The 115343-nt window shown below is 58.9% G+C and carries 103 protein-coding genes, 2 tRNA genes and 1 pseudogene (1 of these 106 running past the window's edge); 38 read left to right on the top strand and 68 right to left on the bottom strand.

Features of this window, described 5'->3' with window-relative positions:
* The 7 genes from BVU99_RS06855 to ssuD all read right to left on the bottom strand — a co-directional run.
* A protein-coding gene (locus BVU99_RS06855; protein WP_099817427.1) for an MFS transporter crosses the window boundary here: on the bottom strand, positions 1–1246 show its 5' portion. The gene continues 188 nt to the left of window position 1, outside the view; the window shows 1246 of its 1434 coding nt (coding positions 1–1246); the start codon lies at positions 1244–1246; its stop codon lies beyond the left edge, outside the window.
* A 183-nt stretch (positions 1247–1429) separates the two neighbouring features.
* A complete protein-coding gene (locus BVU99_RS06850; protein ID WP_049203558.1) occupies positions 1430–2305 on the bottom strand; it encodes a MetQ/NlpA family ABC transporter substrate-binding protein in 876 nt (291 codons plus the stop codon).
* A 2-nt stretch (positions 2306–2307) separates the two neighbouring features.
* The gene (locus BVU99_RS06845; RefSeq protein ID WP_025303421.1) at positions 2308–3003 is read right to left on the bottom strand and encodes a methionine ABC transporter permease; all 696 of its coding nucleotides are present in this window, start codon (positions 3001–3003) and stop codon (positions 2308–2310) included.
* A gap of 5 nt (positions 3004–3008) precedes the next feature.
* A complete protein-coding gene (locus BVU99_RS06840; RefSeq protein ID WP_025303422.1) occupies positions 3009–4028 on the bottom strand; it encodes a methionine ABC transporter ATP-binding protein in 1020 nt (339 codons plus the stop codon).
* Between the two features lie 7 nt (positions 4029–4035).
* A complete protein-coding gene (locus tag BVU99_RS06835) occupies positions 4036–5442 on the bottom strand; it encodes an LLM class flavin-dependent oxidoreductase (RefSeq protein WP_025303423.1) in 1407 nt (468 codons plus the stop codon).
* Positions 5443–5526: 84 nt separating this feature from the next.
* Positions 5527–6906 carry an FAD-dependent oxidoreductase gene (locus BVU99_RS06830; RefSeq protein ID WP_099817426.1) on the bottom strand — a complete coding sequence of 460 codons (1380 nt, stop codon included), beginning with the start codon at positions 6904–6906 and terminating at the stop codon, positions 5527–5529.
* Entirely contained in the window at positions 6906–8078 is a 1173-nt protein-coding gene (ssuD, locus tag BVU99_RS06825) for an FMNH2-dependent alkanesulfonate monooxygenase (protein WP_025303425.1), read from the bottom strand. The genes BVU99_RS06830 and ssuD overlap by 1 nt, the downstream gene beginning before the upstream one ends.
* A gap of 277 nt (positions 8079–8355) precedes the next feature.
* On the opposite strand from ssuD, the gene BVU99_RS06820 reads away from it, so the two are divergent.
* On the top strand, positions 8356–10269 hold the full coding sequence (locus BVU99_RS06820; protein ID WP_099817425.1) for an aliphatic sulfonate ABC transporter substrate-binding protein: 1914 nt from the start codon (positions 8356–8358) through the stop codon (positions 10267–10269).
* A gap of 84 nt (positions 10270–10353) precedes the next feature.
* Here the strand turns inward: BVU99_RS06820 and BVU99_RS06815 are convergent, their stop codons facing one another.
* The 6 genes from BVU99_RS06815 to BVU99_RS06790 are packed head-to-tail and all read right to left on the bottom strand — an operon-like array spanning position 10354 to position 17642.
* Positions 10354–11484 (bottom strand): alkylhydroperoxidase domain protein, encoded by a 1131-nt coding sequence (locus tag BVU99_RS06815; protein ID WP_099817424.1) that lies wholly within the window; start codon positions 11482–11484, stop codon positions 10354–10356.
* A complete protein-coding gene (locus BVU99_RS06810) occupies positions 11481–12524 on the bottom strand; it encodes a putative FMN-dependent luciferase-like monooxygenase (protein ID WP_043143170.1) in 1044 nt (347 codons plus the stop codon). Before BVU99_RS06810 ends, BVU99_RS06815 begins: the two co-directional genes overlap by 4 nt.
* Positions 12521–14179: an ABC transporter ATP-binding protein gene (locus tag BVU99_RS06805; RefSeq protein ID WP_049203573.1), complete on the bottom strand. Its 1659-nt coding sequence runs from the start codon at positions 14177–14179 to the stop codon at positions 12521–12523. Before BVU99_RS06805 ends, BVU99_RS06810 begins: the two co-directional genes overlap by 4 nt.
* Positions 14176–15066 carry an ABC transporter permease gene (locus tag BVU99_RS06800; RefSeq protein ID WP_060447887.1) on the bottom strand — a complete coding sequence of 297 codons (891 nt, stop codon included), beginning with the start codon at positions 15064–15066 and terminating at the stop codon, positions 14176–14178. Before BVU99_RS06800 ends, BVU99_RS06805 begins: the two co-directional genes overlap by 4 nt.
* Positions 15063–16007, bottom strand: a complete 945-nt coding sequence (locus BVU99_RS06795; protein ID WP_049208728.1) for an ABC transporter permease — start codon at positions 16005–16007, stop codon at positions 15063–15065. Before BVU99_RS06795 ends, BVU99_RS06800 begins: the two co-directional genes overlap by 4 nt.
* 9 nt (positions 16008–16016) lie before the next feature.
* Positions 16017–17642 (bottom strand): TIGR04028 family ABC transporter substrate-binding protein, encoded by a 1626-nt coding sequence (locus BVU99_RS06790; protein WP_099817423.1) that lies wholly within the window; start codon positions 17640–17642, stop codon positions 16017–16019.
* A gap of 175 nt (positions 17643–17817) precedes the next feature.
* Here BVU99_RS06790 and BVU99_RS06785 point away from each other — a divergent pair, with 175 nt between their 5' ends.
* Entirely contained in the window at positions 17818–18060 is a 243-nt protein-coding gene (locus BVU99_RS06785) for a hypothetical protein (protein WP_025303447.1), read from the top strand.
* A 15-nt stretch (positions 18061–18075) separates the two neighbouring features.
* Here the strand turns inward: BVU99_RS06785 and BVU99_RS06780 are convergent, their stop codons facing one another.
* On the bottom strand, positions 18076–18705 hold the full coding sequence (locus BVU99_RS06780) for a serine-tRNA(Ala) deacylase AlaX (protein ID WP_025303448.1): 630 nt from the start codon (positions 18703–18705) through the stop codon (positions 18076–18078).
* A gap of 85 nt (positions 18706–18790) precedes the next feature.
* Between BVU99_RS06780 and BVU99_RS06775 the strand changes: the two genes are divergently transcribed.
* Positions 18791–19726, top strand: a complete 936-nt coding sequence (locus BVU99_RS06775; RefSeq protein WP_099817422.1) for a LysR family transcriptional regulator — start codon at positions 18791–18793, stop codon at positions 19724–19726.
* On the opposite strand, the gene alkB is transcribed toward BVU99_RS06775, so the two are convergent.
* Positions 19709–20356, bottom strand: coding sequence for a DNA oxidative demethylase AlkB (gene alkB, locus BVU99_RS06770; protein ID WP_099817435.1), 648 nt, complete (start codon positions 20354–20356; stop codon positions 19709–19711). The genes BVU99_RS06775 and alkB overlap by 18 nt on opposite strands.
* 139 nt (positions 20357–20495) lie before the next feature.
* Here alkB and rarD point away from each other — a divergent pair, with 139 nt between their 5' ends.
* Positions 20496–21374, top strand: coding sequence for an EamA family transporter RarD (rarD, locus tag BVU99_RS06765; protein ID WP_099817421.1), 879 nt, complete (start codon positions 20496–20498; stop codon positions 21372–21374).
* A gap of 1 nt (position 21375) precedes the next feature.
* Here rarD and dhbA read toward each other — a convergent pair whose 3' ends face one another.
* The 13 genes from dhbA to citC form a co-directional block, all read right to left on the bottom strand.
* On the bottom strand, positions 21376–22134 hold the full coding sequence (gene dhbA / locus BVU99_RS06760) for a 2,3-dihydro-2,3-dihydroxybenzoate dehydrogenase (RefSeq protein ID WP_025303452.1): 759 nt from the start codon (positions 22132–22134) through the stop codon (positions 21376–21378).
* A gap of 102 nt (positions 22135–22236) precedes the next feature.
* Complete coding sequence (locus BVU99_RS06755; protein WP_025303453.1) at positions 22237–23427, bottom strand: isochorismate synthase MenF; 1191 nt, start codon at positions 23425–23427, stop codon at positions 22237–22239.
* A gap of 190 nt (positions 23428–23617) precedes the next feature.
* Positions 23618–24337 (bottom strand): 4'-phosphopantetheinyl transferase superfamily protein, encoded by a 720-nt coding sequence (locus tag BVU99_RS06750; RefSeq protein WP_043143153.1) that lies wholly within the window; start codon positions 24335–24337, stop codon positions 23618–23620.
* A 7-nt stretch (positions 24338–24344) separates the two neighbouring features.
* Complete coding sequence (locus BVU99_RS06745) at positions 24345–24716, bottom strand: DUF86 domain-containing protein (RefSeq protein ID WP_043143151.1); 372 nt, start codon at positions 24714–24716, stop codon at positions 24345–24347.
* On the bottom strand, positions 24713–25003 hold the full coding sequence (locus tag BVU99_RS06740; protein ID WP_049204986.1) for a nucleotidyltransferase family protein: 291 nt from the start codon (positions 25001–25003) through the stop codon (positions 24713–24715). Before BVU99_RS06740 ends, BVU99_RS06745 begins: the two co-directional genes overlap by 4 nt.
* A 119-nt stretch (positions 25004–25122) precedes the next feature.
* Complete coding sequence (gene agp / locus BVU99_RS06735; protein ID WP_099817420.1) at positions 25123–26352, bottom strand: bifunctional glucose-1-phosphatase/inositol phosphatase; 1230 nt, start codon at positions 26350–26352, stop codon at positions 25123–25125.
* A 146-nt stretch (positions 26353–26498) separates the two neighbouring features.
* On the bottom strand, positions 26499–27962 hold the full coding sequence (locus tag BVU99_RS06730; RefSeq protein WP_004940821.1) for an anion permease: 1464 nt from the start codon (positions 27960–27962) through the stop codon (positions 26499–26501).
* A gap of 25 nt (positions 27963–27987) precedes the next feature.
* Positions 27988–28872 (bottom strand): triphosphoribosyl-dephospho-CoA synthase CitG, encoded by an 885-nt coding sequence (citG, locus tag BVU99_RS06725; protein ID WP_049208711.1) that lies wholly within the window; start codon positions 28870–28872, stop codon positions 27988–27990.
* Entirely contained in the window at positions 28853–29401 is a 549-nt protein-coding gene (citX, locus tag BVU99_RS06720; protein WP_033635185.1) for a citrate lyase holo-[acyl-carrier protein] synthase, read from the bottom strand. Before citX ends, citG begins: the two co-directional genes overlap by 20 nt.
* Before the next feature lie 3 nt (positions 29402–29404).
* On the bottom strand, positions 29405–30910 hold the full coding sequence (citF, locus tag BVU99_RS06715; RefSeq protein WP_099817419.1) for a citrate lyase subunit alpha: 1506 nt from the start codon (positions 30908–30910) through the stop codon (positions 29405–29407).
* A complete protein-coding gene (citE, locus tag BVU99_RS06710; RefSeq protein ID WP_099817418.1) occupies positions 30910–31830 on the bottom strand; it encodes a citrate (pro-3S)-lyase subunit beta in 921 nt (306 codons plus the stop codon). The genes citF and citE overlap by 1 nt, the downstream gene beginning before the upstream one ends.
* Positions 31814–32122: a citrate lyase acyl carrier protein gene (gene citD / locus BVU99_RS06705; RefSeq protein ID WP_004940811.1), complete on the bottom strand. Its 309-nt coding sequence runs from the start codon at positions 32120–32122 to the stop codon at positions 31814–31816. The genes citE and citD overlap by 17 nt, the downstream gene beginning before the upstream one ends.
* Positions 32122–33192: a [citrate (pro-3S)-lyase] ligase gene (gene citC / locus BVU99_RS06700; protein ID WP_004940809.1), complete on the bottom strand. Its 1071-nt coding sequence runs from the start codon at positions 33190–33192 to the stop codon at positions 32122–32124. The genes citD and citC overlap by 1 nt, the downstream gene beginning before the upstream one ends.
* Positions 33193–33505: 313 nt before the next feature.
* Here citC and dpiA point away from each other — a divergent pair, with 313 nt between their 5' ends.
* The 3 genes from dpiA (at position 33506) to BVU99_RS06685 (ending at position 37574) form a co-directional block, all read left to right on the top strand.
* Positions 33506–34192 (top strand): two-component response regulator DpiA, encoded by a 687-nt coding sequence (dpiA, locus tag BVU99_RS06695; protein ID WP_021505854.1) that lies wholly within the window; start codon positions 33506–33508, stop codon positions 34190–34192.
* 102 nt (positions 34193–34294) lie between these two features.
* Positions 34295–37384, top strand: a complete 3090-nt coding sequence (locus tag BVU99_RS06690; protein ID WP_099817417.1) for a beta-galactosidase — start codon at positions 34295–34297, stop codon at positions 37382–37384.
* 114 nt (positions 37385–37498) lie between these two features.
* Positions 37499–37574 (top strand) — tRNA-Asn (locus tag BVU99_RS06685).
* A 97-nt stretch (positions 37575–37671) separates the two neighbouring features.
* On the opposite strand, the gene BVU99_RS06680 is transcribed toward BVU99_RS06685, so the two are convergent.
* A complete protein-coding gene (locus BVU99_RS06680; protein ID WP_099817434.1) occupies positions 37672–38505 on the bottom strand; it encodes an oxidoreductase in 834 nt (277 codons plus the stop codon).
* Between the two features lie 105 nt (positions 38506–38610).
* Here BVU99_RS06680 and BVU99_RS06675 point away from each other — a divergent pair, with 105 nt between their 5' ends.
* Both BVU99_RS06675 and BVU99_RS25295 read left to right on the top strand, forming a co-directional pair.
* A complete protein-coding gene (locus BVU99_RS06675; protein ID WP_099817416.1) occupies positions 38611–39531 on the top strand; it encodes an AraC family transcriptional regulator in 921 nt (306 codons plus the stop codon).
* A 78-nt stretch (positions 39532–39609) separates the two neighbouring features.
* Positions 39610–39831, top strand: a complete 222-nt coding sequence (locus tag BVU99_RS25295; RefSeq protein WP_343227012.1) for an Lrp/AsnC ligand binding domain-containing protein — start codon at positions 39610–39612, stop codon at positions 39829–39831.
* Here BVU99_RS25295 and BVU99_RS06665 read toward each other — a convergent pair.
* A complete protein-coding gene (locus tag BVU99_RS06665) occupies positions 39828–40955 on the bottom strand; it encodes an MFS transporter (RefSeq protein WP_123867417.1) in 1128 nt (375 codons plus the stop codon). The genes BVU99_RS25295 and BVU99_RS06665 overlap by 4 nt on opposite strands.
* Positions 40956–41093: 138 nt before the next feature.
* Entirely contained in the window at positions 41094–42152 is a 1059-nt protein-coding gene (locus tag BVU99_RS06660) for an alpha/beta hydrolase (protein WP_123867415.1), read from the bottom strand.
* A gap of 262 nt (positions 42153–42414) precedes the next feature.
* Here BVU99_RS06660 and BVU99_RS06655 point away from each other — a divergent pair, with 262 nt between their 5' ends.
* Positions 42415–43299 (top strand): LysR family transcriptional regulator, encoded by an 885-nt coding sequence (locus BVU99_RS06655; RefSeq protein WP_016927075.1) that lies wholly within the window; start codon positions 42415–42417, stop codon positions 43297–43299.
* A gap of 150 nt (positions 43300–43449) precedes the next feature.
* On the opposite strand, the gene leuE is transcribed toward BVU99_RS06655, so the two are convergent.
* Both leuE and BVU99_RS06645 read right to left on the bottom strand, forming a co-directional pair.
* Entirely contained in the window at positions 43450–44094 is a 645-nt protein-coding gene (leuE, locus tag BVU99_RS06650; RefSeq protein WP_016927074.1) for a leucine efflux protein LeuE, read from the bottom strand.
* A gap of 197 nt (positions 44095–44291) precedes the next feature.
* Entirely contained in the window at positions 44292–44864 is a 573-nt protein-coding gene (locus tag BVU99_RS06645) for a hypothetical protein (protein ID WP_099817415.1), read from the bottom strand.
* Between the two features lie 129 nt (positions 44865–44993).
* On the opposite strand from BVU99_RS06645, the gene BVU99_RS06640 reads away from it, so the two are divergent.
* Complete coding sequence (locus BVU99_RS06640; protein WP_099817414.1) at positions 44994–45884, top strand: LysR substrate-binding domain-containing protein; 891 nt, start codon at positions 44994–44996, stop codon at positions 45882–45884.
* Here the strand turns inward: BVU99_RS06640 and BVU99_RS06635 are convergent.
* The 7 genes from BVU99_RS06635 to BVU99_RS06605 all read right to left on the bottom strand — a co-directional run bounded on the left by BVU99_RS06635 (position 45881) and on the right by BVU99_RS06605 (position 52299).
* Positions 45881–46609 (bottom strand): PA1136 family autoinducer-binding transcriptional regulator, encoded by a 729-nt coding sequence (locus BVU99_RS06635; protein WP_099817413.1) that lies wholly within the window; start codon positions 46607–46609, stop codon positions 45881–45883. The genes BVU99_RS06640 and BVU99_RS06635 overlap by 4 nt on opposite strands.
* Positions 46606–47481 carry a glyoxalase III HchA gene (hchA, locus tag BVU99_RS06630; protein ID WP_016927070.1) on the bottom strand — a complete coding sequence of 292 codons (876 nt, stop codon included), beginning with the start codon at positions 47479–47481 and terminating at the stop codon, positions 46606–46608. The genes BVU99_RS06635 and hchA overlap by 4 nt, the downstream gene beginning before the upstream one ends.
* 102 nt (positions 47482–47583) lie before the next feature.
* Positions 47584–48351 (bottom strand): ABC transporter ATP-binding protein, encoded by a 768-nt coding sequence (locus BVU99_RS06625; RefSeq protein WP_043143131.1) that lies wholly within the window; start codon positions 48349–48351, stop codon positions 47584–47586.
* A complete protein-coding gene (locus BVU99_RS06620) occupies positions 48338–49348 on the bottom strand; it encodes an iron ABC transporter permease (RefSeq protein WP_043143129.1) in 1011 nt (336 codons plus the stop codon). The genes BVU99_RS06625 and BVU99_RS06620 overlap by 14 nt, the downstream gene beginning before the upstream one ends.
* 42 nt (positions 49349–49390) lie before the next feature.
* Positions 49391–50467, bottom strand: coding sequence for an ABC transporter substrate-binding protein (locus tag BVU99_RS06615; RefSeq protein WP_025303468.1), 1077 nt, complete (start codon positions 50465–50467; stop codon positions 49391–49393).
* Positions 50468–50513: 46 nt separating this feature from the next.
* Positions 50514–50912 (bottom strand): hypothetical protein, encoded by a 399-nt coding sequence (locus BVU99_RS06610; protein ID WP_025303469.1) that lies wholly within the window; start codon positions 50910–50912, stop codon positions 50514–50516.
* Positions 50913–50928: 16 nt separating this feature from the next.
* Entirely contained in the window at positions 50929–52299 is a 1371-nt protein-coding gene (locus tag BVU99_RS06605) for an MFS transporter (protein WP_099817412.1), read from the bottom strand.
* 334 nt (positions 52300–52633) lie between these two features.
* On the opposite strand from BVU99_RS06605, the gene amiA reads away from it, so the two are divergent.
* Both amiA and BVU99_RS06595 read left to right on the top strand, forming a co-directional pair.
* Positions 52634–53476, top strand: coding sequence for an N-acetylmuramoyl-L-alanine amidase AmiA (gene amiA, locus BVU99_RS06600; RefSeq protein ID WP_099817411.1), 843 nt, complete (start codon positions 52634–52636; stop codon positions 53474–53476).
* 54 nt (positions 53477–53530) lie between these two features.
* Positions 53531–54583 carry a porin gene (locus tag BVU99_RS06595; RefSeq protein WP_099817410.1) on the top strand — a complete coding sequence of 351 codons (1053 nt, stop codon included), beginning with the start codon at positions 53531–53533 and terminating at the stop codon, positions 54581–54583.
* 120 nt (positions 54584–54703) lie between these two features.
* Here BVU99_RS06595 and BVU99_RS06590 read toward each other — a convergent pair whose 3' ends face one another.
* Both BVU99_RS06590 and BVU99_RS06585 read right to left on the bottom strand, forming a co-directional pair.
* A complete protein-coding gene (locus BVU99_RS06590) occupies positions 54704–55648 on the bottom strand; it encodes an NAD-dependent epimerase/dehydratase family protein (protein WP_099817409.1) in 945 nt (314 codons plus the stop codon).
* Positions 55649–55715: 67 nt separating this feature from the next.
* A complete protein-coding gene (locus tag BVU99_RS06585; protein ID WP_025303474.1) occupies positions 55716–56546 on the bottom strand; it encodes an alpha/beta hydrolase in 831 nt (276 codons plus the stop codon).
* Between the two features lie 204 nt (positions 56547–56750).
* On the opposite strand from BVU99_RS06585, the gene BVU99_RS06580 reads away from it, so the two are divergent.
* The 5 genes from BVU99_RS06580 (at position 56751) to BVU99_RS06560 (ending at position 65274) form a co-directional block, all read left to right on the top strand.
* Entirely contained in the window at positions 56751–58175 is a 1425-nt protein-coding gene (locus BVU99_RS06580; RefSeq protein ID WP_244590494.1) for a coniferyl aldehyde dehydrogenase, read from the top strand.
* A gap of 259 nt (positions 58176–58434) precedes the next feature.
* Positions 58435–60630 carry a catalase/peroxidase HPI gene (katG, locus tag BVU99_RS06575; protein WP_049203308.1) on the top strand — a complete coding sequence of 732 codons (2196 nt, stop codon included), beginning with the start codon at positions 58435–58437 and terminating at the stop codon, positions 60628–60630.
* A gap of 630 nt (positions 60631–61260) precedes the next feature.
* A complete protein-coding gene (locus BVU99_RS06570; RefSeq protein ID WP_197835815.1) occupies positions 61261–62058 on the top strand; it encodes a glyoxalase in 798 nt (265 codons plus the stop codon).
* A 41-nt stretch (positions 62059–62099) separates the two neighbouring features.
* Positions 62100–63389 (top strand): alginate export family protein, encoded by a 1290-nt coding sequence (locus tag BVU99_RS06565; RefSeq protein WP_099817407.1) that lies wholly within the window; start codon positions 62100–62102, stop codon positions 63387–63389.
* A gap of 502 nt (positions 63390–63891) precedes the next feature.
* Positions 63892–65274 (top strand): serralysin family metalloprotease, encoded by a 1383-nt coding sequence (locus BVU99_RS06560; RefSeq protein WP_099817406.1) that lies wholly within the window; start codon positions 63892–63894, stop codon positions 65272–65274.
* Positions 65275–65381: 107 nt separating this feature from the next.
* Here BVU99_RS06560 and BVU99_RS06555 read toward each other — a convergent pair whose 3' ends face one another.
* The 6 genes from BVU99_RS06555 to BVU99_RS06530 form a co-directional block, all read right to left on the bottom strand.
* The gene (locus tag BVU99_RS06555; protein ID WP_043143113.1) at positions 65382–66434 is read right to left on the bottom strand and encodes a nitronate monooxygenase; all 1053 of its coding nucleotides are present in this window, start codon (positions 66432–66434) and stop codon (positions 65382–65384) included.
* A 96-nt stretch (positions 66435–66530) separates the two neighbouring features.
* Positions 66531–68141 (bottom strand): MFS transporter, encoded by a 1611-nt coding sequence (locus BVU99_RS06550; protein ID WP_049203315.1) that lies wholly within the window; start codon positions 68139–68141, stop codon positions 66531–66533.
* On the bottom strand, positions 68134–68559 hold the full coding sequence (locus tag BVU99_RS06545) for a DoxX family protein (RefSeq protein WP_043143109.1): 426 nt from the start codon (positions 68557–68559) through the stop codon (positions 68134–68136). The genes BVU99_RS06550 and BVU99_RS06545 overlap by 8 nt, the downstream gene beginning before the upstream one ends.
* A gap of 9 nt (positions 68560–68568) precedes the next feature.
* Entirely contained in the window at positions 68569–69399 is an 831-nt protein-coding gene (locus BVU99_RS06540; protein WP_043143107.1) for an alpha/beta hydrolase, read from the bottom strand.
* A gap of 142 nt (positions 69400–69541) precedes the next feature.
* Positions 69542–70936, bottom strand: a complete 1395-nt coding sequence (locus BVU99_RS06535; RefSeq protein WP_192973957.1) for an MFS transporter — start codon at positions 70934–70936, stop codon at positions 69542–69544.
* A gap of 174 nt (positions 70937–71110) precedes the next feature.
* The gene (locus BVU99_RS06530) at positions 71111–72301 is read right to left on the bottom strand and encodes a sugar transporter (RefSeq protein WP_025303485.1); all 1191 of its coding nucleotides are present in this window, start codon (positions 72299–72301) and stop codon (positions 71111–71113) included.
* A gap of 268 nt (positions 72302–72569) precedes the next feature.
* Between BVU99_RS06530 and BVU99_RS06525 the strand changes: the two genes are divergently transcribed.
* Positions 72570–73256, top strand: a complete 687-nt coding sequence (locus tag BVU99_RS06525) for an aspartyl/asparaginyl beta-hydroxylase domain-containing protein (protein WP_025303486.1) — start codon at positions 72570–72572, stop codon at positions 73254–73256.
* A gap of 17 nt (positions 73257–73273) precedes the next feature.
* Here the strand turns inward: BVU99_RS06525 and BVU99_RS06520 are convergent, their stop codons facing one another.
* On the bottom strand, positions 73274–74221 hold the full coding sequence (locus BVU99_RS06520; RefSeq protein ID WP_099817405.1) for an aromatic alcohol reductase: 948 nt from the start codon (positions 74219–74221) through the stop codon (positions 73274–73276).
* A gap of 86 nt (positions 74222–74307) precedes the next feature.
* Between BVU99_RS06520 and BVU99_RS06515 the strand changes: the two genes are divergently transcribed.
* The gene (locus tag BVU99_RS06515; protein WP_099817404.1) at positions 74308–74730 is read left to right on the top strand and encodes a helix-turn-helix domain-containing protein; all 423 of its coding nucleotides are present in this window, start codon (positions 74308–74310) and stop codon (positions 74728–74730) included.
* A 30-nt stretch (positions 74731–74760) separates the two neighbouring features.
* Here the strand turns inward: BVU99_RS06515 and BVU99_RS06510 are convergent, their stop codons facing one another.
* From BVU99_RS06510 to BVU99_RS06490, 5 genes are all read right to left on the bottom strand, one after another.
* The gene (locus tag BVU99_RS06510; RefSeq protein WP_025303489.1) at positions 74761–75477 is read right to left on the bottom strand and encodes an ABC transporter ATP-binding protein; all 717 of its coding nucleotides are present in this window, start codon (positions 75475–75477) and stop codon (positions 74761–74763) included.
* Entirely contained in the window at positions 75474–76349 is an 876-nt protein-coding gene (locus BVU99_RS06505) for an ATP-binding cassette domain-containing protein (RefSeq protein WP_025303490.1), read from the bottom strand. The genes BVU99_RS06510 and BVU99_RS06505 overlap by 4 nt, the downstream gene beginning before the upstream one ends.
* The gene (gene livM / locus BVU99_RS06500) at positions 76346–77632 is read right to left on the bottom strand and encodes a high-affinity branched-chain amino acid ABC transporter permease LivM (RefSeq protein WP_099817403.1); all 1287 of its coding nucleotides are present in this window, start codon (positions 77630–77632) and stop codon (positions 76346–76348) included. Before livM ends, BVU99_RS06505 begins: the two co-directional genes overlap by 4 nt.
* Before the next feature lie 10 nt (positions 77633–77642).
* Positions 77643–78557, bottom strand: coding sequence for a branched-chain amino acid ABC transporter permease (locus tag BVU99_RS06495; protein ID WP_004928592.1), 915 nt, complete (start codon positions 78555–78557; stop codon positions 77643–77645).
* A gap of 125 nt (positions 78558–78682) precedes the next feature.
* On the bottom strand, positions 78683–79801 hold the full coding sequence (locus BVU99_RS06490; protein ID WP_099817402.1) for a branched-chain amino acid ABC transporter substrate-binding protein: 1119 nt from the start codon (positions 79799–79801) through the stop codon (positions 78683–78685).
* A 456-nt stretch (positions 79802–80257) separates the two neighbouring features.
* Between BVU99_RS06490 and BVU99_RS06485 the strand changes: the two genes are divergently transcribed.
* Positions 80258–80333 (top strand) — tRNA-Asn (locus tag BVU99_RS06485).
* A 73-nt stretch (positions 80334–80406) separates the two neighbouring features.
* Here the strand turns inward: BVU99_RS06485 and BVU99_RS06480 are convergent.
* From BVU99_RS06480 to BVU99_RS06470, 3 genes are all read right to left on the bottom strand, one after another.
* Positions 80407–81615 (bottom strand): aldose 1-epimerase family protein, encoded by a 1209-nt coding sequence (locus tag BVU99_RS06480; protein ID WP_089196055.1) that lies wholly within the window; start codon positions 81613–81615, stop codon positions 80407–80409.
* Positions 81616–82038: 423 nt separating this feature from the next.
* Positions 82039–82341 (bottom strand): XRE family transcriptional regulator, encoded by a 303-nt coding sequence (locus tag BVU99_RS06475; protein WP_016927038.1) that lies wholly within the window; start codon positions 82339–82341, stop codon positions 82039–82041.
* Between the two features lie 4 nt (positions 82342–82345).
* Positions 82346–82699, bottom strand: a complete 354-nt coding sequence (locus tag BVU99_RS06470; RefSeq protein WP_025303493.1) for a type II toxin-antitoxin system RelE/ParE family toxin — start codon at positions 82697–82699, stop codon at positions 82346–82348.
* Positions 82700–83137: 438 nt separating this feature from the next.
* Between BVU99_RS06470 and BVU99_RS06465 the strand changes: the two genes are divergently transcribed.
* The gene (locus BVU99_RS06465) at positions 83138–84433 is read left to right on the top strand and encodes an MFS transporter (RefSeq protein ID WP_099817401.1); all 1296 of its coding nucleotides are present in this window, start codon (positions 83138–83140) and stop codon (positions 84431–84433) included.
* A gap of 26 nt (positions 84434–84459) precedes the next feature.
* On the top strand, positions 84460–85266 hold the full coding sequence (locus BVU99_RS06460) for a substrate-binding domain-containing protein (RefSeq protein WP_099817400.1): 807 nt from the start codon (positions 84460–84462) through the stop codon (positions 85264–85266).
* Here the strand turns inward: BVU99_RS06460 and BVU99_RS06455 are convergent.
* The 3 genes from BVU99_RS06455 to BVU99_RS06445 all read right to left on the bottom strand — a co-directional run bounded on the left by BVU99_RS06455 (position 85241) and on the right by BVU99_RS06445 (position 87953).
* Positions 85241–86140: a LysR family transcriptional regulator gene (locus BVU99_RS06455; RefSeq protein ID WP_046896395.1), complete on the bottom strand. Its 900-nt coding sequence runs from the start codon at positions 86138–86140 to the stop codon at positions 85241–85243. The genes BVU99_RS06460 and BVU99_RS06455 overlap by 26 nt on opposite strands.
* A gap of 103 nt (positions 86141–86243) precedes the next feature.
* Entirely contained in the window at positions 86244–86609 is a 366-nt protein-coding gene (locus BVU99_RS06450) for a diacylglycerol kinase (RefSeq protein WP_004935528.1), read from the bottom strand.
* Positions 86610–86828: 219 nt separating this feature from the next.
* Positions 86829–87953: a hypothetical protein gene (locus BVU99_RS06445; protein WP_025303498.1), complete on the bottom strand. Its 1125-nt coding sequence runs from the start codon at positions 87951–87953 to the stop codon at positions 86829–86831.
* Positions 87954–88691: 738 nt separating this feature from the next.
* Here BVU99_RS06445 and BVU99_RS06440 point away from each other — a divergent pair.
* From BVU99_RS06440 to BVU99_RS06425, 4 genes are read left to right on the top strand one after another with little or no spacing between them, the layout of a single operon-like run.
* A complete protein-coding gene (locus tag BVU99_RS06440) occupies positions 88692–90431 on the top strand; it encodes a fatty acyl-AMP ligase (protein ID WP_099817399.1) in 1740 nt (579 codons plus the stop codon).
* Positions 90428–91342 carry an NAD-dependent epimerase/dehydratase family protein gene (locus BVU99_RS06435; protein WP_043143080.1) on the top strand — a complete coding sequence of 305 codons (915 nt, stop codon included), beginning with the start codon at positions 90428–90430 and terminating at the stop codon, positions 91340–91342. Before BVU99_RS06440 ends, BVU99_RS06435 begins: the two co-directional genes overlap by 4 nt.
* A gap of 31 nt (positions 91343–91373) precedes the next feature.
* Positions 91374–91634, top strand: coding sequence for an acyl carrier protein (locus BVU99_RS06430; protein WP_015378483.1), 261 nt, complete (start codon positions 91374–91376; stop codon positions 91632–91634).
* Positions 91621–92793 (top strand): aminotransferase class I/II-fold pyridoxal phosphate-dependent enzyme, encoded by a 1173-nt coding sequence (locus BVU99_RS06425; RefSeq protein WP_025303501.1) that lies wholly within the window; start codon positions 91621–91623, stop codon positions 92791–92793. Before BVU99_RS06430 ends, BVU99_RS06425 begins: the two co-directional genes overlap by 14 nt.
* A 68-nt stretch (positions 92794–92861) precedes the next feature.
* Here the strand turns inward: BVU99_RS06425 and BVU99_RS06420 are convergent, their stop codons facing one another.
* Positions 92862–93593, bottom strand: coding sequence for an ATP-binding protein (locus BVU99_RS06420; protein WP_025303502.1), 732 nt, complete (start codon positions 93591–93593; stop codon positions 92862–92864).
* A 371-nt stretch (positions 93594–93964) separates the two neighbouring features.
* On the opposite strand from BVU99_RS06420, the gene BVU99_RS06415 reads away from it, so the two are divergent.
* The 8 genes from BVU99_RS06415 to BVU99_RS06380 all read left to right on the top strand — a co-directional run bounded on the left by BVU99_RS06415 (position 93965) and on the right by BVU99_RS06380 (position 101406).
* Positions 93965–94690: a hypothetical protein gene (locus BVU99_RS06415; RefSeq protein ID WP_197759405.1), complete on the top strand. Its 726-nt coding sequence runs from the start codon at positions 93965–93967 to the stop codon at positions 94688–94690.
* A gap of 30 nt (positions 94691–94720) precedes the next feature.
* A complete protein-coding gene (locus BVU99_RS06410; protein WP_043143074.1) occupies positions 94721–95515 on the top strand; it encodes a hypothetical protein in 795 nt (264 codons plus the stop codon).
* A 72-nt stretch (positions 95516–95587) separates the two neighbouring features.
* Complete coding sequence (locus BVU99_RS06405; protein WP_004935553.1) at positions 95588–96925, top strand: lipopolysaccharide biosynthesis protein; 1338 nt, start codon at positions 95588–95590, stop codon at positions 96923–96925.
* Positions 96922–97791: a hypothetical protein gene (locus BVU99_RS06400; protein WP_099817397.1), complete on the top strand. Its 870-nt coding sequence runs from the start codon at positions 96922–96924 to the stop codon at positions 97789–97791. The genes BVU99_RS06405 and BVU99_RS06400 overlap by 4 nt, the downstream gene beginning before the upstream one ends.
* Positions 97792–97811: 20 nt before the next feature.
* A complete protein-coding gene (locus tag BVU99_RS06395; RefSeq protein ID WP_060447913.1) occupies positions 97812–98378 on the top strand; it encodes a YtfJ family protein in 567 nt (188 codons plus the stop codon).
* Positions 98379–98406: 28 nt separating this feature from the next.
* Positions 98407–99477 carry an LPS export ABC transporter permease LptF gene (gene lptF, locus BVU99_RS06390; protein WP_099817396.1) on the top strand — a complete coding sequence of 357 codons (1071 nt, stop codon included), beginning with the start codon at positions 98407–98409 and terminating at the stop codon, positions 99475–99477.
* Positions 99474–100553 (top strand): LPS export ABC transporter permease LptG, encoded by a 1080-nt coding sequence (gene lptG / locus BVU99_RS06385; protein ID WP_089196063.1) that lies wholly within the window; start codon positions 99474–99476, stop codon positions 100551–100553. The genes lptF and lptG overlap by 4 nt, the downstream gene beginning before the upstream one ends.
* Before the next feature lie 103 nt (positions 100554–100656).
* Entirely contained in the window at positions 100657–101406 is a 750-nt protein-coding gene (locus tag BVU99_RS06380; protein ID WP_043143064.1) for a glycosyltransferase family 2 protein, read from the top strand.
* Positions 101407–101472: 66 nt separating this feature from the next.
* Here BVU99_RS06380 and BVU99_RS06375 read toward each other — a convergent pair whose 3' ends face one another.
* Entirely contained in the window at positions 101473–102780 is a 1308-nt protein-coding gene (locus BVU99_RS06375) for a serine hydrolase (protein WP_060447916.1), read from the bottom strand.
* A 107-nt stretch (positions 102781–102887) separates the two neighbouring features.
* Here BVU99_RS06375 and BVU99_RS06370 point away from each other — a divergent pair, with 107 nt between their 5' ends.
* The 3 genes and pseudogenes from BVU99_RS06370 to BVU99_RS25290 form a co-directional block, all read left to right on the top strand.
* The gene (locus BVU99_RS06370; protein WP_099817395.1) at positions 102888–103799 is read left to right on the top strand and encodes a LysR family transcriptional regulator; all 912 of its coding nucleotides are present in this window, start codon (positions 102888–102890) and stop codon (positions 103797–103799) included.
* A 336-nt stretch (positions 103800–104135) separates the two neighbouring features.
* A complete protein-coding gene (gene dgt, locus BVU99_RS06365) occupies positions 104136–106664 on the top strand; it encodes a dGTP triphosphohydrolase (protein WP_099817394.1) in 2529 nt (842 codons plus the stop codon).
* 50 nt (positions 106665–106714) lie between these two features.
* Positions 106715–106816: pseudogene (locus BVU99_RS25290) on the top strand (transposase); the annotation flags it as partial.
* Between the two features lie 295 nt (positions 106817–107111).
* Here BVU99_RS25290 and BVU99_RS06360 read toward each other — a convergent pair.
* The 6 genes from BVU99_RS06360 to BVU99_RS06335 form a co-directional block, all read right to left on the bottom strand.
* Entirely contained in the window at positions 107112–107831 is a 720-nt protein-coding gene (locus tag BVU99_RS06360) for a hypothetical protein (RefSeq protein WP_099817393.1), read from the bottom strand.
* A 173-nt stretch (positions 107832–108004) separates the two neighbouring features.
* Positions 108005–108607 (bottom strand): site-specific integrase, encoded by a 603-nt coding sequence (locus tag BVU99_RS06355; RefSeq protein ID WP_033643773.1) that lies wholly within the window; start codon positions 108605–108607, stop codon positions 108005–108007.
* A gap of 282 nt (positions 108608–108889) precedes the next feature.
* A complete protein-coding gene (locus BVU99_RS06350; protein ID WP_144334747.1) occupies positions 108890–112021 on the bottom strand; it encodes an AAA family ATPase in 3132 nt (1043 codons plus the stop codon).
* Complete coding sequence (locus tag BVU99_RS06345; protein WP_144334746.1) at positions 112011–112553, bottom strand: ABC-three component system middle component 1; 543 nt, start codon at positions 112551–112553, stop codon at positions 112011–112013. The genes BVU99_RS06350 and BVU99_RS06345 overlap by 11 nt, the downstream gene beginning before the upstream one ends.
* Positions 112540–113862, bottom strand: coding sequence for an ABC-three component system protein (locus BVU99_RS06340; protein ID WP_069100305.1), 1323 nt, complete (start codon positions 113860–113862; stop codon positions 112540–112542). Before BVU99_RS06340 ends, BVU99_RS06345 begins: the two co-directional genes overlap by 14 nt.
* Positions 113855–114904 (bottom strand): MBL fold metallo-hydrolase, encoded by a 1050-nt coding sequence (locus BVU99_RS06335; RefSeq protein WP_099817390.1) that lies wholly within the window; start codon positions 114902–114904, stop codon positions 113855–113857. Before BVU99_RS06335 ends, BVU99_RS06340 begins: the two co-directional genes overlap by 8 nt.
* Between the last annotated feature and the right edge of the window lie 439 nt (positions 114905–115343).

Below are 115343 nucleotides of genomic sequence, written 5' to 3'. Positions count from 1 at the left end.
AACCGACGCCGGTGGCGCGGATCGCCGTCGGGTAAGAGAGCGCCGGATAAATCATCATCTGCGCGCCGGGGCCGAATCCTTCGGCGAACAGCCATAGGCCCAACATCAGGATCGCCAGCCCAACGCCGAACGCCGCCTGCGGATGTCCGATCAACGCCAGGGCAATCAGCGCGATAAACTGCAGCGCAAATCCGGCGATCGCCACCTGGCGCGACGGATACTTCCATGCCAGACGCATGCCGAGCAGGCCACCGGTAAAGGCGAACAGCACGTTCAGCCCGAGCGAAGCGGAGATAGTTTCAAACACCCCGGCGCCGAGAAACTGCGCCAAAATCGACGGCAGAAAGAAGGCGATGGCGGTGTATTCAAAGGAAATGCAAACGTTCATCACGCTGGCGACCAGCGTGCGCTCGCGGTACGGCTTGCGGAACAGCACGCGGAAGCTGACCTTCGGCGGCGCCGCCGGTTGGGCGGCGTCAGGTTCCGCCTCATGGGCGGCAATGCCGTATGACTCGCGCAGGATGCGCGCCGCCTCTTTCAGATCGCCCTGGTTAGCGGCCCACAGCGGCGACTCGTTCATAAACTTGCTGCGCACCATGATGATGAGCAACGCCGGCACGGCGCCGAAAATTAACGAGGCGCGCCACAACCAGTTCGCATATTCGGCCGGCAACAGAAAATAGAGCGCAAAGATGATCAGAAAACACACCGACGAAGCGGCGTACCACATCGGGCACCAGGCCGCCAGGCGCGACGCCTTGTTGGCCTTGCCGGTGAATTTGGAGAATTCGGCCAGATAGGCCATCGCCACCGGCAAATCGATGCCAACGCCGATCCCCATCAAAAAGCGCGCGCCGATCAGCACCCAGACGTTGGGCGCCAGCCCGGCGGCGATGGCGGAAACCACAAAAAACAGCATATCGGCCATAAACACCTGATAGCGGCCGTACTTGTCGGTCAACCAGCCGCCGACCAGGTTGCCGAGAATGGTCCCGACCATGATCGAAGAAGTTACCACCCCGGTCAGCAGCGGGCTGAGGCTGAATTCACGCACCACGTCATCGATGCCGTAAGACAGCGTGGTCAGGTCATAGGCATCGAGAAAAACACCGCCCAGCGCCAACAGCACGATCATGCGCGCATGGGTATTTTTCTCGCTGCGCTGGTTAATCAAACGCGCCACATCGCTGGCCGAGCCGATGGGCGCAGATAACGGCGGCGCGGTATCGATATTTAAGGTACTCATAGCTTCCTCGTTGTAATTGGCAGGTGACACCTCGTTTATAGGGTGAAAAAACTACGCCGACAAACAACAATTTCTTCTATAAATATCATTAATATCAATAAATTAAACACAGTTACAGCGTAACAAAAACGCCGGATTAACGCGCGTTAATCCGGTCTTTATCACGGTCATTTCGGGCGGGGATTATTCTGCCGATACCGGCACCAGCACGCCTTTCACCAGCGGGTCGTCGGTGCTTTTCAGCCACGCCTGCAACCTGGGATCGGCAAACGCCCGCTGCAGCTTGCGAATATTTTCGTCCTGCAGATAGGGCGTGCCAATCACCAGCTGCGAGGCGAAGGTCTTCGGCGCCGGTGGGAACAAGATGCCCTTCTCACGCGGCACCTTGCCGGCGTCGAACTGCGACACATAGCCAATGGCCGCATCTACCGAATTCAGCGCGCGCGGCATGGTCAGCAAATCCAACTCCTTGAAGTTAAAATGGCGTTTGTTCTCGCGAATGTCTTTCAGCCTGGCGGTGCGCGCCTCGATCGCCGGATCCAGCCCGATCAGTCCAATGCGCTGCAGCAGCCACAACGCCTGCCCCTGATTGGCGCCGTCGTTGGGCACCACGATCTCCGCGCCGTCCGGCAACTCCGCGATCGACCTATAGCGGTCGGAATAAATGCCAAACGCCCACTGAAACACCGGCAGCGTCGGGGTCAGCTTAAAACCATTGGCATCTACCACCTGCTTTAGCCACCATTGGTGCTGGTAGATCGTGGCGGCGTACTGCCCCTGCGCCACCGCACGATCGGCCTGCACCGGATCCTGCAGGCCAACCGCCTCCAGCCTAAGGCCGTAATCCGGCGCGATATGGTCGCCGACGTACTCGATCACCCGCTGCTCTCCGGCCATCGCCGGCTCAAAGTGCACTTTCAGCGTGCTGCCGAACTGCACCGTCTGCTGCTGGCCGGCGCTGAAGTGCCAAACCGCGGCGGCGATAATTGCCACCGCCGCGATACCCACCGGCCACGGCCAGCGTTTCTTCTTCACTATCTCAAAATCGTGATTAGGCATGATTAAAAGGTTTCCTGATGATGACGCAACGCGGCGACCAGGCGGTCACCAATAAACTGAATCAGTTGAATCGTGGCGATCAGCACCACAATGGTGGCGATCATGATGTGATTGTCGAAACGCTGGTAGCCGTACACCACCGCCAGATAGCCGATGCCGCCCGCGCCAATGGTGCCGGCGATGGCCGAATACTCGATCATCGAGATGACGTTCAGCGTGATGGCGGCGACGATCGCCGGCAGCGCCTCGCTGAGCTGCGCGCGGGTGACTATCTGCCAGATCGAACCGCCGGACACCAGCCCCACCGCCGTCACCTCCGGCGGCAGTTCGCGCAGCGCGTTCTCCACCAGCCGGCCAAAGAACGGAATGCCGGCGACGATCATCGGGATCACCGCCGCCGGAATGCCGATGGTGGTGCCGGTCAACCAGAAGGTGAACGGAATAATCGCCGCCATCAGCACCAGAAACGGCAGCGAACGGCCCATGTTCACTAACCAGCTCAGCGCGCGATTCAGCGCCGGACGCGGAAACAAGCCGCGCGATGAGGTGTTGAACAACACCACGCCGACGGCGCCGCCGATCGCCACCACAAACAGCATCACAATGCCGACCATCAGCCAGGTTTCGCCGTAGGCCGGCAGCATCAACCGATGGATCTCGCGCCAGGGTGTGTCCTGGCTCATCACGCTGTCAGACAGATTTTTCATACCGCCTCCTGCAAGGCCGCCGGCTGTTTCAGCACCTCGGCGAGAATGCCCAACCGCCGCAGCTCGCCCTGCAGTTCAGCCACCGAACGCGAACCGCCGCCAAAACGCACCGCAATCTCTAACCGCCCGGCCAGGCTGCCGCCCACCACTTCAACGTGGCCGCCCAGCAGATCGATCTGCAGGTCGAGTTGGCGGCTGATGCGGCTGATCCAGTCGGTGGCCGCCGGCTGACGGGCGGAATAGGTCACCTGCAGCCGCAACGCGGCGTCGGACGCCAGCGTCTTCAGCGGGAACAGCTGGCGGCCCAGCGAGGAATCGGGCGCCGCCAACAGCTCGCGCACCGGCCCTTGCTGCACAATCACGCCGTCGCGGATCTCGGCCACCGCGTCGGCGGCGTCGCGCACCGCATCCATCTCGTGGGTGATCAGGATGATCGACAGGCCATACCGATCGCGCAGCTGTTTAAGCAGGCTGAGAATGGCCCCGGTGGCGTCCGGATCCAGCCCGGAGGTGGCCTCATCCGCCAGCAGCACCGACGGATTCAGCGCCAGCGCGCGGGCGATGCCGACCCTTTGGCGCTGGCCGCCGGACAGTTGAGCCGGGTAAAACGCCGCCTTGTCCGCCAACCCTACCGCTGCCAGCAGGCTCTTTACCCGCTTGTCGATATCGCGCGGCACCACGCCCAGATAGGTCAACGGCAGCGCCACATTCTGCCAGGCGGTTTTACGCTGCAGCAGCGCGGAAGACTGGAACACCGTGCCTATCGCCCGCCGCTCCCTGCGCAGCGCCTCGCCCGCAAGCCGCGACAAGTCCTGGCCGTTCACCCGGATACTGCCGCTGCTCGGCCGCTCCAGCAGGCTGATGCATTTCGCCAGCGTCGATTTGCCCGCCCCGCTGGGGCCGACCACGGCGGTAATCGATCCGGCCGGCACCTGCAGCGAAACGCCCTTCAGCACCTCAATCCGTCGCCCGTCCGGCGCGCGGTAAGCCTTGTGCAATCCTTCAATCTCTATCATCGCATCCTCACTTGACGCTCAGTGCATCGGCCAAGAGCGCGCCGGCCGGCCAGCGGTAGCCCACCGCCGGGTGCGGCTCTGCCAGGCGCGGCCCCTGATTGAACAATTTTTCTCGCAGAGTGCCCGCTGTGTAGTCGCGCTTGTACACTCCGCGTTTTTGCAGCTCGGGGATAAGCAGTTCCACCACGTCGGTGAAGGTTTCATGGGTAACGGCGTAGGCCAAATTGAAACCGTCAACATCCGTTTCCTCCACCCACGCCTGCAGTTCGTCGGCCACGGTTTGCGGGCCGCCCACCAACAGCGGGCCGAAACCGCCGATGCCGACCCATTCGGCGATGCCCTGTACGGTCCATTCACGGCTGGGATCGGCGCTGGAGAAAGTTTCCACCGCCGACTGAATGGCATTGGTGTGCAGATGCTTCAGCACCTGATCCGGCTGATACTGACCGAAATCGATGCCGGTCCAGCCGGACACCAGCGCCAGCGCGCCTTCGTAGCTGGTATAGGATTTGTATTCCCGCCATTTTTCCTGCGCCTGCCGGTCAGTTTCACCGACGATCACCGTCTGCAGGTTGAAGATCAGGATGCTGCGCGGGTCGCGCCCGGCCTCGGCGGCGCGGCGGCGGATATCGGCCACGGTTTTTTTCAGCAAGGTTTTCGAAGGAGAGGCGACAAACACGCATTCGGCGTGCTCCGCGGCAAATTGCTTGCCACGGCTGGAAGCGCCGGCCTGATACAACACTGGCGTGCGCTGCGGCGAAGGCTCGCTCAGGTGAATGCCCGGCACCTGGAAGAACTCGCCTTTGTGGTTGATCGGATGAATTTTCGCCGGATCGCTGAAGATGCGCCGCTGACGATCGCGCAAAATCGCGCCGTCTTCCCAACTGCCCTCCAGCAGCTTGTAAACCACCTGTAGGTATTCATCGGCGTAGTCGTAGCGCGCATCGTGATCGGTCTGCGCCCGGTGGCCAATATTGCGCGCGCCGCTCTCCAGGTAAGAAGTGACGATATTCCAACCGATACGCCCCTTGGTCAGGTGATCAAGCGTCGACAATCTGCGGGCGAAAGGATAAGGGTGCTCGAATGACAGCGAGGCGGTCAACCCGAAGCCGAGATGTTCGGTAACCAGCGCCATCGGCGTCACCAGCGCCAGCGGATCGTTAACCGGCACCTGCGTCGCCTGGCGGATCGCCGCGTCGCCGCTGCCGTTAAGCACGTCGTAAATCCCCAGCACGTCGGCGATAAACAATCCATCGAACTTGCCGCGTTCCAGCAGGCGCGCCAGATCGGTCCAATATTCGAGATCCTTATACTGCCAGGAACGGTCGCGCGGGTGCGCCCACAGCCCCGGCGACTGATGGCCGACGCAGTTCATATCAAAAGCGTTAAGACGAATTTCACGTTGCGATGACATAGCGAGCTCCACAATTATCTGCCGGCCACGGGCGGAGCCGGGCCGGATGGGGGGTCTTAGGGTGTTAAAAACGGGAATGGACGATCAGTTTGCAGCCGGACATCGCACCAGCAGGTATTGCGCGACGCTTTGGGCGTGTTCCGCCACCTGCGGCAGCCCCATCAGTTCGCCGAAGCGGCCGCGCGCCGCCGGGCCGGCCACCAGCAGGCGCGGGTTGGCAAGGCCGTCGCCGCCGATCGCCTGGCTGTCGGCATTGACCCACAGCCCCAATCCCAGCGGATCGGCGCGCAGCGCCCCCTGCTCCGCCAGCGAGCTGAGCAACGGGCTGGCGGCGATCAGGCCGGCATGGGCCGGACCCGTAGCGATCAGCAGCCGCTGCGCCTGCAGCGCCCGCTCTGCGCCCTGGCGCGGCAGAATCGTCAAACGCACGCCCTGCGGCGTGGGTTCTGCCCGCCGCAAACGAGCGGCCAATACCTGCAGCGTGCCCGCCGCCTGTTGCTCCGCCAGCAACGTGCTCACCTGCGGCGCAATGCGATAGCGGTGCACGTCCCAATAGGCGCGCAGATGCCGCAGAAAGCGCTGCTGTTCGGTCGGCGTCAATGCTTGCCACAGACGCTGGCCCTGGGCGCGCACCTCGTCCAACACCGCCTGCCACGGCACCCGTTGCCCAGCGGCGCGCGCCACCTCAAGGCGCACCTGCCGCACCCCGTCACGCAGTCCGGATGGCGGGGTAAACGACCACGTCGGGTACTCCCCTTCGGCATTGGCACGCGGCAACAAGCCATGACGAGAGAACGCGGTAATCGGCCCACGATGCCCGCGGCGGTACAACGCCGCCACCGCATCGGCCATCGTCAGCCCGCTGCCGACGATCGCCAACGATTCATCGGGTTCAATCTCATCCAGAGCCCCCTCCGCCCAGGGATTGGCGATTAACCGCGCGTCGCGCGCCAGTTCTGGGGCGATCTGCCGCGGCAGCGCGGGCGGCGGATGGCTGGTCGCCAACACCACATAATCGCCCCACAGCCGTTCGCCGCCGGCGGTGATGACGGACGCGCCCTGCGCCTGCGGCTGCAGGTACTGCGCCCGATCGCGCAGGTGCCGCAAGCGGGCCTGGCCCGACTGCGCCGCCTGATGAAAACGCTCCTCGACATAGCGGCCGAAGGCGCCGCGCTGCGGATAGGCCTTACCGTCGCGCCATAGCGCCTGCGGATCGGCCGTCAGCCCGCCGCCCTGACGGAACCAGCGGTCAAAATCCCCCGCGGGCTCATCCGCCAGCTGCATCCTATCGGCCGGGACGTTGATGCGGTGGGTCGGCTCGGTGGTCGAATACGCCACGCCATAGCCCGGCGCGGCGCGCGGTTCGATCACCGTGACATCCACCGCTCCGCGCGCCAGCTGGATCGCCAGCGCCGCGCCGGTGAAACCACCGCCGATAACGATAATATGGGCACGCTTCGCCATCAGCCCTCCCGCTGCGCCGGGCCGGGACGACGATCGCCGCCGATGGTTTCGCCAAACGGGCCGGTATTGATCGTGCGAGCCGTCTGATGAGCCGACTGCGCCAGCGGCAGCAGCGGCATCACCAGCTCGGCGAAGCGGTGAGCTTCTTCCAGATGCGGATAGCCGGAAAGGATGAAATTGTCGATGCCCAGCGCCTGATACTCACGTATGCGCGCCGCCACCTGCTGCGGATTGCCCACCAATGCGGTGCCGGCGCCACCGCGCACCAGGCCGACGCCGGCCCACAGGTTGGGGCCGATGCGCAGACTCTCGCGCGAGCCGCCGTGCAGCTCGCTCATGCGGCGCTGGCCGGTGGAGTCCATGCGCGCAAAGATCTGCTGCGCCGCCGCGATGGTGTCGTCATCCAGATGCGCGATCAGTCGCTCGGCCGCCGCCCAGGCTTCGTCTTCAGTTTCGCGCACGATAACGTGCAGGCGAATGCCATAGCTGAGTTTACGCCCCTGCCGCTCGGCGCGCTGGCGCACCACCGCCAGCTTTTCCGCCACCTGAGCCAGCGGCTCGCCCCAGGTCAGGTAGGTGTCGATCTGCCCAGCGGCGATGTCGATCGCTTCCGGCGATGAGCCGCCGAAATAGAGCGGCGGGCCGTTTTCCTGCACCGGCGGGAACAGCAATTCGGCGCCTTCGACGCGAATATGCTTACCGCTGAAATCCACCTTCTCCCCTTGCAGCAGCCGTTGATACACCGTGAGAAATTCCTGTGTCACTTCGTAACGTTCGGCATGGCTGAGGAAGATGCCATCCCCTTTGTTTTCCACCGGATCGCCGCCGGTCACCACGTTGATCAGCAGGCGTCCGTCCGACAGCCGATCCAGCGTCGCCGCCATGCGCGCCGCCAGGCTCGGCGGCTGCAGGCCGGGGCGCACCGCCACCAGATAGCGCAACCGGCGGGTGATCGGCGCCAGCGCCGCCGCCACCAGCCAGGAATCCTCGCAGCTTTTACCGGTTGGGATCAGCACGCCATAATAGCCGAGGTTGTCGGCAGCCAGCGCCACCTGCTGCAAATAAGGCAGGTCCACCGGGCGCCCGCCCTGCACCGTGCCCAGATAGCGGCCGTCGCCGTGGGTCGGCAGAAACCAGAAAACGTTGATGCGATCTTTCACTGACTCAGTCATTTATGCCTTTCCTATATAACTATTTTCAGTATTTATCGATAGAAAAACCTTGCTTGGTTATAAAAAGAAAAGCAGGATGCATGCCACATTGCAGATTTTAAAAAACCAATACATATCAATATATTGATGAAATATCGACGTCAAAACACTGCTGCATTGGCAGCAGGCAGCGGCGGAAAGCTGTTGCCAATGCAGCACCGTGCGCCTTTTATCCTCTCGCGGCTGCCCATTGGCTGGGATAAGATTTTTTTCCCATCGTCGTAGACAGGAGACGCCCATGTACGATCCCCAACCGTTCGCCGCCGACAAGCCGGTGCTGATCGATCCGGCGTCGCTCGCTCTGCAAAGCGTGCTCGATCGGCTGGCTCCCACCGACGCCACCGTGCTGATCGTCGGTGAAACCGGCACCGGCAAAGAAGTGGTGGCGCGCTATCTGCACCACCACAGCGCGCGCCGCCATCAACCTTTCCTGGCGGTCAACTGCGGCGCGCTGACGGAAAGCCTGGCGGAAGCCGAACTGTTCGGCCATGAGAAAGGCGCCTTCACCGGCGCCGTCGGCACTCATCAGGGCTGGTTCGAAGCGGCGGAAGGCGGCACCCTGCTGCTGGACGAGATCGGCGAGTTGAACCTGTCGCTGCAGGTCAAGCTGCTGCGCGTGCTGCAGGAACGGGAGATCACCCGCGTCGGTTCGCGCAAACCGCTGAAGATCGATGTGCGGGTCATCGCCGCCACTCACGTCGATCTGGCCGGCGCGATTCGCCAACGGCGGTTCCGTGAAGATCTCTATTACCGCCTGAACGTGGCGGCGGTGACTTTACCGCCCTTGCGCCAGCGGCCGGAGGATATTCCGGTGCTGGCCAGACATTTTCTTGCGCTGTACGCCCGCCGTCTGGAACGGCCACTGCCGCGGTTGACGGCGGAAGCGCAGCAGGCGCTGCTGGACTACCCTTGGCCTGGCAACGTGCGCGAGCTGGAGAACACGCTGCATAATGCGGTCTTGCTGAGCCAGGAGGGGGCGATCGCACCGCAGCAACTGCAGCTCACCCATCGCCTGACGGATAACGACGGCGGCAGCGACGACGCCATCGACCGCTTTGTGCAGCGGCAGTTGCAAGGCGACAGCGCACAGCTTTACCAACGGGTGCTGGATGCGCTGGTGCGCAACGCCTTCGAAAGCAGCGGCGGCAACCAGCTGCAAGCGGCGTCGTTGCTTGGCGTCAGCCGCAATACCCTGCGCACCCATTTGGCACATCTTGGTCTGATCAAACCGCGCCGTCGCAGCGCCGGCGCACCCGCACATTCACCGGCCATCGCCGCAGCGTCTCTGCCCGAACGCGAACTGCGCATCGGCTATCAAAAGTTCGGCAACCTCGGGGTGCTCAAGGCGCGGCAAAGCCTGGAACAGCTCTTCGCCACACAGCGCATCAGCGTGTTGTGGAGCGAGTTTCCCGCCGGGCCGCAGCTGCTGCACGCGCTCGACGGCGATGAGATAGACTTCGGCACCACCGGCGAAGTGCCGCCGATCTTCGCCCAGGCACAGGGCAATGCGCTGGTGTACGTCGGTTTTGAGCCGCCTGCGCCGCAGAGCGTGGCGATGGTGGTGCCGCAAGACAGCCCAATACGCAGCGCCGCCGATCTGCGCGGCAAACGCATCGCGCTCAACAAAGGCTCCAACGTGCACTATTTATTGCTGCAGATGCTGGACGAACAGGGATTGACGTTGAACGACGTGCGTATCGTCTACGCGCCGCCGAAGTATCCGCTGTCGGCGACCGACCTGCAGGCGGTAGACGCCTGGATGATGTGGGATCCGCTGCTCAGCGACGCGCAGCGCAACGGGGAACTGCGCGTGATCGCCGACGGCACCCAGCGGGTGCTCAATCAGCAATTCTACCTGGCGCGCCGCGGCTTCGCCGAGCGTTCGGACGATCTGTTGCGGCCGCTGATGCAGGCGCTGCAGCACACCGGCCGCTACATCGCCGCGCAGCCGAGAGAAGCCGCTCTTCACCTTTCCAACGAACTGGGGCTGGCGAGCGCCTCACTGGAACTCGCGCTGTCGCGCCGCAGCCACGAGGTTCGCGCCATGGATTTACAGGTGATCCGCCAGCAGCAAAGCATCGCCGACCGCTTCTACGCCCTCGGGCTGCTGCCCAGAGCGATCGCCGTGCGCGAGGCGGTTTGGCCGATGTGATCCCCTGCCGAAAGCGCCAACGCCAGATGTCCGGTGGATTCCAGGTTGCAGCCGACAATGCCGCCACCTGAAAGATGGCAGGGATCAGAGATAAGGTTCGCCCAGCGTCAACATCAACCGGTTGGCCCAGGCAAAAAACGCCGTCGCCTGCACCAAATCCAACAGCGCCAGCTCATCCAGGCCCTGAGCGCGCAACGCCGCCAGCTGCCCGGCGTCGGCCTGCGGCGGCGTTGCGGATAGTGCGGCGGCAAAGGTTATCTGCGCTTGCCAGGCGTCATCCTGCCCCTGGCTCAACGCGCCGCCCGGCGCCACCGCCAGCAACCGATCTATCTCGGCTTCGCGCTTCGACAGCTGCGCCGCCTTGCGCGCATGCACCGAGGCGCAGTAGATGCAGCCGTTCACCTTGCTGGCGACCGTTGCCGCCAGCTCGCGATCCTGCCGCGCCAACCCGCCGGAGGTATAAAAAATCGCCCGGTCCGCCAGCGTGCGTTGTTCCAGCACCGGATGGTTGCGCGCCAACAGGCGGAAGTAATCGGAATCGGCGTGGCCAAACCGCTCTAGCAACGCCCGGCCGGCGTCATCGAATTCCGCCAACGGTTTGGCGGCGATCCACGGCTCCCACCCCAGTTCTTGCCGGGTAAACGCCGGCAGCGCGTGACGGCCGCCTCGCGTCGTGCGCTCCGTACGCCAGCGGCCGGCCGTTACCGGCTGATGCGCCGCAGCGTCGTCCGTCTTGCCGCCCAACAGCCGGTAGCCCCGCAGCAAGCGGCTTTGGAAACTGACAAAGGCGATTAACTGCGACAATGTGACGATGGCGTCCAGCGACCAGCCGGCCTGCCGCAGCGCCTGCAAGTGCTGGGCGTTGGCGTTGGCCGGTTGAAACGCCAAACGTTCTGCATGCGCCAACGCCACCGGCAGCCGCTCGTCTTCCGGCGCGTCGCCCTGACGTTCCAGCAGAGCAGCGTAGTGCGCGGCCAAGCGCGGCTCGCCGTGCCATTCACTGATGCGCTGAGCCAAGCGCAGCCGCTGCGCCAGCGGAAAATCGCCGGCGTCCGCAGGCGCAAACAGCGCCAGATAGCTGGACTGAACGGCATCGGTCGCCGCCTGACGGGTGGCTCTGGCCTGCGCCAGCGTGGAATCCGGCGCAATCTCGGCCAGTTCGGCCAGTTCGGCCAGTTCGGCCAGCAGATCGACCTGGTGCGATAATGTCGTCATAGCTTTTCCTCAACGTGATATTCATAAGCAGCGGCAGGCGTGCCGCGCCGCCAGCCCAGTTCAGGGGCCACGTGGCGGGCGATAAGATCGATAGAACGCAGAATATGGGCGTGCGGTGGATCGATAGAGTGCACCTGAAACGCCAGATCGGTGACGCGCGCCAGCGCGCTGTCCCGTTGTAACGAGGCTATCACCTGATCTGGCGTGCCCAAGTGCACGTCGAAAGCGCGGATCAGGCCGTCGAGCGACGTATCGGCCAACCGGTGGCCGCTGGCGCGCATACGCTCCAGCCCACGGCTCAACCCGGCCGTGGCGAAGTCGCGCGCCTGCTGGCCGTTCTCGCTGACAAACGCGGTGCGCGACCCCATGATGCGCGGTGCCACCCCTGGCGGCAGCGCCGCCAGATAAGCGTCAATGATCGGATTCTGCAGTTCGTCCAGCGGCAGGTCAGGCGCGTCCGCGGGGCGCGGCTGCGTGCGCGACAGCATCAGGCCGTCACCGGCGCGGCCTGCCCGTTCCCCCCCTTCCACCGAGAACGTGGCCTGCCAGACACGTTGCGCCAGCTGCGGCGCCGCCGGGTACAGCCGGTTGTCTTCGCCGCCCAACGCCTCTGCGCGCCAGGCACTCAGCAACGTGCGCAAATTCTCGGCGAATGCCGTGTTGCGCTGACCGGCGTCGAGACCGAAAGCGGCGAAAGAAGACGGCGTGCCGCCGCCGGCCACGCCCACCTCCAGTCTGCCGTCGGACAACAGATCCAGCACCGCAGTGTCTTCCGCCACCCGCAGCGCCGACTCCATCGGCAACGTGATCACCCCGGTGCCCAGCCGGATACGGCGGGTGCGTGCCGCCGCCTGCGCCAAAAACACCAGCGGTGATGGCAGACCACCCTCATCAGCATGAAAGTGGTGCTGCGCCACCCAAGCGGTGTCGAACCCGGCTCGTTCGGCGTGCACGATCTGTTCGATCGCCAGCCGGTAGCGCTCCTGCGCGCTGCCCTGATCCAGCAATCGGGTGAAGAAACCGAGTCTTTTTCCGCTCATATCGCCTCCTCAAATTTTGGCTGTCCGGCATGCGATGCGCGGCCGGGAATGGCGGCGATCAATTGACGGGTGTAATCGCTCCCCGGCATGGCGAACAGCTCGGCGGTGGCGCCGCCGTCCACCCGTTCACCGCGGTGCAATACCGAAACGCTGTGCGAAATCCGCCGCACCGTCGCCAGATCGTGAGAAATAAACAGGTAGGTCAGGTCCCGCTCCTGCTGCAACTCTTGCAACAAATGCAGGATCTGCGCCTGCACCGTGACGTCGAGCGCCGACGTGGCCTCATCCAATACCAATATTCGCGGTTGCAGCACCAGCGCGCGGGCAATCGCCACCCGCTGACGCTGGCCGCCGGACAACTCGTGCGGCCTGCGGTTCAGCAAATCGGGCGGCAGCGCAACCCGTTCGAACAACTCACGCACCCGCCGATCGCGCTCCGGTTTGCCGATCGGCGCGAAATTCAGCAGCGGTTCTTCAATCACCCGATAGAGAGTCTGTTTGGGATCGAGCGAGCTGAACGGATTCTGATAAACCAGCTGAATGCGCTGCCGAAACTGACGCAGCGCTTCGCCCCTGAGACCGATAACGTTGACGCCGTCGATCAGGATCTGCCCGGCATCCGGCCGCTCGAAGCCCAGCAGGCAACGCGCCAGCGTGCTTTTGCCCGACCCGGACTCTCCTACCAACGCATGGGTGGTGCCGCGCGGCACGCTAAACGACACACTATCCAGCGCGCGGAACCCCTGGCCGCCGGACAGCCGAAAATCCTTCACCAGCGCCTGAACCACGATCGCCGGCGGCTGCCCGCTGCGTTTCGGCGGCGGCGCAACGGCGCCGCTCAATGAAGGCACATCGGCAAACAGTTTGCGGGTGTATGCGCTGGCAGGCGCGCGCAGCACCTCCGCGGTAGCCCCCTGTTCCTGCACCCGGCCGTGGCGGAACACCAGCAGTCGATCGGCGCGTTCCGCCGCCACGCCCAAATCGTGCGTCACCAGCAACACTGCAGTGCCAGATTCGCGCCGCAGCTCGTCGATCAGATCGAGAATGCGTTTTTGCACCGTCACGTCCAGCGCGCTGCTCGGTTCGTCGGCAATGATCAACGCCGGCTGCAGCGCAATAGCGATGGCGATCAATACCCGCTGCTTCATGCCGCCGGAAAGTTGATGCGGAAACTGGCGCGCCCGCAGTTCCGGGTGCGTCAGCCCGACGCGAGTCAACAGTTCCGTCACCCGCTGTTGTACCTGCGCGCGCGGCAACCGGCGGTGAATATTGACGATCTCCGCCACCTGCTCGCCGATGGTTTTTACCGGGTTGAGCGAGCTGGCGGGATCTTGCGGGATCAGGCTGATTTGCGCCCCTCTCACCGCATCCAGCCGCCGCGATGACCAGCCGGCGATATCGGTACCGTGCAGCCGGATGGTGCCCTGTTCAAGGTGGCCGTTGTCGGCCAGCAAGCCGATGATCGCCTGCGCCGTGGTGGTTTTGCCGGAACCGGATTCGCCAACCAGCGCCACCACCTCGCCCGGCTCAATCGTGAACGACACCTCATGCACCACCCTTCGCCTGCCTTCGTTGCCCTCATAAGCGATGGAAACCTTGTCCAGCGCCAGTACCGGCGGCCGCGCCGCCCGTTGCCATGCCGCTTGCATGCTCATCGCGCTTTTCCTCCCAGCGAACGGCTGATGTGGTTAGCCGCCAACACTACCGCCACTACCACAATGCCCGGGAAGGTGGTCAGCCACCAGGCGGTGGAAATGTAGTTGCGCCCTTCGGCGATCAGCAGCCCCCATTCCGGGGTTGGCGGCGGAGTGCCGTAACCGAGGAAACTCAGGGTGGCGATCGCCAGGATCGCGCTGCCGAACTGCAGCGCCGAGAAGGCGATCACCGAAGTCAGCGAGTTCGGCAGGATATGCCGCCACAGCACCGCCCAAAAGCTACCGCCGCTGCCGTAGGCCGCTTCAACGTAATCGCTGTGCCGCACTCGCACCACTTCCGCCCGTGCCAGACGGGCAAAGTTGGCAACTGAAGTGACACCCACCGCGATGGCGGCGTTGACCGTACCGAAACCAAGCAGGATGATAATGCTCAGCGACAGCAGCAGGCCGGGGATCGACAACAGCACATCGACGACGCGCATCACCGCGTCGTCCGCCACGCCGCCCAACGCACCGGCGATCAGGCCGAGCGCGGTGCCGAACACCAACCCCAGCGCCACCGCCACTACCGCGCCGGCCAGGGTTTGCGACGCGCCGTACACCATGCGCGCATACAGGTCGCGTCCCAGCTGATCGGTGCCAAGCCAATGGTCACCGCCGGGCGCCAGCCGCTGCGCGCCGGCAATGCCTTCGGTGCCGCTGTAGGCGGTAAACAGCTGCGGCGCCAACGCCCACAGCACCACCAGCGCAATGACCGCCCAGGCCAGAAAAAGCGTCAGGGGGACACGGCGGCGGCTGGGGCGACTGGCGGGCAGCGCGCCTTCACTTTCAGCGCCGGACAGATCGCGCTCAGGAACCGTGGCTTTTTCAAAGGAGATACTGCTCATAGGGATGCTCCTGCCTGGGTTTTCAGCCGCGGATCCAGCAGTGGGAACAGCAGATCCACCAGCAAATTGATGATGACGAAAGCGGTGGCCGAGATCAGCACTATCGCCTGCAGCACCGCCACGTCCTGGTTGACCACCGCTTGCTGGGTCAATTGCCCCAGGCCGCTGCGGCCAAACACGGTTTCGGTGATCAGCGCCCCGGCGATCAGTTCGCCGAACAACATGCCGGCGATGGTCAGCGCCGGCAGCATGGCGTTGCGCGCCACATGCCGCCATAGCACCCCGCTGCGGCTGGCGCCCTTGGCCCGCGCCACCGCGACGAACGGCTGGGTTTGCACCGCATCGATGCTGCGGATCAGAATTTGCGCCAACGGCGCAGAGATCGGCAGCGCCAGCGTCGCGATCGGCAAAATCAACCCCTGCCACTCGCCGGGGTTAATGATCGGGATCAGCTTCAGGCGGAACGAAAAGAGCTGAATCAGCACAATGCCCAGCCAAAAGGTGGGCACTGAAACGAACAGCGACGGCAGCATCTGCAGCGCCGAACGCAGCCAGCCGAAGCCGGTCAGGTTGGAAGCAAAAGCGATAATCAGCGCCAGCAGCAACGCCACCGCAAAGCCCAGTACCGCCAACTGCAGCGTGGCGGGCAGATTAGCCGCCAGCAGCGCGGTAACCGGCACCCCGGCCTGCATTGAGAAGCCCAAATCGCCATGCAGCACGCTGCCCAGGGTATGCAGATACTGCCGCCACAAGGGGACATCCGCGCCATAGGCCGCGCGCATGTCGGCGATCTGCGCCGGGCTCAGCCCCATGTCCGGGTTCTGGAATTTGATCAGGATCGCATCGCCCGGCAGCACCTGCAGCAGGAGGAACGACAGGGTAAAGGCCGCCCACAGCACCAATGCCGCCTGCCCGATGCGCCCCGCCAGATATCGCTTCATTGCGCCCCCTTAATGTTTCTCTAACCAGGCGCCATAGAAGCTCGGGCGGCCGACCGCTTCGAAGCTCACCCCCTTCAAATAAGGCGCGCCGGCGAACACCTGCGGCTCCTCAAAAAACGGGATCACGTAGGCCTGGTCAATCAGGTAGTTTTGCGCCTCACCGGCTGTCTGCAGGCGCTTTTGCGCGTCAACCTCGGAGGCAATGCCGAGCAGCAGGGCGTTCAGCTTGTCATCGCTAAAATTGCTGTTGCTGCTGGTACCGCCCTTCTGCAGCAGCCCATCGCGATTGGTTGGATAAAACTGACTTTTGATCACGTCCGGATCGGCGCGCCCCACCTCCACCACCGTCGCCGGGGTTTTCTGTGGGTCGAGATTATCCGCCACCCGGCTGCCGGCGTCGCCCGCCAGAATGTTCAGCCGCGCGCCGACCTTCCCCCACTGCTGCGAAACCAGCTGCAACACCGCCTTGTTCTGCGGCTGCGGCAACGATTCATACACCGTCAGCACCAGCTTCTTGCCGTCCTTTTCCCGCAGCCCGTCGCCGCCCTTTTTCCAACCCGCTTCATCCAACAGCCGGTTAGCCTGCTGCGGGTCAAATTTCAGCTTGTCGGACAGATCGACAAAGCCGGCGGCCGAGGAGGCGATCACCGATTTGGCCTGCGGGTAGTTGGCGGAGAACAGCGTATCGACGATCTGTTTGCTGTCGGTGGCATGCAGCAGCGCCTGACGCACGCGCAGATCGGCCACCAGCGGGTTATCCGGCCGGAAAGCGATGCTGTCGTTGACGCCGCGCGTCGGTGCGGCATAAATGATAAAGCCCTGATCCTGCGTTTGCTTCTCGTCATAGGCCTGGATCTGGCGGATAAAATCCGCCTGCCCGGCCTGCAGCGCACCGATGCGCACGCTGTCCTCACCGGTGACGATCACCTTGATGCCGTCCAGATTAGCTCGCCCTTGTTGGGGCGATTTGGCCGGCCCCCAGTCATAATCCTTGCGGGCGCTGAGCTCGACCTCACGCCCCAGCGTTTCGCCGCTGACCACAAACGGACCGGAACCGATGATATGGCGCGCATCGCCCAGTTCGTCGTAGCTGCGGTTCAACGTGCCGAGCGATACCAGCCCGGAGCCAATAGTGGCGGTGCCCTGCAGGAAACCCGGCGACGACCGCGTGAAGTAGAATTTAACCGTCAGCGGATCCACCACTTCGCTGCGCTGGTAGTTATTGATTACCTCGGAAACCGGCAGGCGTTTATCCTTGTTGCCCAGCCCGTAGGTGTCGAAGTTCTTCGCCACCGCGTTGGCGTCCAGTGGCGTGCCGTCGGAGAAAGTCACGCCGGGGCGCAGCTTGAAGGTATATTCGGTTTTGTCGGCGTTGCTGCTCCAGGACTCGGCGATCCAGGGTTCAATTTCCAGCGTCTTGGGGTTCTGGTAAGTCAGCTTATCGGTGATCTGATTGAGAATACCGCCGTTGGGATAAAACCCACCGGAAGGCGGATAAAGATTGGTGTGCACCTGCTGTTCGAGGTAGATCAGCGTGCCGCCCTGCACCGCCGCCAACGCCGGGCTCATCGCCGCCGCCCCTCCTAACGCCACCGCTATTCCACCGGTTAATGCCTTGAAAGAAAACTTAAACATTCGCGCCGCACCCATATTATTTCTGAAAGTTATGGGTTAGATAACAAACCAAATCGGCGGGGAATTGAACGAACTAATTTCGCTAACCAATGGTATAAATCGCACAAGACGCGTCGCTTGGCGACGAATGCATTTTGTTATAAAGTATCAAAATCTCAGCCAAAGGAAGACGACGATGAAAATCCAGCTGTCGCTGCTGTTTCTCAGCCTGTTGGCCGGCAAGGCCGCGGCGTTTCAGTCAAAAGTGCCCGAACCGCGCCCGGAACAGGCGCGCGCGGCGGAACAAAACATCGAAAATCTGTTTTACGGCTTTCACGCCATGGACGCCCAGCCGGTGAACATCGGCAGCTGCGCGGCAGTGCCGGTAGCGGGATGTCAATGCGCATTCTGCACCCAGCTGCGGCAGGCCGGGCGTTGAGCCGCTCTCCCTTATTCAACCCAGCTCATACTGCACATTCAACTGCCCTTTCTTCATCTTTATGCCGGTGATCGCGATCGCGCCCACCTCGCCCAGCGCGGCGACATGGGTGCCGCCACAGCCGTAGGCGGGCAGCTCGCCGAAACCGATCTGGCGCAAACCGTCCACCGCCTGCTGGCGGCGCGGTAAATCGGCGGCTATCAAGCGCGTCAGCTCCGCCTGCAAAAAGTCCGCTTCTATCGTCTGCGCATCCGGTCCCGGCGCGAAAGTGATGCGCCCTTCCCCCGGCCAATGATGCGCCTTGACCGGCCGCCACCCCCGGGTTTCGCCCAGCCAGCCGATCAGATGCCCGCCGGAGTGCCAACGGGCGTGCAGCCGACGCTGCGCTTCATCGATTTGCATCGTGACCGGCCCGATCGGCAGCGGCGCGGCGGTAAAGTGCACCACGGAATCCCCCTGCTGCTGCACCCGTAGCACGGCGACGCCGTCTAACGCTCCCACATCGGACGGCTGGCCGCCGCCCTGCGGGTGGAACAGCGTGGCGTCCAGCTCCACGGCGTAAGCGCCCGCCTCGGCCGGCGCGCAGCTCAACACCCGTGCCTGGCCCTGTAAATCGTCGCTGTAGTAATAACGTCGTTCGGTCATCATTTTTCTCCTCGGTTCGAAGAGCCATTATATTTATGTCATAATCGGAGCATAATCCGCCGCCATCACAATGGACCTTTGCGTCATGAGCACAAATCTTTCTTACGCGCTGTTGCCCGAAATGGCCATTTTCGTTCAGGTGGTAGAGAGCGGCAGTTTTTCCGCCGCCGCCCGCAAGCTGGGCACTTCGCCTTCCGCCGTCAGCCGCAGCGTGGCGAAGCTCGAGCAGGCGCTGGCGCTGCAGCTGCTGCACCGCACCACCCGCAAACTGCGGCTGAGCGAAAACGGCGAAGAGGCGTTTGCGCACTGCCGCACCCTGCTGGCGGCGGCCGACGCGGTCATGGCGATCGGCGGGCGCGGCGCCGTGGAGCCCGAAGGGCTGGTCAGCGTCAGCGTACCCAAAGCGGTGGGCCGCTTCGTGCTGCATCCGCACATGCCGGAGTTCCTGCGCCGCTACCCAAAGGTGGACGTGAGGCTGCGGCTGGAAGATCGCTACATGGATTTGATCGACGATCGGGTCGATCTGGCGCTGCGCATTACCGATCGCCCGTCGCCCGGGTTGATCGGCCGCCAGTTGATGAGAATAGACCATCTGCTGTGCGCCACGCCGCACTACCTGGCGCAGCACGGCACGCCGCAGCACCCGCACGATCTGGCGGCGCACAGCTGCATCTATCTGGGAGAGACGCCGAGCGATGCGCAATGGAAGTTCCGCCGCAGCGGCAAAACGGTGACGGTCAACGTGCGCGGCCGCTACGCCGCCAACCACACCGGCGTGCGGCTGGACGCGGTGAAACGGCATATCGGCATCGGCAGCCTGCCGTACTTTACCGCCCGCCAGGCGCTCGACGACGGCGAGATCGTGCAGGTGTTGCCGGAATGGGATTTCCTCAGCAGCTATCACGGCGGCCTGTGGTTGCTTTACGCGCCCAACCAGTATCTGCCGCCCAAACTGCGGGTGTTTATCGACTATCTCGTCGCCAGCCTGGCGCAGGAGCCGCAGCTAAAGCGCCTTGCGTAGCGTGATGTTGATGCGGTGCGGCCCCACCAGCGAGTGGTAGCCTTCTTTGACCGGCAAAATGCCGTGAAAACAGAGCCGCGATGGGCCGCCCCACACCACCACGTCGCCGTGCGCCAATGGGATGCGCCGCGCCCGGTCGCTGCGTTGCAGCCCGCCGAACTGAAATACCGCCGGCAGCCCGAGCGACACCGAGACGATCGGCGCACCGAAGTCGTGTTCGTCTTTATCCTGATGCAGCGACAGCTTGCTGCCCGGATCGTAACGGTTCATCAAACAGGAATCCGGCACGAAGGGGCCAAAGCCCGCCTGCTGCGCGGCTTCGTCCGCCAGCGCCATCAGGATCGGCGGGATCGGCGGCCAGCGTTTGCCGCTGCGTGCATCGCGTTCCGAATAGCGGTAGCCGCGGCTGTCGCTGGTCCAGCCGTTGCCGCACCAGCTCATCGCCACCGACATCACGTGCCCGCCGGGCGTGGTCAAGTGCTGCCACGGCACCTGGGCCACCACGCCCTGCACCGCCGCCAGCAGTTCCGGCCCGTGATCGCGCACAAAACCGTGCATCACCACCGCGCCGGGGGCGATCTCTTCGCGCCACGGCGGCGGCAGCGCGTCTTCAAAAAGATCGATTGTCATCGCCATGCCCTGTATGAATACACAGTAGTCATTGTAACCCGCCGCCGCCGATTGTCCAGCGCCCGGCAACGCCATTGTCGTTGGCGACAAATTTCTCTACAGTAGCCGCCATAAAATCAATCACTCACCAGGAATGCGTGTGATTAAGGGTATTACTCTTTCGGTCGTCGCCTCCATCTTGTTCGGCGCGATGTATTACTTCACCTCTACCCTCACCCCGCTGAACGGCGAGCAGGTCTACGGCTGGCGCACGCTGCTGACGCTGCCGTTCCTGACGCTGTTCATGGCGCTGTCCGGCGATTGGCGCAAAGTGGGCGACACGCTGGCCTGGATCGGCCAACGGCCGCAGCGCCTGCTGGGCCTCCTGCTCACCTCGGCGCTGCTGGGGGTGCAGCTGTGGCTGTTCCTGTGGGCGCCACTGCACGGCAAGGCGCTCGACGTATCGCTCGGCTATTTTCTGCTGCCGCTGACCATGGTGCTGGCGGGCCGTTTGATCTACCGCGATCGGCTGTCGCTGCTGCAAACGCTGGCGGTGGCGTGCGCCATGGTGGGGGTAGGCAATGAGCTGTATCAGGCGGGCGGCGTCTCATGGCCGACGCTGGTGGTGGCGCTGGGCTATCCGCTCTACTTTATTTTGCGGCGGCGTTTCGGCACCGACAATCTCGGCGGGCTGTGGTGCGAACTGGCGCTGATGCTGCCGGCGGCGGCCTGGTTCGCCTTCGGCGACGGCGGCGCGGCGGCGCTGTCGATCAATGCCGAGCTGTATTGGCGCATTCCGCTGCTCGGCGTCATCAGCGCCGTGGCGCTGGTGTGTTACATCATCGCCAGCCGCCTGCTGCCGTTCAGCCTGTTCGGCCTGCTGAGCTATGTGGAGCCGGTGCTGCTGGTGATCGTCGCGCTGCTGCTCGGCGAGAGCATCAGCCAAAGCGAATGGCCAACCTATCTGGCGATCTGGCTGGCGGTGCTGCTGCTGGCGGCGGAAGGCGCGCAGCACCTGCTGCGCCGCCAGCGGGTCTGACTCAGGCGGCCAGCGTCGCGCCGCCGTCGATCACGATGTCCTGCATGGTGATGTGGCTGGCCAGGTCGGAGGCCAGGAACAACACCGCGTTGGCGATCTCGTCCGGACGGGCGATTTTGCCCAGCGGGATCCCCAGCTTGAACATCTCGGGGAAGCCGGCGATGGTGCGTTGCTGCGCATCGTCGGTCTGCCACATGCCGCGCTGCATCGGCGTGTCGGTCGAGCCCGGCGACACCAGATTGCACCGCACGCCGAACGGCGCCATTTCCAGCCCCACGCAGTGGTTCAGGCTAGTCAGCGCCGCCTTGGAGGCGCAGTAGGCCGCCATCTGCGCGCGCGGTACGTGCGCGGCGTTGGAGCCGATGCTGACGATCGCCCCGCTGCGCTGCGCCTTAAAGTGCGGCAGCACGGCGCGGAACAGGTAAAACGCCCCCGAGGCATTGACGTTGATGCACTGGTGCCAGTCATCCACGCTCAGATCTTCGGTATTGCCCATGCGCAGAATGCCGGCGGCGTTGACCAACACGTCCAGTTGCGGGTTCTCCGCCAGCTGTTGGCGGCACACCGCCTCCACCTGCTCCGGCCGGCTGATGTCCAGCGTCACGCAAGGGTAAGGCAGATCCGGATTGGCAAACTCGCGGTCAAACCCCACCACCTCGGCACCCTGCGTTAAAAAATGCCGGGCGATCTGCTCGCCGATGCCGCGCGCCGCGCCGGTCACCCACACGCGTTTGCCGGTGAAATCCATCTGAATGCTCATGCGCACACCGCCATCCGGGCGCACAGCCGGGTCATGTTGTTGTTCATCGTTGTCTCCTGCGAAAAGGATAGGATGCGGCGCGCGCTGCGCCGCAAAGTGGCCCTACAGCGCGCCGCTGTTCAGGCCGAAAGCGTTAAGCATGGTGCCCAGTTTGGCGGCGGTTTCCAGCCACTCGGACTGCGGCGTCGAGGCGGCGACGATACCCGCGCCGGCGAACAGCCGCACCCGGTTGCCGCGCAGCAGGCCGCTGCGGATGACGATCGCCCACTCGCCGTCGCCGTTGGCGTCGCACCAGCCGACGATGCCGCTGAACAGGCCGCGATCGTACGGTTCCAGATCGGCGATCAGTTGGCGGGCGCTCTCGGTCGGGAAGCCGCACAGCGCCGGCGTCGGATGCAGCAGACAGGCCAACTGCATCACGTTGAGATTCGGGTTCAGCAGCTCGCCGCGAATGCGGGTGGACAAATGCCACATGGTGCCGGTACTGAGCAACGACGGGCCGCTGGGCACGCTCAGGCTGGCGCACAGCGGTGCCAGGTGCCGACGGATGTCGTCGATCACCAGCTTGTGTTCGTATTTGTCTTTGGTCGAGCGCATCAGGCGCTCGCTGCCGAGGCGATCCTGCTGCGGATCGTCCTGACGGCGCGCCGAACCCGCCAGCGGGTTGGTGTGGATCTCGCCGCCCTGCTTGCGGATCAGCAGCTCCGGGCTGGCGCCGATCAGCACGCCGCCATCGGCCAACGGCAGGGAAAAGTGATAACCGGTCGGGTTCTGCACCATCAGGTTATTGAGGATCTGGTGACCCGCCACCGGCTGCTCCAGCTCGATGTCGAGGATGCGCGACAGCACCGCCTTGTCCAGCTTGCCCTGTTTAAAGCGGCTGACCGCTTCCGCCACCGCGTGCTTGAAGCGCGGTTCGTCCGGAATGCTGGTGCAGGCGGCCAGGCGATGCGGCTGTTGCAGCATCGGGCGCGCGGCGCGGGTAAAGCTGTCGTTGGCGACAAACTGGCAGTTTTCAGGCACGTACAGGCAGGAAGGCCGGCGCGTATCGAACGGAATGGCGCCCACCACCACCGGCGTCTCTTGGCCGGCGGCTTTGGCGCGCGCCAGCGCCTGGCGAATATGCTGCGCCAGCGCGCTGCCTTCCTGCTCGCCGCCGAACGCCGGCGTTTCGATACGCTCAAACACGCCGTCGGCGGAGAGGGACCGGAATTCGGACCGGTACAAAAAGGTCGATTGTTCGGCGTACACAAACCCGGGGAAGGTTTGGTTTTCTGTCGTCAGTGTCGCCACAAGACCACTCCTTTGTTGCGCCTTACCAATGATAATGTTTATGCGAATAATTATCATTAGCTATAAAAAGGAGAATAAACTACACCGGAACCCCACCGTGGGTCAATCTCCGATGAATGAATCTTTCCGCCCGCCGCGGCACATCCGCGTTACGGCGCCGCAAGAAATAACACACTGTTATTATTATGTTTTAGCAAAAAATAAAAGTCGTGACATCGTCACCTTCACGCCAAAAACGCCCGTTAAACCGGCGGCCGGCGGGGCAATTTGGCGTCAAGGTCTTAAGCAACGCTAATACAAACGTCTGCCGCTGCGTATCCACGGCGACCATGCGCGCATCGAGAAAATCGAAGTAACAGCGCACCTGCGGATAAAGCGCCTTGAACAGGCTCTCTTTGGCGGAAAACGTTAGCGTCAGCAGTTCGTTGAACGGCAGCGCCTCGCGCAGTAACGCCTCGCGCTCCCCCGCCGAAACGATCGCCCCCCACAGCTCCTCCGCCCGCACGTCGGAGAGCAGCGTCTCCACATCCAGCCCAACGCCGCCCAGCCCGCGCTCAGGGTGTACGGCACACAGCGCGGTATGCGAATTATGGCTCAGCGCCCCGGCGATGCCCGGCGGCCACTGCGGCGCGCGATCTTCGCCGCGCGCCAGGGTGAAATCGGCAAAACCGAGCGGCGCCAACAGTTGCCGCGCCAGAACACGCCCGGCCAGATACTCCGCACGGCGTTTCGGCACCGCGCGCGCCAGGTGGTCCGGCAGCGCAAAGCCCGCCTCGGGAAAACTCTCGTCGCGATACTCCGCCAGCGCAAAATGGCAGCGCGCGACCTGGCCCGGATAGCCGTCCGGCGTGAAAAATTCGATATTGCGGATAAAAGTGGGGCTCCGGCAGGAACCAGAGTCACTGTCCAAAGAAAGCTTAATCACCGTCGTTTAACTTCTCAGCATCCTGGCGTACCGCCAACAGCTGTGTAAGCAGTTCCGGCAACGCCGTTTGCACCGTCGCCCAGACCACTTCAAGGTTGATATCAAAATAACCGTGCGCAATGCGATTACGCATGCCGCGCATGTTTCGCCAGGGGATTTCAGGATGGCGTTGCGTAAACGCGGGGCTGCCATCCATGATTTTCGTCACGGCTTCACCGATAATAATCAGGCTCATAATGACCGCCTGCTGAGTGCGTTTATCTTCGATAAAATCTGCCGCCGCCAAGCCATCAACGAAATCACAGGCATCCTGCGCCGCCTGTTGCATGTGGCTCAGATAATCGACCAACCGCGCATCTTTCATACCGGTTGGGCCTCCGCCAAAACCTGCTGACGAAAGGTCGGCGGCAAATCGAGCGGCGTCAGCAGATCCACCTGAATGCCCAGCAGCGCTTCCAGTTCCGACTGCAGCCCTCCCAGATCAAACAACGTGGCACCCGGCAACGCATCGACCAACAGATCCAAATCACTGCCCTCCCGATCGGTGCCATGCAGCACCGAGCCGAAAATCCGCGGATTGGCCGCAGGGAACAGCCCAACCGTTTTTCGGATCGCCTGGCGATGTTCTGCAAGAACAATGGATGGTCGCATGGTTTTCTCTCCCCGTTACACCTAACGAAATGCTAGGTGATCGGTTGAGGGGATTCAAGCACAATCCCCCGGCAGCCGCGCCTATGCCTCTCCCCCGCGATCGGAAGAGAGGCCGGGCATTACAAGATGCCTTTCATGGTCTTTTCGAAATCGCTCCAGGCACAGAAGCCGTCTTTGTCGATCGGGCAGCCTTTCAGCGCCAGCGTCACGCGCTGCGGAGGGGTTTGCAGCGTCAGCGGCGTCGCCTTGCGCAGCTGTTCGGTGGACTGATAGACGTACTCAATCTTCAGCAATTCACGGTCGCTCTGCGCGTCGCGCCAGCGCTGGAACACCAGTTTGCCGCCGATCGGCGTTTTCTCGTACTGCTGCGGCAGCTGATACGGCTGGAACTGCATGGCCGACAGCAGCGAGGCGATATTGGAGTCGTGGCCGACCAGCACCGTCAACTTCGGCGCGTCCGGTTTGCGCTCGCCCAGCAGCGCGTTGTTGATGTAGGTCAGCAGCGGTTTGGCGACGTTTTGCGCCACCACCGGCGAGGTGAACAGCGAATCCTGATAGCCGTCTTTCAACTGCGCCAGCTGCTTCCACTGATGCGGGGTGGCGATTTTGCCCCAGGCCACCTCTTTCATCGGGAAACCTTCGTAATACTGCAGCATAAAGGCGTCCACCAGCGAGTTGCCCACCCGCAGCGGGCCGGAGACGCCCGGCTCTTTGCCCGGCACCGCGCTCATCACGCTGGCTTCTTTGGTCAGGTCACAGTGTTTGTCGGTCTTGCAGGCGGCGGAATCCTTGTAGTCGATGATCTTCGCCAGCTGTTGGTAAGAGGCGTCCAGCTTCAGCGATCCCAGCGCGGCGTTCATCGCCGCCAGCGCCTGCTGGTTGAAGGCTTCGCTGGTGTCAGTGATGATCGGGTTGAAGGTCGGATCCATCTCGCCCATCTTGTCCTGATGGTGCACGCTGACGTCGCAGCCAGGGAACGCACCGTTGCTGAAGAACTGCGCGGTGGCCACCGTGCGCTGCAGGCTGTTGGCGTAGACGTACACGCTGCCGGCGGTCGGGCAGCCCTCTTGCGGCAACAGGCCGGTCTGCTTCAGCCAGGCGTTGAAGTAGTGCCCCATATACACTTCCAGCACCCCGCCCTTGGTGGTCAGCTGGCCGCCCGGCGTTTCCCAGGCCGGCCAAGCCTTCGGCGTGGACTGCGCCAACACGCTGCCGTTGTTGGCCAGCGGCGCGCGCAGGTTATGGCGGCTCATCACCAGCACCTGCTCCAGTTGATAACCGCCGGCGTCCGCCAGCGCATTCCCGGTGAATAACAAAGGCAGGCACAGCAATAACGTTTTTTTTCTCATCCGCAGAGGCTCCCGGAAAATGATTATTTTTAAGGTGTTAGCGTTTGCCTGCGTATGATGGCGGGGTTAGTGTGACAAGTGTGTGACAGGGTTCACGGGAAAGGATCGTAACCGCGGCCACCGGGCGGTGGCCGCGTGGCTTCAACTCAGTACCACAGGCTCATGATCGGCCAGCCGATCAGCAGCAGCGCGGCGATGTACACCACGCCGAGAATGCCGCCCAGGCGCCAGTAGTCTTTCGATTTCACGTAACCACAGCCGTAGATGATCACCCCCGGCCCGGTGGCGTACGGCGTCAGCACGCCCATGATACCGATCGACAGCACCAGCAGCATCGACAGCTGTTCCATCGGCACGCCCGGCAGCCCTTTGCCGACCGCCAGGATCACCGGCAGCATGGTGGCGGTATGCGCCGACAGGCTGGCGAACAGATAGTGGGCGAAGTAGAACACCAGCACCAGCGCCACCACCGTCATGTTCGGCGAGAAGCCGTCCAGGTGGGTGCTCATGGTCTGGGCGAACCAGTCGATAAAGCCGGAGCGCGTTAGGCCGTTGGCCATCACCACCAGCGTCGCCAGGTTAACCAGCGTGTTCCAGGCGCTGGAGTATTTGGTGATCTCTTTCCACGACACCACGTGCAGCGCCAGCATCAGCGACACCGCCAGCAGGCATACCGCGGTGGCGTCCAGCATTTTGCCGCCGAACACCCACAGACACAGGCTGAGCAGCACCAGGCCGATCAGGGTGTACTCCTTGCGCGTCAGCTTGCCCATTTCCCCCAGCGCGGTATCCGCCCAGGCGGCCACTTCGCTGCTGTGGGTCACACCCGGTTTGTACAGGTAGTAGGAGATCAGCGGCGCGATGATCAGCAGCAGCAGGCCGACCGGCAGGAACGCCAGGAACCACTGCATCCAGCTGATGTGCACCCCGGCAATCTTGCCGACGAACTCGATGCCCAAAACGTTCGGCGCGGCGCCGGTGACGAACATCGAGGAGCTGATGCTGGTGCCGACCACCATCATCCACATCAGGTAACCGCCGATGCGGCGCGAGGAGGGGTCGTTAGGGAAAGAATCGAACAGCGGCGGCAGGTTTTTCACCACCGGGAACACCGTGCCGCCGGTGCGCGCGGTGTTGGACGGCGTGAACGGCGCCAGCAGGATATCGATGATCACCACCGCATAGCCCAGCGTCAGCGTGCGCTTGCCCATGAACTTCACCAGGAACAGCGCGATGCGCCGCCCCAGCCCGGTGGCCTCGTAGCCCAGCGCGAAGATAAAAGCGCCGAACACCAGCCAGACGGTGGTGCTGGAGAAGCCCGCCAGCCCCCATTTCAGCGCCTCTTTACCGGCCTTGAAGCCCGGTTCCGCCAGCTCCTGCGCGCCGAACAGCACCCAGTTGGCGCTGAGCACGCTGACGGTCACCGCGATAAAGCTGATGGCGGTGGCCGGGATCGGCTCCAGAATCATGCCGACGATCATCGCCACGAAGATGGCGAAGTAGTGCCACGCCTGCGGCGGCATGCCGTCGGGCACCGGTATCAATAACAGGATCGCGAGCACCGCCAGCGGCGCTATCGCTTTCCAGATCTTTTCCTGGGTTTGGGACATAGGGACTCTCCTGAAGGCTTGGTTATTATTCTTGGGCACCCAGCTGCGCCAGCAGCCAGGTCACTATCAACAGGTCGGCGCTGCCGCCGGGGCTGAGGTTACGGGCGATGCAGTCGGCATCGAAGCGTTGCAGGCGCGCCAGGCCCGCCTCCCCGGCCGAGCCGCCCTGCGCCAGCAGCCAGGCCGCCCGGCGCCGCAGCCAGCGCAGCCCGTGCAGGCCGCCGCGCGAGGCGACGTTGGTGTCGTCGTTGTGGGCCATCAGCCACAGCAGGCTGTCCAGCAGCGCCCGCTGTTCGTCGCCATCGGCGGCCAGCCGTTGCCGATACAGCGGCAGCGCGCCGTCAAGCACCAACCGAAAACCGGACTCCGCCTCGCCGCGTGCGCCGCTCAGCCCGTGCGCGGCGAACAGCCGCTGGCCGGCGGTCTGCCCGGCGTTGTTGCGCCGCAGCTCACGCTCCACCAGCCCCCTGCACATCGCCGCCACCTCGGCGCACAGCGCCTCCGCGCCGATGGCTTGCCCTTGCTGCTGCAGGCGGCCGAAGGCGGTGCACAGCAACCCGAGTGAGAACACGCTGCCCTTGTGGGTGTTAATGCCGCCGGTGGCGCGAAACATCTGGTTTTCGCAGGCCATGCCGAGCGGCCGCAGCCGCGCCAGCTGCTGCTCTGCCGGCAAAGCCGCGTCTTCCCGTCCGCGTTGGATAAAGCGCGGCAGCCACACGCCGATGGCGCGGGCGCTGCGGTAGAAATGCCCAAGATCCATGTCGCGGTGAGCGCCGGTGTTATGGCGATCCACCAGCCCCGGTTTGGGCGTGAGGTTGACCTCCACCAGCAGCGCGCGGAAAGCGGCGCGGGCGAAGCCGCAGGCCGGCTCGGTGTGACGGGCGGGTGGATTAATCGGCAGAGATCGCATCGTTGAACATCCTTTCCATTTCATGCAGCAGCTGCTCGCTGCTATGCCGCCGCTGGCGGGCGCAGATCTTGGCCGGTTGGCCGCACAACAGGCAGCGCCGTTCCGGCAGGCCGATGTCGCGGCGCGACAAAATGCGCCCCTGCGTATCCAGCACGTCGATATCCCACAGTCGGCCGATCGGGCGGCTCACCTCCAGCTGCATGGCGCAGTCTTTCACCCGCTGGGCATCGGCGCGCAGAGCCACAAACCCTTCGCAACCGGTGGCGAGCGCCAGCGCCTCGGCCTGCGGGCTGGGCCAACCCTGTTCGGCGCACAGCCGCAGCAGCGCCGCCCACCCCAGGTTGAAGATGCCGCGCGTCAACGCGCTGTCCTTCACCGGGCCGGGCACCACCAGCGTCAGCACCAGCAGCGTGCACTCGTGCTGCGCCAGCCACGCCTGCTGGCGCGCTTGGCGGCATTCGCGGCTGGTGAGCAGCTCCGGCAGGCTGACCGCGCGTTCGGCGGCCAGTTGGGGATCGACGGCGGCCATCGCTTACTCCGCCACCTGATGCACCACGTCGATCACCGAGCCGTCGCGGTAGCGCACCACCGCCACCACCTTGTCGGTAAACGCGATCGGCTGCGGTTCGCCGGTCAGCTGCAGCGCGCGGGCGCGCAGCCAGTTGATGCTCACCACCTCGAGCCCGGCCTCCCGCAGGCGCTGCGCCAGCTCCGGCCGCGCCGGGTTGACGGCGATGCCATGGTCGGTCACCAGAATGTCGATGCTGGAACCCGGCGTGATGCAGGTGGTCACCTGCTCCACCAGCGTCGGGATGCGCCCGCGCACCAGCGGCGCGACGATGATCGCCAGCCGCGCGGCGGCGGCGGTGTCGCAGTGGCCGCCGGACGCGCCGCGCAGCACGCCGTCGGAGCCGGTCAGCACGTTAACGTTGAAGCCGGTGTCGATTTCCAGCGCGCTCAGCACCACCACGTCGAGCCGATCGACAGAGGCGCCCTTGGAGCTGAAGTTGGCGTACTGGTTGGCGCTGATTTCGATATGGCGCGGGTTGCGCGCCAGCGAGGTCGCCGCCGCCCGATCGAAGCTCTGCACGTCCAGCAGCTTGCCGATCAGCCCTTTCTCGTGCAGATCCACCATGGTCGAAGTGATGCCGCCGAGGGCGAACGCGGCGCGAATGCCAAGGGCGCGCATCTTGTCCTCCAGGAACCGGGTCACCGCCAACGAGGCGCCGCCGGTGCCGGTTTGCAGCGAGAACCCTTCGCTGAAGTAGCCGGAACCGGCGATCACCTCGGCGGCGCGGCGGGCGATCAGCAGCTCGCGCGGGTTCGAGGTCATGCGCGTGGCGTCAGCGCCGATCTTGTCGGCATCGCCCACCCGCTCCAGCTGCACGATCAGATCCACCCGATCCTGCGCCAGGCTGGCGGGATGATGCGGATACGGCACCAGCTGCTCGGTCAGCAGCACCACGGTGCCCGCCGCCTCGGCGTCCACCCGCGCATAGCCGAGCGAGCCGCAGCAGGCTTCACCGCTGTAGCCGTTGGCGTTGCCGAACTCATCGCAGGCCGGCACGCCGAGGAAGGCCACGTCTATCTTCAGCTCGCCGGATTCGATCAGGTTGACCCGGCCGCCGTGCGAGTGAATTTGCACCGGCTCCGCCAGCAGGCCGCGCGAAACGGCGTCCGCCAGCGGGCCGCGCAGCCCGGAGGTGTAAATGCGGCTCACCACGCCGTGGCGGATATGCTCAACCAGCGGCGCATGGCAGTCGGTCAGCGAGCTGGAGGCCAGCGTCAGGTTGCGGAACCCCATCGCCGCCAGCGTCTCCATCACCTGATTGAGGGTCAAATCGCCGCCGCGAAACGCATGGTGGAAGGAGATGGTCATGCCGTCCTGCAGCCCGCTGCGGCGCACCGCTTCCTGCAAGGAATCGCACAGCTTGAGATCGCGCGGTTTGCGCGCCTGCAGGTTGGCTTTGGACACGTCCTGATAGCCCGGCAGATCCGCCGGGTTAGCGAAGGTCATCAATCGTTGTTGGCGGTTCATCATGCTTCCTCCCCGTGCTGCGCCGGTTCTTCCCGCAAGCCGGACAGCGCGGCGCGCTCCAGCACCAGCCGGGCGCGTTCAATCACCGGGCTGTCGACCATTTTTCCGTTGAGCGACACCACGCCGCGCCCTTCCCGCTCCGCCGCTTCGGCGGCGTCCACCACCCGCTGCGCGTGCGCCACCTCTTTGGCGGTCGGCGCGTACAGGTTGTGCAGCAGCTCAATCTGGCGCGGGTTAATCAGCGATTTACCGTCGAAGCCGAGCTGTTTGATCAGCGCCGCTTCCTGCAGGAAGCCGGCTTCGTTATTGGCGTCGGAATAGACGGTGTCGAACGCCTGAATGCCGGCGGCGCGCGCCGCCTGCAGCAGCGAGCAGCGGGCGAACAGCAGCTCGATGCCCTCCGGCGAGCGCTCGGTGCGCAGGTTGCGCACGTAGTCTTCCGCCCCCAGCGCGATGCCGATAAGCCGCGGCGAAGCGTGCGCGATCGCCACCGCGTTGGTGATGCCCTGCGCCGATTCGATCGCCGCCAGCAGCCCGGTGCTGCCGACCGGCCGGCCGCAGGCCGCTTCGATGCCGGCAATCTCGCGCTCCATGTCGACAACGTCCTGCGCGCTGTCGGTCTTCGGCAGGCGCACAATGTCCGCGCCGCCGCGCACCACGGCCTGCAAGTCCGCCAGGCCGTAGGCGGAGTCGAGCGCATTGACGCGCACGATGGTTTCCACCTCCTGGTACAGCGGATGCTGTAGCGCGTGGTACACCAGCCGGCGCGCCGCGTCTTTTTCACGCAGGATCACCGAGTCTTCCAGATCGAACATCAGCGCATCGGCCTGGTAGATAAAGGCGTTGCTGACCATCGCCGCGTTGGCGCCGGGAACGAACAGCATGCTGCGGCGCAGCCGGGTTTTATTCAGCGTTTTCATCTTTCGCCTCCCACGGCAGTTGGCCGCCCTCGCAGGCGCGCATCAGCGCGGTTTCCAGCCGGGCGCGCAGCACGCAGTCCAGCGCCCCCTTGTCGTCGACGATCACCTGCACCGGCTCCACCTCATAGCGCTGCAGCACCTCCAGCAGGGTGCGACGGATCGCCGCGCCGAACTGTTTTTCCACGCTGCTGGCGATCAACAGATCGTGCTGCGGCCCCTCGGCGGGCGCGATGCGCACCATGACATCGCTGGATTCCAGCGTGCCGGCCATTGCTTCTCGGATAATTTTCATCATTCACCTGATTGTGCGGACTCAAAAGGATGCGGGGCCGCCTTGGCCCGGCGCTGCGTTTGCAGATCCTGCAGGTAGTACAGGGTGTCCGGCGGCACCAGCGGCGCGGCGGCGTGGAAGTCCCCCGCCGCCAGCAGCTTGCGCACCCAGGAGGCGGAGATCGCCGTGCCCTGATATTGCAAACGCTCGATTTCCACCAGCGCGATCGGCGGGCTGGGCAGCGCCGGCGTTTCCAGCCAGTAACGCATGTCGCGGTTGTATTTCGCGGTCACCGCGCAGAACGGCTCGTTGCCGACGAAGCGGTGGGTAATGCCCAGCGCGGGCGCCAGATACTGGCGGAAGATCTTCAGATCGATTTCGGTGTAACAGTCGTCGGCCACGCCCTGATCCTTGATGAAGTAACAGGGGAAGGTGGCGCGCGAGATCACGTACTGCGAGCCTTCGTGTACCGTGAGGTTGGGAATATCGGCGGTGCCGGCCAGCACCAGCCGGCGCCGGTCTTCATAGCTGAAGCGCGAGGTGTTTTCCTTTACCAGAAACAGGTGCAGCCAGTCGCAGCGTTTGGCCGCCTGACGCACCAGATACTGATGCCCACGGGTGAAGGGGTTGGCGTTCATCACGATGCTGCCGATGGTGTCGCCCGGCCGGCGCTGGCTCGCCAGTTGAGCGGCGTAGCGCTTCAGGCGGCACGGGCTATTTTCCATCAGCACCACGATGCCCGGCACGGTGGCGATCGGGTAGAAACCGCACTGGCGGAACAGCGGCTCGTTCTGCACCTTGGTGTAGATAAACAGCTGAGTGTGATGGCGCTCGTAGGCCAGGTTCACCAGCTCGGTCGCCAGCGCCAGCGCCAACCCTTCGCCACGCATCAGCGGACTGATGGCGACGCATTTGATAATATTGTCGGCGATACCGCCGCAGGCGACCAATTTGTCGTGCTGGGTAACGGTAATAAATATTTCAACCGTGGTGTCGATATTCAGATCGTTACTGCGCAAGAAGGCGCTTATTTCCGAAATCGCTTTATGATCCGATCGCTTTACCCGATTAAATACGGCATCGCCTAACATAACACGCTCTCTGGGTTAACTGACAAACAACAAGTTAAATACAAAAAGGCATTTTAATTAACATCAACAAGGATAATTAAAACCTTAAAAACCATGGAGATAAACGCCGCCTTGCGTTCGATAAAGCAATGGTAAACAGAAAAAAAACGCCGATTATTGACCTATTTCACAAACCGTTCCCGGTTAATAAGTTATTTAATGTTCTTTATTTGCTTAATTAATCTTATGGTGTTTATTATTGAGATAATCTTTATTTGGCGCCGCAGTTTACTTACATTCATTTAGCATCTTGATTGCAATAGTAGGTTTCATTATGGAATGGCTGAACATCCTGATCGTTGAAGACGAAACGCCGCTGGCGGAAATGCACGCGGAGTTTATCCGCCAGAACGGCGGCTGCCGCCAGATTTGGCTGGCCGGCACCCTGGCGCAGGCGCGCGCCATGACCGAGCGCTTCAAGCCGGACCTGATTCTGCTGGACAACTTTCTGCCGGACGGCCAGGGCATCACCCTGCTGCGCGAACTGACGCTGAGCGGGTATCGCGGCGGCATCGTGTTCATCACCGCCGCCAGCGACATGGCCACCGTGGCCGAGGCGTTGCGTTACGGCGTGTTCGACTACCTGATCAAACCGCTGGCCTATGACCGGCTGAGCCAGACCCTGCAGCGCTTCAGCCAACGCCGCGAAGCGCTGAAGGACAAAGCGCGCCTCAACCAGCGCCGCATCGACGAGATGTTCAACACCTATGCCCGCGGCGAGCAGCAGGCGGCGCTGCCCGCCGGCATCGACGAGCTGACGCTGGGCAAGGTCCGCGCACTGTTTGCCGAACCCGCCGCGCGCCACACCGCTGAAAGCGTTGCGCAAAAAATGGGGCTCAGCCGCACCACCGCGCGCCGTTATCTGGAGTTTTGCACCGCCGCGCAGCAGCTGCGCGCCGAGATCATTTACGGCAAGGTCGGCCGCCCGCAGCGGATCTACCGCGCCGGCGAACCGCATTAACGGTTATTTGATCGCCCTTGCAAGGTTGCGTGTAACCGCTTTACTTTTTATGCGCCGGTCAGCATCTTGGTGAGCATCACCTAGCCGACAGGACGATCGCCGATGCCCGCTGCGCCCCTTGCTTCCCTGACCGAGATCCTCGCCCGCCGTGACTGGCAAAACCCAGCCTGCACCCACTACCGCCGGCTGGACGCTCACCCGCCGTTCGCCAGCTGGCGCACGGTGGAAGACGCGCGCGACGATGCCCCCAGCGCCAGCCGCCGGTCGCTGAACGGCGAGTGGCGCTTCAGCTATTTCCCGCGCCCAGAGGCGGCGCCGGAAGGCTGGCTGCAGCAGGATCTGCCGGACGCCGCCCCGCTGGCGGTGCCGGGCAACTGGCAGCTCGCCGGCTACGATGCGCCGATCTACACCAACGTGCGCTACCCGTTCCCGGTCGATCCGCCGCGCGTGCCGGAAGACAACCCGACCGGCTGCTACTCGCGCACCTTCAGCGTCGATCCGGCCTGGCTGGCCGCCGGCCAGACGCGCGTTATCTTCGACGGCGTCAACTCGGCGTTCTATTTATGGTGCAACGGCCACTGGGTCGGCTATTCGCAGGACAGCCGCCTGCCGGCGGAGTTCGATCTCAGCCCGTGGCTGCGGCCGGGTGAAAACCGGCTGGCGGTGATGGTGCTGCGCTGGTGCGACGGCAGCTATCTGGAAGATCAGGACATGTGGCGCATGAGCGGCATCTTCCGCGACGTCAGCCTGCTGCACAAACCCGCCGCGCACCTGAGCGATGTGCGCATCACCACGCCGCTGCATGACAGCTTTACCCGCGGCGAACTGGTGGTGACGGCGCGCGCCAACCGGCCCGGCCCGCTGCAGGTGCAGGTTCAGCTGTGGCGCGACGGCACGCGGGTGGCCGAACGCACCCAGCCGCTCGGCAGCGAGATCGTGGACGAGCGCGGCGCCTATGACGATCGCGTCACGCTGCGCCTGCCGGTGGAACGCCCGGCGCTGTGGAGCGCCGAAACGCCCGCGCTGTATCGCGCCACCGTCGCCCTGCTCTCGCCCGAGGGGGAGATTATCGAGGTGGAGGCCTATGACGTCGGCTTCCGTCAGGTAGAAATCAGCGGCGGGTTGCTGAAGCTCAACGGACAGCCGCTGCTGATCCGCGGCGTTAACCGCCACGAGCATCATCCGCGCCACGGCCAGGTGATGGACGAGGCGACGATGCGCCACGACATCCTGCTGATGAAGCAGCACAACTTCAACGCGGTGCGCTGCTCGCATTACCCCAATCACCCGCTGTGGTACCGGCTGTGCGACCGTTACGGGCTGTACGTGGTGGACGAAGCCAATATCGAGACCCACGGCATGCAGCCGATGAACCGGTTGGCTGACGATCCGCTGTGGCTGCCGGCAATGAGCGAGCGCGTCACCCGCATGGTGCAACGCGATCGCAACCACCCTTGCATCATTATCTGGTCGCTGGGCAACGAGTCCGGCCACGGCGTAAACCACGACGCGCTGTACCGCTGGGTGAAAAGCCAGGATCCGACCCGCCCGGTGCAATATGAAGGCGGCGGCGCCGACACCGCCGCTACCGACATCATCTGCCCGATGTATGCGCGAGTGGATCAGGATCAGCCGTTCCCGGCGGTGCCCAAATGGGCGCTCGGCAAGTGGATCGGCCTGCCGGAGGAACAGCGGCCGCTGATCCTGTGCGAATACGCCCATGCAATGGGCAACAGCTTCGGCGGTTTCGAGCGCTACTGGCGCGCGTTCCATGCACATCCGCGCCTGCAGGGCGGCTTTGTCTGGGACTGGGTCGATCAGGCGCTGATCAAACGCGACGAGCGCGGCGAAGAGTTCTGGGCCTACGGCGGCGACTTCGGCGACTCCCCCAACGATCGCCAATTCTGCCTGAACGGGCTGGTGTTCGCGGATCGTACCCCACACCCGGCACTGTTCGAAGCGCAGCGGGCCCAGCAGCTGTTCCGCTTCGCCTTCGACGCCGCCTCGCTAACGCTGACCGTCACCAGCGATTACCTGTTCCGCCACACCGACAACGAACAGCTCAACTGGCGGCTGGAGCTGGACGGCGTGGAGCGCGCCAGCGGCAGCTTCGATCTGGCGCTGCCGCCGCAGGGCAGCACTCGCTTCACCCTGCTCGACCGGCTGCCGATGCTGCATCAGCCCGGCGAGCTGTGGCTGAACGTGGAGGTGGTGCAGCCGCAGGCCACCGACTGGTCCGAAGCGCACCACCGCTGCGCCTGGGATCAGTGGCGGGTGCCGCGCGCGCTGCATCCCGCCCCGCCGCCGGCGCAGGGCCTGCCGCCCACACTGACTGAAGACGAGCAGGGGCTGACGCTCACCCACGGCGACCAGCGCTGGCGCTTCGAGCGCAGCAGCGGCCACCTGACGCAGTGGTGGCAGAATGAACAGCCGCAGCTGCTGACGCCGCTGCGCGACGGCTTTGCGCGCGCGCCGATCGATAACGACATCGGCGTCAGCGAAGCGGACCATATCGATCCCAACGCCTGGGTCGAACGCTGGAAGCTGGCGGGCCTGTACCGGCTGGAGGAGCGCTGCACGCGGCTGCAGGCGGATGCGATGCAAAACGTCGTGCAGGTGGTGAGCGAACACCAGTTCGGCGTGGACGGGGAGATTTTGCTGATCAGCCGCAAACAGTGGCTGTTCGACGCGTTGGGCGCGGTGAGCGTGAACGTGGAGGTCGAGGTGGCCGACGCCCTGCCGCCGCCGGCGCGCATCGGCCTGCACTGCCAACTGGCGACGGTGCAGCCGCAGGCGGAATGGCTGGGCCTGGGCCCGCACGAGAACTACCCGGATCGCTGCCTGGCCGCGCAACACGGGCGCTGGCGCCTGCCGCTGGCGGATCTGCACACGCCGTATATTTTCCCCGGCGAGAACGGCCTGCGCTGCGACACCCGCAGCCTGCGCTACGGCGGCTGGCGCATCGACGGCCGCTTCCACTTCTCGCTCAGCCGCTACGGCCTGCAACAGCTGATGGCCTGCAGCCACCAGCATCTGCTGCAGCCGGAAGCAGGCACCTGGCTGCATCTGGACGGCTTCCATATGGGGGTGGGCGGCGACGATTCCTGGAGCCCGAGCGTGCACCGGGATTACCTGCTCACCGCCGGCGTTTACCGCTATCAGCTGCGCCTGCAGCGGGCGCTCGAGGGCTAAATCTGCCAAAAAACTCAACGGGTTGCGCATTCTGTAAGCAAACAGTCACAGAATGTGTAATCCGCCTTTGACATGCCGACGGCGCCTCGCTATTATTCGCCCCGTTCACACGATTCCTCTGTAGTTCAGTCGGTAGAACGGCGGACTGTTAATCCGTATGTCACTGGTTCGAGTCCAGTCAGAGGAGCCATATTTAGAGAAGCCCGCTCAGGGAAACCTGAGCGGGCTTTTTGCTGTTGGGCGGATCATAATCGGTGATCCCCTACACACTCTCTACCCGACACCGTTCAGCCATCCGTTGAACGGGTGAGTTTCTCCCATTGTTCAATTTCCTTACCTAGCGCCTCGAGCTTTTGCCGCACCAAACTTAATGCGTCACTGCCTAACAACAGATGCGTTGGCGGCTTCCCGCTCTCGATCAATGCCAGCATGGCATGAGCCGCCTTAATCGGATCGCCGAGTTGCTTGCCGCTTTTTTCCTGGCGCGCCTGACGAACAGGTTCAAATAGCGCGTCATAGTCAGGGACACGGCGAGGGCTGCGTACCATTGAACGCCCGGCCCAGTCCGTTCGAAACGAACCGGGCGCCACGGCGGTCACGTGTAGGTTGAACGGGGCAAGCTCTTTACTTAACGTTTCTGATATCCCTTCCAGTGCAAATTTGCTGCCACAGTAATAGCTGATACCGGGCAAGGTAATGAAACTGCCCATTGAGGTGATATTGATAATGTGGCCCCGACGGCGCTGGCGCATGCCCGGCAGCACGGCTTTGATCATCGCCACCGCGCCAAACACATTGACGTCAAACTGGCGGCGCAGCTCTGCAAGCGGGGATTCTTCCAGAATGCCTTCATGGCCGTAACCGGCATTGTTCACCAGCACATCTATCGGACCAATGGCAGACTCTATCTCTCCAACCACCTCATCAATACGTTCAACGTCCGTGACATCAAGCAGATAGCCAAAAGCCCGCTGCGTATCGAGCGCGGCGAAAGCCTGTAGCGCTTCGCTGTTGCGCACCGTCCCTATAACCCGATGCCCCACGGCGAGGGCTTCCCGCGCCAGCGCCTGACCAAAGCCACTGCTGACGCCGGTAATTAAAATCGTTTTTGCAGATGCCATAAAAAGAACTCCCATGAACCATGAAGGTTGCATGGTATTCTCTTCCCTGCCGCATTTTTAGGCCGTATTTTCTCTTTTTCTTGCCTGATTTTATGAGGTGGTGGGATGTCCGACATGATTGCCCTGATGAATAGACTTGCGGTGCAAGAGGGATACAACCTCACTGCCCTACCTGATGTGCGAATTTTGCGTTCCGATCGCCCGCTTGCCAGAACGCCGGTGCTTTACGATCCGGGGATCGTGATTGTCTGCCAGGGCAGCAAACGCGGTTATTTCGGTCAACAGACCTATTTATATGATGAGCAGCACTACCTGGCGGTTTCGGTGCCGGTGCCGTTTGTGATGGAAACCGACGCGTCGGCAGCACATCCGCTGCTGGCGATTTATATGCATCTGGATTTTCAGCTTGCCGCTGAACTGATGTTGCAGATTGAACAGCATGGCGCCCCGCATCCTCCCGTCGCGCCGCAAAGCATGATGTCAAGCCCCATGGACGGCGCGGTAAAAATGGCCGTACTTCGCTTACTTGACGTCCTGGCTAACCCGCTTGAGGCGGCGATCCTCGGCCCGGCGCGGGTGCGTGAGCTTTATTTCCGCGTGCTGACAGGCGCACAAGGCAACGCAATGCGTGCCGCGCTGGCCTTGCAGGGGCAGTTTGGCAAAATCGGTAAAGCGTTGCAGCACATCCATGCCGCTTACGCGGAGCCGTTAACGCTGACGCAACTGGCGATGATGGCCGGCATGAGCGTGCCGACCTTTCATAGCCATTTCAAAGCGATAACGCAGATGCCGCCGATGCAGTATGTGAAATCGGTACGCCTGCACCAGGCACGGATGCTGATGGTGCGCCAACAAATCACCGCCGCCGCCGCGAGTTACGCCGTTGGCTATGAAAGCCCATCGCAATTTAACCGCGAATTCAAACGTCTGTTTGGCCTGCCACCGGCAGAGGAGATAAAACGTATGCAGCGTCACTTCGCCATTCCGCCCGCGCAGCCTGCCTCGGTATTTGTTTCATCGCACTGAGGCTTATTTGGTATGGCGAACGCGACCTTGAGGTATAGAGTACTAACGTTTTTGGTGACCGATACCAGCAGCTAAACTATCAAGCAACGCGCGCCCTTTTGCAGTTCACCAGCCGCAAGGAAGTGGAAGAATTGCATACCCTTTGCCGGGGACGGTTGCGTCTTTATCAAAGTACGCGCCGCCGATACCGTATCGCTGGAGAATTTCCTGATGGAGATCCAGAGCTTTGAGGGCGTACGCTCTGTGCGCAGCGACATCTCGCTTTCCACGTTTCTGGCGCGCGGGCCTTCGCCGGATTAAGGCGCACTGCTCTTCTGGCGTGAGGTGAAAAACGTCAACACTCCGGCGCAAAGCAGCAGCATGCTACTGATGGCAAAGGCGCTCTGCCAGCCGAGATGGTCAAACACCATGCCTCCTGTCGTTGAACCAAGCGCAATCGAGAGCTGAATCACCGCAACCATCAGTCCGCCTCCGGCTTCCGCATTGTCGGGAAGCGTGCGGGCAATCCATGTCCACCATCCCGTTGGGGCGGCGGTGGCCAGCATGCCCCAGAGACCTAACAGCAGCGAGACAGCCCAAACGTGATGCCCGGTAAGAATCAGGGCGACGGCAATGACGGCCATCAGCCCAGGGATAACCATCAACGTTAGGTAGAATTTCCTGTTGAGGAATGCCGAGACAACCAGCGTGCCAATAAAACCGGCCATGCCGATAATCAGTAAAATCAACGACAAGCCAGAGGAATCAACACGCGTCACCGTCTCCAGGAATGGGCGCACATAGGTAAATAGCGCAAACTGCCCCATAAAGAACAGGCCACAGGCCAGCATGCCAAGAGAGACAACAGGACGAGCGAACAGGCGGAGTACGGTTCCACGTGATGCAGGAGCTTTATTGCCGTTCATACCAGGCAAACTAACGCACTGCCAGATAAAGGCCACCACCGCGATAGGAACCAGGCACAAGAAAGCGCCTCGCCATCCGACAGTGGCGCCAAGGTAGCTCCCCAGCGGGGCTGCCACTACCGTCGCCAGCGCATTGCCGGCGTTGAAAATAGCCAGGGCACGCGCGACTTGATGTTGTGGCACCAGACGAATCGCCGTTGCCGCAGACATCGACCAGAATCCCCCGATCGCAATACCTATCATCGCGCGACCGGCCATATACACCAGATAACTGGAGGCCAGTGCGATAACGAGCCCCGACACGGCCATCAGAAACGTCATCCCCAGTAACAGGGACTTGCGATCCCTGTTTCCAGCCAGCGCCGAAAGCGTCAGGCTGGTCAGGACGGCCAGCGCGCCGGAGATGGCAATCCCCTGTCCTGCCAGTCCCTCCGTCACGCCTAAATCACGGGCAATCGGCGTAAGCAGGCTGACGGGCATAAATTCCGATGCAATCAGCACAAAGACGCACAGGGTCATGGCAAAAATGCCGCTCCAGTGAGCGTGCTGATTATTCGGTGATGGTGTTTGGCTAAGTATAGACATAGTCAGATTTCACAAAAGTCAGAATAAAGCCACCGCGTAGACAGGTGGCTTTTAATGTTGTCAGTAGAGGGTTTATTTCAGATTGGCTTTGAAAAATTGTTCGAACTTAGCGAAAGGTATTTTTCCGGCAACGTTATCGTACAGGTCCACATGATTTGCACCGGGGACAATCACCAGCTCTTTGTCTTTACTGCCGACCGCCTTATAAGCATCTTCGGCAAAATAGCGTGAATGCGCTTTCTCGCCGGTCACGATAAGCGTCGGGATGGTGATTTCACTGGCGTAGCTCAGCAGCGGCATATTCATAAACGACAGCGGCATCGTTGCCGTCCACGCTCCCGTAGAGTTAACGGAACGCGCGTGGAAACCGCGCGGCATGCGGTAGTAATCAAAGAACTCCTTCAGCACCGGATGCGGATCGGCCGGCAGGGTTTCTGGCAGAATGCGCTGACCCGCGCTGACCTTGCCATTTCTGTCGACGTTAATATCATGAGCGCCGTGAGCGAACGTTCCACTTTCCGCATCCTTCCAGCGCTGTTCATTCAGATACTGCAGAACGGCACGACGGTCAGCGGTGGAGTAACGGTCTTTGCCATCTCCCACGCCATGGCCCATCGCCCGACTCATATCGTACATTACGCTTGTTGCCACTGCTTTAACGCGGGTATCCATCGCGGCGTCGTTTAACGCCATGCCACCCCAGCCGCAAATGCCGAGCAGCCCGATACGGTTGCGGTCCACCTCTTTTTGCAGCCCTAAGAAATCCACCGCCGCGCTGAAATCTTCCGTATTGATATCCGGTGAGGCGACGTTTCGCGGATAGCCGCCGCTTTCCCCCGTGTAAGAGGGATCAAACGCCAGGGTAATAAACCCTTGTTCCGCCAGCGTCTGCGCATACAGTCCGCTGGATTGCTCTTTCACCGCGCCAAAAGGCCCACTGACCGCAATCGCCGCCAGCTTGCGATCGCCGCGATCTTTGGGCAGGTAAAGATCGCCCACTAAGGTGATGCCATATCGATTCTGGAACGAGACTTTACGATGATCGACTTTCTGGCTCTCGGCGAACGTTTTATCCCATTTATCTGTCATGGATACAGGGGCGTTCGGATTGGTTGAATCAGCATAACTCATTGTCGTGACTCCACTTAATGATGCGAATAACAGCATGGCCGGCATCGCGGTTTTTAGCGTTCGGGTGAAGGTTTTCATAAAAATCCCCATGAAAAACAAGAGAGATACAGGTTTCCTACGGACAACGCTGCGGTGCTTTGTTTTGATGGGGTCATTATAGTGAGCAGAATTAGTGCTGATTAGAGGGGTATTACTGCTAAGATTGATACCATATTGTTATAAATTAATGCTGAGTTTGCTGTCGTTCAGGAGGGATTATTCAATGGCGAAAAGGGAGAACTACAACGAGTTGTACCTATTTATGCAGGTGGTACGGGAAGGCAGTTTTACCGCGGCGGCTCAACGGCTGGGGCTTGCTCAATCAGGGGTCAGCCGTTCCGTTCGTGAGCTTGAGGAAAGGCTGGGTGTCCAGCTACTGGTGCGCACCACGCGTAAACTGTCGCTGACGCAAGCGGGCGAGCAGCTCTACCAGAAGACGGCATCTGGATTTGATACGCTAGATCTAGGGCTTGCCGCGCTGGCACATTATCGCGAGACCCCTTCCGGCACGGTTCGTATCAATGCCAGCCAGCACGCGATTGATAAATGCCTGCTGCCAAAGCTTGCGATATTTAAACAGCGCTATCCTGATATCAGGCTGGAACTCATAAACGAGAGCAGGTTCGTCGATATTATCGAAGAAAGATTCGATGCGGGCGTTCGCCTGGGGCCCGAAGTAAGCACTGGCATGGTTGCTGTACGCATTACGCCCGATATGGAGATGGCCATTGTGGGTACCCCTGAGCATTTTCGTCGCTACGGTTTTCCGCAAACCCCGGCGGATTTAACAACGCATCCCTGTATCGCCTATCAGTTTGCCGACGGCAGCGTGTACCAGTGGGAACTCAATCAGGATGATAAAAAAATCACTCATCGGCCTGAAGGACAATGGGCCTTATCTGACAGTTATATGGAAGCAGAAGCCGCCCGGCTGGGCTTGGGGCTGGCCTATGTTCCTGTCGAACTGGTCACAGATGATCTGGAACGCGGGGCGCTTATCAGAGTTTTACAGCGTTACAGCCTGCGAATGGAGGGGTTGTTTCTCTATTACCCTCATCGCAATGTATCCCCCGCTCTGCGAATGGTCATTGAAACATTGAAAATCTGAGCGTTTAGCGATGACCGAGCCTTCACTGTGCAGAATGGTGTTAGGTCGTATTTTTGCACTTTCAATCCTAAGGGCTGCTATACGAAGAGCGGACGTCCCATCCAGCGAAAGAACGTAAAAAAACCGCCTCGCGGCGGTTTAGTTATCCAGTTAGGAAGTTGCGCTTGCAAGCCGTGCTGCAAATCCAATGAAGAACATACCTACCAGCGCGTTTCCGGTGGCAGATAACCTACGGTTGCCTTTCAGACGACTGAGCAGATAAGAGCCGCAGAAAACGAGGAAGCCGAAATAAACGAGAGTAATCGCGAACATCACTGCAGCAAGAATGATAAACGCCATCCAGGAGTGCTCAGCCTGAACATTGATGAACTGGGCGAAGAAAGAGATATAGAACAGCAGCGTCTTTGGATTCAATAGCGTAACCAGCATTCCGCGCCCGATGATCCCCTTAGCATCAGCTGAAGATTTCTTTTCCTCACTCGTTTCGACCGCTGGCTTAAAGATAGCGCGTATCGTCTGGACTCCGAGATAGAACAGATAAGCAGCACCTGCGTATTTGATGGCGTTAAACAAGGCTGGTGTTGAGCTGATAACTGCCGCCAGCCCGCACCAGGCCAAAAGAACCAGGATAACGTCGCTCAGGAGGATGGAAAATATTGCAGCAAAGCCTCGCTTGATGCCGCTGGTAATGCTCGTTTTAATCACGAACAGGGTTTCAGGGCCTGGCACAAGGACTATCAGCGTCGCACCAAGCAGGTACGTCCAGAAATTCACGACACCAAAATCAGCAAACATTTTCACTCCAGTTCTCTCGTTTTCAACGAGGCCATTCTAACTAAAGTTACGTTAATGGAAACACATCGCCACGGCTTTCAATTCACAATCAATGTCTGCTCCTGGTACAAAGCCGGCCGTCAGATTGCTAACCCTACCAATCTCCACAAACACCAAAAGGCCCGCCCCCAGGCAGGCCTTTATCCCTCCGCAATGTCTCAGGCCCCATCCTGCTCCGCAACCCGCGCCATCAATGCCCCCAGCAACGCCAGGTCGACCAGCAACGCCAGCGCGAAACAGGCTCCCTTTATCCCCGGTGCGGCATAGGTTTGCACCAGCGAAGCGGCAATCACTACGGCCACGATAGTCACCACCGTCGTCAGCCTGCACGCCACGGCGAACGCCGCTTTCTCCCCCACTGCCGTGCGGTAGGCGACGCCCTGCCCCAGACCGCCGAGGACGATGCCCGCCAGCAGGGCCGGCCAATCATGGCCGCCGAACAGCATCAGCAGCGTCAATAGCCACCCCACCGCTGCCAGTAAAAAGCCGTAGCGGAGAATCGCCAGCGCAGGCCGGTTCCGCAGCGGCCGTAGACGGGCCAGTGCGGCGCCGCCGAGAAACGCCAGCGCCAATGCCGTTAGCAGCATCAGGGTCGCGCCGATGCCCAGCAGATTTTCGGTCTTCAGCAGCAAGGCGCCTGCCGCGGCCGGCACGCTGAGCGCCAGGGCGCTCGCCGCCGCTCCCGTGTGTGCCATGGCGCCCAGGGCACCGTTGTTGATATAAAGGCTCATCGTTCACTCCCGACATGATGGAAATGATGAAATAAATTCATTTCCCTGTTCACATGTCAGTAGCCTATCTCTTGTATAATCGCTCAGACAAACTCATAGTTTTCAGCCTTGGATGAGAATAATTCAGCCATGAGAAAAACCCGTTTGCCGCCGCTGGGCGCGCTGCGCGCCTTCCACGCCGTGGCCGGCTGCCGCAGCTTTAAACATGCCGCCGAAGCGCTGGGCGTCAGCGCGACGGCAGTCAGCCACCAGATCAAGCTGCTGGAGTCGGTGCTGGAATGCCGGGTGTGCGAGCGCAGCGCGCAGGGCGTCAGCCTGACCGAGACCGGCGAGATCCTGTATGCCGGCACCCAGCGCGCCTTCGCCGCGCTGGAGCAGTCCGTCGCCCAAATCACCCGCGCCCAGCAGCCACCGGCGCTGACCGTCACCACCACCTCCAATTTTCTCACCCACTGGCTGGTGCCGCGCCTGGCCGATTTCAAGGCGGAGTTTCCCGCCATCGATCTGCGCCTGCACACCAGCGTCGAGCGGGTCGATCTCAGCCAGCGCACCGTGGACGTCGCCATCCGCTACCGCGAAACACCGGAAAGCGATCTGCACTGCACCTTGCTGCATGAGGATCGTTTTATCGTGGTGGCCAGCCCGGTGCTGGCGCTGGAGCGCATCGAAGATTTGCAGCGGGTGACGCTGTTTCACGTGGAACATCGGCAGGTGCCCGCCGACGCGCCGACCTGGGAAAACTGGCGGCGGCGCTACGGGCCGGAAGGGTTGAATGTGGAAGCCGGGCTGACCTTCAGCGACGAAACCCATGCGCTGCAGGCGGCGGTGGCCGGCCAGGGGGTGGTGATCGCCAGCCGGCTGCTGGCACGCGATTTGTTGCAGCGCGGCGTGTTGGCCGCGCCGTTCGAGATGGCGTTACCCGGCGCCAACTACTATCTGATGGCCACCGAAGAAACTGCGCAGCGCCCCGATATCATTGCGCTACGCGAGTGGTTGCTGCGGCAAATGGCGGCAGGCTAACGGCTCTCGGGGGCGATCTCCCCCAGGCGGATCGCCACGCTGATCGCCTGCGCGGTGGTGGTGGCGCCAAGGCGTTGGCGAATGCGGCGCAGGTGGTTTTCCACCGTGCGTTCAGACAGGCCGAGCATCGCGGCGATATCCGCCTGCCGCCGGCCGATGGCGGTCCAGCTAAGCACCTCGCGCTCGCGCGCCGACAGCCGGCTCCCCCCCTCACCGGCTGCCGGTTCGAACAGCCGCCGCGCCGCCAGAAAGGCCGCCGAACCCACGAGCGACAGCGCCAGCCGCACCGGCGGCGAGGTGTCGATGCGCTCGCCCCCCAGGCTGACGGCGCCCTCCAGGCCGGCGGGGCCGAACACCGGGATCTGCACGCCGTGCAGACCGGCTCCGCGCGGCGTGCGCACAATCCGATAGCGCTCGCCCTGCTGCGCCCGGGTTTTAGTCCAGAAGAACGGCTCGCTGGCCCGCAGCATGTGCCGGGTCACCGGGCAGTGCCGCACGTAGGTCAACGCATCGACGGCCTCGCCGTCGCCGAACCAGTCGCCCTCGACCCAGTAGATATGCTCGATCCCCGCCTCCGCCGTGGCGGAAGCGGAAAACAGCACAAAGCGATCGAAGCCGAACGGCGCGGCGAAGGCGCGAACCCGCCCCTGAATGGCGGACAGGGTTCGCTCGTGGTCCATCGCCAGCGCCGTCTGGAAAGCGTGCTGCGCGATCTCGTCGCTCATCGCGTGGCGACGTCGGCCAGCAGCGTCTCTGCCGCCAGTTTGCCGAGGTTGTTGGAAGCCAGCGGGCTGTCGCCGGTCAGCAGGCGCCGATCTTTATGCACCTTGCCGGTGATGTCGGCGTTGACGATCTTAACGCCCCGCTCGCGCAGGCGTTCGCCCACCAGCCAGGGCATCGGACCGGGAATATAGCCGATGTCGATGTTGGCGCCGGTATCGAGCGAGTCCGGGAACACGCACATCTCATAGCCGCGATACAGGAAATCCTCTTTGTTCTCGCCGATGCCCGCCGCCAGCAAACCGGCCGGCCCGTGGCACAGCGAAATCACGTAGCGATCGTTGTCATGCGCCCAGTGCAGGGTCTTTTTCACCTCTTCGCTGAACGGGATATCATTGAGCACGCCGTGGCCGCCGGGAATGAAAACGCCGAGGTAGTTGCCGCCATCCAGATCCTTCACCACTTCCGTCAACTTTTTCGGCTGCTTGAGCTGGCTGCGGTACTTCTCGTAGGTGGCCTTGACTGCTTCATCTTCATGCGGGAACGCCCACATCTCCAGCTTCACCGGATCGCCGGACGGCGTGGCGATGTCGATCTCGAAACCGGCCAGATCCAGGTGATACATCGGCAACAGCATCTCGACCGGGTGGTTGCCGGTAGAGAAGAACTTGCCGTTTTGCATCAGCAGGTAGCGCTCCTGCGAGGCGATCATCAGCACCTTCCACTTGCCGCCGCGATAGGCGTTCGGGTAGCTGGCGCCCGTGAAGTCGGTTTTGGACGAGGTGTACTGGCTGAGGGAGTAAGGCGATGGGAAGAACGCGTTGTCTTCCGCCACATCCGGGGTGGGATTACGATCGTTGGATACTGAATCAGTCATGATTATCTCCATATTCACCGTTGCATTTCTCTTTCAGCTTAAATAACCGCCAGCGGGGCCGCAATGAGGGATATCCCTCAATCACCCTCGCGCTGGCGGCGCTCAAGCGGGGTGCGGTAGCGCGACAATGAACGTTTCTTCGCTGACGCCGGCATATTCGTACCGGCACTTTCTCACCGGTACCTGGAAGTAACGCTCCAGGATATCCTCTTGCAGCAAGGCGTTTTTATCGCCAAACATGCACTGTCGCTGGTTCATCAGCAGGCACTTGTCGGAGATGCGGTCGGCATAATGCAGAAAATGCGTATTCAGCACGATCGTCATCTGCCGCTCTTTGGCGAGGCGCCAGAGCATCTCGATCATTTTAGCCTGATTGTAAAAATCCAGGTTCGATTCCGGTTCGTCGAGGATCATGACGTCGGGATCCGCCGCCAGCGCCTTGGCGAAATAACACATCTGCAGTTCCCCGCCGCTGATCTGGTTGATATTTTTCTGCGCCAGCGGCGCGATCTCCAGCGCATGCAACACCGCCTGCGCCTTGGCGACATCTTGCCGCCGCGGCCTGGCGAACCACCCCGCCTGGCGGGCACAGCCGAAAGTGACAAAATCGAGTACCCCATAAGCGAAATGCGGCGTTTTCGCCTGCGGCACATAGGCCAACCGGGCGGGCCGATTGTCGACCAGGCCGATCTTGCACCCGCCAGACAGGGGCCGGCACAGGCCCGCGATGTGTCTCAGCAACGTGGTTTTACCGGCGCCGTTCGGCCCGAGCACGCTGAGGATCTCGCCCCGCGCCAGATGAAAACTGACGTTGTCGAGAAGGGGTTCTCGCCCCTTGAAACCCAGGGTCAGCTGGTTAACTGTGATCATGTTTGCTGCTCGTAATAAAAAGGAGAGCGAAAAGCGGCGCGCCGATCAGCGCGGTCAGGATGCCGATCGGGATTTCAGCATAGGTGGCCCCTCTGGCGATATTGTCGATCACCAGCAAAAACAGCGCCCCGCTCAGCGCCGAAGCGGGGATCAGGCGGCCGTGGTTATACCCCAACACGCTTCTCACCAAATGCGGGATCACCAAGCCGACCCACCCCACCACGCCGGCCAAGCTCACCGAGGCGGAAACCAGCAGGGAGGCGGCGATCAGCAGCAGGATCTTCAGCCGAGGCGGATTCAGGCCGGCGATGCGCGCCTCGTCGTCTCCCAGCGAGAGAATGTTCATGTTCCACCTGAGCCGGTAGATAGTCAGGTAACACGCCGCAAACAGCGGGATCAGCCAATAAACCTGCGCTTTCGCTACCGAAGCGAAGCTGCCCATCAGCCAGAAGACGATCGCCGGCAAGGTATCCTGCGGATCGGCGACATATTTTATGACCGAGACAAACGCGATAAACAGCGACGCGATAATCATGCCGGACAAAATCGTGGTGAGTGCATCCTGCCGGCGTTTGAGGCGGCAGATGCCCAGCACCAGCAGCAAGCTCACCACGCCGAAAAGAAACGACAGCAGGGAACTCAGGGCAAAAGGCAAACTCAACAAAATGCCCAGCGCAGCGCCAAAGGCGGAGGCGGAAGAGGTGCCCAGCACGTCCGGGCTGGCCAGCGCGTTTTTCAGCACCGCCTGAAAGGTCGCACCGGCGACCGCCAACCCACCGCCCACCAGCATCACCGCCACCACCCGCGGCGCGCGCAGGTTAAAAATCACCGAGTAGCGGGCCTGGTTTTCCCCCGGCATGTTCCCCTGCCATAAAATCTGCACCACATCATGGGCCGACAAGGCGTAGCGGCCGGCAAACAGCGATGCGAAGGCGACCACACAGAGCGAAATAAACAATCCCGCCATGATCGCCACATATTTTCCTCTGCCCGGCATCCCCAAGCTCCTCCAACGAACTCACGCTATTCAACCGTGGCACTAGCGTTGCGCCAGCACCTCATCCAGCAACCGGTCCGGGATCGCATAAGAGAACATCGTCTGATAATAGCGACGCGTCTCCTCCCGCAGCGTTTTGTCGCTAATGTCTTCAGGGGCATACCGGTTGATCATAAACAGCGGCAGCAGTGACGTTTCCGCCGACAGGCCCCCCCAGTTGTGAATGCCCACCGGCGTCGAGAAAACCTTGCCGTTTTTCACCGCCCTGAGCGTCTCCCACGCCTGGCCGGGGATCCCCCCGTGCAGCAGCGCTTTGGCGCTGCCGAACACCACGAAAATCACATCCGGGTCCCAGGCCATGATTTGCTCCATCGAAACGTTGATGTACCTGCCGGCATCCCCCTTCACCGGCAAATCCCCGGCGACGTTGTCCATGCCGGCCATTTTCAGATAGGTGTCGCCGTAGGTGTGCGGGCCGCTCACCTTCAGCTGCCTGCCGTCGCTTTCTTCCAGATATAACGCCCTGACGTGCTGCGCGCGGATGGCGGCGGCATAGGGGCGGATCTGCTTCAGGGTCTTTTCCCAGGCGTCTTTGAATTTATGCGTGCGCGGCAGGCCGAGGGTGTCGGCGAAGGTATTTTCCCAATACACCTGGGTGACCATCGGCTGGTATTTGGTCTTCCCGCCGGCGTCCAGATCGACGGTCATCACGCCCGCCCTTTCCAGCCGATCGTCCTGGCTTTTGCCGTAGTAATAAATGATGTCGGGCCGCAGATTCATTAACGACTCCATGTTGACCCGATAGTCTTTATTGATGAAATCGGACGTGATCCTGCCGATATCCGGCTTCATGTCCTTCAACACATGCCTATCGGCATGCATGAACGCCCAGGGCCCCACGCCGACGACGTGCCGATAGGCCGCCTCGTTCGCCAGGATCACGCCGAAGGGGCAGTTGCCGGTGATGACGATCCGCGGGTAGCTGCCGGGCAGCGTTTGCGTCGCCGCGCTTTGCAACGGCTCGGCCGCCGCCGGCAGACTGGCGCCGGCGCAAGGCACCGTCGGCAAGGCAAATAGGGCCAGCAGCGCGGTGGCGATAAATTTCACTGTTACGCACATGGTGCCTCCTGCGCGCACGCTCGGCGGCGCGCGTCGATGGGCTGTATTAGGCCGACGCGGCGATGCCTGCTGCCATAATGGTGATCCCGGCCACAAAGACGATTGCCGTGGTGGCTACCGCGCCGCCGCCAACCAACGCGGCGGTTTTTCCCGTGGAAAGGTCTTTGCGTTGCAGGAAAGAAAGCTCTGCCAGGGGAATGATTTTTCCGCTGTCGGCGACGATGTCTTTAGGTTCCACCTTCGCCACCGTCAGCTCGCCGCCGCTGCCGTCCTTCAGGCCATATTTCAACTGGTCGCCGACATAGACCGGCGGCTGCAGCAGGTAATACGGGCTATTGAGCCCCGCCTCTTTTTGTTGCAATGCCACGTCGTGGTAGGTCGTACAGCCGGCAAGGGAAAACGCCGCCATCCCGATAACCAACGGCACTAATGGGATAAATCGCATGGGAAACCTCGTGCTTCTATCTGCTGGTTTTTAACGTAACGGCGGACTTGAAGCGCATATAGCTCACGACCAGAGAAAGGAACGAGAATGCCGCCCCCGCCATTAAACTGATATTCGTCGCTTGCGCGCCGCGCATATTGAAGAAAATCGCCACTAACGCCGAACCGACGATTTGCCCGATCAATCGGGAGCTGCCCAACAAGCCGCTGGCGATGCTGCTGTTTTCGTGCGAGACCGAGGTCATGATCAGCAGGTTGTTCGGTGATTGAAACAGGCCGAAACCGATGCCGCACAGCGCCACGCGCCATACGATCGCCCCATTCGACGGATCGCTGGGCAAATTGGCCATCAGCAGCATGCCGGCCAACAAGCAGGCGAGGCCCGAGAGGGCAACGAGATTGGGATCGTATTTCTTGGCCAAATCACCGGAAATCAGCGAAGACGCCATGGTGGCCAGCGGCCAGGCGGTCAGCAGCAGACCGATGTCCACCACGTTTCTTTGCAGGACATTGTGGAAATAGAAAGGCAGCGATACAAAAGCCAAAAGCTGGGTGCTGTAAGACAGCATCGACATCAGCAAAGACAATGACAGCGTCGGGTTATGCAGCATCGCGATCGGGATCAGCGCGGCGTTGGCCTTTCTTTTCTGATTGATGTACAGCCACCCGGCCAGCCCGGCGAATACCGCAAAGCTGAGCGCCGCCGCCGGCAGATGGTGGGTGGTCATACTCATCGTGCTGAGCGAGAAAGCGATGAACAGCACAAACACCAACAGAGCCCCGCCGCTGTCGAATCCACCACTGCGCCGCTCGCGGGGGGCCAGGAAGATCAGGCTCAGCAGCAGCGACAGGCAGGCGATGGGAACATTGATGGTAAACAGCCAGTTCCAGCTCGTCTGAGAAAGTATCGCCGAGGCGATGGACGGCCCGGCGGCGGCGGAAACCGACACCACCATCACATTGATCCCCAGGCCGCGCCCCAGCAGCCTTTCCGGGTATATCTCCTTGATCAGCGCCGCATTGACGCTGAGCACCGCCGCCGCACCGAAGCCCTGTATCACCCTGAATGCCGTCAGCATCGACAGCGTCGTGGACAGCGCGCAGCCCAAGGATGAAAAAGCGAACAGCACCACCCCGGCTATAAAGATCTTTTTATTGCCCACCGCGCGGCCCAGCGCCGCGAAGGGCATCAAAGAGGCGACAACGGCAAACTGGTAGGCATTAATAATCATGATGGAGGCCGATTCGGAAACGCCGAAATCTTTGGCGATCACCGGCAATGCCACGTTGGCGATGGTACTGTCGAGCATGGCGATGACCGTGCTTAACGAGACCGCGAGAACGGCGAATATATTTAGTGTCTCTTTTTCCTGGTGTTTAAAAGTCATGTTAACGCTCCAAAAACGTGAGTAGCTTCATGCCGGCGGCAAAGACCCAGCTTTTTATCCGTTTTAATATTTACGTTATAACATATCAATTAAAGAGGAGAATAAATCTCATTTGAAATATTAGATTAAATAGTGTGTCAAAATAAGAATTAACAAATGCAAAACAAATTAATATCAATACAAACATTCAATAAACAAAATAAATGCAGTATAAAAAACCAGTGAATTTAAGGAATGACATTAAAAGTAACAGCCGCTAACAGACAACCCCGCCGGCGCGTGAAATTGTTATGTTATAACAAAATAACCCTTTCCTTTTATGCTGGTTAACCTTATGGCTAAGACGGACCTTTTGAACACCCGGTTATCTCGCCGCAGAATGATGTTGGCAGGGTTGGCGGCTCTGGCGCTGAACGGCGCCGTTTCCCCGCTGGCTCACGCCCACGGCCTGCCACGTCCCAAAAAGCAGAACGGCCCTCAGGGGGCGCGAAAAAGATTCCTGGTCATGTTGGATCCCGGTCATGGCGGCATCGACTCCGGCGCCATTGGCCACACCGGTTCGCTGGAAAAACATGTCGTTCTGGCGATCGCCAGAAATGTGCGTGCACAGCTTGATCGACACGGCATCGATGCCCGCCTGACGCGCGACAGCGACGTTTTTATTCCGCTGTACGATCGGGTGGAGATCGCGCACCGGCATGGCGCCGATCTTTTCATGTCCATCCACGCCGACGGCTTTACCTGCCCCAGTGCCTGCGGCGCGTCGGTTTTTGCGCTTTCCAATAAAGGCGCCAGCAGCGCGATGGCGAAATACTTGTCGAACAGTGAAAACGCGGCGGACGATCTCGCCGGCCCCCACGTCATCAAGAAAGATCGCTATTTGCAGAAGATACTGTTTGATTTGGAACAAACGGAAACGATCAAAGAAAGCCTGACGCTGGGCTCGCACCTGATCCAACATATTGCGCCCATCCATCATTTGCATGCCAAAAATACCGAACAGGCGGCCTTCGTGGTCTTAAAGTCCCCGTATATTCCTTCCGTCTTGGTGGAAACCTCGTTCATCACCAACCCCGAGGAAGAAAGGCTGCTGGGCACCCCTGCATTCCGAAATAAAATCGCCACCGCCATCACGCAGGGGATCGTCAGTTACTTTAAACGCGAAACGCACGCTTAAGCTTCGCCGGGGCGGCAAGCTCACGGGCTTGCCGCGCACAGGGACGGTGCCATCATGATAAAACGCAATCCTCGTTATTTTTCGGCGGGCATGCTGTTCCCCCTGCTGGCCCTGTTGCCGCGTGGCGCCTTCGCCGTGTCGTTGACGGGATCGCAGCAAAACAGCCTGAATTTCTACGGCACGATTATCGCCAGACGCTACAGCGGCCAAAACGAACGCGACGACGGCGACCGCAGCTACCTCTATTTCGGCCTGATAGGCAAAAAAAAGATCGCGCCGCGCTGGCAGGCCTACGCCCACTGGGAATATACCGTCAGCTTCGCCGACGCGACTCGCAACAGCACCCGGCTCGCCTATATCGGCGTGCAAAACGCCACCCTGGGCAGCCTCGATATCGGCCGCAACTGGGGCGTGCTTTATGATGTGACCGCCCTGACCGATCGCTCCCCGCTGTTTAGGGAAATGGCGTACAACTACATCGATAACTTTATGCGCGGCCGGGCGCATAACCTGCTCACCTACCGCCAAATTTTCAGCCTGTTTCAGCGGCGCGCCGCCCTCGCGTTGCAATATCAGTTCAAAGACGGCGACGATCGGCAAGCGCCGGGCAAACAAAACGGCAACGGCTTCGGCGCTTCGTTCCGTTATGCGCTGACGCCGACGCTCAGCCTCATCGCCGCCGCCTCGGCGTCTCAAACCACGCAGCGGCAGCAACACGCCGCCGGCTATCGCCGACGCATCGATACGCTGGCCGAAGGAGTTCTCTATGCGTCGAAAAAAATCTATCTTGCGGCCGTATTCACCCAAAGCGACAACGCCATCAGCCCACAACAAACCGCTAACCGCGGCTCGGCGTCAAGTTATGAAGCGCTCGTCAAATACCGGCTGACGGACCATATTCAGCCCAACATCGGCTATACCCGTTTAATACAGGCCCGGGCAGGCCGCAACACCGACTTATTGAACTACGAAGAGTTGGGGGTGACTTGGTTGCTCAATAGCAACATGCAGGTGTTTATTAACTATGAATTCAATAACCTTTCGCAGCACGCGGCCGGCGTCGATGCGTCGGACAAGCTCGATATGGGCATCAGCTATCACTGGTGATCCGCTTTCGCGCAGCCAATAAAAAGCCCCGCCCGGTGAGGGGCGAGGCTCGCTTAATGGCTCGAGTGGGCCAGCAGCCCAGCGTAGCGCGCTATGGCTAGCCCTGGCGCGGTGAGTATCTTAACGCCGCGCTTGCGCGTTCTTCCACTCCCGCCAAATCGTTTCCAGCCCGGCGCGATACGTCGTGACGGCGAAGTCGGGAAAGCGCTGCTTGAACTTGCTCGAGTCGAACAGGTTGTCGTGCTCGTAGCGCGGCAGCAGCTCGCGCATCTCACGCGCCCCGGACGAAACCAGCCCTGCGGCGATCAACGCCCATTTGCCGATGACGGAATATGAAATGTCCTTCCCAAACACCTCGCAGGCCAAGGCGGCGAACTGCGCATAGGTGAGCCGTTCGTCGCAGCACGGGAGATGCCACGTCTGGCCGAACGCGTCGGGCGTATTGCCGAGCCGGGCTAACCCACGGCTGGCGTCGGGCGTCCAGATCAGCGTGCGCAGCCTGTCGTCGCGAACCGGCACGCGCGGTTTTTCCCCCGCTTTCAGCCTGTCGACGATCAACGCATTGGTGAAGCTCTGCGTTTTTCCCGGCCCATAAAACTCAGGAGCACGGCCGATCAGCACGGGGATCTGCTTGCGCTCCATCTCGTCGAGCACCTTCTCGGTCATCAGAGCGCGCACCCGTCCCTTGCGCCCCCGAGGCGCGAACGGCGTCGATTCCGTCTGCAGTTCGCCGTTCTGCGGATACATATAGGTATTGTCGAAATAAACAAAGGGCACGCCCGCGGTACGGCTGGCGTCCAACGCATTCTGCAGCATGGTCGGAAATTGCCGCTCCCACAGCGCCGAATCCGGCGGCAGGCCGGCGGCGAAATACACCACGTCGCTGCCCTTCACCGCCGCCAGGGTCTGCTGTGCATCGAGCAGGTCGGCCGCGACCAGCGTATCGCTGTCGTTGACCTTCTTCGGGTTGCGGCTGACCAATCTTAAATCATCGGTGTACGCGCGCTTCAGTTCACGCGCCAGCTCTTGGGCGATCTGGCCACTGGCGCCCAGGATCGTTTGCATTTCCGTTCCTCATCGTAATGAAAAAAGCTCCGCCCACTCAGGGCGGAGCAAAAGTGCTTGTTCGCGCTTAACTGTTCACGAACGCCAGCAGATCGGCGTTGACCTGATCGGCATGGGTGGTCGGGATGCCGTGCGGCGCGCCCTTATAGGTATGGAGCGTGCCGTTTTGCACCAGCTTGGCCGACAGCACGCCGGAATCCTGATAAGGCACCACCTGGTCGTCATCGCCGTGGATCACCAGCACCGGAATGGCAATCTTCTTGAGATCTTCGGTGAAATCGGTCTGCGAGAAGGCGACGATGCCGTCATAGTGCGCCTTGGCGCCCCCCATCATGCCCTGCCGCCACCAGTTCCAGATAATCGCCTCCGACGGTTTGGCACCCGGGCGGTTATAGCCATAGAACGGGCCTGCGGGCACGTCGTAATAGAACTGCGCCCGGTTGGCGGCCAGCTGCGCCTGGAAATCATCGAATACCGATTTTGGGGTGCCCTGCGGATTGGCGTCGGTTTTCACCATCAGCGGCGGCACCGCGCTGATCAGCACCGCTTTGGACACCTTGTCCTCGCCGTGGCGCACGATATAGCGCACCACCTCGCCACCGCCGGTCGAGTGGCCTACGTGCATGGCGCCCTGCACGCCCAGGTGTTTTACCACCGCGGCGACGTCATCGGCGTAATGATCCATGTCGTGCCCTTCCCACACCTGGCTGGAGCGGCCGTGGCCGCGGCGATCGTGCGCAACCACGCGGAACCCTTTGTTCACGAAGAACAGCATCTGGGCATCCCAGTCATCGCTGGACAGCGGCCAACCGTGGTGGAAGTAGATAACCTTGCCGTTTTTTGGGCCCCAATCCTTGTAGAAAATCTCGACGCCATCGCTGGTCGTTACATAACCCATGTCGTTTCTCCCATTTACACTATGGTTAAAAAAGAAGGTTTATACTGCGCGCGGCGCCGGGATCTCTGGCTCCCTCATCCCGGTTGGCCGACGATCTTGCGTTGATCGTTTAACGAGTATAGGTTTAAAGTTCACTTTAAGGTCAATAGTGGCCCGGCAAGCGGTATTTCCCTCAGTAACGCGATCGGCATCAGGAGTATTCAAGTGCAAGGAGATGACACCGCCACGACGATGGAGCCGTGGCTTGCCGCCCAGCGCCACGCCTTCCTGCGCGACGGCGCGCCGACGATGCAACAGCGCAAGGCCGCCCTGCGCCGCCTGCGAAGCGCCATTCTGGCCCAGCGCGCCGCGCTGGCGGCGGCCGTCAGCGCGGACTTCGGCCACCGTTCGCCTTACGAAACCGACATTCTGGAGATTCTGGTTACCGTTCAGGCGATCGATTACCTGCTGCGCAACCTGAAACGCTTCATGAAGCCGGAGCGCCGCCACGTCGCCCTGCCGTATCAGGCCGCACGCGCCTATGTGCAATATCAGCCCAAGGGCGTGATTGGCATCATGGCGCCGTGGAACTATCCCTTCTCGTTGACCTTCATCCCGCTGGCCACCGCGCTGGCCGCCGGCAACCGCGTGATGCTGAAACCTTCGGAGCTCACGCCACATACCAGCCGCCTCATCGAAACGATGCTGGCGGCGCTGTTTCCTGTCGATGAGGTCGCCGTCGTGACCGGCGGGCCGGACGTCGGGGCCAGATTCAGCGAGCTGGCGTTCGACCATCTGGTGTTCACCGGCAGCACGGCGATCGGCCGTCAGGTCATGCTGGCGGCCGGCAAACATCTGGTGCCGTTAACGCTTGAACTGGGCGGCAAAAGCCCCGCCGTCATGGCGCGCGGCGCGGTTAATGCCAGAAACGTCAAGAGCGTGGCGTTCGGCAAGCTGTCAAACGCGGGCCAAACCTGTATCGCGCCCGATTACCTGCTGGTTCATCAGGACGATCTGGCAAGCTTCATGGCGCTCTATGACGCGGCGGTTAAAAGCTTTTATCCCGACGGGCCAACCGGCGACGACTACGGCGCCATCATCAACGACAGGCACTACCACCGCTTGCAAGCGCTGCTTGCCGACGCACAGGAGCGCGGCGCGCAAATCCATCCGGTCGGCCACCGCCCGGACTCGGCGTCTGAACGGCCGAACACGCTGGCCCCTACGCTTATCGTCGGCGCCCCCGACGACAGCCGGATCATGCAAGAGGAGATCTTCGGGCCGCTGCTGCCGGTGTGCACCTACGCCGCCTTTGATGAAACGATCGACGTTATCAACGCCGGGCCGCGCCCGCTTGCGCTCTACTACTTCGGTCCGCCGGGCGAGGATCGGGACCGGCTGCTGGCGCGCACCACCTCCGGCAACGTCAGCGTTAACGCCACCCTACTGCATTTCGCCCAGGACGATCTGCCGTTCGGCGGCATCGGCCCCAGCGGCATGGGGGCCTGTCACGGCATCGAAGGATTTCGGGCGCTGAGCCACGCCAAAGGCGTCTTTATCCAGAGCCGCTGGCGTTTTACCGACCTCCTGCGCGCGCCGTTCGGCAAGCTGGCGGACGCGGTGCTCAAGGTTATGCTGCGGCGCCGATAACACGGCGTGTTGACTATCAATAGCACACCCATAAATCGCCGCAAGCTATCACAATATTCACTCATTCCTATTTTATCTCTCCGCCACCGCTGACTAAGCTTAGCCATGAGTCGCCTTTTGCCCGTTAGCGGCCGGGGCGATGCGAATCCATTGAGTTCAGTTATTTAGCGCAACACCCGACGCAAGCCTTACCCGCATGCCTTGTTAACCGCTCCACGCCCGGCGGCTGGAGCACCTTTATGGAAGCAGAGAGCGCATTATGACAACTGAAAGCAAATGCCCGTTTTCGGGCGGCAAGCAGCCCGCACCGCAGAACGGCCCCACCAATCAGGATTGGTGGCCTAATCAGCTCAGCCTGAAACCGCTGCACCAACATTCCCCCCTGTCCGATCCGATGGATAAAGACTTCAACTACGCCGATGCCTTCAACAGTCTCGATCTGGCGGCGGTCAAACAGGATCTGCACGCCCTGATGACCGACTCGCAGGAATGGTGGCCGGCAGACTTCGGCCACTACGGCGGCCTGTTCATCCGCATGGCCTGGCACAGCGCCGGCACCTACCGCATCGGCGACGGCCGCGGCGGCGCGGGCGAAGGCCAGCAGCGCTTCGCCCCGCTCAACAGCTGGCCGGACAACGTCAGCCTCGACAAGGCGCGTCGCCTGCTGTGGCCAATCAAACAGAAATACGGCCGCAACCTCTCCTGGGCCGACCTGATTATCTTGACCGGCAACGTGGCGCTGGAATCGATGGGCTTCAAAACCTTCGGCTACGCCGGCGGCCGCGCCGACACCTGGGAGCCGGACGACGTCTACTGGGGTTCTGAGAAGATCTGGCTGGAGCTGAGCGGCGGGCCAAACAGCCGTTACTCGGGCGACCGCGATCTGGAGGACCCGCTGGCGGCAGTGCAGATGGGCCTGATCTACGTCAACCCGGAAGGCCCGGACGGCAATCCCGATCCGGTGGCCGCCGCACGCGACATCCGTGAAACCTTCGCCCGCATGGCGATGAACGACGAAGAAACCGTGGCGCTGATCGCCGGCGGCCACACCTTCGGCAAGACCCACGGCGCCGGCCCGGCGTCTAACGTCGGCGCCGATCCGGAGGCCGCCGGGCTGGAGTCGCAGGGCCTCGGCTGGCACAGCACCTTCGGCACCGGCGTTGGCAAAGACGCCATCACCAGCGGCCTGGAAGTCACCTGGACCACCACCCCGACCCAGTGGAACCACGACTTCTTCCGCCACCTGTTCGAATACGAATGGGAGCTGACCCAAAGCCCGGCCGGCGCGCACCAGTGGGTGGCGAAAGACATCGGCGAAACCATTCCCGACGCCTTCGATCCGAACAAGAAACGCCGCCCGACCATGCTGACCACCGACCTGTCGCTGCGCTTCGATCCGGCCTACGAGAAGATTTCGCGCCGTTTCTATGAGCATCCGGAAGAGTTGGCCGACGCCTTCGCCCGCGCCTGGTTCAAGCTGACCCACCGCGATATGGGGCCGCGCGCGCGCTACCTCGGCCCGGAAGTGCCGCAGGAAGAGCTGATTTGGCAGGATCCGATCCCGGCGGTCGATCATCCGCTGATCGACGAGCAGGACATCGCCGCGCTGAAAAACGCCGTGCTGGCTTCCGGCCTGCCGGTGTCGGTGCTGGTCTCCACCGCCTGGGCTTCCGCTTCCAGCTTCCGCGGTTCCGACAAACGCGGCGGCGCCAACGGCGCGCGCATTCGCCTGGCGCCGCAAAAGGACTGGGCGGTCAACCAACCTGCGCAACTCGCCGCGACGCTGGCCAAGCTGGAGAGCATCCAACGCGCCTTCAACGACGCGCAGACCGGCGGCAAGCGCGTCTCGCTGGCGGATCTGATCGTGCTGGCCGGCGCGGCGGGCGTGGAACAGGCGGCGAAGAACGCCGGTTTCACCCTGACGGTGCCGTTCGCCCCGGGCCGCATGGACGCCTCGCAGGAACAGACCGACGTGGACTCCTTCGAGGCGATGGAGCCGCTCGCCGACGGATTCCGCAACTTCCTGAAGGGTAAATACCGCGTGCCGGCCGAAACGCTGCTGGTCGACAAGGCGCAGCTGCTGACCCTGACCGCGCCGGAAATGACGGTGCTGGTCGGCGGGCTGCGCGTGCTCGGCGCCAACGTTGGCGGCACGCAGCACGGCGTGTTCACCCAGCGGCCGCAGGCGCTGACCAACGACTTCTTCGTCAACCTGCTCGACATGGGCACCACCTGGCACCCGATCGGTGAAGACGGCCTGTTCGAAGGCCGCGATCGCCGCAGCGGCGCGGTCAAGTGGACCGGCACCCGCGTCGATCTGGTGTTCGGTTCGCACGCGCAGCTGCGGGCGCTGGCCGAAGTCTACGGCAGCGCCGACGCGCAGGAGAAGTTCGCCCACGACTTCGTCGCCGCCTGGAACAAAGTGATGAACCTCGATCGTTTCGATCTGGCGTAACGCCCCCCCAACGGCCTGCTTTGGCAGGCCGTTTTTTCTCCCGAGATCAACACCGCCTCCACTCAACGCCAGCCGCAACGCCCGTCGTTATATTTCATTTTCCCGCTTATTCGTATTTACTCAACAAGTCATATAAAAATTTGATGGGCGGCAATTCTTTTAATGCTGTATTTATATTTAGACGGCAATGAAGACCGTAAACTCAGCTGGCTCATGCGATATATCCCATCTAGGAGAACACCGTTATGGATTATCCTCGATTCACCTCAACACGCGGCGAAGCGGGCCTCATGACCACCGCCATTCCTTAGCGATAGCGGGCTGAGCCGGCAAAGGCGCCCCACCGTTCCACGCCCATAAAAAGAGATATTTTGCACCTGCGCGATATTCGCTTAGGCGCCAGAACATCGCCCTTATTTAATGTTTCACGACGCACATTGCGTTTTTCGTTTTTATTTTTCAGCCGACGGGAAAGCTCATAGGGAATTACGCTTCACTCAGGAAAATAACCGCTACCTGGAGGTCATCATGCAACATATTATCGGCATTTCTTCTCGTCGGCTGAGGATATCGGCCCTTGCGCTACTGCTCCCTACCGTATCATGGGCGGCCGATACGGCGCCTCTTGCCGTGGGGCCGCAATATGACACCACCCATGTCTACGTCGAACGCGGCAAGATGGACGCCTTTGTCGACAGCATCCTGAAAACCTTCGGCGGCACCAGTACCAAACGCGTGCTGGTCAACGTCACGCCCACCCCGAGCGAAACCTACTCCCAGCTGATACTGACGCCGGCCGGCAGCTTCTCGGTGTTCGATTTCAAAACGCCGATCCCGTACCCGTTCGGCGCCGAGCGCAACGGTTTTCTGGTCAGGGATATGGACGCCGCCATCCGGCAGGCCAGGGCCGCCGGCGCCGATGTGCAGGTTGCGCCTTTCGACGATCCGATCGGCCGCGACGCGGTGATCCAGTGGCCCGGCGGCGTCAACATGCAGCTCTATTGGCACACCAAGGCGCCTGACTACAAGCCGCTGCTGAGCGTGCCGGAAAACCGCCTGTATCTCTCCGCCTACCGCGTCGACGATTTCCTGAAAAGCTACCAGGCGTTCTCACACGGCAAGGTCGTGAGCGACGAACAGGTCAGCGACACGGCGATCGGCCGTAACGGCAACGGCAAGATCCGCCAGATCGAACTGGACTCCCGCTTCGGCAAAACGCGCATTTTCGTCACCGACGGACATCTGCCTTATCCGTTCGGCCATGAGCGCACCGGCTATGGCGTCGACGATCTGTCGGCCACGCTGGCCAAAGCGACGGCCAGCGGCGCGCAGGTGCTGTGGCATTCGACGGCGGCGGAACGCCGCGCCTCGGCGCTGGTGCGTTTCCCCGGCGGCTATATCGCCGAAATTCACCAGACGGCTAAATAAACCCAAGGCGCGCTGCGGCGCGCTTTTTTCTTCGGATATTCATGATGAAACGCACGCTACCCGCACTGTTGCTGTTCTCCACGCTCCCCGCGCTGGCGGCGGAGCCCGCCGCTTCCCCCTGGAAAAACATCCCGTTGGGCGATGCGGCCACCTTATCTTTCGACGGTTCATTGCGCGAGCGCTATGAATGGACGGATCAACGGGATCTGAGCGGCGGACGCGACGACACTTTCATGCAGCGCTTGCTGGTTGGCGCGCGCCTCGACTACGGCGACTATGTCGGCGCCTATGTGCAGGTGGGATCGTCGCTGGCCACCCCGCGCGATCGCGGGCGCAAGCCGACCGACGAAGATCATGCTTATCTCGGCCAGGGCTATGTGGACTTAAAACTGCCCACCGCCTACGGCCTCGGCACCCTGCGGGCCGGCCGCCAGGAGATTGCGCTGGGCTCGCTGCACCTGCTGGGCACCCGCGACGGCCCCAACGTGCGCCGTTCCTTCGATGCTATCCGCGCCAGCTGGGCCAAGGATAAAAACCGCCTCGACGCCTTTATCGGCCATCCCGTCACCCTCAAAACCGGCAGTTTCGACGACGATACTGACAACAGCCAAAAGGTCTGGGGGCTGTACGGCACCACGCCGCTGGCAGCGCTGGCCTCCTCGCTCGATCTCTACACCTTCGGCTTTGAGGATAACGACGTCCACTACGCGCAGCTCAGCGGGCAAGAGCGGCGCTATACCGTCGGCGCACGCATTTTCGGCACGGCGCAGGGGTTCGACTGGGACAACGAGGCCGCCTGGCAGTTCGGCAACGCAGAACAGCGCGACATCCGCGCCTGGTCGGCGTCGGCGCACGCCGGCTATACGGTCAACGACTGGCGCTGGCAGCCGCGCTTTGGCGGCAAGATTGGCATCGCCAGCGGCGATAAAAACGGACATGATGGGCAGCTCAACACCTTTAACGCCATGTACCCCAAGCTGCCCTACCTGACCGAGAACGGACTGGTGGCGCCGGCTAACCTGATCGCCATCCACCCTTCGGTCACGATTACGCCGTGGCAAACCCTGGCCATCGACTTCAGCTGGGACGCGTTGTGGCGGCAACGCCGCGAGGATGCCTTCTACCTCGGGCCAATGCGCCCGGTGAAGGGCAGCGCGCAGGGCTCGCGCTTTATCGGCAACCAGTATCAGGTTGAAACGACCTGGACACCGCGCAGCGATCTTCAGTTCAAGGTGGCCTATGTCTACTTCGACGTCAGCAACAGCCTGCAGCAACATGCCGGGCTGAAAAACATGAACTTCGTGCTGGCGCAGGGCACCTACAGTTTTTAAGTATCAGGTAAGTTAATCGGTGTACGCGGACGCCCTTAATAATCCCGTACTCAATTAATGACGAGCGCCGGCGAGTAGCCGCCCATATGCATTGCGGCAATGGCGGCTACTCGCCGCCATTCACAGATAAAAGCTAAATAAAAGCAAAAAGATAAATCAATCACGTAAACTCCGCTAGCCAATTACAGTGTAATATTAAATAAACATTTAATTCCACCTGGTTATTTAAGCACACCTTTTACGCATATCTTATGTAAAAGATTCATATAAGAATAACTCATTAATAAAATAATTGTGTTTATACTGCTTTAACTCAATCACAGTGCACAATTAATTCCTCACCGTGATTAATGATAAGGATATATTCCGCTTGAACGCAATATTCAAGCCGGACCAAGGAGGCAAGCCAATGATATCACATTAATTACCCCTGATTTTCAAACCTGTGTACGAGCATATAGAGCGTTAGATGCAATATTGTCAACGTCCAAAGGAGTTTGATATGTCATTAGCGACCGATAAGATTTCCGATTATTTAACCCGTTATGAAAGAGGCGATCACGCGGGGAGCAGTAAACCGTCATATACCACGCAAGAGGTTTCAGATCTGCTGCTGAGGAGCCATTATTCCGCCAATGGCAAAGGCGTGACCGACCATGCGGCTACCTTGACCTACTCTTTCCCCGTCTATACCGACAGCGACAAGACGGGCGCCGCGCAGCTTACCGCCGCCCAGCAAGCCCAAACCAAGCTTTCATTGCAATCCTGGTCGGATGTGGCCAACATCACGTTCACCGAGGTTAAAGGCAACGACGCGAAAAATGCAGATATAAAGTTTGGTTTTTATAAGGCGGCCAGCGGGGGCAATTACACCTCGTATGAAAGTACGCAGAGCAATCTCAAAAGCACCATTTGGATCAGCGGCAATAACGGCTACGACGCCTCCAATCCGCAAACCAATAACTACGCCAGGGATACGCTGACTCATGAAATAGGGCATGCGTTGGGGCTTTCTCATCCCGGCAATTATGATGCGTCAAATGCCACCTACCCCACCTACGCCAACTCGGCGAAGTATTATGAAGACGACCATCAATATTCTTTGATGAGCTATTTTAACGAACAATACACCAGCGCTGACTATAAAGGCGTTTGGCCATCAGGGCCGCAGCTGGATGATATTACCGCCATACAGAAGCTTTACGGCACGAATACCACCACGCGCACCGGCGATACCACCTATGGTTTCAACTCGAATACGGACAGAGACTTTCTGAGCGTTAAGGCGTCCACGGACAAAATCGTGGCGGCTATCTGGGATGCCGGCGGCAATGACACGCTGGATTTTTCAGGCTACAGCCAGGATCAGCGCATCAACATTAACGAAGGCGCATTCTCTGATGTGGGCGGCTTGAAAGCAAATATCGCCATCGCCTACGGCGCGCAGATTGAAAATATCATCGGCGGCAGCGGCGCAGACATTTTAGTGGGCAACGCGCTGAACAATACGCTAAAAGGCGGTGCAGGCAACGACATCATTTACGGTGCCGGCGGCGCCGATCAGCTCTGGGGCAATGCAGGCGCGGACACCTTCGTCTTCCGCGAAGCCGGCGACAGCCAAGCCGCCGCGCCGGATTGGATCCGCGATTTCCAGACGGCGGTGGATAAAATCGATCTGTCGTGGCTCAACCAGACGGCTAAGGCCGACGGGAGCGAGCTGCACTTCGTGGATAGTTTAAGCGGCTCGTTGTATGAAGCAGCGCTGAATTATGACGCGCAGCAGAATGTCACCGATCTGGCCATCAATCTCTCCGGCAATCAATTACCTGATTTCCTTGTCAAAATCGTTGGGCATGTCGACGCTTCCGCCGATATTCTCGTCTAGCCAAGGCAAACCCGCAGTCCGGCCTTCACGCCGGACTGTTCATCTCTTCTCAGGCCTCACCCCGGCGTCTTTTTACATTGCCACAGCAATAAATCGCGCAGACGAGCTCACACCGCTTCCAGCTCCGCCGCCAGGGTGGCGACCAGCTCCGCCGCCGGCATCGGCCGCGCCAGGCCCACGCCCTGCCCGGCCCACAGCGACATAAACTCCGCGCGCCCGGCCTTGGCCGCCGCCTGGCGAATATCGCCGGTGAGTGCGTTCTGCACCGGATAAGGCAGGATCTGCGCCTCTTCCGCGCGCATCTGCCGCATGAAATCATTGACGATGCCGCGCGCCGGGCGGCCGCTGAAGGCGCGCGTCAGGCGCGTGCTGTCATCGCCGGCGTTGCTCAGCGCCGCCCGCCAGGCTTCGGCGATGCCCGACTCCGGGCTGCACAGGAACGCGGTGCCCAGCTGCGCCGCCTGCGCGCCCAGCAATTGCGCCGCTGCGATGCCGCGCCCGTTCATGATGCCGCCTGCGGCGATCGCCGGGATCTTCACCGCCGCCACCACCTGCGGCAGCAGGGCCATCAGGCCGACGCAGGATTGCTCAATGTCGCCGAGGAAGGTCGGGCGGTGGCCGCCCGCCTCCGAGCCCGAGACGCAAACGAAGTCGGCGCCCGCCTCTTCCCAGGCGCGGGCTTCCGCCACCGTGGTGGCAGTGCCGATCACCCGCGAGCCGGCCTTCTTGAACTGTGTGACCGTGGCGCGCGGCAGCACGCCGAAGGTGAAGCTGGCCACCGGCGGCGCCGCCTCCAGCAAGGCCGCGATCTGGTCGCGGTTGTTTTCGGCGAATTGGGTGGGGATCGGCGGCTCGCTCAGCCCCAGCGCTTCGCGGAACGGCCGCAGCAGGTGCTGGGCGCGCTTGAGCTCGGCGAGATCCGGGTGCTGCTCATCGAGCAGAAACAGATTGATGTTGAACGGCGCGGCGGTCTGCGCGCGGATCTGCTGCACCCGTTCGAGGATCACCGCCGGTGAAAACAGCGCCGCCGCGCACGATCCCAGCGCCCCGGCGTTGCTCACCGCCACCGCCAACGCCGGCGGCGACGCGCCGTTCATCGGCCCCTGAACGATCGGATAGCGCAGCCCAAGCTCGCGGGCAAAAGCAGAAGGTGCCGTCATCAATGTGTCTCCCTGTGCTGACTACATTCGTCTTACGGCGGCCGCGCCGCCGAACCGTCCAAAAGCATAGCACCTTCTCGCCGCCTGGCCGTGCAGTTAATGCTTCACCTGACGCCGGTCGAGCGACAGGAAGTGATGCACCACCGGTTTCTCAGGGCCAATGTGGAAGCGCAGCGCCTCCTGCTGCAGGTCGGCGTCGGCGTGCGACACCCGCTGATGCTGCCGCAGGTGCTCCGCCCAGGATTCCACCAGGAACCACTCCATGATGCATTCCGGATCGCCGGTATGCTCGGTGATGCCCCAGGCGTAAGCGCCATCGCGGCGACGCGCGCGCTCCAGCATCAGCAGCGTGCGCAAGAACTGCGGCCGATCCTGTTCGCGGATGCGGTACTCCACCTGAATCATCACCGGGCCGCGATCGTTTTCAACCGGCGTGTTGACCAACGGCTCCGGCCAATGGTTCGACGGCTGCAGATCGGCCTCACCGGTCGGCAGACGCAGGCGGTGGAACAGCAGCCCCGCCGCCAACAGGCCGACGCCGCCGACCAGCAGCGTGGCGGCCACGCCCAGCTCCTGCGCCACCAGTCCCCACAGCAGGCTGCCCGCCGCCATCGCGCCGTTGAACACCATCAGGTAAATGGCCAGACCACGGCCGCGCACCCAGTTGGGCAGCACGCCCTGCGCCGCGCCGTTAAGCGTGGTCAGCGCGATAATCCAGCCGGCGCCCAGCACCAGCAGCAGCACCACCGCCAGCCACTGCGGCGGCGCCAGCGACAGGGCCGCCATCACCACGGCGGTGAGCACCGCCGCCAGCAACACCAGCCCGTCGGCGTTCAGCCGCTGGCGCAGACGCGGCAGCACAATAGCCCCAAGGATCGCCCCGGCGCCTACCGCCCCCAGCAGAACGCCGTAGAAACCGGCACTGCCGCCCAGCATGCGGCGCGCCACCAGCGGCAACAGCGCCCAAACCGAGCTGGAGAAGGCGAAGAACACCGCCGCCCGCAGCAGCACCACGTGCAGCTCGCGGCTGGAGCGGGCATAACGCAGGCCGGCGCGGAAGGCACCGAAGAAATGCTCCGACAGCCCGCTGTCCTCGGCCTTCGGCCGCTTCCACCACAGCAGCGCCGCGATCACCAGCACATAGCTCATCACGTCCGCGCCGTAGGCCGCGCCGGCACCGAAGCTGGCCAACAGCAGGCCGCCGGCCGCCGGGCCGATGGAACGGGCGATGTTGATGCCCAGCGAGTTCAGCGCCACGGCGTTTTTCAGCTCGGTGCGCGGTACCAGCTCCGGCACGATCGCCTGCCAGGTCGGCCCCATCAGCGCCGCGCCGATGCCGCCGACGAAGGTCAGCGCCAGCAGGTATTCCACCGTCAGCGCGCCGGTCTGCGACAGCAGCAACAGGCTGCCGCTGACGCAGGCCAGCAGAATTTGCACGAAGATCAGAAAGCGCCGCCGATCGAGGATGTCCGACAATACCCCGGCCGGGATCGCCAGCAGGAACACCGGTAGCGTAGCGGCGGTCTGCATCAGCGCCACCGCCGAAGGGTTGCTCGACAGGTCGGTGATCAGCCACGAGCTGGCGACGTCGCGCATAAAGCTGCCGACGTTGCCGAGCACCGTGGCGCCCCACAGCACCGCAAATAATGGGATTTTCAGCGGCGCGAAGCCGCCCGCCGCCGCCTTGTTTTCCGTCTGTTCAGCCATCCGTTCGCTCCTTCAAATCGTTAAATGCCACCAGCAACAGCGCGCCGGCCAGCCCGAGGTGTTCAAAAAATCCGTTCATCATCTGGCCGCGCTCCGCCCCGTCGAACTGCCAGAACGGATTGGCCATCAGCGTCGCCATCAGGGTAAAACCGGCCAGCGCCAACGCGCCGAGCCAGCGATAAAAGCCGCTCAGGATCAGCGCCGACGCGGCCAGTTCCAGCAGCGTCACCAGCACGGCGAACAGCGCCGCCGGCTGCAGGCCGAAGTGGGTCATTTCGGCGATGGCGCCCTCAACGTTCAACGCCTTGACCAATCCGCCCTGAATATAGGCGGTACAAATCGCGAGCAGCAGCAGCCAGCGCACCGCGGGCGCATGCAGCCGCTGTACGCAGCGGGCGGCGATAGCAGTCAGGTTCATCGCGCCCCCTTAAAACGGCGAATTCTGGATGAAGGCCAGCAGATCGGCGTTGAAGCGATCGGGATCGACCTGCGCCAAACCGTGAGAACCGCCGGCGTAAACATTCAGCTCCGCCTGTTGCATAAGCTTAGCGGCTTTCAGCGCCGAGGCACCGATCGGCACGATCTGATCGGCGTCACCGTGCACCAGCAGCGTCGGCTTGTCGATCGCCAGCAGATCGGCGGTGTAATCCACTTCGGAGAACGCGCGCACACACTCGTACTGCCCTTTCACGCCACCCTGCATGCTCATCAGCCAGAAGTGGTCGATCAGCCCCGCATTGCTCTCCACCTCGTCGCAGTGGAGGCCATAGAACGGCACCGCCAAATCTTTGAAGAACTGCGAGCGGTTGCCCGCCACGCCGCTGCGAATGCCGTCGAAGGCCGCCATCGGCGTGCCCTCAGGGTTGACCGGCGTTTGCAGCATCAGCGGCGGTACGGCGCCGACCAGCACCACCTTCGCCACCCGATCGCTACCGTGACGGCCGATGTAGCGCGCCACTTCGCCGCCGCCGGTGGAATGGCCGACCAGGATCAGATCGCGCAGATCCAGCGTTTCGATCAACAGGGCCAGATCGTCGGCGTATTGGTTGATGTCGTTGCCGTGCCAGGTTTGATCGGAACGGCCGTGGCCGCGGCGATCGTGGGCAATCACGCGGAATCCGCTCTGGCCGAAAAACAGCAGCTGGTTGTCCCAGGCGTCGGCGGACAGCGGCCAACCGTGGGAGAACAGGATCGGCTGGCCGCGGCCCCAATCCTTATAGAAAATGCGTGCGCCATCGGGCGCGGTAAGGGTGCTCATGACGTGTTCCCCGCTCGGTATCGAATTGGATTTTGTACGGGTTAACAGTACGGCAGGCGCAAAGGCAGTGATAACGGAATAATTTTCGCATGATCGCGAATTTTTTTGCTGAAGAAGCCGGCGTCACCGCCGGCGCAAAACGTCAGATGTTTTCCAGATCGATGCCGCGCGTTTTCGGGCCGAACAGCCCGATCACCAGCATCACGATCAGCATGCTGGCGACGATAAACGCGATCACCCCCAACGAACCGCCGTACTGCAAGATAATGCCGATGATGATGCTGCTGAACACCGTCGACAGCCGGCTGAAGGAGTAGCAGAAGCCGACGGCGCGGGCGCGGATATGGGTCGGGAAAATCTCGGACTGGTAAGAGTGGTAGCTGTAGGTCAGCCAGGCGTTGGACCAGGTGATGAAGAAACCGCACAGGATCAGCCACAGCGGGTTGTTCTGCAGTGCGAACAGCGAGCCGAAGATCACCGTCACCAGGCAGGACAACACGATCTGCCACTTGTTCTCCATCTTGTCGGCGTAGAAGCTGCACAGCAGCGAGCCCAGCGGGTAAGCCAGCGTGATGAAGAAAGCGTACAGCAAGCTGTGGGTGACCGAAGCGCCCTTGCCCGACAGCAGCGCCGGTAGCCAGTTGCCGAAGCCGAAGAAGCCGATGGCCTGAAAGAAGTTCATCACCACCAGCATCAGCGTGCGATCGCGATACTGCGGCGCCCAGATGTCGCGAAAGCGGCCGCGCAGCGGCGCCCCCTCGGCATCGTCCACCGGGCGCGACGGAAAATCCGTGGCCGCCACGCCGCAGCGCCGTTCCATGTCCCGCATCACCTGCCGGGCCTGAGCATAGCGCCGCTGCTGCACCAGCCAGCGCGGCGACTCCGGCAGCCCCTTGCGCACCAGCCAGATCACCAGTGAGGCCAGCGCGCCGGCGATCACCACGTAGCGCCAGCCGCTCAGGCCCCAAATCGTCTGCGGCACCAGCCACCAGGACATCAGCGCCACCGCCGGCACCGACAGAAACTGCACGAAGAACGCGAAGGCGAAAGCCCGGGTACGCAGGTGCGCGGGGACCCATTCCGTCAGGTAAGTGTCGATGGTCACCAGCTCGATACCGAGCCCAACGCCCACCAGAAAACGCAGAAAGATCACCCATTCCGCCTGCTGTTGAAACGCCAGCAGCAGCGAGAACGCGCCATACCAGATCAGGGCGAACATAAAGGTGGCACGCCGGCCGAAGCGATCGGCGTACGGGCTCAGAAGGCTGGCGCCGACGAACAGGCCGAGAAAGGTGGCGGAGGCAAAGGCCGCCTGATCCGATACGCCGAAGACGCCCTGCGCGCCGGTGTGGAAAATGCCGTCGGCGATAAGGCCGGTGCTGATATAGCCGGTCTGGAACAGATCGTAGAGTTCGAAAAAGCCGCCCAGCGACAGCAGAATGATAAAGCGCCACAGGCCGGCCGACGCGGGCAAGGCGTCAATTCTGGCCGCCAAATCCCGCGCATGGATCGGCGACGCCGCTACAGATTCACTCACCGTTAACCTCGCATTAACATTTTTGATGACTTTCTATGCTAGCGAAGCGGCGTCGGAGTTAAATTTTTAATTAGCAGACTATGAAAAAAAGTTAAGCATAAAACGCTGCAGCAGCCTGTTTTATAGCAGGAAAATGCAGCGCGGGATGCCGCAGCGGCATCCCGAATCGGTGGATTAACGACTGTGGTGCTGCTGCAGCCGTTCGCTGCGATAGACGCTCAGCAGGCACCAGCCGAGAGCGATCAGCGCCAACGGCGCGGCGACGAAGCCGATGTTGCCCATGCCCAGATGCAGGCTCACCTGGTTGCCCAGCAGCGCGCCGCTGCCGATGCCGAAGTTGTACAGGCCGGAGAAAATCGCCATCGCCACGTCGGTAGCGTCCGGCGCTAGGCTCAGCACTTTGGCCTGCATCGACAGGCCGATCGCCATGATCGCCATCCCCCAGAAGATGCACAGCACCGTCAGGTGGCTTTCGCTGCCGGCGGCCGGCAACAGCAGCAGCAGGCTCAAGGCCAGCAGCACGATGGCGCCGATAAAGAAGCCGGACGGAAAACGCTCGCTGTAGCGGCTGAACAGCAGGCTGCCGACGATGCCGGCGGCGCCGAACAGCAGCAGCATCAGCGTGGTGAAGTTCTCCGACAGCCCGGCCACGGTCTGGATAAACGGCTCGATGTAGCTGTAGGCGGTGAAGTGCGCCGTCACCACGATGATAGTCAGCATGTACAGCGCCACCAGCGCCGGGCGTTTGAACAGCAGCGGCACGCTGGCCAGCGAGCCGGAATGCTCGCTTTTCAGTACCGGCAGCAGGCGCCACAGCAGCACCAGCGCCAGGGTGGCGCACACCGCGATGCCGATAAAGGTCATGCGCCAACCGAGCAACTGCCCCACCACCCGCCCGAGCGGCAGGCCGAGCACCATCGCCAGCGCGGTGCCCCCCGCCAGCAGGCTCAGCGCCTGGGCTTTCTTGCCCGGCGGCGCCACGCGGATCGCCAACGAGGCGGTGATCGACCAGAACACCGAGTGCGCCAGCGCCACGCCGGCGCGCGAGATAACCAGCGTGGTGAAGTCCCAGGCCACGGCGGTCAGCACGTGGCTGGCGATAAACAGCATGAACACGCCGATCAGCAGCTTGCGGCGCTCAATTTTGCTGGTCAGCAGCATGCACGCCAACGAGGCGGCGGCGACGATCCAGGCATAAATGGTAATGATCAGACCGACCTGTTCGGTTTGCATAGAGAAGCTGGCGGCGATATCGCTCAGCAGACCGACCGGGATAAATTCGGTGGTGTTGAAGATAAAGGCCGAGACGGCGAGGATAACCACGCGCAACCAGGCGGTTGAGCGCGAAACGGGAGCGTGTTCCATGGTAAACAAAATCCGGACAGGTGCGGGCAAGTAGCGATATTTTAACCAACCGGCCCGCTAAATGCGATACGCGTCACACTTTAATTGTGTGGTTTTTTTCGCCGCATTTCGACACATTCGCAGACACACGGTTGCACAAATGCTGTGCTAATCTCTTGAAGCGTACCAATTTTTCCTGCCGCTCTTCCCCTCCGGCCGCCACACAGGACGCGCCGCGCCGAAGAACCGCGCGCAGTGTCCCTTTGGCGTTTTCTGAGGCGAGGTCATTATGTCTGCGATTTATGATTGGTCCGTGCTCGCATTGCGCAATGTTTACGATCGCCGCATTCAGGGCAAACCAGTGCTCGACAGCGCCGCGCTGTTCCCCGACGCCGAACGTTTCACCGCCCAATGGCGGCAGATCCGCGAAGAGGCGCTGACCGTCGCCCACGATCTGCACAATATTCCCCGTTTTCACGAGATCATGATCCAGCAGGAATCGATCTCCGCCAACGACGCGCGCGACTGGCGCATGTTCATCATGAAGGCCTACGGCCAGCCGATTGACCGCAACCTGGCGCGTTGCCCGACGCTGGCGGCGCTGATCGCTTCGTCGCCGGACGTACTGTCCGCCTCGCTCTCCTTCCTCGCGCCCGGCAAGCAGGTGCCGCCCCACCGCGGGCCGTTTCGCGGCATTCTGCGCGGCTATCTGGTGCTGGACATGCCCAAACGCGCCGACGGCGTACCCGCGGCGGTGCTGAAAGTGGACGGCCGCGAATACCGGCTGCACGAAGGGGAGTTCATGCTGTGGGACGATACCTTCGAACACGAGGTGTGGAACGACAGCCCGCAGGTGCGCACCGTGCTGCTGCTGGACATCCGCCGCCGCGACATGCCCGGCGGGCTGCGGCTGCTCTCCAGCGCCATCATCGCCCTGGTGCGGCTGAACGTGCGCTGGATGCAGCGCCAGTTCTGATTCCGGTGCTCAGGCGACTAACCGTCCTGACAGATCGGCCATTGCTGCGCCAGCCACTGCTCGGCGGTGGTGGTGGCTATGCCCTGGCGCGCATTGAAGGTTTTCGCCTTATCCCAGGCCACGCCGTCGGGGCGGGCGAAAGCCAGCCGGTATTTGGCGCCGACGTCGCGCGGATGGTTCCGCACCTCCTCCTGCAGCCGCTCTTTGTCCAACAAGACTCTGTTGACCTCAACGCCCCAGTGCGCCTGCATGACATCGGCAAGCTCGCGGTAGGTCAGCGTGTCCCCGGCGATATAGACTACCTGGTTGCGAAACGCGGGCCGATGGAAAAAAATCGCGGCCGTCAGCTGGCCAATGTCCGCGGGAGTGGTCAGCGTCACCGCGTAGCGCCAGTCGCCCAGCGCGCGCACCGTTTTGGTTGCCGCGTCCACCACGCCAAAGCCCGAGTCAAACAGGTAGCTGGTGAAAATGCCCGTGGAAACAATCACCCACTCCGTCGTCTTCTGCGCACGCAACAGGTGACGCACCTCGAGCTGTTCATCCCACACCTGTTGCCCGCTGCCTTTGCCGACAACATCGTAGTCCACGCCGAACTGCCACGGGAAGTAGCGCGCCACGCCCGCTTGCAAGACGGCCTGGGTGATCTTTATCTGCGTGCCCGCCCCGCCGACAAAGCCGCTGCAGTTGATCACCGCGTCGAAGGAACGGAATAGCGCACTCAGCGCCTCCACGCCGTTTTGCTGCAGATCGCCTTCCACCACGGCGATACCGAGCCGCGCCAGCGCATCCCGCCGCGCACGATGCGGGCCGCTCACGGCGCGGGCGGCCTCCGGCCGGAGCAGCACGCTGATTTTTAAAGCATGGTGTAACCGAGCCTGCCGGCTCATCGCACGCAATACCGGCAGCCCCAGTTCACCGGCGCCGAGGATGAGCACGGTATTGATAGATGGATTTGTGGATTTCATTCTTGCCTCCTGTCTTGACACTGCGTCATCCTGACAGCTGACAAAAACGGGTTCAATTAGGTACACGCGTGATACCGGGGAGGAATATGACGAGCGATCGGGAAGCGCTGCTGCAATTTTCGCAAGCGTTCTGTGAAGCATTGAGCAACGACGATGAAGGGTTGAAGCGCGAGATCCTCGCGCATGCGGGCAACCGTTGGTCGCTGGGCGTATTGCATCTCCTGGGCACCCACGGGCCGCTGCGCCACGGCGAGATAGGCCGCCAATTAGCGGGCGTGACGCAGAGAATGCTGACGCGGACGCTGCGCCATCTCGAGCGGGACGGGTTGATATCGCGCTGCGATTATCAGGAAAAACTACCCCGCGTGGTTTACACCATCACCGACGCGGGGGAAGAGATGCTGCTCAACATGCTGCCGCTCTGGTCGTGGATTATCTCCTCCGCCGGCTCCTTCAGAGCGGCCCGCTCGCGCTACGATGATCAAGAACGAAGCGCCATCGAAGGATGAACGCGGGCATCCCTGCCCGTGGGGCGGCGCTCAGCCGCCGCCCAGATAGGCCTTTCTCACCTCCGGATCGTTCAACAGCTCCTGGCCGCTGCCGGTGAGGCGGATCTGGCCGTTGACCATCACATAACCGCGATCGGACAACTTCAGCGCGTGGTTGGCGTTCTGCTCCACCAGAAACAGCGTCATGCCGCTGCGGGTCAGCTCGCGCAGCACGCCGAAGATCTGCCGCACCACGATCGGCGCCAGCCCCAGGCTCGGCTCGTCCAACAGCAGTAGCTTCGGCCGGCTCATCAGCGCGCGGGCGATCGCCAACATCTGCTGCTCACCGCCGGACATGGTCATCGCCCGCTGGTTGCGCCGCTCTTTCAGGCGCGGAAACAGCTCGAACATGCGCGGCAAATCCTCCTCCAGGTAGCGATTGCCGACGGTGATGGTGCCCATCAGCAGGTTCTCCTCTACGCTCATGTCCGGAAAGATGCGCCGCCCTTCCGGCGCCTGCGCGATGCCGCTGCTGGCAACAAAGTGCGTGGAGCGGCGGCTGATGTCCTCGCCGCCAAACAGGATCTGCCCGCCGGCGATGCGCGGCTGGCCGAAGATCGACATCAACAGCGTGGATTTGCCCGCGCCGTTGGCGCCGATCAGCGCCACCGTCTCCCCGGCGTTAACCTGCAGCGACACCTTGCGCAGCGCCTGGATCGGCCCGTAAAACACGTCCACTTCGCGAAATTCCAGCATCGCCTCGCTCATCCCGCCAGCTCCTCTTCGTCCGCGCCCAGGTAGGCGGCGATCACCGCCTCGTTGTGCTGGATCTCCTGCGGCGTGCCGCGGGCGATCACGTCGCCGTGATCGAGCACGATCACCCGATCGGAGATCTCCATCACCATGCCCATATCATGCTCGATCAGCAGCACCGTGATGCCGTGATGCTGGCGCAGGAAGCGGATAATGCGGCTCAGCGTGGCCGTCTCCACCGGGTTCAGCCCGGCGGCAGGCTCGTCGAGGCAGATCATCTCCGGCGCGGTGCACATGGCGCGCGCGATCTCCAGCCGCCGCTGCTGGCCGTAGGACATCTCCCCCGCCAGCCGGTTGGCGCAGTCCACCAGATCTACCACCTCCAGCCAGTAGAAGGCGTGATCGAGCGCGGCGCTTTCCGCCCGGCGGTAGCCCGGCGTATTCAGCACCCCGGCGATCAGGTTGCGGTTACTCTGCATGTGCTGCGCCACCAGCAGGTTCTCCACCACCGACATTTCGCGGAACAGGCGGATATTCTGGAAGGTACGCGCCAGCCCGGCGCGGTTGACCAGGTGGGTGCCGCCGAACATCTTGTAATAGAGGCGCGAACCGAGCCGCTTCGGGCGTATCCAATCACCGGCGCGAAACTTCTGCCCCAGCACCTGGATCACATCGGTTGGCCGCTTGTGGGTATTGAGCAGGATCGCGCCGCCGGTGGCGCGGTAAAAACCGGTCAGGCAGTTGAACACCGTGGTCTTGCCGGCGCCGTTGGGGCCGATCAGGGCGGTGATGGAGCCGCGCTCCACCTCCAGATTGACGTCGTTCAGCGCCTTGATGCCGCCAAAGCGCATCATCAGGTGTTCCACCCGCAAAATGGCGTCGCTCATGGCGCCACCCCCTTGCGTTCCGCAAAGCTGGCGCGGCTGATGCGCACCAGCCCGCGCGGCCGCCAGATCATCATCGCCACCATCAGCACGCCGAACAACAGCACCCGGTATTCGGCAAAGCTGCGCAGCAGCTCCGGCGCCACCGTCAGCACGAAGGCCGCCAGCACCACGCCAAGGGTAGACCCCATGCCGCCCAATACCACGATCGCCAGGATCAGCGCCGACTCGAAGAAGGTGAACGAGGTCGGGTTGACAAAGCCCTGATAGGTGGCGAAAAACACCCCCGCCAGCCCGGCGGTGGAGGCGCCCAGCATAAACGCCGACAGTTTCACCAGCACGTGGTTCAGCCCGAGAGAGCGGCAGGCGATCTCATCTTCGCGCAGCGCCTCCCAGGCGCGGCCGATCGGCATGCGCGTCAGCCGGTGCTTGATGTACAGCACCAGCAGCACCACCAAAAACAGCACCGCGTAGATGAAAATGAACTTGAGATTCGGGTTGTAATCGATGCCGAGAAACTCGTGGATCGGCACGCCGCCGTCTTTGGCGCGCCGGCCGAATTCCAGGCCGAACACCGTCGGCGCCGGCACCGAAATGCCGTTCGGCCCGCCGGTGAGCGACATCCAGTTGTTCAGCACCAGCCGGATGATCTCGCCGAACCCGAGCGTGACGATCGCCAGGTAGTCGCCGTGCATGCGCAGCACCGGAAAACCCAGCAGTGCACCGGCCAGCGCCGCCATCAGCGCCCCCAGCGGCAACATCGCCCAAAACCCCAGACCGAGGTACTGATAGCCCAGCGCCAATCCGTAGGCGCCGATGGCGTAAAACGCCACGTACCCCAGATCGAGCAGCCCCGCCAGCCCAACCACGATGTTCAGCCCCAGGCCGAGCAACACATAGATCAGGCCGAGGATCGCCACCGTCAGCAGGTATTTGGTGGCGACGAACGGAAACAGCAGCGCGATCGCCGCCATCAGCGGCAAGATCCAGCGCAGGTTGGATTTATAACCCAGCGGCCGTACGTAGACGCCGTCGTTGCCGCCGTCGAAGCGCTCCAACACCCTGCGCCCCGGCGCGGTTTGCAGGAACAGGCTCAGCAGCAGCCGCCCGACCATCACCGCGACGATAATCCACACCAGCCGGTGCGGTTCGAAGTTGAAACTGTAGCCGTTCAGCACGATGCCGACGATCGGCCCGAACACGATCAGGGCGATCAGCCCGGCCAAGACGGCGTCCAGCAGGCTGCGTTTAACGTCCAGCCCGCCGTTGATCACGGATTGCGACATGGCGTTCTCCTTAAACCTTGGCGATCAGCGGCCGGCCAAGCAGGCCCTGCGGACGGAAGATCAGGATCGCCACCAGCAACCCGAAGGAGAACACGTCCTTGTAATCCGAGTTCACCATACCGGCGAACTGCGCCTCCGCCACCCCAAGCAGCAGCCCGCCCAGCATCGCGCCCGGCAGCGAACCGATGCCGCCCAGCACCGCGGCGGTGAAGGCCTTGATACCGATGATAAAGCCGACGTAAAAATCGAAGGTGCCGTAGTTCATGGTGATCAGCACCCCGGCCAGCCCGGCCATGGCGGCGCCGATCACGAACACCAGCGAGATCACCCGATCGGTATTGATGCCGAGAATCGAGGCCATTTTGCGATCCTGCTGGGTGGCGCGGCAGATGCGCCCTAGCCGGGTACGCTGAATGATGTAGGTGAGGATCGCCATGCCGAGCAGTGACGCCACCAGAATGAACACCTTGGTGTAGGTGATCTGCACCACGCCGCCGTCGAACTCCAGGCGGAACACGCCGCTCAGCAGCGTCGGGATGCCCTGCTGGCGCGGCCCCTGGCTTATCTGCGCGTAGTTTTGCAGGATTAACGACATGCCGATGGCGGAGATCAGCGGCGCCAGGCGGGTGGAGTTGCGCAGCGGCTTGTAGGCGATGCGCTCGATCACCCAGCCGTACACCCCGGTGATGACGATGGTGAACACCAGCGTGCCGAGGATCAGCAACGGGAACGAGTGCAGCCCGAAGAACGACAGCAGCGCCAAACCGATGGCGCACAGGTAGGCGGAGATCATGTACACCTCGCCGTGAGCGAAGTTGATCATGCCGATGATGCCGTAAACCATGGTGTAGCCGATGGCGATCAGGCCATACACCGCACCGAGGGTCAGGCCGTTGATCAGCTGTTGCAGAAAGAATACATCCATAATGAGCAGTCTCGCCTGGTAAGGCCGCCAACGCAGTCCGACGCGGCCCAAAGGTCATCGCGGAACGGGCTCGCCAGGGCGGCGAGCCCGTCTGTCATAGAGTCACAACGTCAGTATTGGGTTGTTCAAAGCTGGTGATATTTGCCCTTGTCATCCCACTGATAGACCACGTAGTCCGAGACCTTCAGGTCGCCCTTCTGATCCCAGGCTTTTTTGCCCATCACGGTGTCGACGTCGTGCGACTTCAGCCATTCGGCGGCCTTGGCGCTGTCTTTGCCGCCGGTGGCGTTGAAGGCGGCGGCGATCGCCTGGATCGAGGCATAGGAGTAGAGGGTGTACCCTTCCGGTTCAAAACCGCTGGCGCGGAACTTGGCGATCACCGCCTTGCCTTCCGCGATCTGACGCGGATCGTTGCCGAAGGTCATCAGCACGCCGTTGGTGTACTGCGGCCCGCCGGCGGCGGTCACCAGCTCTTCGGTCACCACGCAGTCGCCGGAGAAGAACTTGGCGGTCACGCCCTGCTCGCGCATCTGGCGCACCAGCGGCCCGGCTTCCGGATGGCAGCCGCCGAAGTAGACCACGTCCGGCTTGACCGAGGCGATCTTGGTCACCAGCGCGTTGAAGTCTTTCTCACCGCGCGACAGCCCCTCATACAGCACTTCCTTGACCCCGCGCTTGTTCATTGCCGCCTTCGCTGCGTCCGCCAGCCCCTGGCCGTAGGTGTCTTTATCGTGGATCACCGCGATGCGTTTGGCCTTCAGGGTATCCAGCATGTAGTTGGTGGCGATCACCCCCTGCTGATCGTCGCGCCCGCACATGCGGAACATCGTCTTCATGCCGCGCTCGGTGATCTGCGGGTTGGTGGAGCCGGGGGTAATGGCGATGATGCCGGCCTCGTCATACACCTCGGAGGCGGGCATGGTGGAAGAGGAGCAGAAGTGGCCGACCACCGCCGAGACCTTGTCCTGATCCACCAGCCGGTTGGCGACCGCGACCGCCTGTTTCGGTTCGCAGGCGTCATCCCCCTGCACCAGCTTGATTTTTTCCCCTTTGATGCCGCCGGCGGCGTTGATATCCGCCGCCGCCTGCGAAGCCCCGCGCCAATACTGATCGCCGTAAGTGGCGTTCGGCCCGGAGAACGGCCCAGCGACGCCGATGACAATATCGGCCTGCGCGGAAAACGCCGTACCTAAACAACCGATGAGCAAAGCAGCGAGCGGACTTTTTATCGATTTCGATGACATTGTTATCTTCCTCAGCACTGTTGTAGCGAAACGCCCTGGGGCGCGGATCAGTCACTTTATGTGTAGACGGGGAAAATAATTTTCTTGAGAGCGCAGTCGCATTCCCCAAAAATGGGTAAGCAAAAATCCAGCCATTGTGACGACGAATACATATTGTTTGCTTATTCATCCTACATATCAGTTGCGGCGCGGCGTGTGGCGGCGTTAGCCGGGGACTGGGCAATACGGCTAACGCGAGAGGAAGTATGGGGGGGAGAACGGCCCTGCACCATCGCCGTGCAAAGGCGTGTGCAAGCGGCGTCAAAACGATTGGGGATGCAAAAATCAACGCATAGCGATGGAAAATGCCGAAAAACAGCGCAAGGTGCTCATTCCCTCAGCAAACGCACTTTTTTTGCAGTTTAGCGCTTTGACAAACCCCAGGCGCCCCGCTATTATTCGCCCCGTTCACACGATTCCTCTGTAGTTCAGTCGGTAGAACGGCGGACTGTTAATCCGTATGTCACTGGTTCGAGTCCAGTCAGAGGAGCCATATTTAGAGAAGCCCGCTTAAGGAAACTTAAGCGGGCTTTTTGCTTTAACGCTAAATGCATCGACAGGCAGCGTTACTCTTTGGCTATCGGCGCGTCATTCTCATCAATTTTTACCTTGCCCTGAATATCCGCAATCTTCTGCTCCAGATCCGCCACCTGCGCTTTGCTGTGCAGCAAGGTATAGGTCAGATCAAACTGCGCACTGGCGCCTGGCTGCAGCTGCTTAACGCGTTTTTGTTCGCGCTCGATAGTGACCGGGTAGGCATAACTGGTGCCCGGCTCAATCCCCGTGACATACCCCTGTTTTAACGTATCGGTATTCTTCCACAGCGTCAGGACGGGCAACTGGCGGGTATCGAACTGAATCGCCACCCCTTTGTCGCCCGCGTTATTGACCAGCGCCGCCAGTGTCTGATGATTCGGATCCGATAAGGGCTTAATGTTAAAGACCATTTCATCGAACCCTTTGGTTGGACCGGCATAGGTTGCCCAGGTCTTCAGCCCGGCTTTGGCATAGTCGTTAAACGGGCTGATGCTGGCCATCGGCGCCAGGAAGCGGGCGCCATTTTCCAGAATCGGTGCGCCGAAATTGCTGTGATAAATAATCTGGTAGTCATGGGGATAATCCGCCCGGTTGGTTAACACATCATGCAGGCGGAAACTGTTGCTGCCGGGCACATAGCGCAATTCGGTCAGGGTTTGCAGATCGGCTTTTTTGAATGTGCTCTCTTTGATCAGGCCGCGAACACGAATTTCATACGGCGCCGTATCCGCGACCTCAACCTCAACCCGCGAGGCCGGCGTATTGCCCGCTTTGCCGTGCAACGTGTAAATTTGCCCTGCGTCGGTCACCGGATGACCGGTCCACTCATAGCCACAACGCACCATCATCTCATTGAAACCTTCCAGCCAGCCGAGCCCATTGCGGCTTTCCAGGTTGATAAAGGCGGGGTTGATCACCTCTTTGACCGGGGAATCCCATCCCATTTTCGCGCCAAAGCCTTCTGCCCGCAGGAGGTTCATGCCGCGAGTGGGACTCAGCGTGATGGTCAGGCCATCCTCGCTGCGGATAATCACGACTTTGCTGCCTTCTTGCTTACCGCCGTGCAACACTTTCTGCTCAATGCTGAACGTTTTATCCTTCACCTTCAGCGCCTCGCTCGAAATCTTCCAGTTTCCTTTCTCCACGCCATCTTCAGCGCTGGTCAGCACCCAACTCTGCGCCGCAGCCTGCCCTGAAATCAGGGCCGAAAACACCGCCATCACCCATGTCTTTTTCATTTCCCTTCCCCTTTAGCTGAATCGATTTTTTATAAACAAGGAAAATCTACTGTTAAGCAGGTTAAAGAAATGTGATGAGCTTCACCGGGTGAGTATTTGACGAAATAGCGCGATAAAAATACGAATTTCATCGCAGTTTTAATGAAAGACGTTGAGTTTTTGCACATGAAACGAGCTACTTATCAATATAATTTGTATCGTTTCAGCTAAGGAGCAAGGAGACAGTTACGGGCAAGCAAGACATCGCAAAGGGAGTGCGCGTGGCTTGTTTAACGCTATCCGGCCCAAACGAAAGTGCTCAGACAGCCTGCCCGTCTTGCGCCTCTTTGCTTTTACGGCCGCCTGGTTGTTTCAAAGCATCCCAGGTACGCAAAGCCCGCTCGGGGAAACCTGAGCGGGCTTTTGCTTTTCTGCCGTTAGCGCTTACAGCACAAATTCGTAGTGAGAGCCGTCCGGCAGTTCGATGTCCAGGCGCAGTTTGCCGCCGGCCGCCTCAACATAGCGTTTAAGCGAAGACAGTTTCAGATCGCGGCCCGGTTTTTCCATCACGGCAACGGTCGGCTGCCTGATCCCCAGCGCCTGCGCCATTTCAACCTGCGTTTTCTGTACTTTTTCACGCAGCTCGGCAAGGTGAATGTTCAGCATGATGTCCGCCGCCAGCGCCTGTGCTTTGGCCACGACCTCGGGCTTTTCATCCGCAATAAGCTGTTCCAACGTTCTGCCCATCGCGTCACTCCTTCTCGTTTAATGTGTTCAGCCAGTTCGTGAATTCCCGATCGGCAACCTGGATCATCCGATCGTAAAAACGCTTTTCATTACCGGCTTTATTGCCCGCGCAAAGCACAATGCCAATACGGTACGGATCGAAAGCGAAGAATGCCCGCAACGGTTCGCCTCGGCACTGAATGCGCAACTCTTTCATATTGCTGTAACGTGAGCCTTTAACCGTATCGGCATAGGGTCTGGGCAGCCCCGGCCCCTTTTCCCGCAGGACCATCAATGCGGCAAGTACGCCGGCCCGATCGGCATCGCTGAGCGATCTGTACCAATGATCAAATGCATCCGTTGTTTTAATTTCCCACACGGGACCTCCCTAAAATATAGATCAGTAACTATATAGATGTAAAGCTATAGCAGAGAGGCGCAGGGATAACATGCAAAGGCATACGTGGATACTGCAAGGCTGAACGTACATCCACGTATTTTGCAAACGCAGTGCGAGGTATTCATCTTTTTACGTACGGTATCGAACAATCGTTCAGAGGCACGGGGCGCTTCCCCGCCGCCCCTTTATGAACCCTGTCACAAAAAGCGCATAACGTTTTCGGCGTTCTGCGCAGCGGGCAATGAGCGACAAACTTGTTAACGCCACGTTACATCGGGTTAGGCAACATTGTTAACGCCGATTGATGCGTCAAACGCATCGCGTCATGCGTTTATTGCGCTTATTTAGTTTATTTTCCTGAGCGAGTCTTCAGCAACAGGCGCGGCGTCAAGCGCCAATAACAAACTGGAGATAAAGATGCATTCCTCTACCTCACCCATGACCATCAGGGCCAGAACCGGCGCGATACTGCGCGTCACCTCCGGCAACTTTTTAGAACAGTTCGATTTTTTCCTGTTCGGCTTTTACGCTACCTACATCGCACACACCTTTTTCCCGGCCAGCAGCGAATTTGCCTCGCTGATGATGACCTTCGCGGTATTCGGCGCCGGTTTTCTGATGCGCCCGATCGGCGCTGTCGTGCTAGGTGCTTACATCGATAAAGTCGGCCGCCGCACAGGGCTGATCGTGACCCTGTCGATCATGGCCGCTGGCACCTTCCTGATCGTGCTGATCCCCTCTTACCAAAGCATCGGGCTTTGGGCGCCGCTGCTGGTGCTGTGCGGGCGTCTGTTGCAAGGCTTCTCGGCGGGCGCGGAGCTGGGTGGCGTGTCCGTCTATCTGGCTGAAATCGCCACGCCGGGCCGTAAAGGCTTCTACACCAGCTGGCAGTCCGGCAGCCAGCAGGTGGCTATCATGGTGGCGGCAGCCATGGGCTTCGCGCTCAATGCGGCGCTGGAAGAAAGCGCCATTCGCGAATGGGGCTGGCGCCTGCCTTTCCTGTTTGGCTGCCTGATCGTTCCCTTCATCTTCTTCCTGCGCCGCAAGCTGGAAGAGACGCAGGAATTTACCGCTCGCCGTCACCACCTGGCGATGCGCGACGTGTTTAAAACCCTGCTGAAAAACTGGCCGGTGGTGATCGCCGGCATGCTGATGGTCGCCATGACCACCACCGCGTTTTACCTCATCACCGTCTATGCGCCGACCTTCGGCAAAAAGGTGCTGCTGCTCAGCGCTTCCGACAGCTTGCTGGTCACCCTGCTGGTGGCGATCTCCAACTTCATCTGGCTGCCCATCGGCGGCGCGCTGTCGGATCGCTTCGGCCGCAAACCGGTGCTGGTCGCCATGACGTTGCTGACGTTGGCCACCGCCTACCCGGCGCTGAGCCTGCTCGCCGCCGCCCCCAGCTTCAGCATGATGCTGGCCGTGCTGCTGTGGCTGTCCTTCATTTACGGCCTCTACAACGGCGCGATGATCCCGGCCTTGACGGAGATCATGCCAACGGAAGTGCGGGTGGCCGGGTTCTCGCTGGCCTACAGCCTGGCGACGGCGGTGTTCGGCGGCTTTACGCCGGTAGTCTCCACCGCGTTGATCGAATACACCGGCGACAAGGCTTCACCGGGCTACTGGATGAGCTTCGCCGCGCTGTGCGCCCTGCTGGCAACGCTGTATATGTATCGCCGCATCGCCATGCCGCTGCAAACCGCGCACTAAGCCGCCATCTCAAAAGGAATGATGTCATGCTAAAACTCACTCGTTCGATCCTCGCCGCGCTGGTGTGCGCCTCCTGCAGTACGGCGGCGCTGGCCAAAGACGTGACCGTGATGATCTCCGGCGGCTTCAAAGCCGCGCTGGAGAAGCTGGCCCCGGAGTATGAAGCCCAAAGCGGCGACAAAATCATTCTGGTGTCCGGCCCCTCGATGGGCAAAACGCCGCAGGCGATCCCCGCGCGGTTAGCGCGCGGAGAGCAAGCCGATGTGCTGATCATGGTGGGCGACGCGCTCACCCAACTGGAAAAAGAGCGCTGGACCCAGCCGGGTTCGCGCGTGGAGCTGGCCGATTCGCCGATCGGCATGGTGGTCAAACAGGGCGCGCCCAAGCCGGTGATAAAAACGGATGCCGACCTGCGCAAGGTCCTGCTGCAGGCGGACTCTTTCGCCTATTCCGACAGCGCCAGCGGCCGCTATGTCAGCGGCCAACTGTTCAAAAAGCTGGGTATCGAGGAACAGGTAAAAGGAAAGGCGCATAAGGTTGAGCGCATCCCGGTGGCCTCTGAAGTGGCGCAGGGGAAATACGCGCTCGGCTTCCAGCAGGTCAGCGAATTGCTACCCGTGGCGGGCGTGACCTTTATCGGAGAGCTGCCGGAAAACGTGCAGTACATCACCCGCTTCGCGGGCGCGGTGACCGCCAAGGCGGAGCACCGCCGCGAAGGCAAAGCGCTGCTGGACTTCCTCGCCTCCTCTCAGGCGCAGCCGACCATTCGCGCGACCGGCATGCGAACCGTGCCGGCGCCGCAGCCGGTCAGGCAGAGTGATACTGTTCAGTAATCAGCTTTTCCAGCTCGGCGGCGACGAAAGACTGCATGCGGCCGCCGCGTCTGATGAGGCCTACGGTGCGTTTCACCACCGGATCGACCAGCGGCACCGACGTCAACACTGAATGCTCTGAAGCGGGCATCGACATGGCGGGCACGGCGGCAATGCCGATGCCCGCCTCAACCATGCCCAGCATGGTCGTCACATGGCGAGTTTCACACACGCTGGGGCGTTCCGGCACGAGGTGTTCCAGGCGCTGATCGAGCAGATTGCGATTGCCGGAGGTTTTATCCAGCGACACGTAATCCTGCTGATAAAACTCCCGCCAGGTGAGGCTCTTTTTACCGGCGAGCGGATGGTCACGCCGGCAGGCGGCCACGTAGACATCCCCCACCAACGGCACAAACTCAAGATTAGGCTGCAGCCGCCCGGCGAAGCAGATGCCGAAATCGGCCTGGCCGCCGGTGACCGCCTCGATGACATTGCCTGCGCTGCCGTCGATCAGCTTAACGCGCACGCGCGGATAGCGAAGCCGGAAACGGCGTATCACGTCGGGCATGAAATAGTAGGCCGCCGATGGCACCGTGGCGACGGTGACCAGCCCCACCCGCTCCTGGCTGACCTTATCGATATCGGCCATCACCGCTTCGACGTTCATCAGTAACTGCTCCGAACGTTCGGCGAAGGCCTGCCCGTACAGCGTCAAGGTCACGCGCCGGGTGGTGCGGTCGAACAATTTGATGCCCAGCGCGTTTTCCAGCTTCTCAATCCTGCGGCTCAATGCCGACTGCGACAGGCAGATGGACTCTGCGGCCAGCCGAAAATTGCCGTACTCCACCAGCGCGCGAAACGCATAAAGATCGTTGAGATCAAAATTCACGGGCATAACGGCCAACTCTCCTTGCTGAAATGGCAGAGGACGCAAAACAACGATGATAACCGCTTATATCGCCACGGCAACCGGCTTGCTGGTTGAGCCACCAAAGCCCCTATCGCCCCAGCAGCACCATTCCCCAAATAATGATAGTCATCACCACGGCCACCAGCTGCGCTGCGCCGCCCAAATCTTTGGCGCGTTTGGATAACGGATGCAATTCCAGCGAAATGCGATCGACCACGGTTTCAATCGCCGTATTAAGCAGCTCAACCACCAATAGCAGAAAACTGCAGGTGATTAATAACAGCCGTTCTATATTTGTAATATCTAAACCAAATGTAACAACCAGTAAAATGGCGTTAATAACCAATAATTGGCGGAACGCATCTTCGGTAAGCACGGCGTCAATAAACCCGGCCCAGGAATTCCTTATGCTGTAGGTTAATCGGCTTATTCCTTTTTTCTTTTCCACAGGCATACAATCTGCTCTCGTCAAGACTGCGACAATCACTCGCGAATAAATAACGCGGCGTGAATTTATCACGAGTTTATTAATTAAGGACCTTAACTGTTCTCTTCCAGGAAGTGATGCATTCCCTCACGCGCCGTCACCCTGCCCCTGAAACGGCACCGCCCGAAAATACCCTGCCGCGGTTATTATTCTGAGAACGTGAAAAGGCGATGCGTTATCAGCCGGTTAAAGCGTTTTCTCGAACAAGCGGTAGCGCTTATAGGGAACTGCGCCGATGCGTTCTAAAATCGTCCGCATGCCGGTATTGGTTTCCAGGATCCACGACATTTCCAGCGCGTCGATATTGCGCTTCGCGAAAGGCTCGCGCAGCGCCTCAATAAGCAACAGCGCAATAATCGGCCCGATGCGGCTGAATTGATATTCCTGACGCACGCCCATCAACGGCACGCGCGCGGTGCGCACGCCGCTGACTTTCAGCCGCCACAAGAGCTTCGCCCAACCGAACGGCAATAACCGCCCCTGCAGATCGGCAATCGCTTCGTTGATGTTTGGCAAGCCGACAATAAAGGCGCAGGGGGCACCATCCACCTCGGCGATATGGATCATATCGTCGGGCACCAGAAACTTCAGCTGATCCCCCATGGTGGCGAACTCATGCTCGGTGAACGGGACAAACCCCCAGTTATGCTGCCACCCGGAGTTGAACACCTCGCGCAGCACCTGCATCTCCTCGCGAAAGCGCTTGCGATTGAGGCGGCGCACGGTCACCTTTTTGCGCACCTGATCCATCATCCGGGTCAGCGACGGCGAAAAATGCAGATCGGTTCTTTTCATCCAATAGGCAAGCAAATCAATCCCTTCGCTGTAGCCCTGTTGCGCTATCTGGGCCGCGTAGTAGGGTTTCGCGTGCGTCATCAGGGCGGAAGGCGGGGTATCGAACCCTTCGACCAACAGGCCGCTTTCCTGATTGATATTGAGGCTGAATGGCCCGGTGATTTTACGCGCGCCTTTCGATCTCAGCCACTCTTCCGCGACCGTGAATAAGGTGCTGAAAACGGCGGGATCGTCAACGGCGTCAATCATGCCGAAGTGGCCGGTATCCTCGCCATGCAGCTCCCGGTGCAGAGAATCGATTTGCGCCGTGATGCGCCCAACGACTTTGCCTTGTTTTTTGGCCACCCATGCCTGCCATTCAATATGGTCGGTGCCGGGATTCTTCTTTGACAGGTGCTCTTCGCGCTCGACATGCAGCGGCTCAATCCAGTTCGGATCATCGCGAAACAGTTGCGAGGGAAAAGCAATAAATTCTTTAAGTTCGCGTTTATCCAGAACTTTCTCAATACGGATCATAAATAGCCTTACGTTTTAATAAAATAATTAAATGAGCGCGCGACAACGCCTTTAGCATTTTTTATGCTGTTCTCTTTTATTGGATTGTGTATTGCCTCCGGTTCAATGATAAGAAAAACCGAATATTACCCCCTGTGAATCAGCGCATTATTGGCTCTACATTCACCCTGTGATGTCCATAATTGATAAAAAAAGGAAACAGAAAGCGGCGCAGCCAGGCTACGCTAATGGTGCTCTTTTATTATTTCGTGCTGTTATGGCAAAAGAAACTCGCCGTTTTTAGTGTACCGACTTTAATCAGGAGGTGTGTCGCCATCTTTACCACTTAATGCTCTTTTTAAGATTAGCCTTAAATGAATCGTTCACTTTTGGATTTCTTGCGGCATACTGTTTAGGAAGTGTTTAAGTTCCAAGATAGCCATGCATGAGGTCATAACCTATGAGCCGACAGTTATTTCCTGCCCGACAGATGCAGACTAAAGAACGGCGAAACCCGGATATTACAATAGCCTCTCGTATATCGCCGGGGTGCCGTTCAGGCTGATAGCACGGGCTACTCGCGCTCTGACCGGTTAATAACCGGCGTGCCGCTCAAGCACGGCAATATACGCTGTTCGCGGAATGAAGATGGTTGAATAACAAACTTATTCAAAAACCTATTCATAGTAAAACATCAATTACCTCGCCAAGAGTGATTTTTCTCTTTTGGTGATTTTTAATCTATGGCTAAGTTTGTCTATGTCTGAAACAAGTTCCGTTCATTCTCTTCCTATGCGCTATGCGGACTTCCCCACTTTAGTGGACGCGTTGGATTACGCGGCGCTGGGCAATACGGGAATGAATTTTTACGACCGTCGCAATCAACTCGTGACCGTTCTCGAATATCGCACGCTGCAGCAAAAAGCGATCTCGGGCGCGCGGCGTTTATTGTCCCTGAAGCTCAAGAAAGGCGATCGCGTGGCGCTTATCGCCGAAACCAGCGCGGGATTCGTCGAAGCCTTTTTTGCGTGCCAATATGCCGGCCTGGTGGCGGTACCGTTGGCGATCCCGATGGGCGTGGGCCAGCGCGACTCCTACACCGCCAAACTGAAAGGGCTGATCGCCAGTTGCAACCCGGCGGCTATCATCAGCAGCGAAGAGTGGACACCGCTCATCGCGTCGGCTACGGAAAACACGTCGGCGATGCACATCCTCAGCGACGAGGATTTTAACGCCTTGCCGGAGCCGGAGATCGCGTTGCCCGCGCCTTCGCCCGACGATATCGCCTACCTCCAATACACCTCGGGCAGCACCCGCTTTCCGCGCGGCGTGATCATTACCCAGCGGGCGGCCATGGCGAACCTGAACGCGATCAGCCGCGACGGGATCAAGCTGCGTGCGGGCGATCGCTGCGTTTCATGGCTGCCCTTCTATCACGACATGGGCCTGGTCGGTTTCCTGCTGACGCCGGTAGCGACCCAGCTGTCCGTCGATTATCTGCGCACGCAAGATTTCGCCATGCGCCCGATGCAGTGGCTGAAACTGATCGCCAAGAATCGCGGCACGGTGTCCGTCGCCCCGCCGTTCGGCTACGATCTGTGTCTACGCCGCAGCAACGCCAAAGAGCTGGCCGATCTGGATCTTTCCAGCTGGCGGGTTGCCGGCGTAGGCGCCGAGCCGATCCCGGCCGAGCTGCTCGGCCAGTTTGGCGAACACTTCAGCAGCATCAACTTCGACAGCAAAGCCTTCATGCCGTGTTACGGCCTGGCCGAGAACACCCTGGCGGTGAGCTTTTCCGATCCTTGCTCCGGCCCGCAAACCAACGCAGTCGACCGCGATATTTTGGAGTACGAGGGTAAAGCGGTCGCGCCGGGCAAAAAAACCCGCGCCGTCTCGACCTTCGTCAACTGCGGCCGTGCGCTGCCCGGCCACCGCATCGAGATCCGCAGCGAAACCGGGCAAGCGCTGCCGGAGCGCCAGGTCGGCCATATCACGATTTCCGGCCCCAGCCTGATGAACGGCTATTTCTGCGACGATGAATCTCAGAAGCAAATTCAGGTGACCGGCTGGATGGATACCGGCGATCTGGGCTACCTGCTGGACGGCTATCTGTACGTCACCGGCCGCAAGAAGGACTTGATCATCATTCGCGGCCGCAATATCTGGCCACAGGATATCGAGTACGTCGCGGAATCCGAACCGGAAATCCGTTCCGGCGATGCGATTGCCTTCGTGACTGAAGAACACGACGAAGCGGCCAGGATCATTTTGCAAATCCAGTGCCGAGTCAGTTCAGAAGAACGCCGAGAACAAATCGTGCATTCGCTGAGCGCGCGCATTCAAAGCGAGTTCGGCATTGCGGTGGACATCGAGCTGCTGCCGCCGCACAGCATTCCCCGCACGTCATCGGGCAAACCCGCCCGTGCGGAGGCCAAAAAACGCTGGCTGAGCGCTTCGCTCTATCCGCAAATGCCGCAGCTGGCCGGTTTCGCGCAATGAGCGGCACCGTCGCAGTGACGGGCGCGACCGGCTTTATCGGCCGGCATATCGTCCAGGAACTGCTGGCGCAAGGGTTTAACGTGCGCGCCCTGACGCGGCAAGCCGGAAAAGCCGCTGCGGACAACCTGCAGTGGATCCCCGGCGCGCTGGAAGATCGGCCCTCGCTCACCGAGCTGGTGCGCGGCGCAGAATACGTCGTGCATTGTGCGGGCCAGGTGCGCGGGCATGCGGAAGCGGTGTTCACCCGCTGCAACGTCACCGGCAGCCTGAACCTGATGCAGGCGGCCAGGCAAAACGGCCGCTGCAATCGTTTCTTGTTCATGTCGTCGCTGGCGGCCCGCCATCCGGCGCTGTCCTGGTACGCCCATTCAAAACAGGCCGCCGAGCAGCAACTCATCGCCGCCTCCGGCGATATCGCGCTGGGGATTTTCCGCCCAACGGCGGTTTACGGGCCGGGCGATAAAGAGCTGAAACCGCTGTTCAACGGCCTGCTGCGCGGCGTACTGCCCCGGCTGGGCGCGCCTGAGGCCAAGCTCACTTTTCTGCACGTGAGCGATTTGGCAAAGGCGGTCAGCCAATGGGTGCAGGCCGAACCCGCGCAGCCGAATATTTACGAACTGTGCGACGGCGTGGCCGAAGGCTATAACTGGCTGCGCCTGCGCGATATCGGCGCCGCCGTGCGTCACGGGCCAGTGCGTCTGGTGGGCATTCCGCTGCCGCTGCTGAAAGCCCTGGCGGATATCAGCGTGGTGTGGAACCGCCTGGTCAAACAAGAGCCGATGCTGACGCGCAGCAAAATACGAGAATTAACGCATCACGACTGGTCCGCCAGTAATCACGCGCTGTCGCAACAGATTAATTGGTTTCCACAGGTAAGTTTGGAGCGCGCACTGCGCGAAGGGCTGTTTTAATAATTCCAATTAGAGGTGTGTCAACGTTCTTATGCTAAATCGCGATGCTGTAATGGATTATATCCTGACGTGTTTGCAAGGTATCGTCGAAGGCGGAGTGGAAATAAAACCTGATAGCGATCTCGTCAATGATCTTGGCCTGGAATCCATCAGAGTCTTGGATCTGCTGATGATGCTGGAAGATGAATTAGATATCTCCATTCCTATCAATATATTGCTTGATGTCAGAACGCCGGAGCAACTGCTTGACGCGCTGCGCCCTTATCTGGAGAAAAACCATGGGACTGTATGATAAGTTTGCGCGGCTCGCCAATGACCGTGAGCAATTTCAAACGTCCGGTCTGAATCCGTTCGGCACCTGCATCGACGAAGTCTATTCCGCCACCCAGGGGCGCATCGGCGATCAAAAGATTGTCCTCGCCGGCACCAATAATTACCTTGGCCTGACGTTCGATGCGCAGGCGATCGCCGCCGGCCAGGCGGCCCTGGCCGCGCTCGGCACCGGCACCACCGGCTCGCGCATGGCGAACGGCAGCTACGGATCGCACCTGACGCTGGAACGGGAGCTGGCGGAATTCTTCGATCGCCCAAGCGCTATCGTTTTCTCCACCGGCTATACCGCCAACCTGGGCGTCATCAGCACCCTGGCGGGGCCGGGCGCCGTGGTGTTGATCGACGCGGACAGCCACGCGAGCATTTACGACGCCTGCGCCCTCGGCGGCGCGGAGATTATTCGCTTCCGCCACAATGACGCCGCCGATCTGGAGCGCCGCATGGTGCGCCTGGGCGAGCGGGCCCGCGAGGCGATCATTATCGTGGAAGGCATCTACAGCATGCTGGGTGACGTCGCCCCGCTGGTGGAAATCGTCGATATCAAGCGGCGGCTCGGCGGCTATCTGCTGGTCGACGAAGCGCACTCCTTCGGCGTGATGGGTGAGCACGGCCGCGGCCTGGCCGAAGCGCTCGGCGTCGAGCAAGACGTGGATATTATCCTGGGCACCTTCAGCAAAAGCCTGGCTTCGATCGGCGGTTTCGCCGTCGGCGGCAAAGGGATGGACGTGCTGCGCTACAGCAGCCGGCCGTATATCTTTACCGCTTCGCCGTCGCCGTCCAGCATCGCATCGGTGCGCACGGCGCTGCAAAAAATCGCGCGCCATCCCGAGCTGCGGGAAAAGCTGTGGAGCAACGCGCACCGTCTGTACCACGGCCTCGCCGAACTGGGGTATACCCTGGGGCCGCGCATCAGCCCGGTGGTGCCGGTGATGATCGGTTCAAAAGAAGAAGGATTGCGTTTCTGGCGCGAGCTGATCGCCCACGGGGTGTATGTAAACCTGGTGCTGCCACCGGCCGCACCGGCGGGCGTCACCCTGTTGCGCTGCAGCGTCAATGCCGCGCACAGCGATGAAGAGATAGACGCCATCGTGCGCGCCTTTGCGGCGCTGAAAAAATAAAGCCTTCCCTCTCGGCCGCGGCGGCGGTGCCAAAATGGTATCGCCGCCCTGCCGAATCGCTGCGCACCTCAGTGCGCAGCCGTTGATACCCCATCAGCCGAATAGCGATAACCCTGCGCCGCCATAAATTCCCCGATGGCTTTTTCCGCCGCCGAAAGCACCTCCTCGATCGGCCGATCGGCATCGAGATCCACGATGTCGGCGCCTTCGAACGTCAATAACGGCGTGACGGCGATCTTCTTCTCCAACGCCGCTTTGCGGTGATCGGGTTTACGCGCGCAGGCCACGTCCAGACTGACATTCAGCTTGAGTACCAGATCCGGTTTTTGCCCCGCCATCCATTGGAACGCCGCCCGCTCCCGCGCCGCCAGCCAACGGACAAAACGGCTCCCTTCCACGTCGACGGGAAAAACCGTACCGTCGTAAGCGCCGGGGATTTGCGCCTGCGGAAAACGGTCGGTCAACACGATGAACCCTTGCCGACGGTACGCCAGCATGCGGCGGAAACGCAGCAGCCGCCGCCCCACGAAAGCGATGATCACCGCCGACGGCAACAGGCCGATGCGGGATTTTTTCGTTTTGACTTTTTTGGTATTACTCTCGATAGCCTTGCCCACCGAGCGCCCGAGCAGCGGCAATTTCGCCGCCGCGCGGCCGACGTTGCCCGCCTGTTTGCCCAGATGCACTTGCACCGCCGGGCCATAATGTTTCATATACGCGATCAGATGTTCACAAACGGTGGACTTACCCGATCCGTCGCTGCCGATAACCGCAATCAGCGGCGGAAATTTTGCACTCATAATAAGACTCTCTTTCAATACACCAGAAACGGCGTGCCATATTTGAAGCGACCTGTCGCTTATCATTGCCGTGGCGGCTACGTGAAAAAATCTACCGTAGCGCGGCGCCAAAAAGCACAAAATATTAAGCGAAAATTGAAAACCTCTGCTCTTTTTTCACCGTGAGCCCTACCGGAAATTAACATAAAAAGCGAAACCGGCGCGCGCACGAACAATTAGCACAAAATAACAAGAACGAACGCCATAAATATCAATTCAAATAGCGAACAAGAATACCAATCTCATTATTTTATCGCAGCAAAGCACAATAAATATCTTGAACCCAAGGCGTATTGGAATACAATAGTTTTTTTCGCATTGGATCAATTATTGTGAGTCAGCAGATAAGACCTTCATCTGATCGCTCGCCCGTGCGCGTAATAGCGATAACCGGCTGTGACGGCTCGGGAAAATCCACGTTAGCTGCCAGCCTGGTCAACGCGTTATCGGCACAAGAACCTGCCGAACTGCTGTATCTCGGCCAGTCTTCCGGGCGCATCGGCGAATGGATCAGTTCGCTGCCGATTATTGGCGCGCCCTTCGGGCGTTATTTGCTGAAGAAATCGGAACGCGTGCATGAGCGCCCTTCCACACCGCCGGATAATGCCACGGCGCTGGTAATTTTTTTACTCTCCTATTGGCGCGTTTATAAATTCCGTCGCATGCTGAAGAAAAGCCGCAGCGGCGCATTGCTGATCACCGATCGTTATCCGCAGGCCGAAGTGGCGGGGTTTCGTTTCGATGGCCCGCAGCTGGCGAAAACCACCGGCGGCAATAGCTGGATCCGCGGGCTGAGAAAGCGCGAACAAAAGCTGTACCAATGGATGGCGTCTTATCAGCCCTTATTATTAATTCGGCTGGATATTGACGAACAAACGGCCTATTCACGTAAACCCGATCACTCGCTGGCGGCGTTGCGTGAAAAGATCGCCGTCATCCCGCACCTGACGTTTAATGGCGCTAACATATTGGATTTAGACGGCCGCGAGCCGGCTAACCGTATTTTCGATGCCTCACTGCGCGCCGTTAAAATATCGCTGAGGGCCGCTAATGCCTAGCCGCCAAATAACCTTTTCGTACCGAAACAGATGAAAAAAAATAAACTCACCGCCGAACAGGATACCTCTCCCACCTGCATCACCGGGCTGATTGCCGTGGTGGGCAGCGACGGCACGGGCAAGTCCACGCTGACCGCCGATCTGGTGAAAAACCTGCAGCAACATCGCCCCACGGAGCGCCGCTATTTGGGGCTGATCTCCGGCGAAGACGGCGACAAAATCAAGAAGTTGCCGTTCATCGGCGTGTGGTTGGAACGGCGCCTCGCGGCCAAATCCGATAAAACCCAGCGCATGAGCAACAGGCCGCCGGCGCTGTGGGCGGCGCTGATCATGTACGGCTTTTCGCTGTGGCGCGCCGCCAACCTGCGCAAGGTGCGACGGCTGGCGCAGAGCGGCGTGCTGGTGGTCAGCGATCGCTACCCGCAGGCGGAAATTTCAGGTTTTTACTACGATGGGCCCGGCATCGGCGTGGAACGCGCAAAAGGCTGGCTATTGAGCCGCCTGGCGGCGCGCGAACGCCGTTTATATCAACGCATGGCCGTCTATCGGCCGGCGCTGATCATTCGCCTTGATATCGACGTCGATACGGCGTTTTCCCGCAAGCCCGATCACAGCTATGAAGAGCTGAAAGACAAGATCGCCGCCATGGTGCGCCTGCAGTACAACGGTGCGCGCATCATCGAGCTGGACGCCAGAGCCCCTTACGACGAGGTGCTGAGCAACGCGCTCAACGCCATTTCCGCCGTAGTGAATCCCGCGAAGCGCCCACAGAGCGATATCGGGCAACCCGGCGAAAACGCCGGCGAAGAAACTCAGGTTTATTAAACGCACACAGGGCAAGCGCATGACGGCGGAACAAAAAATGCAGCAAAACAACGATAACGGCTGGTTTTGGTTATGAAACGGTGGTTTTCCGATGGCGCGTTTCGCTCCATTTTACGTAATGCCGCCTATTTAGGCTCCGGCAGCGTCGCCAGCGCGCTGCTCGGCCTGCTGGCGCTCTCCTGCGCCGGGAAAGGCATGTCGCCTGAAATGTTCGGCGTGCTGGTGGTGATCCAGGCCTACACCAAAGCGGTCAGCGATTTCATCAAATTCCAGACCTGGCAGTTTGTGGTGCAATTCGGCACCCCGGCGCTGGAGCATCAAAATACCGGGCGCTTCCGCGACGTCGTCGCCTTCTCCTTTGGCCTGGATATCGCCAGCGGCGTCATCGCCGTGCTGGGCGGCATGATCATGCTGCCGTTCTTGTCTCACGCCCTGGGGCTGGACAGCGAAAGCTTCTGGCTCGCCATGCTGTACTGCACCCTGATCCCGTCGATGACCTCGTCCACGCCGACCGGCGTGCTGCGCGCCTTCAACCGCTTCGATCTCATCGCCATCCAGCAGGCGATCAAGCCGTTCCTGCAGGCAGTGGGCAGCGTCATCTCCTATTATTTCGATCTGGGGTTCCCCGGCTTTATCGTCACCTGGTACGCCTCTAACCTGATCGGCGGCACGCTGTTTTGGTGGTTCACCGCGCGCGAACTGCGCCGCCGCGATATCCACGGCGCGCTGAGGCCACGCCTGTTCAACGTCGCGCGCCGCATCGAGGGCGCCTGGAACTTCGTCTGGACCACCAACATTGCCCATACCATCTGGGCCGCGCGCAACTCCTGCACCACCGTGCTGGTGGGCGTGGTGCTCGGGCCGGCCGCCGCCGGGCTGTTCAAGATCGCCATGACCTTCTTCGATGCGACGGGCACCCCGGCCAAGCTGCTGGAAAAAAGCTTCTATCCCGAGATCATGCGCCTGGATCCGCGCACCAAAACCCCGTGGCTGTTGGGCCTGCGCTCCTCGCTGCTGGCCGGCGGCATCGGCCTGGCCGTCGCGGTGTTGATGTTGCTGGTGGGCAAACCGCTCATTTCCGCCGTCTTCGGGCAGCAATACCTGGAAGCCTATGACCTGATTCAAATCATGCTGGGCGCGATCATCGTCTCCATGATGGGCTTCCCGCAGGAATCCTTACTGTTTATGGCAGGCAAGCAGCGCGCTTTCCTGATCGCGCAGGCGACGGCCTCGGCGGCCTACATTGCGCTGCTGGTATCGATGGCGTATGCCTTCGGCGTGCAGGGCGCCGCCTTCGCTTATTTACTGGGGCAATGTTTAGACGTGCTGTTATCCCTGATACCGACGATCGGCGCCTACCGCAATCGCTTTATGTTGGGGCTGAATGTGCCCAAAGAGAGTAATCAATGACCGCTATCACGAATTGGAAGAAGTTCTCCGCCGAAACCACCCAGGCGCTGTTTGTCGCGGTGGAAGAGGATGACCTGGTCGAGGCGAATATCAGCCTGCCGCAGCAGATCGATCTGGAATGCTCCCCCGAGAGCATCCGGGACAACTACGCGCTATGCCTGCAGTTTTGGGAAGACGGCTTTTCCCGCCGCGAGCTGCTGCAACTGGTGAACGGTTTCCTGCAAGACCCGCAGTTGGCGGCGGCTACGCGCATGCGCTACAAATATATCCGCGCCCGCTATAAGCACTTGCGCTTCGCCCAGCAGCTGTACGGCGCCCCCCACCGCGCCAACCGCCTGTTCCACACCACCACCGTGGTACTCGGCCATTTTCAGGACGCGTTTCGCAACGGCAACCAGAAGAACCTCACGCTGTACGGCAACCTGCTGCGGCTGCTGCTCAGCAAGCCGGTGTGGTCATACGTGCGTTATGCGCTGCGCCACACCCGGCTGGAAAGCGCACAGGGCTTTATCACCTACCGCCAGGAGCAGATGCGCCAGCTGCAAACGCTGATCGCCGGCCCGGCGCTGACCGGGCATCAGTTTCACGACGTGCGCAAAATCGTCAGCCGCCAGGTGTCGTTTTACGACACGCAAAGATCGATCGATCCCGACAACCGCGAGGCCCGGCAGATCTCGCGCTTCCTAGCGGCGATTAACGGCCTGATGGGCGACCGGCACGACGTGATGGTGGCGGACAAGCTGGCCGGCGGCGATATCTATGACCGGCCGGCGATCCTGGATATCGACATCCGCCAGCGCCTGGAGCTGCTGCTGGCGCGCTTTCCGCTGTCGTTTTCCCAGCCGGCCATCGCGGCGGGCAGATAAGCGGGTTGCACGGAGCCATGATGACGTTACGTCGCTTGCTGACCCTTGCGCTGCTGCTGTCGCCGCTGGCGGCATCTGCGCATAACTTCGTGCATGGCCGGCCGGTGGCGCCGATCGCCATCGCCGATCGCGGCGAGCTGCTGCTGCGCAACGGCGATTTCAGCTACCGGCCGTGGAACAGCGCAAAACTGGCGGGCAAGGTGCGGGTGATCCAGTACATCGCCGGGCGCACCTCAGCCAAAAAGAAGAACTCGCTGCTGATCAACGCCGTTAAGGACGCGAACCTGCCGGGCGATCGCTTCCAGCCGACCACCATCGTCAACACCGACGACGCGATACCGGGTTCCGGCTTCTTCGTGCGCGGCAAGATCGAGAAAAACAAACGCCATTACCCCTGGGCGCAGTTCATCGTCGACAGCGACGGGCTGGGGCGCATGGCCTGGCGGCTGCCGGAGGAGAGCTCCACCATCGTGGTGCTGGATAAGGCCGGGCGCGTGCAGTGGGCGAAGGACGGCGCACTCACCCCGCAGGAAGTTGACCAGGTGATCGCCCTGCTGCGCACCCTGATCGCGCAGGAGACGCCATGAAGCGCACGCCGCCGGGAGCCGATGACGCATGTCTTTGATTGAACGCTATATCACGGTTGAGATCCGCCGCCTGGTGATGATGATCGCCGGGTTTCTGATCTTCATGTTCGCCAGCTACTCCGCCCAGCGCTACCTGACCGACGCCGCCAACGGCACGCTGGCGCTGCGGGTGGTGGCCGACGTGGTTTTCTATAAATCGCTGATCGCGCTGGAGATGATATTGCCCGTCGCGCTGTATGTCTCGGTGGCGGTGGCGCTGAGCCAGCTGTACAGCGATGCGGAGATCACCGCCATGCTGGCCGCCGGCGCCAGCCCGCTGCGGCTGTATAAGGCGGTGCTGCTGCTCGCCGTGCCGCTGGCGATAGCGGTCACGCTGCTGTCGCTGTATGGCAGGCCCTGGGCGTACGCCAATATTTATCAGCTGCAGCAACAGTCGCAATCGGTGCTGGACGTGAGCCACCTGCAGGCCGACAAATTCAACGTCAGCGGCAACGGCCGCATGATCCTCGCCAATCACGTCGACAAAACGGCCAACCACCTGACGGACGCCCTGATTTATGTGCGCGGCGGCCATCACACCAACCTGTACCGCGCGCAGTCGGTGGAGGTGCTCGACGCCTCTCCCGCCAGCCCCGCCGTGCGGCTGAAAACCGGCACCGCCTATGTGCTGGATCGTGAGGGCGCCGACGACAACGGCCAGAATTACGACAACTTTGACATCGCGCTTAAACCGTTCGTGCCCAGCGCCGAGAGCCGGCACAAGTCGGCCTCGCCGGCGGAACTGGCGCGCTCCGCCGATCCGGGCGACGCCGCCGAACTGCAATGGCGCGAGAGCCGCGGGCTGACCACCGTGCTGATGGTGCTGCTGGCGATCCCCTTTAGCCGCATCAAGCCGCGGCAGGGTCGCTACGCCGCGTTGCTGCCCCTCACGGTGCTGTTTACCGTAATTTTCTATGGCGGCAACATTTGCCGCACGCTGGTGGCCAACGGCTCTCTGCCAACGATCCCCGGCGTTTGGCTGGTGCCGATAGCGATGGCTGTCGGCATCGCCCTGCTGCTGGCGCGCGACTTATCCCTGCTGCGGAAACCCTCCCGATGACTATTTTTAGCCGCTACCTAATGCGCAACGTGTTCATCGGCTTCGCCGCCGCGGCCGGGTTGCTCATCCCGCTGTTCACCACCTTTACGCTGATCAACGAGCTGGAGGACGTCACTCCGGGCGGCTACCGCTGGCAGCAGGCGCTGCTGGTGACCGTGATGACCCTGCCGCGCAGCCTGGTCGATCTGGGGCCGTTTATCGCGCTGCTCGGCGGCATCGTCGGGCTGGGGCAGCTTTCCAAGAGTCTGGAACTGACCGCGATCCGCTCCGCCGGGATGTCGATATTCCGCATCGCGCTGGTGATGCTCGCCGCCGGGCTGCTGATGAACCTCTCGCTCGGCGCCCTCGATGAATGGGCCGCTTCGCCGCTGCAGCAACGCGCGCTGCAGATAAAGAACAACGCGCTGGCGCAGTCGAACGATAACGACGTCACCGTTAACCCGCTGTGGGCGCGGCGCGGCAACGAGTTTGTGACGGTCAAAACCGTCGATGAGAACGACCAGCCCCACGGCATTGAGATCTTCCGCTATCAGGCCAACCACGCGCTGGAATCTTACATTTACGCCGACAGCGCCAGCACCGCCGCCGACGGCAGCTGGCTGCTGCACAACGTGATGCAAAAAAGCTGGCAAGGCAGAAAGGAGACGATTCAGCGGCAAGACAGCCTGCTCTGGCGCTCGCTGTTCGCCGTGCCGAGCCTGAAAGAGCTGACCCTGCCGGCCGGCAGCTTCTCGCTCCAACAGCTGGATCGCTATATCGATTACCTGCAGGGCTCGGGGCAGCCCAGCACCGAATACCGCCTGGCGCTGTGGAAAAAACTCGGCCAGCCCCTGCTGGTGCTGGCGATGATTTTGCTGGCCATCCCGTTTACCTTCACCGCCCCGCGCGCGCCCGGCATGGGCAGCCGATTAGCGCTCGGCGTCATCATCGGGCTGCTGACCTACATCGCTTACCAGATCGTCCTCAATCTGGGGTTGCTGTTCGCCCTCAACGCGCCCTTCACCGCCCTCGCCCCGCCGCTTTTACTCCTGGCATTGTCGCTGGCGCTGGTTTATCGGTTTGATCGGCGGGGTTAGGCATTTTCCGAGGTTGATAAGGGATAAGAAGAGAATCGCAATTTCCATTCCAGAGAAAACATTACGCGCTCACCTGCTCAGCGATTTTTAAGGATGTTAGTTAATGGCAAAGATAGCTGTTTGTATACTGACTTTTAACTCCTCTCGTTTATTACACGAGGTGCTTTCTCCACTCATGGGCATTGCGGATGAGTGGATTGTGGTGGACTCCGGAAGTACGGATAAAACGCTGTCTATTTGCCAAAGCTTTGGAATAAGCCCTATTTACCATCGTTTCGAAACGCATGGACGACAAATGAACTTTGCGATTTCTCAATCTCACCATGATTGGGTACTGTGCCTGGACAGCGACGAAATCCTTGATGCCGAAACCATAGCGTCCATTTTAACATTCAAATCGCAGGCAAACCCGCCACCACAGCAAGCCTATAGAATAAAAAGGAATTGGTTTGTACTCGGGCAGCCCGTCAGAACGATTTATCCCATCTCCTCACCGGACTACCCCGTTCGACTGTTCAATAGAACACAGGTCAGGTTCAATGATGCTCCGGTAGATGATGCCGCTGAAGGCTATATTCACACGTCGGTCATTCCCGGCAATGTTAAGCACGATACTTTTTATTCTCTCCATGAAATACTCAATAAGCTCAATAGCTATACGACAAGGGTAGTCAAATACAGAGACATCAGGCCCTCGATATTTCGTGGCGTCGTAAGCGCGATCGGCGCGTTTTTCAAATGGTACGTACTGAGCGGCGCATGGAAGGAAGGCAAAGTCGGCGCCGTTACTGGGTTTTATGCCGTGGCCTACAGTTTCCTAAAGTATTTTAAATCTTGGTATGGCAAAGATTGATAGCGTTAAGGGCAGAAATAGGGGCTGAATGACAACCGCCATCCAGCCCCTGCTCGCTCCGCGGGCTTAACGCAGTTCCTTCGCTATCGCGCTAAACATCAGCGACGCCTCCAGCGGTTGCGCGCTGAAAGAAGGCTCCGCCTGCGGCCAGGTGGACCACTGGACGATCACCAGATTCTCCGCCTGATTGACCATAATCATCTGGCCGAAGATCCCCAGCGCCCACAGGGAATGCTTGAGGGAGGCCTGCGGAACAGGCTCAACGTTGGTCGCATTCACCGGCACTTCGTTGTTCCACCATTGGAATCCGTAAATGCCGTTGGGATGCGCCGCCGACACCGAGCCCACCGCCCGCGTCCAGTTGGACGACTGGGCTACCCAATCTTCCGGCAAGATCTGTTTGCCGTTCGGCAACGTCCCATTATGCAGAATGAACTCGCCGAAGCGCCCCCAGTCTTCCAGCGTGGCGTTAAAGCCGTGCGCGCCCACGTCGTGCTGGCCTTTGGCGTAGGCATGCCACACGCCGTCGCTCGCCATGCCGTACGGCTGCCAGATGCTTTGCTGCAGATAGGCCGCCAGCGGCATGCCGGTGGCGCGCTCCAGCACGTCGCCCAGCAGCCACGCGCCGCCGGAGGAGTAAGACCAGTTCTGCCCGGCAGGGTGCGCACGCTGCAAGCCGGCCACCAGCTTGCGCACGCAGGCGTAGGTGCCGGGCCTGGCTTCACACTCGGTCAGCTGCGCGAAGTCCGATTTCGGGTTGGTGTAATCCTCATTCCACGCCACGCCGGAGGTGTGGGTGATCAGCTGCCTGAGGGTCACGCCGTCCCACGCGGTGCCTTTCAGATCGGGTTCGTATTGCGTGATGAGATCGTCGAGCGAGCGGATTTTGCCCTGTTTAATCGCCACGCCCACCAGCGTGGCGACCACGGATTTGCCCACCGAGCGCGACGTCCACAGCGTGGCGTCGGTATTGCCCTCCCCAAGATATTTCCAGGCGATTTTGCCGTCTTTCAATACCAGCATGCCGCTGACGTTCTGGCGCTGCAGATAGTCCTGCAGGCTGTAGGTTTTGCCATTCACCCGATAACTGGCGTCCTTTAACGGTTTAGCGGCAGCCGGCAGCGGTGCGGCATTGCCGTGATGAAACACATCCCCGGCATAGTTGCGGTAGTCGTTACGAAAACCGATCACCCGATCGCTCTGGCTCCAGGTGAGCATCTTGTGCGTGTCCGGCAATTGCGCATCAAAAGGTGCGGGACAGGCGCTGAGTTCGGTGCCCGCACAGGCGGCCAGGGCGGCGGGCGCCAACAGGCCGCTGCAGAGACTGATGACAACGCCCGCCAGCAGGCTACGGTTAAACACTTTGCTTTTCATATTTTTTCTCGCTTAGCTCAGGAAGGCGTTCAGCTTAAAAAAACGCAGCCTATAATAAAAAACGCCTGATGGGGGAAAATCCCCCGAAAAATCGACGGGAGAACCGCGTGCCGAGCCTGATTTATTCCTTTGCCCAACTGGAAGCCTTCACCGCCGTCGCCGAGCACGGCAGCCTGGCGAAAGCCGCGCTCAAGCTGGGCAAAGACCGCACGACGCTGCGCGATTTGATTGATTTTCTCGAGGATGGCTTGGGCTATGCGCTGTTTCTGCGCGAGGGGCGCAGCCTGCACCTGACGCCGGAAGGCGAACAGCTGCAGCGCCAGGCGCACCTGCTGATGCGCCAGGTGAAAGCGTTTGAGGCGTTTGCCAAAGACGTGCCGAAGAGCGCGGCGCAGGAAATCTCGCTGGTCTACGATCCCTTTACACCCCGCGCGCTGTTGCAAGCGCTGATTGCCGCCATGGCCCAACGCAACACGCGGCTGAGCCTGATTAACGCCTCACGCGACGAAGCGGAAAGGCTGCTGGCAAACGGCCAGGCCGATCTGGGTATCTGCCAGGCGCGCAACCGCAGCGTGGGCGACGCCATGGAGTGGCGCGCCTTAGGGGCAATAGAGATGGATTTTTACGCCGCTAAAACGCTTTTCCCCAGCGCGGAACAGCCGCTTTCACTGCTGGAGCTCTCGCTCGCGCCGCAGGTGATCATGCACCCGGATTCTGACGAACCCGTGGCGCGCCGCCTGCAAATCTCCGGGCATACAATATTTACCAACGAACTGGAGATGCTGCGCGCCCTGCTCGAACAGGGCTGCGGCTGGGGATTCCTGCCGACGCATATGCATGCGGAACAGTGGAAAAACGTCAGCACGCTGCGCACCGAAGTCGGCAGCCAGGGGATCAGCCAAACCATGGTGACCATCTGGAAGCCGGGCAATGACCGGCGTGCGCTGATTGATGAGACGCTGGCGCTGTTGCCGGGGTTGTGGCGGAAGGTTGGGGGTGAAAAGTCGCGGCTAGATTAGCGGTGTTGTTATCGGTAGTCGAGCGTAGGGTTCATCATCTGCGTTGTTTATACGCTCATTCTTGAGCGGGGATTTCTGTTTTCCTCAATGAGCCCCACAACGCTTCCGTTCCACAGCTACTGGTACTGGTTTATTGCTTTGAACGGTGGCATTAAGGGGCAGCTTTGAGCGAGAAGCGGAAGTTCACGATCATTTCCACTGCTGCTTAAGGTTTTACAAGCATAGTGGTATGTTAGTGAACTGGCCGCAGGTCAAGTTGACCACAATTTTTTTTATGCAATACTCAGCATTTCTAAACAATAGTTTTAATTTAACTAGTCTAACACTGGAAAGCATATGACTACACGCACACATCAAGAACAAGTTTGGGAGACCAACTTGAGAATAAAAATTAAAAATCTGTTTAAGCGAGGATATAAAAAATTTGATGAGATATTACCACTGTGTGATGGCGCCCAACCTAAAGATGCATTTCGCATATTTAACGAATTGAAAGAAACCAACTTTGGAACATCTACTAATTCACTTGACTATAAATCTAAATTTTTCTTCAAACTCCCTGCGGCCAACCCTAAATTTTTCCAATGGTGGTATACTCTTGAATCACAGGAGTTAATGACTACTAGGATTCTGGATATTCATAATGATCATGACATTGCCTGCATAGGCACTCCTACTTTAGCCGCAACAATTTCTTCATACAACAAAGAAGTAACATTGCTTGATATTGATGAAGATGTTGTATCTTTATTTAATAAAGTATTTACAGGTATATCAAATGCCGAGGTGCATGATGTAAATGTCGGCAATATTGGCTTACATGGAAAAAAATATGACTGCATAACAATAGACCCTCCTTGGTACCCTTCTGAATTTAAAAAGTTTATTTCTAGAGCAATACAGTTATCAAAAGATGGAGCAACAATCTATTGCTCTATCCCACAAAATCTTACACGACCAGGGATTAGAGAGGAGAGAGCGGAACTAATTTCATCTTTGCAAAAATGTGGTCATGATATATTATACATTGAGCCTAGTGTGATGAAATACATAGTTCCATATTTTGAAGAAGAAGCATTAAAAAATAGTGGTATTGAGACAAAGAATCAACCATGGAGATCTTCTGATTTATTAGTAATAAAAGTCAATGGGACTAAAACACTAAGCTTTGAGTCCGAAGTGATTAACAAGGTCAGGTCTTTCTCTAGGGTTGGGAATAATCATGTTTTTCGGGTGTTCATAGAAGAAAACAATGTAGAATCTAGTTTTCCAATTAGAAGAGTTGATGACTTTTCCAAATCTATTAGCAATAGAGACAATGTTGAAAAAGTAAACTTATGGACTTCGGAAAAACAAGGATTTCAAGTTAACGATATAGTCTTTTTTAACGAAGTAATCCAATTATGGAGTGATGGTAATAATATAGAAGAGACAATAAAGATTATTGGTGAGAGAAATAACGACAAAGCTAATGTAAACTCAATTAAACAGATAATTGAACAGCTAGAAGAATATACTGGTTTTTGGGCGATGACCCCAGAATCTCCAGTGCGTCGCACATCTGAAGAAATAAAAAAGAAAAATGATGCTTTGTCTAGTGAGTGGGCCGCCAAAGCCTCTGAAAGAGAACATGGAAGCAGAAGTGATGGCTTTCGTATAGAATTTCAAAGGGATCGAGATAGAATTATCTGGTCGAATGGGTTTAGAAAACTCGCTGATAAAACTCAATTATTCCCTCTTGAAGAAGATGAACATTTAAGACAACGACTGGCACATAGCATAGAGGTAATGCAGCTAGCATCGACTATTGGTGCTGCTTTCGGTTTAGATAAGAACTTAATAGAAGCTGGCTCATTGGCTCATGACATAGGGCATACTCCATTTGGGCATGCTGGCGAACACGCAATAGATCAAATGTTTCGAAAATTAGGTTTTAAAGGTGGCTTTAACCATTATGAGCACGGTGTGGATGTTGTTCGATTTTTGGAAGGTTCATATCAATACAGCGTTATTGAATTGCATAATGGGCTAAATTTAACACCAGAGGTATGTGATTGCATTTTAAAACATACGTATTGCCACAATGGGGATGGACCTAGTCAAGAAAATATATGGAAACATACAAAACATCAAAAATACCTGAAATGTGGAGGATACAGTCACCTTGAAGGTCAGGCAGTTAGAGCTGCTGATAAAATATCTTATTTACTATCAGATATAGAGGATGGAATAAAGTTAGGAGCTATACAACTTCATGACCTCTTAGGTTCTAGACTGTTTCATCGAGCTCCAATAGACTTTAGAATGAGAAGCGGCGAAAATCTATATGGTAAGTTTATAGAGCAAAGGGGGGCTATAATAAAACTCCTGATGGAAGATATCATTCTGGAGTCAACAAAAAGGATCAGTAAATTAAAATCCAGAGCCGATGTTTTTAATGCGGGCCATTACTGTGTATTTCATAGTGAACAGATTGATAATGACATGGGAGAAATTTGGGGTAAAATTCAAGTCAACAAACTTCACCTAGATCCGAGAGTTTTATCTGCTAATATGAAGGCTTCAAAAATGGTAAGCGAGTTATTGTTACTTTTTACGTTATTCCCTGAGCATATAAATACACAATTTAGAATGGAGCATGAGAGATTAAATTCAACTGAATACTTGAAGTATTATAGAGACCAACATAAAACAATTGAAATACCTTATGATCTTTTAAAATTCTTGCCTTTGGATATGATGATAGGTTTCCATCCTGGAAATACTAAATATATAGATGTATATCAGTTAATTTTGGCCAAGGATTATGTTGCAAGCCTAACAGATAAGAAACTAAAGAGGGTTTACAAAGAGCTATTAGATTAATTGAATTTTTTTCAGTGATATCTCTGTATTTTCCCTGTATGGAGATCTCCATGCGTAAAGTCCGATTCACCGAACATAAGATCATTGCCGTACTGAAGTCCGTTGAGACCGGGCGTGCCGTAAGGGACCTTTGCCGTGAAGCCGAGATCTCTGGAACTTAGTACTAGTGTATGCATACTACCTAACGGACTAGGCACCTTTGAACATATTACCTGACGTATCGTAACTTTCTAGATGTCCGCTTCTGCCACGGAGCGGACGAGTTTACCAGGTTGAAGGTCTGCTGTGAGCGAGGAGCGGAAGTTCGCAATTGAGTCGCCATATATGTTTCTATTAATGCCGTGAATCAATTGGACTGACCCCACCACGGTATAGAATCCTGCTCTATAGTTTGGAGTGCCCCATGACAGTAAGCCTCCTTCGGGTGTTTTTTTATTTGCCGCAGGTCTATTTGCGCGACCCAATGAATAGATCAGGTGTTTTATGTGCCTTCAGGGCTTCTTCTACATCGTTGAAGTAGTTTTTTAATATTTTCGTCATCGCCTGGAGAGAGCCAGATTTAAAGTTAACCTGCTCACCATCTTGTACTAATTCCTTAGAATATGTATGCATCAGGTCCTCCAACTCAGGGATGGGCCTACCATCATTTGAGACGAAACGCGCATCGTTGTGCGCACAAGCGTTACGTAACTTAGTTACTTTCTTCACCAAAGAGTAATATCTCGAAGCCTTCATGCCAATGATCTTCCTGGCATACAAGTCACAACGTTCAAAACCATTACCTTTAAGGTCTGACAACTTAACAGGCGCGTTGTGAACCCTTGCAAAGCCATTACATAGCTTCTCGAAATCGTGCTCAAGCATGCCGTATAACGTCAAAAAGACAGAGCGGCGTGTAACGCTGGGATAGTAGGATGTAAACATATCATCTAAATCAACAGATCCGCTATCCAGTCCCATATAGTACTCAACTAAATAATAAGCGTTATCTTCAGCAGAGATTTCATACTCTTCAGTTTCTGGCCCTTCGGTATGGTACTGGCTTACATTAGCTGCGATAGAGGCATCAGTTTGCGCATTTAGAGAGGAAATGATCTCAAACGTTAGGCTTACGTCATAGTGTGAAAATTGCATTGGAAGGTCCAGTAAAGCCTCGAATTTAAACATTTCATATTTCCTGTATAGTTTGTTCTGTTCATAAAACCCGAATGATATGCCCTACCAGTGTTGCTGTAATCATAGCAACACCAAATGTTTCGACCTAGTCCCAATTCATTATTATACCGTGATTTAGCAATGTCCTCTCATGGCACAGGGCTGCTGTTGCAGCCCTGACAACCTTAGACTTCAATCGATTCAGAGATCTCTAACGCATCATCGACTTCGATGCCCAGATAACGGACTGTGCTTTCCAGTTTCTTATGGCCCAACAGAAGTTGGATCACCCGGAGATTCTTGGTTTTCTTGTATATCAGGTAAGGTTTTGTTCTTCTCATGGAATGTGTGCTGTAAAGCGAAGCTTCGAGACCAAGCTTTTCTACCCACCTATGAAAAATTCGGCTGTATTGTCGGGTTGATATGTGCCGGTTAGTTCCGATCCGAGACCGAAACAAGAAGTCTTTACTGTGCAAATTGCCAAGCTTTATCAATGCAGCAACAGCTTCTCTTGTCCCTTTGGTTATCTCAAATTGCACAGGGCTACCGGTTTTCTGTTGCAGCACCGTTGCTCTGCTTGAAACCGAGCTACCATATGCAACATCAGATACTTTGAGGTTCACCAGATCACAGCCTCGTAGCTTACTGTCTAAGGCCATATTGAACAGAGCTAAATCACGCGTTTTACCTTCCAGTTCAAGTCGGATTCGGATCCCCCAGATATGAGATATCTGAAGTGGTCTTTTTTGGCCTATGATACGGTCTTTATTCCACGGTGACGTGTTCATACTCAAATCTCCTGCAATGTGGGAGATTTGAGTATGGTTGTCCCTTATGAGCGAAGAGCGGACATTGGCCTTATAAGCATAACTGAACCGTACTCAGGATCTCTAAAAGCCAATGGTTCTACTAAGCGGGGTGCTTACACTGATCCGCTGTTAAAGAACACTGAAAAGATGCCACATACAATATGCAGCATCATCGTCTAGAATAAAGTCTTATTGGGGTAGGATTTTAACTATTGTGCTTTGCCTAGCAAATAGGAGCTTTATGTGTGTAAACACATGCATTTAATCACTATTGCCATCAGCTTGCACAACACCAAATGATTTGAATCTTATGAATTTTGAACCAAACTTCTCCTCTGGAACCTTAAGTTTTAGAAGTTCATAAAAATTTTCGTCATGTGTAGACAGGATTATTTGACGATTGAATTTAATTGATATATTTCTTAATAAGTCGATAACTGAAAGTATATTTATTGAATCCATGGAATGGATTGGGTCATCAATCAATATTGACCTTACTTGCTCGCCATCATGCTCAATATGCAATGCTTTTGCAAGAAATATACTGAGGCTAAGTATATTTAATTGTGCAGAGCTAAAGTAAAGCGCTGGAGAAATGGGCTGACTCATCTCATCTTCATAAAGATACACCTCTAGCCTAGGCTTATCCTCAATAGGGAAAATACATTCAAAACTTACAGTCTTGAAAAATGGATGCGGATCAATCTTTCGATAAATTGACGTAATTAAATCAGTGTAGAAGAAATTATCGATTCTCTCCTTGAGCTTAATTTCAGTCTTCTTTAGCTCTCGGCTTAATGAAAGAGACAGGACCTCAACCTGACTTTTTGTATCTCGATGAGAGTTAATTTTAGCGCGAATCTCCCTAAATTTGAAGAATGGCAGGACATCCTCAATCTGGGCCTTAACAACATTGGTAAGCATCAAAGAAGAAGACGCTGTAGTTATTTTCTTTCCATTATCATATTTCTTGCGATGCAATTCCTCATTGAGAGAGTCGATTGGCGCAGTGACATCATTAACGAAGGGACTTAAACTTGTCTGAATTAACGTTGCCGAGTCTTGAACTTGACTCAGTTCTTCCTTAAGTGAATTTAATCCTTCAAGGAGTAATGTCTCGGATGAGTATACGTCAGATTGAATTAAGTTTGTTTGAATTTTTTTGATAATTTCTGCAATAGCAGACAATTCATTTTGTAGATTTTTTTGGCTTTCAGTTAGGTCATTATATTTTCGTGAAAAAATATTAACAATATCCCCATCAGGGAGTATGTATCGAGTTTTAAGATTTTTATACAGAATATAAATATCGTCTTGTTCCATCGCCCCTAATTTCGCTAGGATTTCAGCTCTATTAGAAGCTACGGTGTCGGTCACTTCTTTGCTAGCTTTGATTGAGGCGAGCACTTCCTCCAGGCTGCTGTCTATTTTAACGATAGTCGCTTTGATGCTGGAAATGGCTTGGTTCAAGAATAGTATGTAATCTTCTTTGCCAAGGTTTCGAGCTGCTGCTCTGAGGCTATGCAAGCTATCCGTTTTCACCGTCCGTTCTTGCTTCGCGTATGCCAATTCGCGATTTAGGCGCTCAACTTCAGACTCAGTAGTGGAGAGCCGTTCGCTGATAGTAGCAACTACGGTTGATTTAAGAGTTGTCAGATAGCTTTGCCCATGGTCTAAAATGCCATCGATCTGAATGATTTTTTTCTGAAGGTCTGATTTATTCTCTAGAAGCGAGTGGAGCGCCGCTTCAATGCTGCCATTCGATTGGATTTTCTCCAGAAGTATAGTATGAGACTCATATTGCGCATTGCACACAGGGCACGTATCAGAGGTAGTTTTTGACAAAAGTGATTTTGCCATACTAATTAGCGAGAACAAATCGGCAGATTGCCCTCTTAAATCCTTGGCATTTTCATCTATTGTCTTAATTCGGTTTAGTATTTCTTCTTTTAGTTCCAAGTGCTGGTGATAGTTTACTACAAATTCGGTGTCTGGCTTAAGTAACGCTTGAGTTACGTCTGATATGGCCGATCTTCCGAGTTTAAGGTTAGAGTAATTTGACAGTTCCTCCAATAATGATTTCTTAAGATTTTCCGCAGTTAATATTCGTCTCTCGCATTCGTTAATTTTAGCATCGAGGACAAGAATTACTTTATTTTGAGTGTCAATTTCGACGAACTGAGATTCGACCTTAGTTAATGCATCGATCAAGTTCGACAACTGAGTGTCATTGTCGAGGCGCTCCTGGCGAAGAGATTCTACTGACTGGGCCTTTGCACTGTTTGATACATTTCTGTCTTTAAGTGAAATATCGAGAGCAGAGAGTTCCTGCTTATGAGTAGCGATGTCGTCAATTGTCTTATTTAATTTTTTATGGTTAGACAAAATTAGGGATATCAGCTGAGTTTCATTAATAAAATCTCGAAATTGTTGCTCTAAATTAATTTTAGTATCTTGCGCCTTGGATAATGAACTAATATCATCTCTATTTGCAAGTATTTTTTCCAAGTCTTCATTGAGTTTCGTTTGATGGTCACGATACTGGGCAAGGATAGGTAGATTTCCCAAACAGGTGTCAATAGTCAGTTCCTGTTGCCGTAATGAGGTTAGCTTAGTATTTAATTCAATTACATGTTTAGAAAGCAAAGACATTAATTCAGTCTGTTCCAACTCTGAAAAACCACTTTCAATATTAGGAAACCTTCCTCCATTGAGATTTATTTCATCTATAGTTTTATTAACTTCGTCAACACTAAAATCCAGCGTGGGCTCACGCAAACTTCCTTCGAGTTCTGAAATTGTATCGTTTAATTGCTTTAGCTCTCGATTACAAGATTTTATTGAAGAAAATAAGCTGCTACGGTATTTTTCGTCGGTTCCGCCAAACGCCCCCATGAAACGATCATAGCGTTGCTCCGGTCGTTCTTCTTTTAAGAATACATCAATTGCATCTTGAGACAAGAAGATGTCTGCTAAATGCTTAGTGGTTTTGTCTGTTCGCGCTGTATCATAGGTGTAGTCGCGCTGGCCTAGCGCGGGACGTCTGACGGAACGCTCAAACTCCTTGTTCCCAGTCGCACGCACTTTTACGTATGAGGGAGCATCTTCCGCAATATATCTATTTTTTAATATTCTTTGTGATGACTCGCTATTATTCAAATAGAGTGATGCCGCATCATTATTTGTACGCTGACTTTCTCTGATGTACCGTCCTATGTTGTTTGTTATTGCCCATTCCATAGCATCATAAAAGGAACTTTTGCCGAATCCGTTTGGAGCATATATGGCTATAAAGTTGGACACTTTGCCGTCTGGATTTGAAAAGTCGAATGCCCCATCACCTTCTAATGCATATGCACGAAAACCTACAATATCCACGGATTTAAATTTCATTGTCAGAAACCCACTTTGCCAAGTAAATAATTTTTTCAGAAGATAATGTTGGATTTGCTTTTTTTTCTGGCAACAGTTGGTTCAACTGTTTGTGCAGTTCACTCAGTTCCTCTTCATCTATTTGAGGCCTGTATGAGAATACGGGGCTGAGTTTTAGATCGGCACCTAAGATCTCGTTGTTCAGATAGATTCCAGGGTCAAAAGTATAATCAACATCTGAAACAACAAATTTCCGCATAGAAAATTTATCGTTCTCAATTTCATATTTTGTTGTTTTTGCAATTGCAGATGGCGTTACAAATGCAAGGTATATATTCCAAGCGTCAAATTTATTTTCCAATTCAGCTTGGTATTCGTAGGCGATAATGCTAGACACTTTTTTCCACAGAAAAAGCAAGTCTGCTTCATCTTTAATCCAACAGACAAAACAACTTATGTAAGTTTCTGGCTGTGATCGATATAGGTAGAATGCTGCTTGAGGAAACTGTCGTGACAAGAAATTAATATCTTGATTAGAGTTAGATATATGCATTGTAAAGGTCTTTTATTCGGGCCATTAATTCAACTTCGCCATGTTCCTTACTTCCAGCGTAGTAACCGGCAAAATTTTCATCATCATCTACTACGCAAAGCTTGTGTAAGCCAGCTAAATGGTAAACTTTGAAGTCAATAGCTGGATTTGTTATTCCTGAGTCGACCATCATTTCACTTTTTTGACCGCGTCCGATATCAATTACGACCCTGTCTAAAGACGACTTACGAGCTTCATGCTTTGGTGCGCTATCCCCTGTGCTGACAATAATCTTTCCACCGAGTTTTAGCCCCTTGAAGTCTGATCGAAAAATATCCATCAACTTCCAAATCCAATTATCTTGATCGGTTGAGAATAAGAATCTGCGTCGGGTGGAGTTCTCATCAATGTAAGAGAAATCAGCAATAGTGATGTCATCAATTAAGCTACTGATTATTAAGAACTCAAGGTATGCAATCCAAAGATTCTCATTATAGAGATTTTGCTCTGGGCAGTCTCTGATTAATAGCTTTTTCTTAAATTTCTCATAGAGCGCGAAAGGGGTCATATTTTCCACAGAACTAAGCTTAGATCCACGCTCATGAAGCTGATTCATGAGGAATGTTAAGTTATTCGGATCCTCAGCTTGAGCAAAGCATTGAAATGTTTTATCTACCAGCCCTATAAAACTAGTCATTGAGGGAGGATGTATTTTATCAAGTCCTGATTCAGAGAGTAGTTTTTCAATCATGGCTACAGGCGTACAAATAACCTTTCCATGAAATTCACGGTCGACAACGCCCTCTACTCTCGACTCTATCCCTTGAAGGAAAATATCGCCTCCAAGTTCGACGAAAATTCCGCCGCCAGATGATCCCACTACTTCACTCCAGCCCGGCCTCCCGTCAAGAGTTACTGAAAATCTATCATCTTCAATTTCATTGACTCGCCCTGGATATTCTCTTAACTGTTCGCGAGATTCTAATTCTCTACGAATAGAGGGGTATCCATAATAAAAAACTCTTTTGTTTCTTTCTGGTTTTGATACCGCTATTTGTAGGTCGGAGGCTAGCTCGCTGCTTGTAATCAAAACGGCTAGGTCGTGGTCAGTGCTGACGATCCGACTCACTAAATCAATTACATCTCCATTCATTTTTTTGACAGTGATTTTATCAATGTCAAAATATTGACTCGAGTTCTCTTCGGTTTCCAATACGTGTTTTGCCGTGAGTATATAGCTTTGGTTACCGCGGGCCGATTGGATAAACACACCACTGCCATCATTAACCATGACGACATGGGAGCGTATTTTATTAATTTGATCAGGCAAAGCTTAGCTCTCCAGAAAGCGCCATGACACGTTCTTTTAATTGTGCAAGTTCGTCTTTTGTATAGATACTTGAGATCACCGATTTATAATTGAAGAATATTACTGCATTTGAATTTTTGTTGTGGATACGTGCAAACGTTGTTTTATTTGGAAGGCCATGTCGGGTAGCATCAGTGCTGACTATGTAATTCGAAGAATTTATTGCACACAGTAATTCTAAACTAGTGTTACCTTTACTCCCGTGATGAGAGAGTTTAACCATTTCTGCGTTGATAGGAGTGTCGGCATTGTATCCAAACATTGCTAAACCTTGAGTGATACTAGTAGGGTGTGCATCACCTAAAAATAGAAAATTTTTCTCCCCTACTTTTAAAATAAATGATATTGAACTTCCATTTGGCTTTGAATTATCTTCTTTAAATGAGTCTTGATCAATCAGCTCTTTGTAGCTCTTTTTCCAATCGGTGTTTGATGCAGAGGTAAATGGGCTAGATTGTTCTTTTTCCCATTTTACCAGAAGTTTTTTTAACTCAGCTTCGTTTGGTGTAAGATAAATCAACTCACAGCCTTGCAGGGAAATTTTATCGCCCTGCTTTATCACGTTCCTGTGCCATATCCCAAGATCCTTTAGTAATTGTTCAAGAGTATTCCCTTGTTTAAATGAAGTATTTTGGGATTGAGTAAAGTTCCCTAATATATCTTTATTAGGATCTATTGGAACTTTGAAGTAGTCATGGATGAGTTGCCCAGAATTAAATATCACTTTACGTGCAAGCTTCGTCAGTCCATCTTTGACCTCAAAGGCCTTTATTAAACCACCGATATGATCATCGTCAACATGTGTGAGCATGACGAGATCAATTTGCTTACCTTCAGCTTCTAGCTCGTTAAGTAGGCATCTAAGTTCTCCCTGTGGAGAGACACCAAACGTAGCTTCTGGCCCCCCATCGATCAGAATCCTCTCCGTAACCGTTCCTGAGTCAACGGTTATGAATATGCAATCTCCGTGAAACGCTTTTAATACACGAACGTTAACTGACATGGCCTTCTCCTTCCGGTTCCGGAGCTCATTGCTAGAGTAACGGCATGTACAGCGATGCGAGCTGATAATGGTTATCCTAACCTAAGCTATTGCCAGCGCAAGCACACAGTGCTAGCAATAAATTGCTATTTATTACTTCATTTGTCCTTGGTTAGCAATACTTATTCGGCTTTCAGTTGAGTTTCCAGCCTCTTCTTTTTCGTCTTCAGACGTGGCACTTGATCTATTGACCCGCTCCCCGTTGATTAACACATTATGATCTCAGCAATGTCCGCTCTTGGCACAAAGCAGCCATTAACACCTAACCTCGACCATGCGACACACCTTACCAAACTCCCCGCCAACAAAATATAGCCACATAAAATGATTAAACTCATAATTAATAAACCAGTGACATTATTATCCCTGCTTTCATTCTATTATTTTACTCCCCCATTTC

The sequence above is a fragment of the Serratia sp. OLAL2 genome (genome assembly GCF_002752475.1).
Lineage (GTDB): Bacteria > Pseudomonadota > Gammaproteobacteria > Enterobacterales > Enterobacteriaceae > Serratia > Serratia bockelmannii.
This window is presented reverse-complemented; position numbering and strand designations above follow the sequence as displayed.

Coding starts and splice junctions, on each gene's coding strand:
- BVU99_RS06785 (WP_025303447.1), top strand. CDS start 17,818: ATGAAAATCCAGCTGTCGCTGCTGTTTCTCAGCCTGTTGGCCGGCAAG.
- BVU99_RS06440 (WP_099817399.1), top strand. CDS start 88,692: ATGTCTGAAACAAGTTCCGTTCATTCTCTTCCTATGCGCTATGCGGAC.
- agp (WP_099817420.1), bottom strand. CDS start 26,352: ATGAGAAAAAAAACGTTATTGCTGTGCCTGCCTTTGTTATTCACCGGG.
- BVU99_RS06530 (WP_025303485.1), bottom strand. CDS start 72,301: ATGGAACACGCTCCCGTTTCGCGCTCAACCGCCTGGTTGCGCGTGGTT.
- ssuD (WP_025303425.1), bottom strand. CDS start 8,078: ATGACTGAGTCAGTGAAAGATCGCATCAACGTTTTCTGGTTTCTGCCG.
- BVU99_RS06850 (WP_049203558.1), bottom strand. CDS start 2,305: ATGCCTAATCACGATTTTGAGATAGTGAAGAAGAAACGCTGGCCGTGG.
- BVU99_RS06645 (WP_099817415.1), bottom strand. CDS start 44,864: ATGAGCCTTTATATCAACAACGGTGCCCTGGGCGCCATGGCACACACG.
- amiA (WP_099817411.1), top strand. CDS start 52,634: ATGGCTAAGACGGACCTTTTGAACACCCGGTTATCTCGCCGCAGAATG.
- BVU99_RS06590 (WP_099817409.1), bottom strand. CDS start 55,648: ATGCAAACGATCCTGGGCGCCAGTGGCCAGATCGCCCAAGAGCTGGCG.
- BVU99_RS06595 (WP_099817410.1), top strand. CDS start 53,531: ATGATAAAACGCAATCCTCGTTATTTTTCGGCGGGCATGCTGTTCCCC.
- BVU99_RS06400 (WP_099817397.1), top strand. CDS start 96,922: ATGACCGCTATCACGAATTGGAAGAAGTTCTCCGCCGAAACCACCCAG.
- BVU99_RS06510 (WP_025303489.1), bottom strand. CDS start 75,477: ATGAGCGAGGCGATGCTGGAATTTCGCGAAGTGGACGTGTTTTACGGG.
- BVU99_RS06450 (WP_004935528.1), bottom strand. CDS start 86,609: ATGCCTGTGGAAAAGAAAAAAGGAATAAGCCGATTAACCTACAGCATA.
- katG (WP_049203308.1), top strand. CDS start 58,435: ATGACAACTGAAAGCAAATGCCCGTTTTCGGGCGGCAAGCAGCCCGCA.
- livM (WP_099817403.1), bottom strand. CDS start 77,632: ATGTCGCAATCCGTGATCAACGGCGGGCTGGACGTTAAACGCAGCCTG.
- alkB (WP_099817435.1), bottom strand. CDS start 20,356: ATGACAATCGATCTTTTTGAAGACGCGCTGCCGCCGCCGTGGCGCGAA.
- BVU99_RS06610 (WP_025303469.1), bottom strand. CDS start 50,912: ATGCGATTTATCCCATTAGTGCCGTTGGTTATCGGGATGGCGGCGTTT.
- hchA (WP_016927070.1), bottom strand. CDS start 47,481: ATGACTGATTCAGTATCCAACGATCGTAATCCCACCCCGGATGTGGCG.
- BVU99_RS06520 (WP_099817405.1), bottom strand. CDS start 74,221: ATGAAATCCACAAATCCATCTATCAATACCGTGCTCATCCTCGGCGCC.
- BVU99_RS06680 (WP_099817434.1), bottom strand. CDS start 38,505: ATGGCATCTGCAAAAACGATTTTAATTACCGGCGTCAGCAGTGGCTTT.
- BVU99_RS06495 (WP_004928592.1), bottom strand. CDS start 78,557: ATGGATGTATTCTTTCTGCAACAGCTGATCAACGGCCTGACCCTCGGT.
- BVU99_RS06345 (WP_144334746.1), bottom strand. CDS start 112,553: ATGCATATATCTAACTCTAATCAAGATATTAATTTCTTGTCACGACAG.
- BVU99_RS06435 (WP_043143080.1), top strand. CDS start 90,428: ATGAGCGGCACCGTCGCAGTGACGGGCGCGACCGGCTTTATCGGCCGG.
- BVU99_RS06805 (WP_049203573.1), bottom strand. CDS start 14,179: ATGAGCATGCAAGCGGCATGGCAACGGGCGGCGCGGCCGCCGGTACTG.
- BVU99_RS06540 (WP_043143107.1), bottom strand. CDS start 69,399: ATGAGCACCCTTACCGCGCCCGATGGCGCACGCATTTTCTATAAGGAT.
- BVU99_RS06840 (WP_025303422.1), bottom strand. CDS start 4,028: ATGATAGAGATTGAAGGATTGCACAAGGCTTACCGCGCGCCGGACGGG.
- BVU99_RS06740 (WP_049204986.1), bottom strand. CDS start 25,003: ATGCGACCATCCATTGTTCTTGCAGAACATCGCCAGGCGATCCGAAAA.
- BVU99_RS06635 (WP_099817413.1), bottom strand. CDS start 46,609: ATGAGCGACGAGATCGCGCAGCACGCTTTCCAGACGGCGCTGGCGATG.
- BVU99_RS06625 (WP_043143131.1), bottom strand. CDS start 48,351: ATGATCACAGTTAACCAGCTGACCCTGGGTTTCAAGGGGCGAGAACCC.
- BVU99_RS06455 (WP_046896395.1), bottom strand. CDS start 86,140: ATGCCCGTGAATTTTGATCTCAACGATCTTTATGCGTTTCGCGCGCTG.
- BVU99_RS06420 (WP_025303502.1), bottom strand. CDS start 93,593: ATGAGTGCAAAATTTCCGCCGCTGATTGCGGTTATCGGCAGCGACGGA.
- BVU99_RS06815 (WP_099817424.1), bottom strand. CDS start 11,484: ATGACGACATTATCGCACCAGGTCGATCTGCTGGCCGAACTGGCCGAA.
- citX (WP_033635185.1), bottom strand. CDS start 29,401: ATGGCCGCCGTCGATCCCCAACTGGCCGCCGAACGCGCGGTCAGCCTG.
- citC (WP_004940809.1), bottom strand. CDS start 33,192: ATGTTAGGCGATGCCGTATTTAATCGGGTAAAGCGATCGGATCATAAA.
- BVU99_RS06690 (WP_099817417.1), top strand. CDS start 34,295: ATGCCCGCTGCGCCCCTTGCTTCCCTGACCGAGATCCTCGCCCGCCGT.
- BVU99_RS06640 (WP_099817414.1), top strand. CDS start 44,994: ATGAGAAAAACCCGTTTGCCGCCGCTGGGCGCGCTGCGCGCCTTCCAC.
- lptF (WP_099817396.1), top strand. CDS start 98,407: ATGTCTTTGATTGAACGCTATATCACGGTTGAGATCCGCCGCCTGGTG.
- BVU99_RS06360 (WP_099817393.1), bottom strand. CDS start 107,831: ATGTTTAAATTCGAGGCTTTACTGGACCTTCCAATGCAATTTTCACAC.
- BVU99_RS06445 (WP_025303498.1), bottom strand. CDS start 87,953: ATGATCCGTATTGAGAAAGTTCTGGATAAACGCGAACTTAAAGAATTT.
- BVU99_RS06460 (WP_099817400.1), top strand. CDS start 84,460: ATGCTAAAACTCACTCGTTCGATCCTCGCCGCGCTGGTGTGCGCCTCC.
- BVU99_RS06790 (WP_099817423.1), bottom strand. CDS start 17,642: ATGTTTAAGTTTTCTTTCAAGGCATTAACCGGTGGAATAGCGGTGGCG.
- BVU99_RS06780 (WP_025303448.1), bottom strand. CDS start 18,705: ATGACCGAACGACGTTATTACTACAGCGACGATTTACAGGGCCAGGCA.
- BVU99_RS06350 (WP_144334747.1), bottom strand. CDS start 112,021: ATGAAATTTAAATCCGTGGATATTGTAGGTTTTCGTGCATATGCATTA.
- BVU99_RS06475 (WP_016927038.1), bottom strand. CDS start 82,341: ATGGGCAGAACGTTGGAACAGCTTATTGCGGATGAAAAGCCCGAGGTC.
- BVU99_RS06430 (WP_015378483.1), top strand. CDS start 91,374: ATGCTAAATCGCGATGCTGTAATGGATTATATCCTGACGTGTTTGCAA.
- lptG (WP_089196063.1), top strand. CDS start 99,474: ATGACTATTTTTAGCCGCTACCTAATGCGCAACGTGTTCATCGGCTTC.
- BVU99_RS06665 (WP_123867417.1), bottom strand. CDS start 40,955: ATGACCCTGTGCGTCTTTGTGCTGATTGCATCGGAATTTATGCCCGTC.
- BVU99_RS06515 (WP_099817404.1), top strand. CDS start 74,308: ATGACGAGCGATCGGGAAGCGCTGCTGCAATTTTCGCAAGCGTTCTGT.
- citF (WP_099817419.1), bottom strand. CDS start 30,910: ATGAACCGCCAACAACGATTGATGACCTTCGCTAACCCGGCGGATCTG.
- BVU99_RS06585 (WP_025303474.1), bottom strand. CDS start 56,546: ATGGGTTATGTAACGACCAGCGATGGCGTCGAGATTTTCTACAAGGAT.
- BVU99_RS06490 (WP_099817402.1), bottom strand. CDS start 79,801: ATGTCATCGAAATCGATAAAAAGTCCGCTCGCTGCTTTGCTCATCGGT.
- BVU99_RS06555 (WP_043143113.1), bottom strand. CDS start 66,434: ATGACGGCACCTTCTGCTTTTGCCCGCGAGCTTGGGCTGCGCTATCCG.
- BVU99_RS06525 (WP_025303486.1), top strand. CDS start 72,570: ATGTCTGCGATTTATGATTGGTCCGTGCTCGCATTGCGCAATGTTTAC.
- BVU99_RS06505 (WP_025303490.1), bottom strand. CDS start 76,349: ATGAGCGACGCCATTTTGCGGGTGGAACACCTGATGATGCGCTTTGGC.
- BVU99_RS06745 (WP_043143151.1), bottom strand. CDS start 24,716: ATGAAAGATGCGCGGTTGGTCGATTATCTGAGCCACATGCAACAGGCG.
- BVU99_RS06835 (WP_025303423.1), bottom strand. CDS start 5,442: ATGTCATCGCAACGTGAAATTCGTCTTAACGCTTTTGATATGAACTGC.
- leuE (WP_016927074.1), bottom strand. CDS start 44,094: ATGTTTGCTGATTTTGGTGTCGTGAATTTCTGGACGTACCTGCTTGGT.
- BVU99_RS06810 (WP_043143170.1), bottom strand. CDS start 12,524: ATGAGCGGAAAAAGACTCGGTTTCTTCACCCGATTGCTGGATCAGGGC.
- citG (WP_049208711.1), bottom strand. CDS start 28,872: ATGCGATCTCTGCCGATTAATCCACCCGCCCGTCACACCGAGCCGGCC.
- BVU99_RS06830 (WP_099817426.1), bottom strand. CDS start 6,906: ATGGCGAAGCGTGCCCATATTATCGTTATCGGCGGTGGTTTCACCGGC.
- BVU99_RS06820 (WP_099817425.1), top strand. CDS start 8,356: ATGTACGATCCCCAACCGTTCGCCGCCGACAAGCCGGTGCTGATCGAT.
- citD (WP_004940811.1), bottom strand. CDS start 32,122: ATGAAAATTATCCGAGAAGCAATGGCCGGCACGCTGGAATCCAGCGAT.
- BVU99_RS06395 (WP_060447913.1), top strand. CDS start 97,812: ATGACGTTACGTCGCTTGCTGACCCTTGCGCTGCTGCTGTCGCCGCTG.
- BVU99_RS06730 (WP_004940821.1), bottom strand. CDS start 27,962: ATGTCCCAAACCCAGGAAAAGATCTGGAAAGCGATAGCGCCGCTGGCG.
- BVU99_RS06615 (WP_025303468.1), bottom strand. CDS start 50,467: ATGTGCGTAACAGTGAAATTTATCGCCACCGCGCTGCTGGCCCTATTT.
- dhbA (WP_025303452.1), bottom strand. CDS start 22,134: ATGAGCATTCAGATGGATTTCACCGGCAAACGCGTGTGGGTGACCGGC.
- BVU99_RS06660 (WP_123867415.1), bottom strand. CDS start 42,152: ATGAGTTATGCTGATTCAACCAATCCGAACGCCCCTGTATCCATGACA.
- BVU99_RS06380 (WP_043143064.1), top strand. CDS start 100,657: ATGGCAAAGATAGCTGTTTGTATACTGACTTTTAACTCCTCTCGTTTA.
- BVU99_RS06800 (WP_060447887.1), bottom strand. CDS start 15,066: ATGAGCAGTATCTCCTTTGAAAAAGCCACGGTTCCTGAGCGCGATCTG.
- BVU99_RS06410 (WP_043143074.1), top strand. CDS start 94,721: ATGAAAAAAAATAAACTCACCGCCGAACAGGATACCTCTCCCACCTGC.
- BVU99_RS06465 (WP_099817401.1), top strand. CDS start 83,138: ATGCATTCCTCTACCTCACCCATGACCATCAGGGCCAGAACCGGCGCG.
- dpiA (WP_021505854.1), top strand. CDS start 33,506: ATGGAATGGCTGAACATCCTGATCGTTGAAGACGAAACGCCGCTGGCG.
- BVU99_RS06335 (WP_099817390.1), bottom strand. CDS start 114,904: ATGTCAGTTAACGTTCGTGTATTAAAAGCGTTTCACGGAGATTGCATA.
- BVU99_RS06550 (WP_049203315.1), bottom strand. CDS start 68,141: ATGGCTGAACAGACGGAAAACAAGGCGGCGGCGGGCGGCTTCGCGCCG.
- BVU99_RS06425 (WP_025303501.1), top strand. CDS start 91,621: ATGGGACTGTATGATAAGTTTGCGCGGCTCGCCAATGACCGTGAGCAA.
- BVU99_RS06565 (WP_099817407.1), top strand. CDS start 62,100: ATGATGAAACGCACGCTACCCGCACTGTTGCTGTTCTCCACGCTCCCC.
- BVU99_RS06775 (WP_099817422.1), top strand. CDS start 18,791: ATGAGCACAAATCTTTCTTACGCGCTGTTGCCCGAAATGGCCATTTTC.
- BVU99_RS06545 (WP_043143109.1), bottom strand. CDS start 68,559: ATGAACCTGACTGCTATCGCCGCCCGCTGCGTACAGCGGCTGCATGCG.
- BVU99_RS06355 (WP_033643773.1), bottom strand. CDS start 108,607: ATGAACACGTCACCGTGGAATAAAGACCGTATCATAGGCCAAAAAAGA.
- BVU99_RS06560 (WP_099817406.1), top strand. CDS start 63,892: ATGTCATTAGCGACCGATAAGATTTCCGATTATTTAACCCGTTATGAA.
- BVU99_RS06655 (WP_016927075.1), top strand. CDS start 42,415: ATGGCGAAAAGGGAGAACTACAACGAGTTGTACCTATTTATGCAGGTG.
- BVU99_RS06795 (WP_049208728.1), bottom strand. CDS start 16,007: ATGAAGCGATATCTGGCGGGGCGCATCGGGCAGGCGGCATTGGTGCTG.
- citE (WP_099817418.1), bottom strand. CDS start 31,830: ATGAAAACGCTGAATAAAACCCGGCTGCGCCGCAGCATGCTGTTCGTT.
- BVU99_RS06620 (WP_043143129.1), bottom strand. CDS start 49,348: ATGCCGGGCAGAGGAAAATATGTGGCGATCATGGCGGGATTGTTTATT.
- BVU99_RS06480 (WP_089196055.1), bottom strand. CDS start 81,615: ATGAAAAAGACATGGGTGATGGCGGTGTTTTCGGCCCTGATTTCAGGG.
- dgt (WP_099817394.1), top strand. CDS start 104,136: ATGACTACACGCACACATCAAGAACAAGTTTGGGAGACCAACTTGAGA.
- BVU99_RS06675 (WP_099817416.1), top strand. CDS start 38,611: ATGTCCGACATGATTGCCCTGATGAATAGACTTGCGGTGCAAGAGGGA.
- BVU99_RS06405 (WP_004935553.1), top strand. CDS start 95,588: ATGAAACGGTGGTTTTCCGATGGCGCGTTTCGCTCCATTTTACGTAAT.
- BVU99_RS06375 (WP_060447916.1), bottom strand. CDS start 102,780: ATGAAAAGCAAAGTGTTTAACCGTAGCCTGCTGGCGGGCGTTGTCATC.
- BVU99_RS06605 (WP_099817412.1), bottom strand. CDS start 52,299: ATGACTTTTAAACACCAGGAAAAAGAGACACTAAATATATTCGCCGTT.